The 113,292-nt window shown below is 70.2% G+C and carries 99 protein-coding genes and 2 pseudogenes (1 of these 101 running past the window's edge); 43 read left to right on the top strand and 58 right to left on the bottom strand.

Translation table 11 applies throughout. From position 1 onward, the window contains the following. Positions 1-279 precede the first annotated feature (279 nt). Positions 280-1,155 carry an LLM class F420-dependent oxidoreductase gene (locus tag AB0L71_RS10035; RefSeq protein ID WP_365240315.1) on the top strand — a complete coding sequence of 292 codons (876 nt, stop codon included), beginning with the start codon at positions 280-282 and terminating at the stop codon, positions 1,153-1,155. After that, positions 1,152-1,649: a nuclear transport factor 2 family protein gene (locus AB0L71_RS10030; RefSeq protein ID WP_365240313.1), complete on the top strand. Its 498-nt coding sequence runs from the start codon at positions 1,152-1,154 to the stop codon at positions 1,647-1,649. The genes AB0L71_RS10035 and AB0L71_RS10030 overlap by 4 nt, the downstream gene beginning before the upstream one ends. Before the next feature lie 64 nt (positions 1,650-1,713). Here AB0L71_RS10030 and AB0L71_RS10025 read toward each other — a convergent pair whose 3' ends face one another. Then, positions 1,714-2,634 (bottom strand): SDR family oxidoreductase, encoded by a 921-nt coding sequence (locus AB0L71_RS10025; RefSeq protein WP_365240311.1) that lies wholly within the window; start codon positions 2,632-2,634, stop codon positions 1,714-1,716. Positions 2,635-2,768: 134 nt separating this feature from the next. On the opposite strand from AB0L71_RS10025, the gene AB0L71_RS10020 reads away from it, so the two are divergent. The 4 genes from AB0L71_RS10020 to AB0L71_RS10005 are packed head-to-tail and all read left to right on the top strand — an operon-like array spanning position 2,769 to position 6,224. Next, positions 2,769-3,524 (top strand): enoyl-CoA hydratase family protein, encoded by a 756-nt coding sequence (locus AB0L71_RS10020; RefSeq protein WP_365240309.1) that lies wholly within the window; start codon positions 2,769-2,771, stop codon positions 3,522-3,524. A 14-nt stretch (positions 3,525-3,538) separates the two neighbouring features. Further along, entirely contained in the window at positions 3,539-4,387 is an 849-nt protein-coding gene (locus tag AB0L71_RS10015) for a CoA-transferase (protein ID WP_365240375.1), read from the top strand. After that, positions 4,384-5,160, top strand: a complete 777-nt coding sequence (locus AB0L71_RS10010; RefSeq protein WP_365240307.1) for a CoA-transferase — start codon at positions 4,384-4,386, stop codon at positions 5,158-5,160. The genes AB0L71_RS10015 and AB0L71_RS10010 overlap by 4 nt, the downstream gene beginning before the upstream one ends. Next, positions 5,157-6,224 carry a nitronate monooxygenase gene (locus tag AB0L71_RS10005; protein ID WP_365240305.1) on the top strand — a complete coding sequence of 356 codons (1,068 nt, stop codon included), beginning with the start codon at positions 5,157-5,159 and terminating at the stop codon, positions 6,222-6,224. Before AB0L71_RS10010 ends, AB0L71_RS10005 begins: the two co-directional genes overlap by 4 nt. Before the next feature lie 109 nt (positions 6,225-6,333). Here the strand turns inward: AB0L71_RS10005 and AB0L71_RS10000 are convergent, their stop codons facing one another. Beyond that, on the bottom strand, positions 6,334-6,987 hold the full coding sequence (locus AB0L71_RS10000) for a helix-turn-helix domain-containing protein (protein WP_365240303.1): 654 nt from the start codon (positions 6,985-6,987) through the stop codon (positions 6,334-6,336). 278 nt (positions 6,988-7,265) lie between these two features. Here AB0L71_RS10000 and AB0L71_RS09995 point away from each other — a divergent pair, with 278 nt between their 5' ends. Together AB0L71_RS09995 and AB0L71_RS09990 are read left to right on the top strand one after the other, a co-directional pair. Then, positions 7,266-9,530: a glycoside hydrolase family 3 C-terminal domain-containing protein gene (locus AB0L71_RS09995; RefSeq protein WP_365240301.1), complete on the top strand. Its 2,265-nt coding sequence runs from the start codon at positions 7,266-7,268 to the stop codon at positions 9,528-9,530. Positions 9,531-9,732: 202 nt separating this feature from the next. Next, positions 9,733-11,013, top strand: coding sequence for an MFS transporter (locus AB0L71_RS09990; RefSeq protein ID WP_365240299.1), 1,281 nt, complete (start codon positions 9,733-9,735; stop codon positions 11,011-11,013). 144 nt (positions 11,014-11,157) lie between these two features. On the opposite strand, the gene AB0L71_RS09985 is transcribed toward AB0L71_RS09990, so the two are convergent. From AB0L71_RS09985 to AB0L71_RS09970, 4 genes are read right to left on the bottom strand one after another with little or no spacing between them, the layout of a single operon-like run. Next, positions 11,158-12,315 carry an acetyl-CoA C-acetyltransferase gene (locus tag AB0L71_RS09985; protein WP_365240297.1) on the bottom strand — a complete coding sequence of 386 codons (1,158 nt, stop codon included), beginning with the start codon at positions 12,313-12,315 and terminating at the stop codon, positions 11,158-11,160. Beyond that, positions 12,297-12,938, bottom strand: a complete 642-nt coding sequence (locus tag AB0L71_RS09980) for a TetR/AcrR family transcriptional regulator (protein WP_365240295.1) — start codon at positions 12,936-12,938, stop codon at positions 12,297-12,299. Before AB0L71_RS09980 ends, AB0L71_RS09985 begins: the two co-directional genes overlap by 19 nt. A 60-nt stretch (positions 12,939-12,998) precedes the next feature. Continuing rightward, entirely contained in the window at positions 12,999-13,784 is a 786-nt protein-coding gene (locus tag AB0L71_RS09975) for an SDR family oxidoreductase (RefSeq protein ID WP_365240293.1), read from the bottom strand. Continuing rightward, positions 13,781-14,947, bottom strand: a complete 1,167-nt coding sequence (locus AB0L71_RS09970; RefSeq protein WP_365240291.1) for an acyl-CoA dehydrogenase family protein — start codon at positions 14,945-14,947, stop codon at positions 13,781-13,783. The genes AB0L71_RS09975 and AB0L71_RS09970 overlap by 4 nt, the downstream gene beginning before the upstream one ends. A 46-nt stretch (positions 14,948-14,993) precedes the next feature. On the opposite strand from AB0L71_RS09970, the gene AB0L71_RS09965 reads away from it, so the two are divergent. From AB0L71_RS09965 to AB0L71_RS09945, 5 genes are read left to right on the top strand one after another with little or no spacing between them, the layout of a single operon-like run. After that, on the top strand, positions 14,994-15,842 hold the full coding sequence (locus tag AB0L71_RS09965; protein ID WP_365240289.1) for an enoyl-CoA hydratase: 849 nt from the start codon (positions 14,994-14,996) through the stop codon (positions 15,840-15,842). Continuing rightward, a complete protein-coding gene (locus AB0L71_RS09960; protein WP_365240287.1) occupies positions 15,842-17,017 on the top strand; it encodes an acyl-CoA dehydrogenase family protein in 1,176 nt (391 codons plus the stop codon). The genes AB0L71_RS09965 and AB0L71_RS09960 overlap by 1 nt, the downstream gene beginning before the upstream one ends. Further along, a complete protein-coding gene (locus AB0L71_RS09955; RefSeq protein WP_365240284.1) occupies positions 17,017-18,003 on the top strand; it encodes an acyl-CoA dehydrogenase family protein in 987 nt (328 codons plus the stop codon). The genes AB0L71_RS09960 and AB0L71_RS09955 overlap by 1 nt, the downstream gene beginning before the upstream one ends. A 40-nt stretch (positions 18,004-18,043) precedes the next feature. After that, positions 18,044-19,117, top strand: coding sequence for an acyl-CoA dehydrogenase family protein (locus tag AB0L71_RS09950; RefSeq protein ID WP_365240282.1), 1,074 nt, complete (start codon positions 18,044-18,046; stop codon positions 19,115-19,117). Between the two features lie 38 nt (positions 19,118-19,155). Then, positions 19,156-19,944 (top strand): SDR family oxidoreductase, encoded by a 789-nt coding sequence (locus AB0L71_RS09945; protein ID WP_365240279.1) that lies wholly within the window; start codon positions 19,156-19,158, stop codon positions 19,942-19,944. Between the two features lie 59 nt (positions 19,945-20,003). Here AB0L71_RS09945 and AB0L71_RS09940 read toward each other — a convergent pair whose 3' ends face one another. Then, complete coding sequence (locus AB0L71_RS09940; RefSeq protein ID WP_365240277.1) at positions 20,004-20,906, bottom strand: aldo/keto reductase; 903 nt, start codon at positions 20,904-20,906, stop codon at positions 20,004-20,006. 193 nt (positions 20,907-21,099) lie between these two features. Here AB0L71_RS09940 and AB0L71_RS09935 point away from each other — a divergent pair, with 193 nt between their 5' ends. From AB0L71_RS09935 to AB0L71_RS09925, 3 genes and pseudogenes are all read left to right on the top strand, one after another. Then, positions 21,100-22,551: an amidase gene (locus tag AB0L71_RS09935; RefSeq protein WP_365240275.1), complete on the top strand. Its 1,452-nt coding sequence runs from the start codon at positions 21,100-21,102 to the stop codon at positions 22,549-22,551. Positions 22,552-22,882: 331 nt separating this feature from the next. After that, complete coding sequence (locus AB0L71_RS09930; RefSeq protein ID WP_365240273.1) at positions 22,883-23,602, top strand: leucine-rich repeat domain-containing protein; 720 nt, start codon at positions 22,883-22,885, stop codon at positions 23,600-23,602. 30 nt (positions 23,603-23,632) lie between these two features. Further along, positions 23,633-23,819: pseudogene (locus tag AB0L71_RS09925) on the top strand (IS256 family transposase); the annotation flags it as partial. 82 nt (positions 23,820-23,901) lie between these two features. Here the strand turns inward: AB0L71_RS09925 and AB0L71_RS09920 are convergent. Beyond that, entirely contained in the window at positions 23,902-24,528 is a 627-nt protein-coding gene (locus AB0L71_RS09920; RefSeq protein ID WP_365240271.1) for a DUF4440 domain-containing protein, read from the bottom strand. Positions 24,529-24,933: 405 nt separating this feature from the next. Here AB0L71_RS09920 and AB0L71_RS09915 point away from each other — a divergent pair, with 405 nt between their 5' ends. The 4 genes from AB0L71_RS09915 (at position 24,934) to AB0L71_RS09900 (ending at position 28,440) form a co-directional block, all read left to right on the top strand. Continuing rightward, entirely contained in the window at positions 24,934-26,283 is a 1,350-nt protein-coding gene (locus tag AB0L71_RS09915) for a M64 family metallopeptidase (protein ID WP_365240268.1), read from the top strand. 228 nt (positions 26,284-26,511) lie between these two features. Continuing rightward, positions 26,512-27,147, top strand: a complete 636-nt coding sequence (locus AB0L71_RS09910) for an HAD family hydrolase (protein WP_365240266.1) — start codon at positions 26,512-26,514, stop codon at positions 27,145-27,147. A gap of 226 nt (positions 27,148-27,373) precedes the next feature. Then, positions 27,374-27,631, top strand: a complete 258-nt coding sequence (locus tag AB0L71_RS09905) for a hypothetical protein (RefSeq protein ID WP_365240264.1) — start codon at positions 27,374-27,376, stop codon at positions 27,629-27,631. Positions 27,632-27,816: 185 nt separating this feature from the next. Beyond that, positions 27,817-28,440, top strand: coding sequence for a hypothetical protein (locus AB0L71_RS09900; RefSeq protein ID WP_365240261.1), 624 nt, complete (start codon positions 27,817-27,819; stop codon positions 28,438-28,440). Between the two features lie 379 nt (positions 28,441-28,819). Here AB0L71_RS09900 and hsaA read toward each other — a convergent pair whose 3' ends face one another. The 4 genes from hsaA to AB0L71_RS09880 form a co-directional block, all read right to left on the bottom strand. After that, positions 28,820-29,986 (bottom strand): 3-hydroxy-9,10-secoandrosta-1,3,5(10)-triene-9,17-dione monooxygenase oxygenase subunit, encoded by a 1,167-nt coding sequence (gene hsaA, locus AB0L71_RS09895; protein WP_365240259.1) that lies wholly within the window; start codon positions 29,984-29,986, stop codon positions 28,820-28,822. A gap of 61 nt (positions 29,987-30,047) precedes the next feature. After that, complete coding sequence (locus AB0L71_RS09890) at positions 30,048-31,643, bottom strand: FadD3 family acyl-CoA ligase (RefSeq protein ID WP_365240257.1); 1,596 nt, start codon at positions 31,641-31,643, stop codon at positions 30,048-30,050. A gap of 336 nt (positions 31,644-31,979) precedes the next feature. Beyond that, on the bottom strand, positions 31,980-32,774 hold the full coding sequence (locus AB0L71_RS09885; protein WP_365240255.1) for an SDR family NAD(P)-dependent oxidoreductase: 795 nt from the start codon (positions 32,772-32,774) through the stop codon (positions 31,980-31,982). A 185-nt stretch (positions 32,775-32,959) separates the two neighbouring features. Then, positions 32,960-34,540, bottom strand: coding sequence for an FAD-dependent oxidoreductase (locus AB0L71_RS09880; protein WP_365240253.1), 1,581 nt, complete (start codon positions 34,538-34,540; stop codon positions 32,960-32,962). Between the two features lie 177 nt (positions 34,541-34,717). Here AB0L71_RS09880 and AB0L71_RS09875 point away from each other — a divergent pair, with 177 nt between their 5' ends. Further along, positions 34,718-35,329, top strand: coding sequence for a TetR family transcriptional regulator (locus AB0L71_RS09875; RefSeq protein WP_365240251.1), 612 nt, complete (start codon positions 34,718-34,720; stop codon positions 35,327-35,329). Positions 35,330-35,380: 51 nt separating this feature from the next. Here the strand turns inward: AB0L71_RS09875 and AB0L71_RS09870 are convergent, their stop codons facing one another. The 15 genes from AB0L71_RS09870 to AB0L71_RS09800 all read right to left on the bottom strand — a co-directional run bounded on the left by AB0L71_RS09870 (position 35,381) and on the right by AB0L71_RS09800 (position 51,708). After that, positions 35,381-36,310: a 3-oxoacyl-ACP reductase gene (locus AB0L71_RS09870; protein ID WP_365240248.1), complete on the bottom strand. Its 930-nt coding sequence runs from the start codon at positions 36,308-36,310 to the stop codon at positions 35,381-35,383. 83 nt (positions 36,311-36,393) lie between these two features. Further along, positions 36,394-37,209 (bottom strand): 2-keto-4-pentenoate hydratase, encoded by an 816-nt coding sequence (locus AB0L71_RS09865; RefSeq protein WP_365240246.1) that lies wholly within the window; start codon positions 37,207-37,209, stop codon positions 36,394-36,396. Beyond that, positions 37,202-38,074, bottom strand: a complete 873-nt coding sequence (locus tag AB0L71_RS09860; protein WP_365240244.1) for a MaoC/PaaZ C-terminal domain-containing protein — start codon at positions 38,072-38,074, stop codon at positions 37,202-37,204. Before AB0L71_RS09860 ends, AB0L71_RS09865 begins: the two co-directional genes overlap by 8 nt. Next, a complete protein-coding gene (locus AB0L71_RS09855) occupies positions 38,071-39,255 on the bottom strand; it encodes a lipid-transfer protein (RefSeq protein ID WP_365240243.1) in 1,185 nt (394 codons plus the stop codon). The genes AB0L71_RS09860 and AB0L71_RS09855 overlap by 4 nt, the downstream gene beginning before the upstream one ends. Next, entirely contained in the window at positions 39,252-39,719 is a 468-nt protein-coding gene (locus AB0L71_RS09850; RefSeq protein WP_365240241.1) for a MaoC family dehydratase, read from the bottom strand. The genes AB0L71_RS09855 and AB0L71_RS09850 overlap by 4 nt, the downstream gene beginning before the upstream one ends. Then, complete coding sequence (locus AB0L71_RS09845; protein ID WP_365240239.1) at positions 39,716-40,834, bottom strand: acyl-CoA dehydrogenase; 1,119 nt, start codon at positions 40,832-40,834, stop codon at positions 39,716-39,718. The genes AB0L71_RS09850 and AB0L71_RS09845 overlap by 4 nt, the downstream gene beginning before the upstream one ends. Beyond that, on the bottom strand, positions 40,834-41,868 hold the full coding sequence (locus AB0L71_RS09840; protein WP_365240236.1) for a MaoC family dehydratase N-terminal domain-containing protein: 1,035 nt from the start codon (positions 41,866-41,868) through the stop codon (positions 40,834-40,836). The genes AB0L71_RS09845 and AB0L71_RS09840 overlap by 1 nt, the downstream gene beginning before the upstream one ends. Beyond that, positions 41,865-43,031: an acyl-CoA dehydrogenase family protein gene (locus AB0L71_RS09835; protein ID WP_365240234.1), complete on the bottom strand. Its 1,167-nt coding sequence runs from the start codon at positions 43,029-43,031 to the stop codon at positions 41,865-41,867. Before AB0L71_RS09835 ends, AB0L71_RS09840 begins: the two co-directional genes overlap by 4 nt. A gap of 43 nt (positions 43,032-43,074) precedes the next feature. Next, positions 43,075-44,730 (bottom strand): AMP-binding protein, encoded by a 1,656-nt coding sequence (locus tag AB0L71_RS09830; protein WP_365240232.1) that lies wholly within the window; start codon positions 44,728-44,730, stop codon positions 43,075-43,077. A gap of 335 nt (positions 44,731-45,065) precedes the next feature. Further along, on the bottom strand, positions 45,066-45,824 hold the full coding sequence (locus AB0L71_RS09825; protein ID WP_365240230.1) for an SDR family oxidoreductase: 759 nt from the start codon (positions 45,822-45,824) through the stop codon (positions 45,066-45,068). Positions 45,825-45,913: 89 nt separating this feature from the next. Continuing rightward, entirely contained in the window at positions 45,914-46,561 is a 648-nt protein-coding gene (locus AB0L71_RS09820; protein ID WP_365240228.1) for a PaaI family thioesterase, read from the bottom strand. After that, the gene (locus AB0L71_RS09815) at positions 46,558-47,448 is read right to left on the bottom strand and encodes a MaoC/PaaZ C-terminal domain-containing protein (protein ID WP_365240226.1); all 891 of its coding nucleotides are present in this window, start codon (positions 47,446-47,448) and stop codon (positions 46,558-46,560) included. Before AB0L71_RS09815 ends, AB0L71_RS09820 begins: the two co-directional genes overlap by 4 nt. Positions 47,449-47,450: 2 nt before the next feature. Next, a complete protein-coding gene (locus AB0L71_RS09810) occupies positions 47,451-49,643 on the bottom strand; it encodes an acyl-CoA dehydrogenase (RefSeq protein WP_365240224.1) in 2,193 nt (730 codons plus the stop codon). 8 nt (positions 49,644-49,651) lie between these two features. Further along, positions 49,652-50,812 (bottom strand): steroid 3-ketoacyl-CoA thiolase, encoded by a 1,161-nt coding sequence (locus AB0L71_RS09805; RefSeq protein ID WP_365240222.1) that lies wholly within the window; start codon positions 50,810-50,812, stop codon positions 49,652-49,654. A 149-nt stretch (positions 50,813-50,961) separates the two neighbouring features. Next, positions 50,962-51,708 (bottom strand): SDR family oxidoreductase, encoded by a 747-nt coding sequence (locus AB0L71_RS09800; protein ID WP_365240220.1) that lies wholly within the window; start codon positions 51,706-51,708, stop codon positions 50,962-50,964. Between the two features lie 236 nt (positions 51,709-51,944). On the opposite strand from AB0L71_RS09800, the gene AB0L71_RS09795 reads away from it, so the two are divergent. Both AB0L71_RS09795 and AB0L71_RS09790 read left to right on the top strand, forming a co-directional pair. Continuing rightward, positions 51,945-53,105: a Rieske 2Fe-2S domain-containing protein gene (locus AB0L71_RS09795; RefSeq protein WP_365240218.1), complete on the top strand. Its 1,161-nt coding sequence runs from the start codon at positions 51,945-51,947 to the stop codon at positions 53,103-53,105. Continuing rightward, a complete protein-coding gene (locus AB0L71_RS09790) occupies positions 53,105-53,392 on the top strand; it encodes a ferredoxin (RefSeq protein ID WP_365240216.1) in 288 nt (95 codons plus the stop codon). Before AB0L71_RS09795 ends, AB0L71_RS09790 begins: the two co-directional genes overlap by 1 nt. A 118-nt stretch (positions 53,393-53,510) precedes the next feature. Here the strand turns inward: AB0L71_RS09790 and AB0L71_RS09785 are convergent, their stop codons facing one another. The 8 genes from AB0L71_RS09785 to AB0L71_RS09750 form a co-directional block, all read right to left on the bottom strand. Beyond that, a complete protein-coding gene (locus AB0L71_RS09785; protein WP_365240214.1) occupies positions 53,511-54,992 on the bottom strand; it encodes an FAD-dependent oxidoreductase in 1,482 nt (493 codons plus the stop codon). Then, complete coding sequence (locus tag AB0L71_RS09780) at positions 54,989-55,918, bottom strand: VOC family protein (protein ID WP_365240212.1); 930 nt, start codon at positions 55,916-55,918, stop codon at positions 54,989-54,991. The genes AB0L71_RS09785 and AB0L71_RS09780 overlap by 4 nt, the downstream gene beginning before the upstream one ends. Positions 55,919-56,110: 192 nt before the next feature. Next, complete coding sequence (locus AB0L71_RS09775) at positions 56,111-57,295, bottom strand: acyl-CoA dehydrogenase family protein (protein WP_365240210.1); 1,185 nt, start codon at positions 57,293-57,295, stop codon at positions 56,111-56,113. A gap of 8 nt (positions 57,296-57,303) precedes the next feature. After that, entirely contained in the window at positions 57,304-58,359 is a 1,056-nt protein-coding gene (gene dmpG / locus AB0L71_RS09770; protein ID WP_365240208.1) for a 4-hydroxy-2-oxovalerate aldolase, read from the bottom strand. A gap of 20 nt (positions 58,360-58,379) precedes the next feature. Next, a complete protein-coding gene (locus tag AB0L71_RS09765) occupies positions 58,380-59,288 on the bottom strand; it encodes an acetaldehyde dehydrogenase (acetylating) (protein WP_365240206.1) in 909 nt (302 codons plus the stop codon). 48 nt (positions 59,289-59,336) lie between these two features. Next, positions 59,337-60,377, bottom strand: coding sequence for a ferredoxin--NADP reductase (locus AB0L71_RS09760; protein ID WP_365240204.1), 1,041 nt, complete (start codon positions 60,375-60,377; stop codon positions 59,337-59,339). Next, positions 60,374-62,068, bottom strand: coding sequence for an FAD-binding protein (locus tag AB0L71_RS09755; RefSeq protein ID WP_365240202.1), 1,695 nt, complete (start codon positions 62,066-62,068; stop codon positions 60,374-60,376). The genes AB0L71_RS09760 and AB0L71_RS09755 overlap by 4 nt, the downstream gene beginning before the upstream one ends. Further along, positions 62,065-62,931, bottom strand: a complete 867-nt coding sequence (locus AB0L71_RS09750; RefSeq protein WP_365240200.1) for an alpha/beta fold hydrolase — start codon at positions 62,929-62,931, stop codon at positions 62,065-62,067. Before AB0L71_RS09750 ends, AB0L71_RS09755 begins: the two co-directional genes overlap by 4 nt. Positions 62,932-63,249: 318 nt before the next feature. Between AB0L71_RS09750 and AB0L71_RS09745 the strand changes: the two genes are divergently transcribed. Continuing rightward, positions 63,250-63,822: a flavin reductase family protein gene (locus AB0L71_RS09745; RefSeq protein ID WP_365240198.1), complete on the top strand. Its 573-nt coding sequence runs from the start codon at positions 63,250-63,252 to the stop codon at positions 63,820-63,822. A gap of 80 nt (positions 63,823-63,902) precedes the next feature. Here the strand turns inward: AB0L71_RS09745 and AB0L71_RS09740 are convergent, their stop codons facing one another. Further along, on the bottom strand, positions 63,903-64,796 hold the full coding sequence (locus AB0L71_RS09740; protein ID WP_365240196.1) for an IclR family transcriptional regulator: 894 nt from the start codon (positions 64,794-64,796) through the stop codon (positions 63,903-63,905). Between the two features lie 389 nt (positions 64,797-65,185). After that, on the bottom strand, positions 65,186-66,277 hold the full coding sequence (locus AB0L71_RS09735) for a LacI family DNA-binding transcriptional regulator (RefSeq protein WP_365240194.1): 1,092 nt from the start codon (positions 66,275-66,277) through the stop codon (positions 65,186-65,188). 230 nt (positions 66,278-66,507) lie between these two features. On the opposite strand from AB0L71_RS09735, the gene AB0L71_RS09730 reads away from it, so the two are divergent. From AB0L71_RS09730 to AB0L71_RS09715, 4 genes are all read left to right on the top strand, one after another. Further along, positions 66,508-67,977, top strand: coding sequence for a cytosine permease (locus tag AB0L71_RS09730; protein WP_365240192.1), 1,470 nt, complete (start codon positions 66,508-66,510; stop codon positions 67,975-67,977). Positions 67,978-68,031: 54 nt separating this feature from the next. Next, positions 68,032-69,801: an adenine deaminase C-terminal domain-containing protein gene (locus AB0L71_RS09725; RefSeq protein ID WP_365240190.1), complete on the top strand. Its 1,770-nt coding sequence runs from the start codon at positions 68,032-68,034 to the stop codon at positions 69,799-69,801. A 24-nt stretch (positions 69,802-69,825) separates the two neighbouring features. Beyond that, on the top strand, positions 69,826-70,857 hold the full coding sequence (gene add / locus AB0L71_RS09720) for an adenosine deaminase (RefSeq protein ID WP_365240187.1): 1,032 nt from the start codon (positions 69,826-69,828) through the stop codon (positions 70,855-70,857). A gap of 431 nt (positions 70,858-71,288) precedes the next feature. Next, positions 71,289-71,825, top strand: coding sequence for a hypothetical protein (locus tag AB0L71_RS09715; protein ID WP_365240185.1), 537 nt, complete (start codon positions 71,289-71,291; stop codon positions 71,823-71,825). A 130-nt stretch (positions 71,826-71,955) separates the two neighbouring features. Here AB0L71_RS09715 and adhP read toward each other — a convergent pair whose 3' ends face one another. After that, on the bottom strand, positions 71,956-72,969 hold the full coding sequence (gene adhP / locus AB0L71_RS09710; protein WP_365240183.1) for an alcohol dehydrogenase AdhP: 1,014 nt from the start codon (positions 72,967-72,969) through the stop codon (positions 71,956-71,958). 274 nt (positions 72,970-73,243) lie between these two features. Beyond that, entirely contained in the window at positions 73,244-73,738 is a 495-nt protein-coding gene (locus AB0L71_RS09705) for a hypothetical protein (RefSeq protein ID WP_365240181.1), read from the bottom strand. Positions 73,739-74,716: 978 nt separating this feature from the next. On the opposite strand from AB0L71_RS09705, the gene AB0L71_RS09700 reads away from it, so the two are divergent. The 5 genes from AB0L71_RS09700 to sbnA all read left to right on the top strand — a co-directional run bounded on the left by AB0L71_RS09700 (position 74,717) and on the right by sbnA (position 83,885). Next, on the top strand, positions 74,717-77,263 hold the full coding sequence (locus AB0L71_RS09700) for a Pls/PosA family non-ribosomal peptide synthetase (RefSeq protein ID WP_365240179.1): 2,547 nt from the start codon (positions 74,717-74,719) through the stop codon (positions 77,261-77,263). Between the two features lie 39 nt (positions 77,264-77,302). Next, positions 77,303-80,557: an amino acid adenylation domain-containing protein gene (locus AB0L71_RS09695; protein WP_365240177.1), complete on the top strand. Its 3,255-nt coding sequence runs from the start codon at positions 77,303-77,305 to the stop codon at positions 80,555-80,557. Positions 80,558-80,580: 23 nt separating this feature from the next. Beyond that, positions 80,581-81,585 carry a TauD/TfdA family dioxygenase gene (locus AB0L71_RS09690; protein WP_365240175.1) on the top strand — a complete coding sequence of 335 codons (1,005 nt, stop codon included), beginning with the start codon at positions 80,581-80,583 and terminating at the stop codon, positions 81,583-81,585. Next, positions 81,582-82,664 carry a 2,3-diaminopropionate biosynthesis protein SbnB gene (gene sbnB, locus AB0L71_RS09685; protein ID WP_365240173.1) on the top strand — a complete coding sequence of 361 codons (1,083 nt, stop codon included), beginning with the start codon at positions 81,582-81,584 and terminating at the stop codon, positions 82,662-82,664. The genes AB0L71_RS09690 and sbnB overlap by 4 nt, the downstream gene beginning before the upstream one ends. Positions 82,665-82,877: 213 nt before the next feature. Beyond that, entirely contained in the window at positions 82,878-83,885 is a 1,008-nt protein-coding gene (gene sbnA / locus AB0L71_RS09680; protein WP_365240171.1) for a 2,3-diaminopropionate biosynthesis protein SbnA, read from the top strand. Between the two features lie 77 nt (positions 83,886-83,962). Here the strand turns inward: sbnA and AB0L71_RS09675 are convergent. The 3 genes and pseudogenes from AB0L71_RS09675 to AB0L71_RS09665 form a co-directional block, all read right to left on the bottom strand. Beyond that, positions 83,963-84,130: pseudogene (locus AB0L71_RS09675) on the bottom strand (ISAzo13 family transposase); the annotation flags it as partial. A 54-nt stretch (positions 84,131-84,184) separates the two neighbouring features. Beyond that, on the bottom strand, positions 84,185-84,736 hold the full coding sequence (locus tag AB0L71_RS09670; RefSeq protein ID WP_365240169.1) for a GH25 family lysozyme: 552 nt from the start codon (positions 84,734-84,736) through the stop codon (positions 84,185-84,187). Positions 84,737-84,921: 185 nt separating this feature from the next. Continuing rightward, positions 84,922-86,286 (bottom strand): radical SAM protein, encoded by a 1,365-nt coding sequence (locus AB0L71_RS09665; RefSeq protein ID WP_365240167.1) that lies wholly within the window; start codon positions 86,284-86,286, stop codon positions 84,922-84,924. A gap of 274 nt (positions 86,287-86,560) precedes the next feature. Between AB0L71_RS09665 and AB0L71_RS09660 the strand changes: the two genes are divergently transcribed. Continuing rightward, complete coding sequence (locus AB0L71_RS09660; RefSeq protein WP_365240164.1) at positions 86,561-87,055, top strand: hypothetical protein; 495 nt, start codon at positions 86,561-86,563, stop codon at positions 87,053-87,055. Positions 87,056-87,147: 92 nt separating this feature from the next. Then, complete coding sequence (locus tag AB0L71_RS09655) at positions 87,148-87,375, top strand: hypothetical protein (protein WP_365240162.1); 228 nt, start codon at positions 87,148-87,150, stop codon at positions 87,373-87,375. A gap of 39 nt (positions 87,376-87,414) precedes the next feature. On the opposite strand, the gene AB0L71_RS09650 is transcribed toward AB0L71_RS09655, so the two are convergent. Then, positions 87,415-88,509 (bottom strand): enoyl-CoA hydratase/isomerase family protein, encoded by a 1,095-nt coding sequence (locus AB0L71_RS09650; RefSeq protein WP_365240160.1) that lies wholly within the window; start codon positions 88,507-88,509, stop codon positions 87,415-87,417. A gap of 277 nt (positions 88,510-88,786) precedes the next feature. Here AB0L71_RS09650 and AB0L71_RS09645 point away from each other — a divergent pair, with 277 nt between their 5' ends. Further along, positions 88,787-90,922, top strand: a complete 2,136-nt coding sequence (locus AB0L71_RS09645; RefSeq protein ID WP_365240157.1) for a SpoIIE family protein phosphatase — start codon at positions 88,787-88,789, stop codon at positions 90,920-90,922. Positions 90,923-91,004: 82 nt separating this feature from the next. On the opposite strand, the gene AB0L71_RS09640 is transcribed toward AB0L71_RS09645, so the two are convergent. From AB0L71_RS09640 to AB0L71_RS09630, 3 genes are all read right to left on the bottom strand, one after another. Then, positions 91,005-91,493 (bottom strand): GNAT family N-acetyltransferase, encoded by a 489-nt coding sequence (locus AB0L71_RS09640; RefSeq protein WP_365240155.1) that lies wholly within the window; start codon positions 91,491-91,493, stop codon positions 91,005-91,007. A gap of 131 nt (positions 91,494-91,624) precedes the next feature. After that, a complete protein-coding gene (locus AB0L71_RS09635; RefSeq protein ID WP_365240153.1) occupies positions 91,625-92,029 on the bottom strand; it encodes a roadblock/LC7 domain-containing protein in 405 nt (134 codons plus the stop codon). A gap of 141 nt (positions 92,030-92,170) precedes the next feature. After that, on the bottom strand, positions 92,171-92,797 hold the full coding sequence (locus tag AB0L71_RS09630; protein WP_365240151.1) for an ATP/GTP-binding protein: 627 nt from the start codon (positions 92,795-92,797) through the stop codon (positions 92,171-92,173). A 347-nt stretch (positions 92,798-93,144) separates the two neighbouring features. On the opposite strand from AB0L71_RS09630, the gene AB0L71_RS09625 reads away from it, so the two are divergent. Beyond that, the gene (locus AB0L71_RS09625) at positions 93,145-93,510 is read left to right on the top strand and encodes a metalloregulator ArsR/SmtB family transcription factor (RefSeq protein ID WP_365240149.1); all 366 of its coding nucleotides are present in this window, start codon (positions 93,145-93,147) and stop codon (positions 93,508-93,510) included. A 157-nt stretch (positions 93,511-93,667) separates the two neighbouring features. On the opposite strand, the gene AB0L71_RS09620 is transcribed toward AB0L71_RS09625, so the two are convergent. The 5 genes from AB0L71_RS09620 to AB0L71_RS09600 form a co-directional block, all read right to left on the bottom strand. Continuing rightward, positions 93,668-95,101: an LCP family protein gene (locus tag AB0L71_RS09620; protein ID WP_365240147.1), complete on the bottom strand. Its 1,434-nt coding sequence runs from the start codon at positions 95,099-95,101 to the stop codon at positions 93,668-93,670. A gap of 384 nt (positions 95,102-95,485) precedes the next feature. Continuing rightward, a complete protein-coding gene (locus tag AB0L71_RS09615) occupies positions 95,486-95,920 on the bottom strand; it encodes a DUF742 domain-containing protein (RefSeq protein ID WP_365240145.1) in 435 nt (144 codons plus the stop codon). Positions 95,921-95,939: 19 nt separating this feature from the next. Beyond that, the gene (locus AB0L71_RS09610; protein ID WP_365240143.1) at positions 95,940-96,377 is read right to left on the bottom strand and encodes a roadblock/LC7 domain-containing protein; all 438 of its coding nucleotides are present in this window, start codon (positions 96,375-96,377) and stop codon (positions 95,940-95,942) included. After that, positions 96,374-98,974, bottom strand: coding sequence for a nitrate- and nitrite sensing domain-containing protein (locus tag AB0L71_RS09605; RefSeq protein ID WP_365240141.1), 2,601 nt, complete (start codon positions 98,972-98,974; stop codon positions 96,374-96,376). Before AB0L71_RS09605 ends, AB0L71_RS09610 begins: the two co-directional genes overlap by 4 nt. 95 nt (positions 98,975-99,069) lie before the next feature. Then, complete coding sequence (locus AB0L71_RS09600) at positions 99,070-99,948, bottom strand: MHYT domain-containing protein (protein ID WP_365240139.1); 879 nt, start codon at positions 99,946-99,948, stop codon at positions 99,070-99,072. A gap of 171 nt (positions 99,949-100,119) precedes the next feature. Between AB0L71_RS09600 and AB0L71_RS09595 the strand changes: the two genes are divergently transcribed. Next, on the top strand, positions 100,120-100,719 hold the full coding sequence (locus AB0L71_RS09595; protein WP_365240137.1) for a class I SAM-dependent methyltransferase: 600 nt from the start codon (positions 100,120-100,122) through the stop codon (positions 100,717-100,719). A 27-nt stretch (positions 100,720-100,746) separates the two neighbouring features. Here AB0L71_RS09595 and AB0L71_RS09590 read toward each other — a convergent pair whose 3' ends face one another. Then, positions 100,747-101,649 carry an oxygenase MpaB family protein gene (locus tag AB0L71_RS09590; RefSeq protein WP_365240135.1) on the bottom strand — a complete coding sequence of 301 codons (903 nt, stop codon included), beginning with the start codon at positions 101,647-101,649 and terminating at the stop codon, positions 100,747-100,749. 255 nt (positions 101,650-101,904) lie between these two features. Between AB0L71_RS09590 and AB0L71_RS09585 the strand changes: the two genes are divergently transcribed. After that, entirely contained in the window at positions 101,905-102,927 is a 1,023-nt protein-coding gene (locus AB0L71_RS09585) for a hypothetical protein (RefSeq protein ID WP_365240132.1), read from the top strand. A 78-nt stretch (positions 102,928-103,005) separates the two neighbouring features. Here AB0L71_RS09585 and AB0L71_RS09580 read toward each other — a convergent pair whose 3' ends face one another. The 3 genes from AB0L71_RS09580 to AB0L71_RS09570 all read right to left on the bottom strand — a co-directional run bounded on the left by AB0L71_RS09580 (position 103,006) and on the right by AB0L71_RS09570 (position 104,945). Continuing rightward, positions 103,006-103,539 carry an MOSC domain-containing protein gene (locus AB0L71_RS09580; protein WP_365240373.1) on the bottom strand — a complete coding sequence of 178 codons (534 nt, stop codon included), beginning with the start codon at positions 103,537-103,539 and terminating at the stop codon, positions 103,006-103,008. A gap of 39 nt (positions 103,540-103,578) precedes the next feature. After that, positions 103,579-103,761, bottom strand: a complete 183-nt coding sequence (locus AB0L71_RS09575) for a hypothetical protein (protein ID WP_365240130.1) — start codon at positions 103,759-103,761, stop codon at positions 103,579-103,581. Positions 103,762-103,865: 104 nt separating this feature from the next. Then, positions 103,866-104,945 carry an acyl-CoA desaturase gene (locus AB0L71_RS09570; RefSeq protein ID WP_365240128.1) on the bottom strand — a complete coding sequence of 360 codons (1,080 nt, stop codon included), beginning with the start codon at positions 104,943-104,945 and terminating at the stop codon, positions 103,866-103,868. A gap of 648 nt (positions 104,946-105,593) precedes the next feature. Between AB0L71_RS09570 and AB0L71_RS09565 the strand changes: the two genes are divergently transcribed. From AB0L71_RS09565 to AB0L71_RS09555, 3 genes are all read left to right on the top strand, one after another. Further along, the gene (locus tag AB0L71_RS09565) at positions 105,594-106,178 is read left to right on the top strand and encodes a peptidoglycan recognition family protein (protein ID WP_365240126.1); all 585 of its coding nucleotides are present in this window, start codon (positions 105,594-105,596) and stop codon (positions 106,176-106,178) included. A 106-nt stretch (positions 106,179-106,284) separates the two neighbouring features. Further along, positions 106,285-107,535, top strand: a complete 1,251-nt coding sequence (locus tag AB0L71_RS09560; protein WP_365240124.1) for a GAF domain-containing protein — start codon at positions 106,285-106,287, stop codon at positions 107,533-107,535. A gap of 107 nt (positions 107,536-107,642) precedes the next feature. Continuing rightward, the gene (locus AB0L71_RS09555; protein ID WP_365240122.1) at positions 107,643-109,166 is read left to right on the top strand and encodes an aldehyde dehydrogenase family protein; all 1,524 of its coding nucleotides are present in this window, start codon (positions 107,643-107,645) and stop codon (positions 109,164-109,166) included. 262 nt (positions 109,167-109,428) lie between these two features. Here the strand turns inward: AB0L71_RS09555 and AB0L71_RS09550 are convergent, their stop codons facing one another. Beyond that, a complete protein-coding gene (locus AB0L71_RS09550; protein WP_365240120.1) occupies positions 109,429-109,980 on the bottom strand; it encodes a hypothetical protein in 552 nt (183 codons plus the stop codon). A gap of 260 nt (positions 109,981-110,240) precedes the next feature. Here AB0L71_RS09550 and AB0L71_RS09545 point away from each other — a divergent pair, with 260 nt between their 5' ends. Next, the gene (locus tag AB0L71_RS09545) at positions 110,241-111,161 is read left to right on the top strand and encodes an NADP-dependent oxidoreductase (RefSeq protein ID WP_365240117.1); all 921 of its coding nucleotides are present in this window, start codon (positions 110,241-110,243) and stop codon (positions 111,159-111,161) included. Between the two features lie 713 nt (positions 111,162-111,874). Here AB0L71_RS09545 and AB0L71_RS09540 read toward each other — a convergent pair. Continuing rightward, on the bottom strand, positions 111,875-112,741 hold the full coding sequence (locus AB0L71_RS09540; RefSeq protein ID WP_365240115.1) for a TauD/TfdA family dioxygenase: 867 nt from the start codon (positions 112,739-112,741) through the stop codon (positions 111,875-111,877). A gap of 131 nt (positions 112,742-112,872) precedes the next feature. Continuing rightward, positions 112,873-113,292, bottom strand: partial view of a helix-turn-helix domain-containing protein gene (locus AB0L71_RS09535; RefSeq protein ID WP_365240113.1) — the 3' portion only. Its footprint extends 270 nt past the window's final position; 420 of the gene's 690 nt are visible here — the last part of the coding sequence; the start codon falls outside the window, past its right edge; the stop codon is at positions 112,873-112,875.

Raw genomic sequence — 113,292 nt, 5'->3', positions numbered from 1 at the left:
GGAAAGGACCCCGTCCGGCGGGCCGGCAGGCACCACGCGGGTGGGGCTGCTGCTCCGGCGGACGGGTTCCGTACCGCACCGTAGGCACTGCGGCCCCGGCCGGGCGTGCGCACTCCCGGTGACCGGGCGGTCCGCCCTGGCCCGGGCACCAGGCGACCTGCCCCGCCCGGTGTCGGCCCAGGAGCGCGGCCTCCCGCCTACCGGGACGGAGCCTGCGGGCGCGGGGGGCAAGGACTTGGATGGTCTTTTCTGCCACGTTCCGTCCGAGAAAGGTGCCCCATGCGGATCGGCATCAACAGTCCCATCGTCACGGCCGTTCCCGGCGTGCATTCCCCGTGGGAGCGCGCCGCCGGCATCGAGGAGCTGGGGGCGGTCGCCGAGGCCGCCGACCGGCTCGGCTTCGACCATCTGACCTGCTCCGAACATGTCGCGGTGCCCGCGGAGATCGCAGAGGAGCGCGGCGGGACGTACTGGGACCCGCTCGCCACCTTCGGATATCTCGCCGCCCGGACCCGCAGGATCCGGTTCGCCACCCAGGTGCTGGTGCTCGGCTATCACCATCCGCTGGCCATCGCGAAGCGTTACGGCACGCTGGACCGTGTCTCGGGCGGGCGGCTGGTGCTGGGGCTCGGCGTGGGCAGTCTGGAGGAGGAGTTCCGGCTGCTCGGTGCGGCCTTCGCCGGACGGGGCGCGGTCGCCGACGACGCGATCGCGGCGCTGCGCGGCTCCCTGTCGCGCCGTGAACCCGCATACCACGGTGAGCACTTCGACTACGAGGGGTTCGTGGTGGAGCCGCACGCCGTGCAGGACCGGGTGCCGCTGTGGATCGGTGGCCGTACCCCGCGTTCGCTGCGCCGGGCCGTGACCCACGGCGACGGCTGGGTGCCGTTCGGGCTCCCGCTCGACCGGTTGCGCGAGATGGTCGACGCGGCCTCGCTCCCGGAGGGCTTCGAGGTGATTCTGAGCGCGGGCCGCCCGCTCGATCCGTCCGGAGACCCGGACGGCACGTCCAAGGCGCTGCGGAAGGTGTCGGAGGCCGGTGCCACCCTGGTCAGTGTGTCGTTGGCCGCCGAGTCGTCGGGCCACTACGTCGAACAGCTGGAGGCGCTCGCCGGGCTCGCGGGCACCGTGGCGGTCGAGGAGGGGCGGGCATGAACGAGGACCGGCTGGCCGCCGTCGAGGCGCGCCTGAGGCAGCTCGAGGACGAACGTGAGATCGCCCGGATCATGGCCTCCTACGGGCCGCTGGTCGACGGTGGCGAAGCGGACGCTGTCGCCGCGCTCTGGGCCCCGGACGGTGTCTACGACATCGACGAGATCTTCCTGGCCGGCCGGGAGCAGATCCGCGAGATGGTGCGGTCCCCCGCCCACCAGGGCTGGATACGTCAGGGCTGCGCGCATGTCGTGGGGCCGCCCCACATCACGGTCGACGGCGACGAGGCGGTCGCGGTGTGCCACTCGCTGATGGTGGTGCACGAGGAAGGCCGGTACGTGGTGCGCCGGGCCACCGCCAACCACTGGCGGATGCGGCGTACGGATTCCGGCTCCGGATGGCAGGTGGTCACTCGGACGAACCGGATTCTGGACGGGCGGCCGGAGTCCCCCGCCCTGCTGGTCGACGGGGTGCGTGGGGTACCGGCCCGCGGCTGAGGAACCGATAAAGCGGCGAGGCGGTGGTGGTCACCGCCTCGCCGCATCGCGTTCCCGTGCCGGGTCAGCGCGCGCCGTACACCGGCTGCGGCGTCCGGGACGCGGCGAGCAGCTCGACCGCCGTCGCACCGGCCTCGGCCGGAGTCCAGCGGGCGCCCTTGTCGGCGGTGGGGCCCGGCTGCCAGCCCTCCATCACGGTGATCCGGCCGGCCTCGGCCTCGAAGACCCGGCCGGTCACACCGGCGGACGCGGCGGAGCCCAGCCACACGACGAGCGGTGAGACGTTCTCCGGCGCCATGGCGTCGAACTCTCCCTCCCCGGGCGCCGTCATGGTCTCGGCGAAGGTCTCCTCGGTCATCCGGGTGCGGGCGGCCGGGGCGATGGCGTTGACCTGGACCCCGTAGCGGCCCATCTCGGCTGCGGACACCAGGGTCAGGCCGAGGATTCCCGCCTTGGCCGCGGCGTAGTTGCCCTGGCCGACGCTGCCCAGAAGACCCGCCCCGGAGCTGGTGTTGATGACCCGGGCCTCGGGCGTCCGGCCCGCCTTCGCCTCGGCGCGCCAGTGCGCCGCCGCGTGCTTGAGCGGGAGGAAGTGTCCCTTGAGGTGGACGCGCATCACCGCGTCCCAGTCGTCCTCGTCCAGGTTCACGAGCATCCGGTCGCGGAGGAATCCGGCGTTGTTGACGAGTGTGTCGAGCCGGCCGAAGGTGTCGAGCGCGGTGGCGACGAGGGAGGCCGCGCCCTCGGTGGTGGCGATGTCGCCCCCGTGCGCGACGGCCTCGCCGCCGGATGCCCGGATCTCATCGACGACCTGCTGCGCGGGGCCGGAACCGGCTCCGGAGCCGTCGAGGCCCACGCCGAGGTCGTTGACCACGACCCGGGCCCCCTCGGCCGCGAAGGCCAGGGCGTGTGCGCGGCCGAGTCCGCGGCCGGCGCCGGTGACGACGACGACGCGTCCGGAGCACAGGGCGGTGGGTGAGGTCATGGCAAATGTCCTTCCGGTTGGGGCGAAAGCGCGGGGCGGTCGTACCGCTCAGTGGCATGACGCCCTCCCGCGGCGTCCACATCACTGCTACCTTCACCTAACAAACGTTTGATGGAAAGGTAGCTGATCTGCTCATGGGTGTCTCCACCTCCGTCCCGGAAGAGGGCGTCGCGCTCGTCACCGTGGACTTCCCCCCGGTCAACGCCCTGCCGGTGCAGGGCTGGTACGACCTGGCCGCCGCGGTGCGCGCCGCCGGAGCCGACCCGAAGGTCCGCTGCGTGGTGCTCGCCGCCGAGGGCCGCGGCTTCAACGCAGGCGTGGACATCAAGGAGATGCAGCGCGCCGAGGGGCACGAGCCGCTGATCGGCGCCAACCGGGGCTGCTACGAGGCGTTCGCCGCGGTCTACGACTGCGAGGTTCCCGTGGTCGCCGCCGTGCAGGGCTTCTGCCTGGGCGGCGGCATCGGCCTGGTGGGCAACGCGGACGCCATCGTGGCCGCCGATGACGCGGTCTTCGGCCTCCCGGAGCTGGACCGCGGTGCGCTCGGCGCGGCCACGCATCTCGCCCGGCTCGTCCCTCAGCACCTGATGCGGACGCTGTACTACACCTCGCGCACCGTGACGGCCGAGGAACTGCACCGGCACGGCTCGGTGTGGCAGGTGGTCCCGCGCGAGGGGCTGACGGCTGCCGCCCTCGAACTGGCGCGGGAGATCGCCGCCAAGGACGGCTACCTGATCCGGCTGGCCAAGGCCGCCATCAACGGAATCGATCCGGTCGACGTACGCCGCAGCTACCGGTTCGAGCAGGGCTTCACCTTCGAGGCCAATCTCAGCGGCGTCGCCGATCGCGTGCGCGACACCTTCGGCACGGACAAGGAGAAGCATTCGTGACACAGGACAAGACGATGACGGCCGACGATGTCGTCGACCGTCTGGAGAGCGGCATGACGATCGGCATCGGCGGCTGGGGCTCGCGCCGCAAGCCGATGGCCCTGGTACGAGCGATGCTGCGCTCGGACCTCACCGACCTGACCGTGGTCTCGTACGGCGGCCCGGACGTCGGTCTGCTCGCGGCCGCGGGGAAGATCCGCAAGCTGGTCACGGCGTTCGGAACGCTCGACTCCATACCGCTCGAACCGCACTTCACCGCCGCCCGGCAGCGCGGCGCGTTCGAGATGGTCGAGCTCGACGAGGCCATGCTCATGTGGGGTCTGACCGCCGGGGTGCACCGGCTGCCCTTCATGCCGGTACGGGCCGGACTCGGTTCGGACGTGATGAGGGTCAACCCGTCGCTGCGCACCATCACCTCGCCGTACGACGACGGCGAGGAACTGGTCGCGGCACCGGCGCTGCGTCTGGACGCCGCCCTGGTCCACCTGAACCGTGCCGACGCGCAGGGCAACGGCCAGTACCTGGGCCCCGACCCGTACTTCGACGACCTGTTCTGCGAGGCCGCCGACCACGCGTACGTCTCCTGCGAGCGGGTCGTCGACACCGCCGACCTGCTCAAGGACCAGGGGCCGCAGACCCTTCTGGTCAAGCGCCTGTTCGTGGACGGGGTCGTCGAGACGCCGAACGGCGCGCACTTCACGTCCTGCGAGCCCGATCACCCCCGCGACGAGGCCTTCCAGCGCGCCTACGTCCGGGCCGCCCGCGACCCCGAGGAGTGGCGGGCCTTCCACGAACGGTTCCTGTCCGGGGACGAAGCCGCCTACCAGGCCGCCGTCACGGCGTTCCACCAGGAGGAAGCATGAGCGCCACCGAAACCGGGACCCCTACGGCGACCCGTGCCGACTACTGCGTGGTGGCCTGCGCCGAGGCGTGGCGGAACGCCGGCGAGGTTCTCGCCAGCCCGATGGGCACCGTCCCGACGATCGGGGCGCGTCTGGCGAAACTCACCTTCTCGCCCGATCTGCTGCTGACCGACGGCGAGGCCATGCTCATGGGCGAGGTGCCGGCGGTGGGCGTGAAGCCGGGGATCGTCGAGGGCTGGCTGCCGTTCCGCCAGCATCTCTCGCTCACCGCCACCGGCCGTCGGCACGTGATGATGGGCGCCAGCCAGATCGACCGGCACGGCAACCAGAACATCTCCTGCATCGGCGACTGGGCCAGGCCCGCACGGCAACTGCTCGGGGTACGCGGCGCTCCCGTCAACACCCTGAACAACCCGACCAGTTACTGGGTTCCCAAGCATTCGTCCCGGGTGTTCGTCGAACACGTCGACATGGTCAGCGGCGTCGGATACGACCGGGCCGCGGCGGCCGGTCCGTCCGCGACCCGCTACCACCGGATCCCCGAAGTCATCACCAATCTGGGCGTCTTCGACTTCGAGACCCCCGACCGCTCGATGCGGCTGCGTTCCCTGCACCCGGGAGTCACCGTCGAACAGGTCGTCGAGGCCACCGGTTTCGCCCTCACGGTCCCCGACGAGGTGCCCTTCACCCGCGAGCCCTCCGAGGCGGAACTTCGGCTGATCCGCGAGGTCATCGACCCGAAGGGGCTGCGCGAGCGCGAGGTTCCGGCATGACCGGCGCCACGGCCTTGCCGACCGCACTCACCGAACTGACCGGGGTGCGGTATCCGATCGTGCAGACCGGAATGGGCTGGGTGGCCGGCCCTCGCCTCGTGTCCGCCTCGGCGAACGCGGGGGCGCTCGGGATCCTCGCGTCCGCGACGATGAGCGTCGAGCAGTTGCGCGCAGCGGTCCGCGAGGTCAGATCCCGTACGGACGCGCCCTTCGGCGTCAATCTGCGGGCGGACGCGACGGACGCCGGTGACCGGGTGCAGATCATCATCGACGAGGGGGTGCGGGTGGCGTCCTTCGCGCTCGCGCCGTCGAAGGACCTGATCACCCGGCTCAAGGACGCGGGCGTCGTCGTCATCCCGTCCGTCGGGGCCCAGCGGCACGCGGAGAAGGTCGCCGCGTGGGGCGCCGACGCGGTGATGGTGCAGGGCGGCGAGGGCGGCGGCCATACCGGGAACGTGGCCACCACCGTGCTGCTCCCCCAGGTCGTGGACGCCGTCGACATCCCGGTGATCGCGGCCGGCGGCTTCCACGACGGCCGCGGTCTGGTCGCCGCACTCGCCTACGGGGCGGCCGGCATCGGCATGGGCACCCGCTTCCTGCTCACCTCCGACAGCACCGTCCCCGATGCGGTGAAGGCGAAGTACCTGGCCGCCACCGTCAAGGACGTCACCGTCACCACCCAGGTGGACGGGCTGCCGCACCGCATGCTGCGTACCGCCATGGTCGACTCGCTGGAGCGTTCCGGCCGTGCCGCCTCGCTGCTGCGGGCGCTGCGGCACGCCTCGGCCTTCCGGAAGGAGTCCGGTGCAAGCTGGTCCCAACTCGTCCGTGACGGACTGGCAATGAAGCACGGCAAGGAGCTGAGCTGGAGTCAGGTCCTGCTGGCCGCCAACACGCCGATGCTGCTGAAGGCGTCCATGGTCGAGGGGCGCACCGACATCGGGGTGATGGCCTCGGGCCAGGTGGCCGGGCTGATCGAGGACCTGCCGTCCTGTTCGGAACTGGTCGAGCGAATCATGGCCGAGGCGCAGGAGGTGCTGAAGCGGCTCCCGGCCGCCGGCTGAGTGCCTGTCGGTCACCGACAGGCACTGCGGGGAAGGTGTACCTGCCCGAGGGGGCGGCCCGGACGGGCCGCCCCCTCGGCGTTTCGGTCCGTCAGGCATGCGCCGCCGGTCAGGACGGAGTCGCCTGCGTGGCGGACTCGTCCTTCGGGGCGATCTGCGCCTCTGCCGCCCGGCCTTCCAACAGCTTCCAGAAGTAGGCGAGATGGTCCGCCATGTCGATCTCGGAGTCGTACATCCACTGCGTCTGCAAGCCGTCGAGCAGGGCGAAAACAATGACCGCCAGCTTGTCGGTGTCCAGCTCGGCGGTCAGGGTGCCGGCGGTCTGCAGCTTCCGCATCGCCTCGGAGCCCGCGGTACGGGCAGCGAGGTAGCGGTCACGGAAGTACGCGTGGGCGGGATGATCGGGTTCGGCGGCTTCCGAGGAGAACCGCGAGTAGAGCTGTACGAGTCCCGGAACCTGCGCGTTGTGGCGCAGCAGCGCTGCGATTGCCGCTGCCAGGTCGGGCGGGGTGTCGCCGGTCTCTCCGGTGACGTCGTCGATCACGCGGCGGTCCAGTTCGTCACGGCGGCGCAGGATCTCGATGAAGAGCTGCTCCTTGGTGCCGAAGTAGTGCAGCAGTCCGGCCTGGCTCAGACCGACCGCTCGCGCCAGCTCGCGCACGGTCGCGCCGCCGTATCCGACGTGCGCCACGATGTCGAGCGCCGTGTTGAGGATCTCCTCACGCTTGGCAATGCCTTTCGCGTACGAACCACGTCGAGCCATGGGTACGACTCTACGTCACGTCGAATCACGTGCCGGACCCCTTGCCAGGCGAAAACCGAGCGTCGTACAGTTTTCGTTGTCGACGGGTGGGTCGGCCGCATACCCCTCGGTATGTCCTGCCTTTTCCCTGCCTGACCAGGGGCTCGCCGACGCCGAGGGTGGCCATGGGGTGCGCGTCGGGGGCGTGCGAGCCCCGCCGCGCCTCCGGCACGCCCGTGGCATGTGCCGCAGCCCTCTGTCGCCGCACCGCAAGGCCCGCTCTACCCGAGGAGACCCCCGTGACCACTCTTGACCCCGCTTCCCTGTCGCGCGCGGAGCAGGCCGCCCTGGGCAGCGGCGCGGACTTCTGGAGCACGAAGCACGTCGGCACGGTTCCGTCCCTGACCCTGACCGACGGGCCCCACGGGGTGCGACGTCAGTCCGGCGCCGGCGACCACCTGGGCATCGAGGGAAGCGAGCCCGCGACCTGCTTCCCGCCCGCGGTCGGCCTCGGCCAGAGCTGGGACGCGGACCTCGTGCGCAGGGTGGGCCGGGCCCTGGGGGTGGAGAGCCGCGCCCTCGATGTCGACGTGCTGCTCGGCCCCGGCGTCAACATCAAGCGCGACCCGCGCTGCGGCCGGAACTTCGAGTACTACTCCGAGGACCCGTACCTGACCGGCACGCTCGCCGCCTCCTGGGTGGAGGGCCTGCAGAGCACCGGTGTCGGCGCCTCCCTCAAGCACTTCGCCGCCAACAACACCGAGCACGACCGCATGCGGTCCAGCTCCGACGTGGCACCGCGCCCGCTGCGCGAGATCTACCTGCGCGCCTTTCAGCACGTGGTGCAGAAGGCGCAGCCGTGGACGGTGATGTGCTCCTACAACCGCATCAACGGCACGTACGCCTCCGAGAACCACTGGCTGCTCACCCAGGTGCTGCGCGACGAATGGGGCTTCGACGGGGTCGTCGTCAGTGACTGGGGCGCCGTCCAGGACCGCGTCAAGGCGGTCGCCGCCGGTCTCGACCTCGAGATGCCCGGCACCGGCGGGATCACCGATGCCCAGGTCGTCGACGCGGTCGAGGCGGGCACCCTGGACGAGGCCGCCCTCGAAGGCGCCGCCGGCCGCATGGTCGCGCTCGCCGCGAAGGCCGAGGCCGGACGAGCCGTGTATGCCGCCCCGTTCGGCCCTGCGGTCCACCACGCACTCGCTCGCGAGGTCGCGGCCCGCTGCGTCGTCCTGCTCAAGAACGACCCGGTCGACGCGGAGCCGGTGCTCCCGCTGACCGCGGGCCGTTCCCTCTCGGTGATCGGCGAGTTCGCGCAGACCCCGCGCTACCAGGGCGGCGGCAGCTCACACGTGAACCCCACCCGCGTCGACATCCCGCTGGACGAGATCCGGGCCCTGGCCGGTTCCGCCGACGTCACCTTCGCCCCCGGCTTCACCACCGACGGCACCGGCGACGAGGCGGCCCTGCGCGACGAGGCGGTCCGGGCCGCGGCCGCGGCCGACACGGCCGTGCTCTTCCTCGGCCTCGCCGCGCACCAGGAGTCCGAGGGCTTCGACCGCGACCACATCGAACTTCCCGCCGACCAGCTGAAGCTGCTCGACGCGGTGGTCCGCGCCCAGCCGCGTACCGTGGTCGTCCTCTCCCACGGCGGCGTGCTGCGCCTGGCCCCCGTGGCGGCCCACGCGCCCGCCGTCCTGGACGGAGCACTGCTCGGCCAGGCCGGCGGCGGGGCGCTGGCCGATGTGCTGTTCGGCCGGGTCAACCCGTCGGCACGCCTCACCGAGACCGTCCCGGTCCGCATCCAGGACACCCCCGCCTACCTGGACTTCCCCGGCGAGCACAGCCACGTCGCCTACGGCGAGGGCCTGTTCGTCGGCTACCGCTGGTACGACGCCCGCGACATGTGGGTCACGTTCCCCTTCGGGCACGGCCTGTCGTACACCTCGTTCACCTACTCCGACCTGCACGTACGAGCCGACGCCGACGGCATCACCGCGAGCGTCGCGGTCACCAACACCGGCGACCGCGCGGGCCAGGAGGTCGTGCAGTTCTACGTGGCGAAGCCGGACTCGTCCGTCGCCCGCCCGCCGCAGGAGCTCAAGGGCCACGCGAACGTCACCCTCGCCCCGGGCGAAACCGAGCGCGTGACCGTTCTCCTGGACCGCCAGGACCTGGCGTACTGGGACATCCGCGCCGAGCGCTGGATCGTCGAGGACGGCACCTACGAGGTGCGGGCCGCCGCCTCCAGCCGGGACATCCGCGCGACGGCGATCGTCGAGGTGGCGGGTGACGCACTCGTGCTGCCTCTCACCCTGGACTCGACCCTGGGCGAGGCGATGGCCGCCCCGGGTGCCGCCCAGATCCTGGGCTCCCTGTTGCCGATCCCCCAGCCCGCCGCGGACAGCGACACCCTGGGCGTCGACCTGGCCCGGATGATGGCCTCCATCCCCGTCCGCCGCCTGGTCAACTTCGCGCGCGGCGCGGTGACCCTGGACGACCTGGACAGGCTCCTCGCCCACCTCAACGAGGCGCGGGACAACGCCGACCAGGCCTGACCTTCCCGTGGGGCGGAGCGCCGCCCCGCCCCACGGGCGCCGGGGCCACGCCAAGGGGTGCGCGCCGGCAACCAGCCACACCACCGCCGCCTCACCGGTGACGGCATGACCCGTACGGCACCCGTACACCGCTCCACCGAAACCCGCTGTTCAGCGTTCCGCTCAGTGCACCTCATCCTCCCCGCACGACAACGAGGTCGTCATGACTACTGCACCCGCCGAACCCGGCTCCTCGCCGTCCGTCTCCCCGGACGGTCTCCCCGACGGCACCCGCCCTCCGGGGGAACGGCGACTGCTGGCCGGCCTGATGGCCAACAGCGTCGCCCTGTACGCCGTGTACGGCGCGGTCCCCGCGGTCCTCCTGGCCAACCTGGTGGCGGACGTGGCCCCCGGCTCGAAGTCCACCTCCCTGGGCATCATCAGCGCCATCGGCGCGTTCGGCGCCATGCTGGCCAACCCGATCGCCGGTGCGCTCTCCGACCGCACCCACGGACGCTTCGGCCGCCGCGCCCCCTGGATGGCGGGCGGGGCGCTGCTCGGCGGGCTCTCACTGATCGCGGTCGGTGTCGGGAACAACCTGCTGTGGATCGGCGTCGCCTGGACCCTGACGCAGATCTTCCTCAACGGTCTGCAGGCCCCCCTGACCGCGGTCATTCCCGACCGCGCACCCGAGAACCGGCGTGGCCTGTTCTCCTCCGCCGCCGGCCTGGCCCAGATGGTCGGCGCCGTCGCCGGTACCGCCGTCGCTGCCGCGTTCGCGGACGCCCTCGGAGTCGGATTCGCGGTCTTCGGCGTCCTGGTCATCCTCGGCACCGCGGTCTTCCTCCTGCTCAACCGCGAGCCGGCCGCCGCCGCTCCGCAGGGTGAACCGTTCCGCTGGAAGGCCTTCTTCGCCGGATTCTGGGTCAGCCCCCGCCGCCATCCCGACTTCGGCTGGGCCTTCCTCGGCCGCTTCCTGATGGTCCTCGGGTACTACTGCGTCTTCTCGTACCAGCTGTACGTGCTCGACGACTTCCTGGGACTGACGCGCGACCGGGCCAACGACCTGGTGCCGCTGCTGAGCCTGACGATGATGCCGGGGCTGATCGTGATGATCGTGGTGTCCGGGCCGTGGTCCGACCGCGTCGGACGGCGCAAGCCTTTCGTGATCGCGGCCAGCCTGGGCATGGCCGTGTCGCTCGTGCTGCCCCTGGTGATGCGCAGTGAAGCGTCGATGTTCGCGTACGCGGTGCTGTCGGGGCTCGCGTTCGGGGTGTACATGGCGGTCGACACGGCGCTGATGACGCAGGTCCTGCCGCGCGCCGACGCCGCCGCGAAGGACATGGGCGTCCTCAATGTCGCGAACGCCCTGCCGCAGGCACTGGCTCCGGCTGTCGCCGCGGGCGTCATCGGCATCGGCGGCTACCGGTCGCTGTTCGCCGCCGCCATCGTCCTGGTGGTTCTCGGCGCGTTGAGCATCGTGCCGATCCGGTCCGTGCGCTGACCGACCGGGACGTCGTCCCGCTCCGGGCCGGAAGGCCGCGGGTGGGCGCGCCCCGGTCACGGGCAGCGGACCGATCGGACCCGGCGCCGCGGGGAGCAGCTTCCTGGCTGTTCCCCGCGGCGTACTCGTTTCGTCGCCCGGATCTCAGAGGCGTTCGATGATGGTGACGTTGGCCTGGCCGCCGCCCTCGCACATGGTCTGGAGGCCGTAGCGTCCCCCGGTGCGCTCCAGTTCGTGCAGCAGGGTCGTCATCAGCTTGGTGCCGGTGGCGCCGAGCGGGTGGCCGAGCGCGATGGCTCCGCCGTTGACATTGACCTTCTCCGGGTCGGCGCCGGTCTCCTTCAGCCAGGCCAGGACGACCGGTGCGAAGGCCTCGTTGATCTCGACGAGGTCCATGTCGTCGATGGACATGCCGGCCTTCTTGAGCGCGTACGCCGTCGCCGGGATCGGCGCCGACAGCATCCGGATCGGGTCCTCGCCGCGCACCGACAGGTGGTGGATGCGAGCGCGCGGGGTCAGGCCGTGTTCGGCGACGGCCCGTTCGGAGGCGATGAGCAGCGCGGAGGCGCCGTCGGAGACCTGCGAGGACACTCCGGCGGTCAGCCTGCCGCCCTCGACGACCGGCTTGAGGCCCGCCATCTTCTCCAGCGACGTGTCGCGGCGCGGTCCCTCGTCGGTGGTCACGTCGCCGTAGGCGACGGTCTCGCGCGCGAAACGGCCCTCGTCGATGGCGCGAATGGCCCGCTGGTGCGAGCGCAGCGCGAACTCCTCCATGGCCTCGCGGGTGATCCCCCACTTCTCGGCGATGAGTTCGGCGCCGTGGAACTGGTTGACGGGCGCGTCGCCGTAACGGGCACGCCAGCCCACGGATCCCGCGTACGGGCCGTCGGTGAGCCCGAGGGGTTCGGCGGCCTGGCGGCTGGCGAAGGCGATCGGGATCATCGACATGTTCTGGGTGCCGCCCGCGACGACCAGGTCCTGGGTGCCGGAGAGCACGCCCTGGGCGGCGAAGTGGACGGCCTGCTGGGACGAGCCGCACTGACGGTCGACCGTGGTGCCGGGCACCTCCTCGGGCAGACCGGCGGCGAGCCAGGCGGTGCGGGCGATGTCCCCGGCCTGCGGGCCGACGGTGTCGAGGCAGCCGAAGACGACGTCGTCGACGGCGGCCGGATCGGCTCCGGTGCGCTCGAACAGCGCCTTGATGACATGGGCGCCGAGGTCGGCGGGGTGGACTGCGGACAGTCCGCCCTTGCGCCGGCCGACGGGGGTGCGGACTGCTTCGACTATGTAGGCCTCGGCCATGACTGCTCCTTCGTGAGAGGGCGGTGCGGTGCGGTTCGGTTCGGTGTGGTGACGCCTTCCAGGACCATGGACAGGTACTGGCGGGCGATCTCCTCCGGGCTGTGGGCGCCCCCCGGTCGGTACCAGGAGGCGGCCACCCAGACGGTGTCGCGGACGAATCGGTAGACGAGGCGGACGTCCAGGTCCTTACGGAAGACCTGTTCGGCGACGCCTCGTTCGAGCGTGCGCAGCCAGGCGTTCTCGAATTTCGCCTGGGAGTCGGAGAGGTAGGTGAAACGCGGCTGGACGGAGAGGTGCTTGGACTCCCTCTGATAGATGGCGACGGCGGGGCCGTGGCGGTCTATCTGCCGGAAGGACTCGGTGACGAGCGCCCCGATGGTCTCCCGCGGTCCGAGCCCGGCGGCGAGGACGGTGTCGTACCCCGCCCAGAGTTCGGACAGGAAGGCCGAGAGGATCTCGTCCAGCATCGACTCCTTGGAGTCGAAGTGGTAGTAGAGGCTGCCCGCGAGCAGCCCGGCGGCATCCGCGATGCGGCGGACGGTGGTGGCGTTGTAGCCCTGGGCGGCGAACACCCCGGCCGCGATGGCCAGCAGTTCACCGCGGCGCTCGGTGGAGGAACTCACCGGGTGGCGTCCCGGACCGTGCCGTCACCGGCCCTGCCGTTCCCGGGTCCGGTCATCGGCTCAGGCCCTCTGGCTGCTGACGGAGACGGTCTCCCCGGTCATGTACGAGGAGTAGCCGCTGGCCAGGAAGACGATGACATTGGCGATCTCCCACGGCTCGGCGTACCGGCCGAACGCCTCGCGTTCGGTGAGTTCGGCGAGGAGTTCGGGGGTGGTCACCTTCACCAGGTGCGGGTGCATGGCGAGGCTGGGGGCGACGGCGTTGACGCGTACGCCGAAGTCCGCGGCCTCCAGGGCGGCGCACCGGGTCAGCGCCATGACGCCGGCCTTCGCGGCGGCGTAGTGGGCCTGACCGCGCTGGGCCCGCCAGCCGATGACCGAGGCGTTGTTGACGACGATGCCGCCGCTGTTCTGTGCCTTCAGGCGGCGCAGGGCCGCGCGGGTGCAGCGGAAGGTGCCGCCGAGGGTGACATCGAGGACCTTGGACCACTGGTCGTCGCTCATGTCCACGAGGTCGGCGGTACCGCCGAGACCGGCGTTGTTGACGACGATGTCGAGTCCGCCGTGGCGCTCGGCCGCGAGTGCGAAGAGGGCCTCGACCTGTTGTTCGTCGGTGACGTCGCAGGGCAGACCGGCGACGTTGTCCGCGCCGAACTCCTCGGCGAGGGCGGCCGCGCTCTCCTTGAGGCGGCGCTCGTGGGCGTCACCGATGACGACCCGGGCGCCTTCTTCGAGGAATTTGCGCGCGGTCGCTCCGCCGATCCCGGCACCCGCGGCGGCGGTGATCACCGCACTGCGTCCGTCCAGGAGGGAGTGCCCCGGTACATAGGGCGGCTGGGTGGTCACGGGCGGATCTCCTTGGGGAGGCCGAGGACGCGCTCGGCGATGATGTTGCGCTGGATCTCGTTGGATCCGGCGTAGATGGTGTCGGAACGGGAGAAGAGGAACAGCCTCTGCCAGTCATCGAGTTCGTACGGCTCCCCTTCGGCGAGCATGCCACCGGCGCCCAGCACGCTCATGGCGAGTTCGCCCAGTTCGCGGTGCCAGGTGGCCCAGAAGATCTTGCCGATGGACGCTTCGGGTCCGGGTGCGCCCGCCGCCACGCCGTCGAGCATGCGCAGGGCGTTGCAGCGGATGGTCTCCAGCCCCGTCCAGGCGCGGGCGAGCCGGTCACGGATCAGCGGATCGTCGACGGCGCCGTTGCGTCGGGCCAGGTCGATCAGTGTTTCCAGCTCGCGCCGGAAACCGACCTGCTGGCCGAGGGTGGAGACGCCACGTTCGAAGCCGAGCGTGGCCATGGCCACGCGCCAGCCGTCGCCCGGGGCGCCGACGATGTTCTCGGCAGGGGTGCGGGCCCCGTCGAAGAAGACCTCGTTGAACTCGGAGGTGCCGGTCAGCTGAGTGATCGGGCGGACCTCGACGCCGGGCCCGTCGAGCGGGACCAGAAGGTAGGACAGGCCCTGGTGCCGTGACGAGCCGGGCTCGGTGCGGGCCACCACGAAGCACCACTGCGACTCGTGGGCGAGTGACGTCCAGATCTTCTGCCCGTTGATCACCCAGGAGTCACCGTCGCGCTCGGCCCTGGTGCGGACGTTCGCCAGGTCGGATCCTGCGTCGGGCTCGCTGTAGCCCTGGCACCACAGTTCCTCGACCGCGACGATCGGCGGCAGGAAGCGGGCCCGCTGCTCGGGTGTGCCGAAGGCCACCAGGGTCGGACCCAGCAGTTGTTCGCCGATGTGGTTGACCCGGGCGGGCGCGTCGGCGAGGGCGTACTCCTCATGGAAGGCGACCTGTTGCTCGATGGTGGCGCCCCGGCCGCCGTACTCCACGGGCCAGCCGACACAGGTCCATCCGGCGGCTGCCATGTGCCTTTCCCAGGCAAGCCGTTCGGCGAAGGCCTCATGCTCACGTCCCGGTCCGCCGCGGCCCCGTAGGTCCGCGAAGGCACCGGTGAGATTGGCGGCCAGCCAGCCGCGGATCTCGGTGCGGAACTCCTCGACGCTGCTCATGGGAGTACGTTAATCTACCAAACACTTGTTAGGGAAGGAGGGGCCGATGCCAGCTGCCCACGACGAACCGGTGCACTACGAGAAGCAGGGCCCGGTCGCGACCGTCACCATGAACCGGCCCGACTACCGCAACGCGCAGAACTCCGCGATGACGTACGCCCTGGACCGGGCGTTCTACCGCGCGGCCGACGACAGCGAGGTGAAGACGGTCGTCCTGGCCGGTGCGGGGAAGCACTTCTCCGCGGGCCACGACATCGGCACCCCGGAGCGGGACGCCCACCTGCCGTTCGAACGCAAGGCGGGACTGTGGTGGGACCACTCGGACAAGGAGGGCGCGGAGAGCCGTTTCGCCCGCGAGTCCGAGGTCTATCTGGGCATGTGCCGCCGCTGGCGGGAACTGCCCAAGCCGGTCATCGCGTCGGTGCAGGGCGCGTGTGTGGCGGGCGGTCTGATGCTCGCCTGGGTGTGCGATCTGATCGTGGCCTCGGACGACGCGTTCTTCGCCGATCCGGTGGTCCGGATGGGTATCCCCGGGGTCGAGTACTTCGCACATCCATGGGTCATGCCGCCGCGCATCGCCAAGGAGTTCCTCTACACCGGCGACCGGATGAGCGCCCAGCGCGCGTACGAGATCGGCATGGTCAACCGGGTCGTGCCCCGGGAGGAACTGGCCGACAGCACCCGGGAACTGGCGCTGCGGATCGCCGAGATGCCGCGCCTGGGCCTCGCCCTCACCAAGCGCGCCGTCAACCAGGCCGAGGACCTGCAGGGCCTGCACGCCGGCATGGACTCGGTGTTCGGCCTGCACCACCTCGCCCACGCGCACAACGCCGAGACCGCGTCCGACTCGCTCGGCGGCATGGACATCCGCTCGATGAAGAAGGCAGGCTCTTGATGGACCTCGACTTCAGCGAGGCCGACCTGGCGTTCCGCGCCGAGGTCCGCGACTGGCTGGCCGGCCATGTCCCGGCCACTCCCCTGCCCTCCCTGGAGACCGCCGAGGGTTTCGCCGCCCACCGGGAGTGGGAGGCCGAACTGGCCGCCGACCGCTGGTCGGTGGTGTCCTGGCCCGAGGAGTACGGCGGCCGCGGCAGCTCGATCCTGTACTGGCTGATCTTCGAGGAGGAGTACTTCGCCGCCGGGGCCCCCGGTCGCGTCAGCCAGAACGGCATCAACCTGCTCGCCCCCACTCTCTTCGAGCACGGCACCGCCGAGCAGCGGGCCCGCGTCCTGCCCTCGATGGCGCGCGGCGAGGTCATCTGGGCGCAGGCCTGGTCCGAGCCGGAGTCCGGGTCCGACCTGGCCTCGCTGAGGTCGACGGCCGTGCGTACCGAGGGCGGCTGGCTGCTGAGCGGGCAGAAGACCTGGTCGTCCCGGGCCGCCTTCGCCGACCGGGCCTTCGGTCTGTTCCGCAGCGACCCCGGGGCGGCCAAGCCGCACCAGGGGCTGACCTATCTGATGTTCCCGCTGGACGCCGAGGGCGTCACCGTGCGCCCCATCGGCCGCCTGGACGGCAAGCCCGCCTTCGCGGAACTCTTCCTGGACCAGGTGTTCGTGCCGGACCAAGACGTCATCGGCGAGCCCGGTCAGGGCTGGCGGGTCGCGATGAGCACCACCGGCAACGAGCGCGGGCTCACTCTGCGCAGTCCGGGGCGCTTCACGGCCGCCGCGGACCGGCTGACCGCTCTCTGGCGCGAGCAGGACGATCCCACCGACACGGCACTGCGCGACCGCGTCGCCGACGCGGTGATCGGTGCCCGCGCCTACCGTCTGTTCTCCTTCGCGGGCGCCTCCCGCATCCTGCACGACGAGGACGGGGCGGCCCCGGCCGCCTCCAGCCTCAACAAGATCTACTGGTCCGAGCTCGACATCGCCCTGCACGAGACGGCCCTCGACCTGCTCGGCCCGTACGGCGAACTCGCCGACCACGCCGCCGAGTCGCCCGCCCACGGCGCCTGGGCCGAGGGTCACACCTTCTCCCTCGCCGGGCCCATCTACGCGGGCACCAACGAGATCCAGCGCGACATCATCGCCGAGCGGCTGCTCGGCCTGCCGAAGGGACGCCGCTGATGCGCTTCCTCCTCGATGCCGAGCAGCGGGAGTTCGCCCGCACGCTCGACGCCCTGCTCACCGCCGGCGACATCCCGGCCGCGGTACGGTCCTGGTCGGCCGGCGACCACGGCCCGGGGCGGGCCGTCTGGGCCCGGCTCGCCGAGGCCGGGGTGTTCGCGCTCGCGGTGCCCGAGCAGCACGGCGGCTTCGGTGTCATGCCGCTCGAACTGACCGTCGCGTTCACCGAGTTGGGGCGGCACGCGGTGCCCGGCCCGCTGGTCGAGACGGTCGCCGCGGCGGCCCTCCTGGACCGGCTCGGCGACGACCACCAGGCCGCCGCCCGGCTTCCCGGCATCGCCTCCGGCAAGACCGTCGCCTCGCTCTGTCTGACCGCGCTGGGGCCGTACGCCCTGGACGCGGACGCGGCGGACGCGGTGTTCGTCGTGGACGGCGACACCCTGCGCGCCGCCGGGGAGCCCGGTCCCGTGCAGCCCTCGGCCGACCCGGGACGGCGCCTGTCGCGGCCGTCCGCCGGGACGGTCCTGGCCCAGGGCCCGTCCGTGGCCGCCGCCGCCGCGTACGCCGCCGACGTGGCGGCGCTCGCCACCGCGGCCCAGGCCCTCGGGGTCGGCCGCGCGCTGCTCGCCCGTACCGTCGAGTACGTCAAGCAGCGCACCCAGTTCGGCGTGGCCATCGGCTCCTTCCAGGCCGTCAAGCACCGGCTCGCCGACACTCTCGTCGCCCTGGAGTTCGCCGAGCCGCTGGTGCACGGCGCCGCGCTCGCGCTCGCCGCCGACGACGAGGACGCGGGCCGGGACATCGCCGCGGCCAAGGTCACGGCGGGCGAGGCCGCCCACCTCGCCGCGCGCACGGCCCTGCAACTGCACGGGGCCATCGGCTACACCGACGAACTCGACCTGTCCCTGTGGATCCGCAAGGCACGCCCGCTGCGCGACGCATGGGGCACCCCGGCCGCCTGCCGGGCACGGGTCCTGGCCGCCTGACGCGCACGATGCTGAGCGCCACACCGAGGGGAGCAGTCCGATGCGGCTGACTGAGGAACAGGAAGAGCTGCGGTCGGCCGTACGGTCGCTGCTGACCCGGCACGAAGGAGCCGCGGCCTGGGGGCCGTTGGCGGAACAGATCGGAGTTGCCGGGCTGGCCGTGCCCGAGGAGTACGGCGGCGCGGGCGGCGGTGCGCGGGACGTGCACGTGCTGATGGAGGAACTCGGCCGGAGCCTGAGTCCGCTGCCGTTCCTCGGCTCCGCGGTACTCACGGCCGGGGCGCTGCTCGCCTCCGGCGACAAGGAGGCCTGCGGGCGCCTGCTGCCGGGCCTCGCCGAAGGCAGCTCGGTGGGCACCCTGGCCTGGGCCGAAGAGGGGTCATGGGACCCGGAATCGGTACATGCCGAGGCCGTGCCCGGCCCCGGCGGGACCTGGCTCGTCACCGGGACCAAGGAGCATGTGCTGGACTGGCCCCAGATCGACGTGCTGCTCGTCGCGGCCCGCACGGCGGCCGGGATCTCGCTCTTCGAGGTGGCGCCGGACGCCGCCGGAGCGCACCGCGAGCCCGTCGTCACCATGGACAGCACCCGGAGCCAGGCGCGCTGGATACTCAACGGCGCCGAGGGGCGTCTGATCGGCGTGGACGGCGACGGCGCGCGGGTCCTGGCACACGTACGGGACCTGGCCTGCGCGGCACTCGCGGCGGAGCAGGTGGGTGCGGCCGGACGCTGCCTCGATCTCACCGTCGCCTACGCCATGGACCGCGTCCAGTTCGGCCGCCCCATCGGCTCGTTCCAGGCGGTCAAGCACCGGCTCGCGGACGCCTATGTGCTGGTGGAGTCCGCACGCTCGGCAGCGCTCGGCGCGGCGTTCGCCGCCGACGAGGACCCGGCCGCGCTGCCGCGGGCCGCCGCGGTCGCGAAGTCGGTCTGCTCCGAGGCGTTCTCGGCGGTGGCCGGCGACATGATCCAACTGCACGGCGGCATCGGCATCACCTGGGAGCACGACGCGCACCGCTACTTCAAGCGGGCGCACGGAGCCGGCGAACTGTTCGGTTCGGCCGCTCTGCACCGGGCGCGGCTCGCCGCCGAACTCGGCCTGATCGCACACTGACCACCGGCTGGGCCCACCCAGCAGAGAGGCCGGAAACCATGGACATCGGCAACGCGTTGGACTTCGGCGGACGCGTGGTGCTCGTCACCGGCGGCACCAAGGGCATCGGTGCCGCGATCGCCGAGGCGTTCCTCGATGCCGGGGCCGACGTCGTCGTCTGCGGCCGCAACGCGCCGGACACCACACCGGCGGCGCGCGGTCGCGAAGCGGTCTTCGTCCCCGCCGACGTACGCGATCCCGCGGCGGCGGCCGGGCTCGTCGACGCGACGGTGGAACGCTTCGGCCGCCTCGACGTGCTCGTCAACAACGCGGGCGGCTCCCCGGACGCGGACGCGGCCACCGTCTCGCCGCGTTTCGTGGAGAAGATCGTGGCGCTCAACCTGCTGGCGCCGTTCTACGTGGCGCAGGCAGCCCATCGCGTCATGCGGACCCAGCAGGGCGGCGGCTCGATCATCAACATCGGCAGCGTCTCCGCCCACGACCCGCAACCCGGTACCGCCGCCTACACCGCCGCCAAGGCCGGGCTGCTGGCCCTCACCAAGGCGCTCGCTCTGGAGTGGGCACCCGAGGTGCGGGTCAACCACATCACCACCGGGCTGATCCGCACCGAGAGCGCGGCAGCCGTCTACGGCACGGACGGCGGCGAGTCGGTGGCCCGCGTCATCCCGATGGAACGGATGGCCGTCCCCGCGGACGTCGCGCGCGGCTGCCTGTTCCTCGCGAGCGGTCTGGCCGGATACGTCAACGGAGCGGACCTCGCCGTGCACGGCGGCGGGGAGTTCCCGGCCCGCTACCTCGCATCGAAGTCGGCCGCCGGACCGGCGTAGATCACCACGCGAACCGGCCCGGCCCCCTCGGGGGTCGGGCCGGTTCGCGTGGTGCTCCCTCAGACGTCGGCCTCGCCCGGCCCGTCGAGCAGGGCCAGTTCTTGCTCGGTCAGACGAAGGGTGCCGGCGGCGATGTTCTCGGCGAGGTGGGCCGGGTTGGCGGTGCCGGGGATGGCCAGCACGTGGGGTCCCTGGTGCAGGGTCCAGGCCAGGCGAATCTGGGCGGGCGTCGCGTCGTGGGCGAGGGCGACCGTGTGGACGCGCGCGTCCTGCTCCTGGGCGGCGGCCGCCTCGCGCCGCAGGCTCGCGATGGCGAAGAACGGGACGAAGGCGATGCCCTCCTCCCGGCACAGGTCCACCAGCCCGGTCTCGTCGGCGTGGCGCCAGTCCAGGCCATAGGAGTTCTGCACGCAGACGACGGGCGCGATCGCCCGGGCCTCGGCGACGTGCTGCGGCCCGACGTTGGAGAGCCCGAGGTGCCGGATCAGACCTGCCGCGCGCAGCTCGGCGAGGGCGCCGAAGTGCTCGGCGACCGATTCCATGCCGTCGCTCCGCAGGTTCACCACGTCCAGGTGGTCCCGGCCGAGCTGACGCAGGTTCTCCTCGACCTGGCCGCGCAGTTGGTCGGGGCGGGCCATGGTGAGCCACTCCCCGGAGGGGTCACGCCCCGGTCCGACCTTGGTCGCCACGACCACGTCGTCGCGCCAGGACGCGAGGGCCCGGTTGATGAGCTCATTCGCGGAGCGCCGGGGTGAGAAGTAGAAGGCCGCCGTGTCGATGTGGTTGACGCCCTGCTCCAACGCGCTGTGCAGCAGTCCGACGGCGACAACGCGGTCGATGGGCGTACCGTCGGAATTCCCCATCATGCCGTTGCCGGTCAGCCGCATCGCGCCGTAGCCGACGCGGTTCACCTCCAGGTCACCCAGCTTCCAGGTCCCTGCTGCCGCTGCTGCGCTCACCATGCTCCTTCACCTGTCGGTTCGCCAGGTTCGGAAGTATGAGGCGATGGCGGGGTGCCGCACCAGGTCAACAGGCTGGGTGAAACATCACATCAGAGTCTCCATCCGGCAAGGGGCGGTCCCGTACGGAAGCAACCGACCCGTTGCGCGAATCGGCATTTCATGACCTGTTCGAGAGACCGGTACGGTCGGATCCATGGAGTGGAAATTGGCCACGGCCGGAGAACTCTCGGCTGCCTTACGTGCTGGTGAAGTGACCTCGGCGGAACTGACCGACGAGGCGATCGCCCGTATTGAGCGGGACGACGATGCGATCAACGCGATCTGCGTGCCGGACTTCGACCGTGCACGGGCCGCCGCGCGCACTGCCGACCAGGCGCGCGCCCGCGGTGAGGACCGGCCGCTGCTCGGCATTCCGGTGACGGTCAAAGAGTCCTACGACATAGCCGGGTTGCCCACGACCTGGGGCCTGCCGCTGCACCGGACCTACATGCCTACCGAGGACGCGGTGCAGGTGTCGCGGCTCAAGGCCGCGGGCGCGGTGGTGCTCGGCAAGACCAACGTGCCCGTGGGGCTGCAGGACATTCAGACCTTCAACGAGATCTACGGCACCACCAACAACCCATGGAACCACCGTCGTACGTCGGGCGGATCCTCCGGCGGCTCGGCGGCGGCCCTGGCGTCCGGATTCGGCGCGCTGTCCATCGGCTCCGACCTCGCCGGTTCGTTGCGCACCCCCGCGCATTTCTGCGGCATCTACGCGCACAAGCCGACACTCGGGCTGGTGGCGAGCCGAGGCATGGTCCCGCCGCCCGGACCGGCCCTGCCGGTCGAGTACGACCTCGCCGTCGTCGGTCCGATGGCCCGGACCGCTCGCGACCTCATGCTCCTGCTCGACGTCATGGCCGGACCGGACCCGCTGACGCTCGGTGTGGCGCACGACGTGGCGCCGCCGCCCGCGCGTCATGAGCGGCTGTGCGACTTCCGGGTCCTGGCCCTCGACGAGCATCCGCTCCTTCCGACCGGGTCCGCTGTGCGGGCGGGCGTGGGCCGGGTGGCCGACGCGCTTGTCGACGCCGGTGCTCGCGTCGAGCGGGACAGTCCGCTGCTGCCCGATCTGGCCGAAGCCGCGGTGCTCTACACGAAGCTCCTGTTCTCGGGCTCCGTGGCACGTTTCCCCGTCGAAGCGTACGAGCAGCTGCAGGCCCGCGCCGCCGGACTGAGCGCAGACGACCGGGGTCTCGATGCGGCGCGGCTGCGCGGCATGGTGCTCAGCCACCGCGACTGGATCGAGGCGAACGGCTTGCGCGAACTCCACCGCCATGGCTGGCGGCAGTTCTTCGCCGAGTTCGACGCCGTGGTGTGTCCCATCACGCCCACTCCCGCGTTCCCGCACGACCACAGCCCCGACCTGATGAAACGTCGGATCGACATCGACGGCGTCGAGTATCCGTACTTCGACCAGCTGATCTGGGCCGGTCTGGCCACCATGCCCGGCCTGCCCGCCACCGCCATACCAGCGGGCCGGTCGCCCGACGGCCTGCCGGTGGGGGTGCAGCTCATCGGACCGACGTTCGAGGACCGCACCCCGCTACGGCTGGCCGAACTACTCGAGCAGAAGATGGGCGGCTTCCAGCCACCTCAGTAGGGCCTACGGCGAACTACTGCTGGTTCACCGACGACGTCCCGAGCACTCTGCCCATGCCGGCCGGCACTCGCCAGCAGGCAGACCGCGCACTGGTCGGGATGTGTGACTCGGCCCGCTGCCAGAAGGTCACCCCTCGCAGTGCCACACGCCCGGTCCGGGCCGAGCACGCCGACGCTCCCAGATCTTCCTCGGCCGGCTCGGCCCCACAGGACTGAACACACCGGCTCCAGGCCGACCACGACCTGGGGCAACGCGGGGTCGTCGAGATCGGCGTCGTAGGACAGGTCCACCCGGAACAAGCAACATCGAAAACGAAGTTGGTGCCAATAACATGGTAGAGGCATTGAATCTATGGCGGCACGGTCTCGGAGACGTGCCGGAACCGGTCTGGCTGCGGACCGACCTGGAGATTCTGATCCTGGCGGAAAACGGGCTGACGACGATCTCCCCCAGGGTCGGATCTCTGCACCAGCTGCACACACTGGACCTGGGACACAACACACTCACTACCGTGCCCGACGAAGTGGGTGAGTTGCCGGCACTCACCGACTTCCTCTATCTGCACGACAACCAGCTGACAGAACTCCCCGAGTCGCTGGGACGACTGCATCGGTTGCGCTACCTCAACGTCAGCGAGAACAACCTCACCGAACTCCCGCAGACCATCGGCGACATGCACAGCCTCATCGAACTACGAGCCCAGCACAACCACTTGACCCGGCTCCCCGACACTCTCGGACACCTGTCCCTGTTGCGAGAGCTGTGGCTCCGCGGAAACGCCCTTGGGCATCTACCGGACTCCGCCGCCGAGCTGACACAACTGCGCCACCTGGACCTCCGAGAGAACGCGCTCACCGAGATCCCCGAGTCCCTGGTCGAGCTCCCCCGTCTTCGGCACCTCGATCTACGGTCCAACCACCTCACGAAGCTGCCCGGATGGCTTGTCCGTATGCCCTCACTCGAGAAGCTGGACCTGCGCTGGAACGACCTCGCCCCCGCCCCACAGGTCCTCGCCGACCTCGGCCAACGTGGGTGTGTCGTCCTGAAGTGACCACGGGATCCTCCTCGTCGCCACCCTCGTCGGACGAAGGTCACCAAGGGCGCCGGCCACCGCGCCGCCGCCCTGGCGAGGGTCTTCCAAGCTGGTCGAGTCCGCCCAGGACCGTTGGCGGCCCGTGGATGCACCCCACCTCGTCGCCCTCGTCCGCGCCGGAGCCCTCTTCGAACGCGGGCACCTCGTCGAACGCGCCGAGAGCCTCGCAGCATGAGTGGCCTCATCCCATCCCAACGCGCCGACCTGGCGTGTGGCGCAGGTGGCGGTGAGACGGTCCAGCCCGTGCTCGACAAGGTTCAGGGCTGGTCGTACCAGGAGAATGCGGCGATCCGCCAGCCGTCTGACGTGTGGACGAACTGGATGGCCTTGGCCCCGCCACCCTCGAACGGCTCACCGTCCAAGATCCCGGACTTGCGGTACTCGCAGAACCGCGACGCGATCTCGCCCGCGATCTCGGTCCGTTCGGAGACCTCCCACTCGGAGAACTCGACCAGCCGACCGTCGGTCAGCAGCCGCTGACGAGGCTCGATGAACTCGTCCACGGTGTAGACCGTGAAATCCGGACGGGTCTTGACGATCACACCGCTCGGAAGAACCAGCCGGCAGATCCGGGCCACATCGGCAGCCTTGCCGCCTCGGTTGTCGAAAGCGTCGAAGAGCTCAGCGGTCAATGCGTCGATCTCGGTCTTGGACATGGTGCGACAGTAACACCGGACGCGGTCCGAGTAGTTGGCCCTCTCCTCGCCCAGCACCCTGAGGATCGCGCCCATGTCCCGGACGATGGTCAGGGTGCCGGCGCGGTCGATGACCGGACCGCTGTGCCGACGGAAGGCATGGCATACGTCCTGCTTGTACGTGGCGAGTTGACCGAACGACTCCTGGTTGCACGGGTAGCCCAACGGCCCTTTGCCCTGCAACTCCACTGAGCCCTTGATCGATTGACTCCCTCCGGCACCCATGGGTCGAACCCGACGATGTCGAGCCCCGGCAGGTTCGCCGGCGACCCGTCGCCGATAGCGGCCAAGTCGGGCCGTTACCTGGCGACATCTGCGCCAGATGGACCAGCACAGCGACCTGGCCACAGTCACGGCCGGTGGGTTGAAGACGAGGTCGAGACGGCCGGCCCATGGCGAGGCCCGAGGGCCCGGGGGCCCGGTGGCGCCTGCGGCAGCCGTCGCGAAACTCGCCGGGCCGCGCCCCACCCACCCCTGGACCTGTGCAACTTTCGCCAATATGGTTTCGCCCAGCCCATGTTGGGCGACAGATTAAGTGCACTTACGTTTCCGCTTTACTTCACCTTCGTGCTGGAAACCAGAGTGAGGATTGACATGCGCACACCCAGAACCGCCGCCATATCCGTGAGCCTCGCACTCACGGCCCTGCTGGGGGCGGCCCTCGCCGCTCCCGCGGTCGCCGCGAACCCGGAGCCCACCCAGGAGCAGCGCGTCTCCGTCGAGTACTTCCCGGAGCCCGGCGGCGAGGGCCGGCGGACCGAGGTTCCGGCCAGCACCGAGACGGTGACCGGAAGTTCCGCTGCCCGGAGCGTGGCAACCGCCGCGGCGTCCACGGACGGCCAGGTCGGACAGTTGGCCGTCACCGGCTCTACCGCCGACCGGCTCGACGTGGTGATCGTCGGCGACGGCTACACCGCCGACCAGCAGGACGCCTTCCACACCGCGGCCGCCGCGAAGTGGGCCGACATCACCAAGATCGAGCCCTACGCGAGCTACAAGGGCCTGATGAACGTGTGGACCGTCGACGCCGTGTCCACCGACTCCGGCATCAGCGGCGACCCCACCGCCAGCGTCACCAAGAACACCGCGCTCGGCACCTACTTCTGGTGCTCGTCCACCGAGCGTCTGGTCTGCGCCGACATCAAGAAGGTCGCCTCCTACGCCGCCAAGGCCCCCGCGGCCGACCTGGTCGTCGTCATCGCCAACTCCACCAAGTACGGCGGCGCCGGCTACTCGGGCCTGGAGGCGCAGGGGTACTCGTTCGACGGTGTCTCGACCCTCTCCTCGGACAACGCACAGTCGAGCATGATCGCCAGCCACGAGATCGCCCACTCTGTGGGCCTGCTGGCGGACGAGTACACCTACGACAGCTACGGCACCTATCGGGGCAGCGAGCCCACGCAAGCCAACTCCACCATCTACACCGCGGCTCAGCTGACCAGCAAGAAGACCAAGTGGTACCGCTGGCTCGGCGAGACCGACCCCACGGGCGGCACCGTCGGCACATACCAGGGCAGCAGCTACTACCCCTCCGGGATCTACCGCCCCTCCTCCAACTCCATCATGCGGGCCCTGAACATCACCGAGTTCAACCTGCCCGGCCGTGAGGCCATGATCGCCGGCTTCTACCGCGAGGCCAACGCGCTGAGCAGCGGCGTCAGCACGAGCACCTCAGTCCCCAGGACCAGCACCATCACGGTCTCCCAGGCCCAGCTCACCGGGCTGGCCGCGCCGGAGCTGCACTGGTACCTCGACGGCGTCGAGGTGTCCGCGGCACTGAACCTCACCAGCGTCACCCCCGCCTCGCTGGGCGCCACGGCTGACGGCAAGACCCACACCGTCACGGCCAAGTCGGTGGACGGCACCGCCTCGATCCGCGACCCGAAGATCCTCGCCACGGCCACCGAGAGTCTGACCTGGACGGTCCAGGCGTCCACGGTCTAGCACTCCGGTCCGACTTCGCCATCGTGTGGCGGTCCCGGCCGGAAACGGGTACGGCCACCGCGTGATCCCGGGGGTATGCGAACTCCTGAGGATCGCGCGGTGGCCGCAGGCCATGCGTGGATCCTGCGCGTCGGCGGGCTGGCCCAGCTGACCAGAATGAACGGGGCTTGAGTGTTCGGTACACACAGGAGCCTTGATCAGCGTCTCGGGCTGATCGAGGATCTGGGCATGACTGTCGAAGAACTCATCTGGGACATGGACGGCACATTGCTCGACACCACGACCGTCGTGCCTGCTGCGTTTGTTCGTTCGGTGCGTACGCTGGGTGGCCCCGTCATCGACGCGAACGACGTCGTCGGCGCGTACTGGCGCGGCACGCCGGAAGTCATCTTGGAGCACTTGGTCGGTCGGCCTCTGGAAGGGTCGGAGACCGAGGTGTACTACCTGGAGCTCGCGGGCGTCGAAGTGGCCCCGTATCCCGGGGTGGCTGACGTGTTCGCCGCCCTGCGAGCCAGGGGTCGGGCTGTTGCAGTGTTCACCGGGAACAGTTCCCGAGCGGCCGAGGCGCTGCTGAGGTCTGCGGGCTTGCATGCCGACGTGCTCATCGGCGGCGACCATGTGTCACGTCCCAAGCCGGCGCCGGACGGAATCCTCCTGACCGCGGCGGAACTTGGCACCGATCCCGTACACGTGGCCTACATCGGGGACTCGCCGCTCGATCTACGGGCCGCAGCAGCAGCTGGCAGCCGCGGTGCCGCTGCGGCCTGGGGGCACCTGTGCGACCAGGCGGAGCACGCAGATGTCGTGCTGTCAGGGCCTTTGCAGGCGCTTGATCTCTTGTCCACCGAGAGCATCGTGGTGTGACGTATCACTTGCGGCGCGGCTGTAGAGCCGCCGGTCCCCGTCGGCAGATGAGTGCGCGTCCATCGACGGTGACTCATGAACCAGAGCCTGATCCCTCGGCGCCTCTCTCTGACCCACGGTGCAGAGTAGCCATCGACGCTCTGCCCGCCCCGTTGCCTTCCGCCCGGCCCGTTCGTGAGGCCGAACGATTCGGCAGCGGAGGGGTGGGAGCGTTCATGCGCCGGGAGTGGTCCTCCAAAAATCGGGTAAGCCGGGTGTCGACCGGCGGGCAGAAGCTCGAACAGCAGTCCGTGAACTCATCGTCATCGGCACCAACGAGGGCCTGGCCGCCGCCCGCAGCCGGGTCGCCGGACGCCCCACCGTCGTCACCGAGGAGGTCGTCAAGGCCGCGCGCAACCTCCTGCCCGACCCGGCCCGCTCCATCACCTCGATCGCCAGGCTGTTGGGCGTCTCCCCCAAGCACTCTCCACAACCGCATCCCTGACCTTCGCGAACTACGTGCCGGAGCCGTCCCCAGCAATTCGAAGTCGGGGAGCTGTGACCACGTGCTGATCCGACCCGAGGACCGCGGCCGCTACCTCAACAACAACTCAAGTTCAGTTTGCTGAGCCCGCTATCGGACGAAAGCTGTGGTGACGGACTCCATGTAGCGAGCAGACAGGGGGAGGCATGGCCGACGACGTGGCACGGGTGATCGCCGCCGCGAGCGCACTGGGGACTGCGTGCAACATGGCAGTGAGCTACGCCAATTATCGAAGGAAGAGGCCAAAAGCGAAGCTGAGGGCATCGTGCACCATGCTCGGTGAATACCGCGGGGAGCATGAGTTGGCGCGGCCACAGTTCGAACTGAGACTGCGCAACTTGAGTGAGTCCCCCACCAAGATCGTGGCCATCGAAGTCCAGGCGTCCCATTCGTACTTCAGCCGCACGGCTCTCTGGCAACTGACAAACCACCGACGAGTATGGAGGGGAGGGCGCACACACGAGCTGGTCATGGAGGACGGCCAAAACGTCTCGGCATACGGGTACGACAAGGTAGGCGAACTCCCGTGGACGCTTGAGCCCTTTCAATCGCTGAAGTGGTGCGGTGTTACGGACGGCCACTTCTGGTGCCGGTATAGCGGGCTGAGCGGCCGTTCCGTCGTGAGAACACGCGTGTGCTTCCCGGGAGGCCATTCGGTCGAGAGCCGGTGGATGCCCATCACTCCGGAAATGCGGGCCTCTACGTGCCTCACGTGTGTCGAGAAGACTGGCTGGGACAGCCCGGACCAGTTGTCGTTCGACGACATCTGAGCCATGCAGCCCGCTGTCCTACGCGGCAGACGGCTGCCAGCCGTCTTTCAGTCGGCCACCTCACCGCAGAGCTCGGCCAGCAATCACCGCGGAGAACCGTGCGACATACGTCGCCCACGTTCGTAGGCCCGGCCTCCACGCCGGGCCCGACCTCACGCTCCCAGCACCCACGGCACCACCATCACGGTCACTTTGCACTGTGGGTCAGGGCTAGGACATCGGGGCCATCAGCTGCCGCCGGAACGACCTCGAACAGACAGTGCGGCAAGGCTTCCGGGCGCAGCTGACCGGCCTGGACCCGGTTCCGTCACCGGGCTTCGGCCTCCGGGGGCGCGACGGCTCGCGCCCCCGGCATGCCCGCCCCACGGGGCGGCGCGGCTCAGACCAGGTTGTCCTCGACGGCCAGGCCGAAGGCCCCGCGGCCGTACATGGCGAGGGCCCGTTCCACGTCGTTGGCCACGTGGACGCTGCCGGCGTGGGCGTCCCGCCAGGCGCGCTCGATGGGGTTGCCGCGCCGCAGCGCGTTGCCGCCGGCGGTCTTGAAGAGCAGGTCGATCGCCGCGACGGCCCGTTCGGTGCCCCGGACCTGGTCCCGCCGGGTGCGCAGTCTCAGTTCCATGGGGATCTCCTCCCCTGCTGCGGCGAGTCGGGAGAGCTCGTTCAGGTTCCGGTCCATCTGCAGGATCGTCGCGTCGATGTCGGAGGCCGCGCGCCCGATGGCGACCTGGGCGAACGGGTCCTCGGTGAACCTGCCGCCGCCCAGGCTGAGCCGCACCCGCTCCTTCATCAGCGAGAGGTACGAGTCGTAGCCGCCCGACACCGCGCCGATCACGGGGGCCGTGATGGCACTCGTGAGGATCGCGCCGAACGGCAGCCGGTACAGCGGCCCCTGGTTGATCTCCTGGCCCGGTCCCTTGAGCTGGGCCTGCTCGTAGTTGCGCAGCACCCGGTGGCTCGGCACGAACGCCGATTCCACGATGATGTCGTTGCTGGCGGTGCCGCGCAGGCCCACCACGTCCCACATGTCCTCGATCGTGTAGTCGGACCGGGGCACCAGAACGGTGAGGAAGTCCACCGGCCGGCCCTGCGCGCCGACGACGAGAGCGCCGAGCAGTGCCCAGGTGGCGTGCTCGCAGCCCGAGGAGAAGCTCCACCGGCCGGTGAGCCGGTAGCCGCCGTCGACGGGGGTGAGGCGGCCCACCGGCGCGTACGACGAGGAGATGCGTGCGTCCGGCGTGTCGCCCCAGACGTCGTCCTGCGCCTGTTGCGGGAAGAGGCCCAACTGCCAGGGATGCACGCCCAGGACGGATGCCACCCAGCCCGTGGAGCAGCAGACCGCGGAGATCTCGCGCACCACCTGGTAGAAGTCGACCGGGTCGGCCTCCGCACCGCCGTAACGGGTCGGCTGGAGCATCCGGAACACTCCGGCCTCGGCCAGTTCCCGGACCGTGGACTCCGGTATGCGCCGTGCCTCGTCCACGGCGACGGCCCGCTTCTCGATGACCGGCAGCAGTGCGCGTACCGACTCCAGAACCTGATTGCCCATCGTCCGTCCTCCAGGCCCTTGCGAGCCGTTGTTCGTGCGGCGCCCGAGGCGCCGCGGTTCGTCAGATGTTCTGCAGCGCGGCCTTGTCGACCTTGCCGGCCGCGTTGCGCGGGAGTGCCCCCAGGACGACGACCTCGCGGGGGACCTTGAAGTTGGCGAGCCGGTCGCGGCAGTAGCCGATCAGGCCGGCCGGGTCGGGTCCGGCTCCCGGGCGGGCCGTCACGTAGGCGCGCGCGACCTCTCCGAGCCGTTCGTCGGGGAACCCGACCACGGCGGCCTCGGCAACGTCGTCGTGTCCGGCGAGCACCTGTTCGACCTCCGCCGGATAGACGTTGAATCCACCGACCACGAACATGTCCTTGGAACGGCCGGTGATGACCAGATTGCCGCGCGGGTCGAGGTGGCCCACGTCGCCGGTGGCGAACCAGCCGTCCGCGTCGATGGCCGCCTGGCTCGCGGCCGGGTCGTCCAGGTAGCCGAGCATCACGTTGTAGCCACGGACCAGGATCTCGCCGTCCTGCCCGGCGGGCAGCGGACGCCGGTCGGCGTCGGCCACCAGCAGCTCGGTGCCGTCGATGGGGCGGCCCGCGGTCAGGGCCACGGTCTCGGCGTCGTCGTCCGCGGAGCAGGCGGTGACGGTGCCGCAGCACTCGGTCAGGCCGTATGCGGTGAGCACCTCGGGGAACAGTTCGGCCCGCATCCGCCGGACGAGAGCGACCGGCACCACGGCGGCACCGGTCACCGCCAGTCGCAGCGACGACAGGTCGAAACCGTCCCTGCCGGGCGCGTCCAGCAACTCGGTGTAGATGGTGGGCGGTCCGGGCAGGACGGTGATCCGTTCGGCCTCGATGTCCCGCAGGGCCCGGTCCACGTCGAACACCGGTTGCAGCACGGCCGTGGCGCCCCGCAGCAGGCACACCAGTACACCGGCCTTGTAGCCGAAGCAGTGGAACAGCGGGTTGATGATCAGGTAGCGGTCGTCGCCGGTGACTCCGGTCCGGTCGGACCAGGCCCGGTACGTGGCGAGGTTCTGCTGGTGCGTGGTCAGGGCGCCCTTGGGCCGGCCGGTCGTGCCCGAGGTGAAGAGCAGGTCGGAGGGGTCGTCGGGGCGCACGGCGGCACCACGGGCGATGGCCTGCGCGTCCGGCAGGTGCGCGCCGAGCCGGAGGAAGTCGTCCCAGGCGAGGGCGGAGCGGTGTTCGGCGCCGTCCAGCGTCACCACCCCGGTCAGGCCGTTCAGTCCCGGCACCGGCGTCCCGTCGGTCCCGGGACCCTCACCCGCGCCCAGCATGGCCAGGTAGTCCTTGCCCAGGAAGCCGTTCTCGACGAACAGCAGCCTCGCCGCGCTGCGTTCCAGGAGCCAGCGCGCCTCGTCACCCTTGTAGCGCGTGTTGACGGGTACCAGTACCGCCCCGGCCGACGCAGTGGCGAGCGCGGCCACCAACCAGCGGTGGCTGTTGGGTGCCCAGACGGCGATCCGGTCGCCCTGTTGCACGCCGAGCTCGATCAACGACTTCACGGCCGCTCGCACCTCGTCGCGCAACTGCGCCCAGGTGAGCCGCACATCGCCGTCCACGACCGCCTCACGGTCGGGGCGGCCGCCCGCGACGAGGTCGAGGGCGGCGGGAATCGTCAGTGGGTGCTCGGTCTCGCTCATCTGCTCTCCGGGAGGGGACTGCCTGCGCGGGGGTTCTGGTGGTGGTCGGGCACGAGGGCCTTTCGTTTGGATCAGGCTGGATCAGGGAGCGGGGTCCGGTGCCGTGCATCGCAAAGCGGAGGAGGGAGCCAGATGGGGTCTCCCCTGCTCGAGCGGAGCCGAGAGCTTGGGGAAGGAGCCATGGCGACCGACGACAACGCGGCGAGGTGCGGTGCCGGGGCACGCGAGCCCGGCCTGATCCAAACGAAAGGCCCTAGGCCGCCGCTTCGAACCGCCGTCGTCCGGCGTCGCACGGCAGACGGCGGTCCGAAGACACGGCCTGGGCCCGTTGCCTCGTCAGGAGGGCTTGGGCAGCAGCCGCTTGGACGCCTCGTGCGCACCCAGGACCAGTTCGGCGCGGGGGAAGCCGCTGCGCTTCTCGGCGGTCCTGGCGTTCCCTCCGGCGATCCACACGGGCCCGTCGGCGAGATGTTCCAGCCCCTCCCGGGCGACGTCGTCCGGCTCGGCGACCCGCAGGCCGGGGATGTCCATGCGCAGTCCGGCACGCTCCATCGCCGGGGTGCGGGTCACTCCGAGGACGAGTTCGAGGACATGTACGTCGTACTCCCGCAGCTCCAGCCACAGGCCTTCGGCGAAGACCCGGCCGAAGGCCTTGGCCGCCGAGTAGACGCTGATCTGTGCCTGCCCCATGTACCCGGAGAGCGAGCCGACCAACAGGATGCCGCCGCGTCGCCGTTCCTTCATCAGCGCCCCGAAATGGTGCGTGAGGGCCAGCTGTGCGGTGATGTTCAGGTCCAGTACACCCTGGACGCGGTCGAGGTCGCCGGTCACGAACTCGTGGCCGTAGCTGTTGGCTCCCGCGTTGAAGATCAGCAGGCCGACTTCGAGACCGTCGGTGACCGCGCGGACCGACGACAGTGCCGCCGGGTCGAGCAGATCGAGTTCAAGGGTACGGACCTCGACGCCCTTGGCGCGCAGTTCCTCGGCGGTCTCGTTCAGCGGACCGGGCTTGCGGGCGATCAGGACCAGGTTGATCCCGGCGTCCGCGAGCTGGTGGGCGAACGAGGAGCCGACGCCCTCGGATCCGCCGGCGATGACCGCCCAGGGCCCGTACACACTCTTGTCGATCATCAAGCACCTCTCTGTCCGTGCTGGTCGGGGCTCGGTGGCACCCGTACCGTGCGGCGGTCCCGTGACCGTAGATCGCCAGGTGAGGGCCGCGCCCGTACGGATCCCACTGGTCGGGACGGTGCCCGGCCGGTGCCGCGGCAGGCAACGTCTGCCGACGGGGCAGACGTTGCCTGGTGCGGTACGGGTCAGGCGGTGGGCTGACGGACGAGCCCGTCGTCGGCGGACACCTCTGTCATGTGGCCCACGGCCAGGGAGGCGGCCACCATGGCGGTGCCGAGAGGGACGCCGGGGCCCGGGTAGACGCGGCTCGTGAAGGACGCGCTGGTGTTGCCCGCGGCGTACAGCCCGGGGACGGGACGGCCCTCGGTGTCCAGGACACGCGCGTGGACGTCCGTGCGCAGGCCCCCCTTGGTCCCGAGGTCGGACAGGACCAGGCGCGCCGCGTAGTAGGGCGGCTGGTCGACGGGGACCAGGCAGGGGTTCGGGCCCGCGTTCCTCCTGTTGGCGAAGAACCGGTCGTAGGGGTCCTCGCCGCGGTGGTGGTCCTCGTCGGTGCCGGTGGCGGCAAAGCCGTTGAAACGGGCGACGGTGTCCGACAGGGCATCGGCCGGGACCCCGATCAGGGCGGCGAGCTCGTCCAGCGAGTCGGCCCGTACCCAGGTGCCGGCCGCCAGGTTCTCCCCCGGGTCGGCGGGAGGCACCGTGATGGCGGGCAGTGCGCCGCCCTCGCGGGAGTCGAAGATCAGGTACGTGGGCGACTGCGCTCCCCCGGCCGCGGCGATGGCACGGCCCATGCGGTCGTACGGCAGCGACTCGTTGGCGAAGCGTCGCCCGGAGCCGTCCACGACGAGTCCGCCGCGCAGGCCGAGGGTGAACGCGGCCGTACCGTCGGGGCGTTCGGTCCCCGGGCACCACCAGGCCTCGTCCAGGAGAGCGGTGGCGGCGCCGATCTCGACGGCGGCGCGCAGCAGGTCGCCGGTGTTGGTTCCGCGCGGAGCCATGGTCCACGCCGCACCGCCCGGCACCCCGTGCTCGGCGCGCAGGGTGTCGTCGCCCTCGAATCCGCCCGCGGCCAGCAGCACGCCGCGCCGGGCTCGTACCCTGACCGTGCCGTGCGGCGTCTGCGCCTCGACCCCGGTCACGCGGCCGTCCTCGGTGATCAGACCGGTGACACGGTGCTCGGTGCGGACCGTCGCGTTGCCGGTGCGTACGGCGGCCAGCAGGAGGCGGCCGATCAGGGCGCGGCCCTGGGCGAGCGGGGCGTCCGGATGGCCCTGGCCCGCACGGTCCCGGTCGACGGCCGGGCGTACCAGGGGCAGCAGGTCCCCCAGCTCGTCCTGCGGCAGGTCGAGCGGTATGAAGGAGCGCCCGGCGTCCATCCGGCCGGGTGCGGCGACGTAGTCCGGGAAAGCCTGCCACTGGAACTGGACGGCCGGGTCGCGTTCGAGGCGGGCGACCAGCTCGGGCGCGTGCCGCAGGAAGGCCTCCCGGCGTTCCTCCTCGGCGTCGCCGAGGAGGGCCCGCAGATAGTTCCTGGCCGCTTCGGTGGAGTCGTCGAGGTCTGCTCGTTCCTGCACCTGGGTGCCGGGCAGCCAGCAGGCGGCTCCGGAGTACGCGGAGGTGCCGCCTACCAGCTCCGTTCGCTCCAGTACGACGGTGTCCAGGCCGTCCGCCGCGGCCATCAGGGCTCCGGTCAGTGCTCCCGCGCCGGAACCCACGACGATCACCTCGTGTGTGGCGTCCCATTCCTGTCGGTCGTCCTGCATCGCTGCCTGCCCCTCCTGAGTCGCTCGGTGGTGTGCGGCTCAGCAGACCCTGGGGGCGGCGGCGGGGACGGGAACAGTCCCACTGACCGGTACGTCTCGGGCATCCCACCTGACGCGGCGCCGGGCTCCGCGTATTGTCGGAGGCTGTTGACGGAACCGAGTGCCTTGAGGGAGAACGTGCCCAGAATCTCCGAGGCCAGGGCGGGGGCCGAGCCCAGTTCGCCCCGGCAGTACGCACGCCGTCAGAGCATCCTGAGGGCGGCGGCGGACATCGCCGCCGAGACCGGGCTGGAACGGGTGCAGATGCATGAGGTGGCCAAGTCCGCGGGCGTGGCAATCGGCACCCTGTACCGGTACTTCCCGTCGAAGACGCATTTGTTCACGGCGGTGATGGCCGACCAGATCGAGGGGTTCGGGGCGCGACTGCCCGACCGCGCGGCGCATTCCTCGTCCGAGGACGCCGTCTTCGCGACGCTGGTCAGCGCGACCCGCAATCTGTTGCGCCGGCCCGCGCTCGCCACCGCGATGATCCAGTCGGCGAACGCCGCCCGCTCCACGACCGTCCCCGACGTGGAACGCGTCGACACCGGGTTCCTCGATCTGCTGCTGGACGCCTGGGGGGTCAAGGAGCCCACGGAGGGCCAGATCGCCCGTCTGAGGCTGCTGATGCTGCTCTGGTACGGCGTACTGCAGACCCAGCTCAACGAGCGGATCACCCCGAAGGAGGCCGACGCCGACCTGCGGCTCGCCTGCCACCTGCTGCTCGCGCCCGAGACCGACGCGGGCTGAACGCACGGAGGCCGGGCGCCGGCTTCCGCCGACGCCCGGCCTCCGATTCCGTCAGTGCGCGGACTTCTGCGTGCCGGTCGTGTCGAGTCCGGCGACGCTGTAGGCGGCGTAGGTCCGGTACGGGTCACGGCCCTTGAAGTACGGCGACAGCTGGGCGTCGAGTTCCGCCGGGGTGAACGTGCCGTCCGCGGCGGTGAACTTCTTCTCCACCGTGGGCGGGGCGAGCAGGGCGACCATGTCGCCGTAGACGACGAAGACCTGCCCGTTGATCTCGTCCGCGGCCGGCGAGGCCAGATGGGCCACCAGGGTGCCGACCCGCTCGGGAGCCATGATGTCGAGGCCACCCGGTGCGCCGACGCCCTCGCCGAAGGCTTCGGCCGTCATCGCGGTGCGGGCCCGCGGGCAGATCGCGTTGGCCCGCACACCGTAGCGGCCCAGGCCCTGCGCGGTGGCCAGGGTGAGCGCGGTGATGCCCGCCTTGGCGGCGGAGTAGTTCGGCTGCCCCGGGGCGCCGAACAGAAAGGCCTCGGACGAGGTGTTGATCACGCGACCGTAGACGGGGCCGCCGGACGCCTTGCTGGCCGCACGCCAGTGCACGGCCGCGGCACGGGAGACACCGGCGTGCCCCTTGAGGTGGACCCGGATGACGTCGTCCCAGTCGGACTCGGTCAGGTTGAACAGCATCTTGTCGCGCAGCACGCCCGCGTTGTTGACCACGACATCGAGGCTTCCGAAGTTCTCCACCGCGGCCTGCACCAGGCGGTCGCCCAGGGACCAGTCCCCGACGTCACCGGTGACCGCCACCGCCCCCAGGCCGAGGGCCCTGATCTCGCCGGCCACGTCCTCGGCCGCCGGGCCGACGTCGTTGACCACGACGTTGGCACCGAGGCCGGCCAGTGCGAGCGCCTCGGCACGGCCGAGACCTGCTCCTGCACCGGTGACGACGGCGGTACGCCCCTCCAGTGTGTTCGTCGAGCTCATGTGTCTCTTCCCCTGTTCCGTCGGGCCGTTGGTTGCGCCGGTGTACTTCTGGCGTACACCTCCCGCCGAAACTAGTATCAATTCTATTCTTCGCTCGGGGGCTGTCCCGTTGAGTGGACGAAGCCGACCGAGACGGAACCCAGTCCCTCGAATTCCGCACGGAACTCGTCCCCCGGCCGCGCGTCCACCGCGCGGGTGCACGAACCCGGCAGGACGACATGCCCGGCCTCGAGACGCACCCCGTACGACGCCACCTTGCGGGCCAGCCAGGCGACGGCCTCGGCCGGGTCCCCCAGCACCGCGCTGGTGTTGCCGCGGGCGATCTCCTCGCCGCCCCGGTACAGCACGGCGGCGATGTCGGCCGGGTCCAGGTCCGCCGGCCGCACCCGGGCCGAGCCGAGGATCACCCCGGCCGACGAGGCGTTGTCGGCGATGGTGTCGGCGAGACCGATCCGCCAGTCCACGATCCGGCTGTCGATGAGTTCGATGCTGGGAACGATGTACTCGGTGGCGGCGAGGACGTCCGCCGCCGTGCAGCCCTCGCCGGGCAGGCTCCGGCCCAGGACGTAGCCGATCTCGACCTCGATCCGGGGGCTGCAGTAGCGGTCCGTCGAGACGGGGGTCCCCTCGGGCAGCACCATGTCCGAGAGCAGATGGCCGTAGTCGGGCTCGTCCACCCCCATCATCTGCTGCATGACCTTCGAGGACAGCCCCACCTTGTGGCCGCTGACCGTGCGCCCTTCCTCCAACTGCCTTCGGATGTTGATCAGTTGGATCTCGTAGGCGTCGGTCGCGTCGATCCCCGGAAAGGTGGCGGTCAGCGGTTCGACCGGGGCCCGGTCGCACTGTGCGGCCCACAGCACGTCGGCGGCCTCGGCTCGCCGGGCGGGTTCAAGCATCGTTGTTCTCCTTGCGGGTCGGTGCGGTGGCGGCGAATCGCGCCCGGCCGCCTGCGAGCACCGTACGGTCGGCGTCCGCGGACGTCTCGAAGCGCACCTCGACGCCCCGGCCACCAAAGTGGGCTTCGGTTTCGGTGTCGTCAGCGCCGCTCCAGCCGAGCACGGCGAGCCGGTCACCGGGGAACACCGGAGCGGCGAACCGGGCCTCCAGCTCCACCAGATCGGCCGGGTGCGCGCCGAGACCGTCGGCCAGCGGCAGCAGGACCGCGGCGAGTGTGCACAGTCCGTGCAGGAACGGCCGGGGCATCCCTGCCGCCTTCGCCGCCTCGGGATCGATGTGCATGGCGTGCCGGTCGCCGAGCAGCCGGTACAGGGCCGCCTGCCGGGAGTGCGTGTGCACCGTCACCTCGTGCCCGGCCGGCCTGTCCGGGCGGCGCGGGGCGGACGGGCCGCGGTCACCGCCGAAGCCGCCGCACCCCGGCGCGAAGATCGACCAGGTCGCCGTGAAGTGGTCGCAGTCCACCTCCACGTCGAAGACGGCGGCGGAGCCCTTGTCCCACACCGCGGCGACCCGCGCCGAAGTCGTCAGCTCGCCGGAGGCTTCCAACGGCCTCTTCATCACCAGGAGTTGACTGCCGTGCACGGCAGTGGTGACGTCGAAGGCACCGAGTGCGCCGAGCGCGTCGGGTGCCCACTGAGCCAGGGTCAGCGCAAAGGTGGGCAGCACCCGCAGGCGCTCCTCGTACACCAGGTCCAGCCGGTCGGCCGGGGCGCCGACCGCGAGCGCGTAGAGGATCGCGTCGCGCTCGGTCCAGGAGACGGTACGGGTGCCGAGATCCCGGCCGTGCCACGGGGAAGCGGTCATCGGTCGACTCCCAGGATCAGGCCGCTGGTGGGCACTCCGGTGCCGGCGGTGACCAGCACGTGGTCGGCGCGGTCGGGCTGGTTCACGGAGGTGCCGCGGATCAGCCGGACGCCCTCCGCGATGCCGTTCATGCCGTGCAGATACGCCTCGCCGAGCTGTCCGCCGTGGGTGTTGGTCGGCAGTCTGCCGCCGACCTCCAGGTGGCCTTCGGCGATGAAGTCCTTCGCCTCGCCGGGCTTGCAGAAGCCCAGTTCCTCCAGCTGGGGAAGGACCAGCGGGGTGAAGTGGTCGTAGAGGACCGCCGCGTCGACGTCGTCGGGCCCCAGGCCGCTCTGCCGGTACAACTGCCGTGCGACCAGGCCCATTTCCGGGATCCCGGTGATCGTCGGCCGGTAGTAGCTGGTCATCATGTGCTGGTCGTCGCCGAGCCCCTGGGCGGCCGACCGGATCACCGCGGGCGGGTGCGGCAGGTCGCGGGCGCGTTCGGCGGAGACGATCACCAACGCCTGGCCGCCGTCGGTCTCCTGGCAGCAGTCGAGCAGCCGCAGCGGCTCGGCGATCCAACGGGACTCACGGTGGTCCTGCAGGGTGATGGGGCGGCCGTGGAACCAGGCGGCCGGGTTGTTCGCGGCGTGCTTGCGGTCGACCACGGCGACCCGGCCGAAGTCGTCCGTGGTGGCGCCGTATTCGTGCATGTACCGACGGGCGAACATGGCCACCCACTGGGCCGGGGTGCTCAGTCCGAACGGGGTCATCCAGGCGTAGGCGGCCCGGTCCGCGGTGGTGTCCATGGGACGGGCGGCCTGCCCCAGTCCGTAGCGCTCACCGGAGCGTTCGTTGAACGCCCGGTAGCAGACGACCACGTCGGCCACTCCGGTCGCGACGGCCATGGCCGCCTGCTGAACCGTGCCGCATCCCGCCCCGCCGCCGTAGCCGATGCGGGAGAAGAACGTCAGGTCGCCCATGCCGGTGTTGCGGGCCACATGGATCTCGGAGTTGGTCTCCGCGGTGAAGGTGACCAGCCCGTCGACGTCGGCGGGCTTCAGTCCCGCGTCGGCGAGGGCCGCGAGCACGGCCTCACAGGCGAGTTGGAGTTCGCTGCGCCCGGAGTTCTTGGAGAACTCGGTGGCGCCGATGCCGACCACGGCTGCGGTCCCGGACAGCGGGCCGACGGTACTCATCGTGCCTCCTCGGGCAACCGCACCGACACGGTTCCGGCGACATGGGCGCCCAGGCTGTTGGTGCCCCGGACCGCGATCTCGACGCAGCGGTCCGCGTCGGACTTCGCCGTCACCGTGCCGGTGAGCACCATCGTGTCGCCGGGGTGGTTGGGGGCACCCAGACGGATCCGGATGGCCTTGACGACGGCGGCCGGACCGGCCCAGCCGGTGACGTACCGGTCGACCAGGCCGTTGCTGGTCAGAATGTTCATGAAGATGTCCTTCGAACCCCGCTCCCTGGCGAGATCGGGGTCGTGGTGCACGTCCTGGTAGTCGCGGCTGGCGAGCGCCGTGGCGACGATCAGGGTGCGTGTCACGGGGATGGACAGGTCGGGGAGTACCTCCCCGACGGCCACCTCGTCGTACGCCCGGGTGGCCGGGAGGGCGGCGGCGCCGGACGGCCCCCGCGTGCTCGGCTTCGTCATGAGGCCACCACGCCGTCCACGACCGCCGCGCCGAGGCGCGCGAGGTCGTCGCCCGCGCCGCCCAGGGTGGTGGAGATCTGCTTGCCCCACAGGAAGTGGCGGTGCACCGGGTAGTCGGTGTCGACACCGATGCCGCCGTGGAGGTGCTGGACCCGGTGGACGGTGTTCAGACCGCCTTCGGTGGCCCACCACTTGGCCACCAGCGCGGCACGGTCGGCGGCCTCCGCGTCGAACGGTTCCGCCAGCGCGTCCACCGCCTGCCACAGCGTGACCCGCATCGCGTCGATGTCGATGTAGCAGTCGGCGAGCTGGTGCTGCACGGCCTGGAAGGTGGCGAGCGGGCGGCCGAACTGGAGGCGCTCGCTCAGGTGGTCGGCCGCGTACCGCAGCGCGCCGTCGGCCACCCCGACCTGGACCGCGGCCAGCGCGACGAAGGCGTTCCGCACGAGCTCCTCGACGGCCCCCTCGCCCGGTGCGCCGACGGCCTCGCCCGGTGCCCCATCGAGCGTGAGATGGGCGCTCAGGTCGTGGCTGGTGGTCTCCGCCTGCTCCCAGGTCACCCCGGCGGCGTCAGAGGCGACCAGGAACAGACCGGGTCCCGTCGTCGTGGTGGCCGTCACCAGGACGTGCCGGGCACCGGCCGGTGCGGGCACGACCGCCTTGGTGCCGGTCAGCAGCCATCGTGACCCGTCCGCCACCGCGGTCGTCCGCGGCGTGAGCGGATCGACGGGGCCGAACTCCTCCAGGGCGACGGTCGCCCGGCCGGTGCCGGAGGCGAGATCCGCCAGCAGCTCCGTCCTTTGCCGGTCGGTGCCGTGCGCGGCGACGGTGAGGGCGCCGACCAGGGCCGGCCACAGCGGCACCGGCGCCACGCGGCGGCCCTGCTCCTCCAGGAGGACGCAGAGCCCGGCCATGCCGAGTCCGGCGCCGCCGTCCTGCTCCGGCAGCATGGCCGCGAGCAGTCCGGCCGCCGCCAGATCGGCCCACAGGCGTTCGTCGACACGGGTCGGGGAGGTCTCCACCTCGCGCAGCCGCTCGGGCGTGGCACGGTCGGTGAGAATCTCCCGGGCCAGGTCACGGACCGCTTCGAGCTCTTCTCCCAGGGAGAAATCCATCAGGGCGCCTCCGTCGGGGCGGGCCGGAACACCGGCAGGGTCAGATCGGGGTCGGCGTCGAGCCAGTCGAGGACCACGGGCATGTCGATCGCGACGTCCTCGGGTGCGACACCGGTCAGGTTGGTGATGAGGCGGGTTCCCTCGTCGAGTTCGACCACCGCGACGACCATCGGGAAATCGAAGGCGGGATGCCGCGGGTGGTGGTTCACGACGAAGCTGTACACACGACCGCGGCCCGATGCCTCGACGGTGTCCCAGTCCAGTGAGTTGCACGCGGGGCAGCAGGGCCCCGGGGGGTGACGCAGGGCCGAGCACGCGGTGCAGCGCTGGATGAGGAGCCGGTGCTCCTTCGCGCCCTCGAAGAAGAAGGCGTTGTCACGGTTGACGGCCGGGCGCGGGCGCAGAGCCGGGGCCGCGGGAGCAGCCTGGGCCGATGCCGGCGCCGCGGGTGCGGCCTCGGCGGTCGCGGGGGCCGCGTCCGCCTCAGGTCGCTTCTCCGCGGGGCGGAACCTCAGCGTGCGCCAGCGCTGGGTGGCGACGGTCTCGCCGTGCTGGTCGCTGTACGTCTTCAGGGTGGTGACGAACCGTCCGGTGCCGAGGCCGGTCCGCTTCTCCGCCGAGATGGACTCGACGACCTCGCGGACGGCGATGTGGTCCCCCGGCTCCAGCTCGCGGACGAAGGAGAACTCCGAATCGGTCGCCACCACGGAGGTGTAGCCGCCCTCGTCGAGAAGGCCGACCAGTTCGTCGAAGCCGCTTCCGCCCGGGGGCGGGGAGACGGTCGCCGCGTAGCCGCGCATCGTCCACGCCTGGACCATCGACGCGGGTGCGACCACCCCGTCGCGTCCGGTGGCACGGGCCGCTTCGGCGTCGGTGTACACCGGGTTGGTGTCGCCCATCGCCTCCGCCCAGTGCCGGATCATCGGCTGGTTGACCGGGTCCTGGGCCGGTGTGAGGGCGCGCAGTTCGCGCCCTTCGAAGGCCGCGAGCCGCTCCTCGTACCGCGGCCCCGGACGGCCGCCGTTCCCCGTCATGCGCCACGCCCCTGACGCGGCAGGCCGAGCCCCTGGGTGGCGACCATGTCGCGCAGGATCTCGTTGACGCCGCCGCCGAAGGTGTTCACGATGCCCTGCCGGGAGAGCTGTTCGATCTGCCCGCCGAGCACCGCGCCCGGTGACTCGGGCCGGATGCGCCCGGCGGCGCCGAGGATCTGGGTCAGTCCGCGCTGGACGTCGATGTGGGTCTCGGTGCCGTACGCCTTGGCCGCTCCGGCGTCGGCGCCGGTCAGGGTGTTCCGGGCGACGGCGGCGGTCATCTTCCAGTTCATCAGCCGCATCGCCTCGAGCCGTGCGTAGGTACGGGCGAACTCCTGCCGCACCCAGGGGATGTCGGCCGTTCCGTTCTCCTTGGCCCAGGCGAGGACCTGTTCCCACAGCTGGAACATGCGGCCGCCGAACGCGGCGAGTCCGATGCGTTCATGGTTCAGCTGCGCGGTGATCAGCCGCCAGCCGCCGTCCACCTCGCCCACGACATCGGTGACCGGGACCCGTACCCCGCTGTAGTAGGTCGCGGTCACGACCATGCCACCGACCGTCCGGATCGGGCTCCAGGAGAAACCGTCGTCGGTGGTCGGCACGATGAGGATGGAGATGCCCTTGTGCTTGGGCACGTCCGGGTCGGTGCGGGCGGCGAGCCACACGTAGTCGGCCGTGTTGGCGCCGCTGGTGAAGATCTTGCTGCCGTCGACGACGAACTCGTCGCCGTCCCGGACCGCCCGGGTGGTCAGCGAAGCGAGGTCGGTGCCGGCCTCGGGCTCGGTGTAGCCGATCGCGAACACGATGTCACCGGAGAGGATGCCGGGCAGGAAGCGCTTCCTGTGCTCCTCGGAGCCGTAGGCCATGAGAGTCGGGCCGACGGTGTTGACGGTGACGAACGGGAAGGGCAGGCCCGCCCGCTGGACCTCGTCGAAGAACACGTACTGGTCCTCGACCGGCCGGCCCTGGCCGCCGTACTCGGTGGGCCACCCGATGCCCAGCCAGCCGTCCGAGCCGAGCCGTTTGACGACCTCGCGGAAGCGGTCTCCGCCCACGCCCTCCTCGCCGACACGACGGCGTTCCTCCTCGGGCATCAGGCCCGAGAAATAGGCCCGCAGTTCCCGTCGCAGCTCACGGTGCGCGGCACTCTCGCGCAGTTGCATGTGGTTCTCCTTGATTGTCGCGGCCGGGTGGGCCGGGCCCCGGTCAGGGCAGGAAGCGCCCTCGTCCGTTGGCCACGAACTCGCCGCGCAGCGCGGCCTTGTCCTCGTCGGTCATCCGCTCGTACGCCGGCCGGCCCCGGCCCGCCCAGCGGTACACCACGTCGTCCGTGCGCCAGCCGTCCAGCTGCATCTCCTTCTTGCGCAGCTTGTTGGAGCCGGTCGTGGGCAGCGCGTGCGAGACACGGACGTAGCGGGGTGCGCCCTTGGTGCCCAGGTCCTCCTGGAGGTCCAGGAAGCCGGGCAGGTCCAGATCCTCGAAGCGGGTGCCCTCCGCGATCTCCAGAGCGGCCATGACCTGGTCGCCGGAGCGCGGGTCGGGAACGCCGAACACACCGGCGGCGACGATGCCCGGGTGTCTGCGCAGGATGCGTTCGGTGAGCAGGGCGGAGATGTTCTCGCCGTCGACGCGGATCCAGTCGCCGGAGCGGCCCGCGAAGTAGAAGTAGCCGTCCTGGTCGACGTAGCCGAGGTCGCCGGTCCAGTACCAGCCGTGGCGGACGCGTTCCGCGTTGGCGGCCTCGTTGTTGTAGTAGCCCTCGAAGCGGGCGGCGCCCTCGGTGTCGACGATCTCGCCGATGGCCTCCTCCGGGTTGCCCACCCGGCCGTAGGAGTCGAGCACGGCGGGCGGGCAGGTCTCCCGGGTCGTGGCGTTGACGATCCGGACGCCGTCCCGGGCGGGCACACCGAGGGCGGCCGCCGGCCCTTCGGGCGTCCGCTTGAGCATGCCGGCGCCCTCGCTGGAGCCGTACCCCTCGACGAGGCGGCAGCCGAAGCGGCTCAGGAAGCGCGCCGCGTCCTCGGGCGATGCCTCGGTCCCGAAGGCGTGGGTGAGCTGGTTGTCGGCGTCGTCGGCGGTCTCGGGCCGGGCCAGGATGTAGCCGATCGCCTTGCCGACGTAGGTGAAGAAGGTGGCTCCGAAGTGGCGGACGTCCGGGAGGAACCCGGAGGCGGAGAACGAGCGGGGCAGGGCGATGGTGGCGCCCACGGTGAGGGCCGGTGCCCACAGCGCCATCAGCGCGTTGCCGTGGAACAGCGGCATCGGGCAGTAGCAGGTGTCCTCGCGGGTGATGTCGTACTTGGCGCTGTTGGCGGCACCGAGCGCGGCGAGCCTGCCCTGCGAGCAGATCGCCGCCTTCGACGTGCCGGTCGTGCCCGACGTCAGGAGCAGCAGCATGCGGGTGGCGGCGGTGACATCCGGGGCGGGCACGGGCAGGCGGGACTGGGCGGCGAGACGGCTCGGGTAGTCCGGCTCGTCGACGACGAGGAACCGGTCCCGGTCCACGCCGATGTCCAGGCCGTCCAGGAGGTCGAGACCCGCCCGGTCGGTGATGATCAGCTGGCAGTCGGTGTGGCGTACTTCCCGTTCGAGTTCGACGCCGCGCCGGGTGGGGTTGATGCCGACGACGGCCGCGCCCGACAGGGCGGCGGCGCCCAGCCAGAAGATGAACTCCGGCACGTTGTCCAGAAGTACGCCGATGTGGAACGGCCCCTCGGTACGAAGCTCCGTGGCCCAGGATGCGCGGGCCGCGCTCTCCGCGACCACCTCGTCCCAGGTCCAGGACCGTTCGCGGGTCAGCAGGCCCGGGTGGTCGTCCCCGGCTCGGGCGAGCAGCAGGTCGGCAATCGTCTGGTGTGGCAACGTCGGTCCCTCTCACCCGGTGGACGGGTTTCCCGATGTGGGTACGAAGACGGGTCGCGCGGATGCGCGGAGTGTCCTGTGTGGTCGTGGCGCCCGGCGGGGGCACGTGGGTGTGGGCGGGGGCTGGCCGTGTCGCCGGTCGCCCGTGCCCGGACTCCGCTCCGTCCGCGCCGGTGGTGACGCTAATCGCGGGCGGTGGGTCCCGGACCGGCTGATCCCGCTGACTGGGAGGGCCTGCGGGATCACTGTGCGGGGCCGGACAAAAGGGCCGGCCGGAGGGGCCGCGGCGCGGCGTCGTGGCGGCGGTCCGGCAGCTGGGCCGCCTCCGCCCGTCGTCAGCCGAAGTTGGCCTGGCCGCCGTCGAGGGGCACCGTGGCGCCGGTCAGATAGCGGGCGTCCGGGCCGCACAGCATCACCACGGCCCGCCCGATGTCCTGCTCGCAGTCGCCGACGTAGCCCAGCGGGATGGAGGCGCAGAACTCGGCAGCCTCCTCGGGGTGAGCGGCCTGCCATCCCGCATAGGCGGGTGACGCGGCGTGCGGGGCGATCGCGTTGACCCGGATCCCGTCACGGCCCCACTCGTTGGCGGCTGCCCGGGTCAGGGAGCGCAGGGCGGACTTGGCGGCCGCATAGGCGCCGTAGGTGCTCAGGTCCCAGCGCACCATGGCCGAGGTGACCAGATTGATGATCACCCCGCCGTTCCGCTTCAGATACGGATGGGCGGCCTTCATGAAGGCGAAGGCCGCGAACGGGCCACTGGTGAAGCCCTTCTGGAACTGCTTGTCGCTCAGGGTGAGGAGCGGTCCGTAGCATCCGGTGTAGGCGTTGTTCACCAGGATGTCGATGCCGCCGAAGCGCTCGGCGACCTGGTTCACGCAGGCGGGGATCCGTTCCGTGTCGAGCACGTCGAGGACGAACGGCTCGGCCCGCGCTCCCCTGGCGCGCAGCATCTCGCAGGTCGCCTCCAGCTTGGTCGCCGTCCTCCCCAGGACGGCGACCGAGGCACCCTCGGCGGCGAGGGCGAGGGCGATGCCCTGTCCGACCCCCTGTCCGGCTCCGGTGATGACCGCGACCTTTCCGTCGAGGTGTCCCATGGATGTCCCTTCCGGTCGTACGCGGCTGTGGGTGTTCCGGGGGCTGCCGCCCCGCGGTCGGCGGCTGTGCGGGGCCGCCGACCGGTACGTCAGCTGGGTCTGGGCAGCTGCTTGTCGATGAACAGGCCCTCCGCGGTGACGCAGGTGCGGCCGCCGGCCGAGATCGCGCCTTCGGTGCGGATCCGTGCACCGTCCACCGAGACCTGCCGTGCGGTGACCGTCAGGGGTTCGAACAACGGGGTGGGCCGCAGATAGCGCAGGGTCAGTTCCGCGGTCATCCCGGAGGGGCCGCTCCAGTGGTTGGCCATGCCCAGGGTGTGGTCGAGGAGCAGTGCGGAGATGCCGCCGTGCACATGTCCGGGCGGCCCCTGGTAGGGCAGGTCGAGTGTGACGACGCCCTCGACCGAGCCGTCGTCCTTGCCGTGCAGCCGCAACGGCGGTGCGAGGGCGTTCTCCGGGCCGGTGACGGGGTCGTGCCGGGTCACGCCCTCGCCCCGCCACATCACGGCGAGGCGTTCGCGGACCGTGGGGGCCCGTTCGGTGAGCCGGTCGGTGACGGCGTCCAGCTGGGCGGCGATCTCGGCCATGTCGGCGCCGGACTGGTCACCGGCCCGCAGCAGTGCGCCGATCAGCCGGCGGGCGGCGGCGACCGCCACATCGACGCCGTCCTCGTGCGGTTCGGCGCCCAGGCGCGGTCCGGCGGCCTTCTCGTCGGCCCGGCAGGCCGAGACGCTCATGACCTCACCGTCGCCGTGGCGTGGGTGAGCACGGGCGCGCCGTCGCGCTCGGGGCAGGCCGCGTGCAGCACGTACCGCTCGGTGCCGTCTTCCGCCGTTCCGTCGTGCCATACGGACGTGACGATCGACTCCCCGGGAACGAGGGGTCCGGCGAAGCGGACGGCGAGCCCGGTGAGGCGGGTGACGTCGCCGTCGAGGACGCCGTCGACGAGGGCCTTGCCGACCAGCCCGTAGGAGGCCAGCCCGTGCAGGATCGGCCGGTCGAAGCCGGCCGACCGGGCGAAGGCCGGGTCCGCGTGCAGCGGGTTGAGGTCGCCGTTGAGCCGGTACCACAGGGCCTGCTGGGGTGTGGTCGTGGTGGTGAGCACGGTGTCGGCGGGGCGGTCCGGGGCCGTCCAGTTCTCCTCGGGACCGGGGTCGTTGCTGAAGCCGCCCTCGCCGCGGACCCAGATGCGGGTGGTCATGGTCCACAGCGGTTCGTCGCCGGGGCCGGTGGCCGCGGCCTCCAGGACGATGAGCGCGGCCTTGCCCTTGTCCCACACCTCGGCGACGCGCGAGCGGAGTGTCGCGGTGCCCGACGCCGGGAGGGGGCGGTGGATCCGCAGGCCCTGACCCGCGTGCAGCACGGCCCGCAGATCGATGTCGATGCCGGGCATGTCGAAGCCCGGCACGATGCCCTCTCCCGCGGAGATCCCGGAGCCGGCCACGACGGCGAAGGTCGGGAGCACGGCGAGGTTGCGTTCATAGGTGAGGTGCAGTTCGGGGTCGGTGGCCGCATCGGCACCGGCGCCCAGGCTCAGGTGGTACAGCAGTACGTCACGGGTGGTCCAGCGGATCTCGCGGACGGACGGGTCCGCGTTCAGCGCCTTGTCGCGGTCGATGGGCATGGTCAGCCTTTCTCGGTGGGCTCGGGATCGCGGGGCAGCCCGAGGAGGCGCTCTCCGATGATGTTCAGCTGGACCTCCGTCGTCCCGCCCGCGATGGACAGGCAGCGGCAGTTGAGGAACATCCAGGTCGCGTCGTGGCGTTCGCCCTCGCCGGTCAGCGCGGCGGTGCCCTGCCATTCCATACAGGTCTCCCAGACCTGCTGCTGGTGTTCCACGCTGAGCAGTTTGGCGATGGACGCCTCGGCTCCGGGCTGCTGTCCGGAGACGGTGCGCAGCGTGGTGCGCAGGGAGAGGAGGGCGCCGGCCTGCGCGTCGCACAGGTGGCCGCCGAGCGTGGTGAGCTGTTCGTCGTCGAGTCCGTCGGACGCGGCGGCGATCTTCAGCAGGGCCCCCGCGCCGGAGCCGACCGAGTCGTGGGAGAGGGCGACGCGTTCGTTGGCGAGGGTGGTGCGCGCGAGTTTCCAGCCGTCGCCGGGTGCGCCGACGAGCCCTTCGTCGGGCACGAACACCTCGTCGAGGAAGACCTCGTTGAACTCGGCCTCCCCGGTGATCTGCCGCAGCGGCCGGATGTCGAGGCCCGGGCTCTTCATGTCGAGGAGGAAGTAGGAGATGCCCTTGTGCTTGGGCACGTCGAGATCGGTGCGGGCGAGCAGGACGCCCCAGTGGGCGTCGCGGGCCATGGAGGTCCACACCTTCTGTCCGGTGATCCGCCAGCCACCGTCCACCTTCTCGGCGCGGGTGGTGAGGGCGGCCAGGTCGGATCCCGCCCCGGGTTCGCTGAACAGCTGACACCAGACGATGTCGCCCCGCAGGCTCGGTGCGAGGAACTGCTTCTGCTGGTCCGGGTCGCCGTGGGCGATGAGTGTGGGCACCACCCAACCGCCGATGATCATGTCGACGGGGGTGAGTTCGCCGGCTGCCAGTTCCTCGGCGATGACCAGCTGGGTCACGGGGTCGGCGCCCTTGCCCCAGGGGGCCGGCAGATGCGGGGCGGTGTAGCCGTGGTCGGCCAGGTGGGTCAGGCGTTCCTTGCCGTCCAGGGCCGCGGCGGCCCGCAGTTCGGCCCGGATGCCCTCCCGTACGGCCTCGGCCTCCGGCGGCAGTTCGACGCCCAGGGTCCGGCGGGTGCCGTCCAGGCTGAGGCGGGCGACGCGGCGGCGCCAGGCGGCCGCGGGGCCCAGTGCGATACGGAGCGTGTGGGCGCGGCGCAGGGCGAGATGCGCTTCGTGCTCCCAGGTGAAGCCGATGCCGCCGAGTACCTGGATGCAGTCCTTCGCGGCGGTCAACGCGGCATCGACGCCGACGGCCCCGGCGACGGCGGCGGCCAGCGAGGCCTCACGGGGGTCGGTGCCCTCGGTGCTGCTCGCGCGGGCGGCGTCCCAGGCGCAGGCGCGGGCCTGTTCGGCCTGTGCGAGCATGCGGGCGCAGCGGTGCTTGACGCCCTGGAACTGGCCGATGCGCCGGCCGAACTGCTCCCGTACCCGCGCGTATTCGGCCGCGGTGTTCACGCAGCGGTCGGCGATGCCGGAGGCCTCGGCGGCGAACAGGGTCGCGGCGAGGTCCCTGGGCGTCTGCGGGTCGAGGTCCAGGAGGTCGCCGGCCGGCACCGTGACCGCGTCGGCGGTCACCCGGGACGAGCGGCGGGTGAGGTCGTGGCTGCGGACGTCGGTGGTGTCGACGGCCGCGCGGGGCAGCACGAGCCAGGTGGTGCGGTCGCCGTCGGTGGCGGGGAGTACGAACACGTCGGCGAGGTGTCCGCCGATGACGAGTTCGGAGGTGCCGGTGACGTTGACGGTGCCGTCGTCGGCACGGGTCAGGGCGAGGGTGCCGGGGGCGAGTCCAACCGCGCCGACGGTGGTACCGGCGGCGAGCGGGGCGAGGTACGTCCGGTGTCCGGCGGCGTGCAGGACGGCCGAGGCGAGCGTCGTCGGCACGAAGGGTCCGGGGGCGACCGCGCGGCCGAGTTCCTCGGTGACCACGGCGAGTTCGACGAGTCCGTAACCCGCGCCGCCCGCCTCCTCCGGCAGGTGCAGTCCGAGCAGTCCCTGTGCGGCGAGGCCGCTCCAGTGACCGGGCAGGGTCTCCTTGTCGGCGTCGGCCGCCGACCGGAGGGTGTCCTCGGTGATGTGACGGTTCGCGAAGGCGCGCACGGCGTCGCGCAGGTCGCGGTGCTCCTGGGTGAGCCCGATGGTCATGACGCCCCTCAGATGCGTTCGATGATGGTGGCGGTCGCGTGCGCCCCGCCGGCGCACATGGTGATCAACGCGGTGGACTTGCCCGTGCGCTCCAGTTCGTGCAGGGCCTGGGTGATGAGCCGGGCCCCGGTGGAACCGACGGCGTGTCCGAGCGCGATGGCTCCGCCGTTGACGTTGACCTTGTCCAGGTCCGCCTTGTGGACCTGGGCCCAGGACAGCACGACGGAGGCGAAGGCCTCGTTGATCTCGACGATGTCGATGTCGTCGAGGGTCATGCCGGCGGTGCGCAGCACCTTCTCGGTCGCCGCGACGGGTCCGTCGAGGTGGTAGTAGGGGTCGGAGCCGACCATGGCGGAGGCCACGATCCGGGCGCGCGGACGCAGGCCTTCGCGGGCGGCGCGCTCCCTGCTCATCATGAGGACGGCGGCGGCGCCGTCACTGATCTGGGAGGAGTTCCCGGCGGTGTGGATACCGTCGGGCATGACCGGTCGCAGGCCGGCCAGCGCCTCGGCCGTGGTGTCGCGCAGCCCCTGGTCTCGGCCGACGTGCTGGGTCTCGCCGGTGGGCCCGTCGGGGCCGATGACGGGAGCCTCGATCTCGATGATCTGCCCCTCGAAGCGGCCTTCGGCCCAGGCCCGTGCGGCCTTCTGCTGGGAGGCGAGGCCGAGGGCGTCCGCGTCGGCCCGGGTGATGCCGCGGTTGCGGGCGATGCGTTCGGCCGCCGTGAACTGGTCGGGCATGTCCAGGGACCAGCTCTCCGGCACCGGGCGACCGTTGTCGGGGGTGAGGGCCGCGCCGAGGAAGACCCGGCTCATCGACTCGACGCCGCAGCCGATGCCGGTCTCGATCGCACCCGCGCCGATCAGTGCGGCGACCAGGTGCACGGCCTGCTGGGACGATCCGCAGGCGCAGTCGATGGTGGTGCACGCGGTGGTGTGCGGCAGTCCGGTGTGCAGCCAGGCGTTGCGGGTGACGTTGTTGGACTGTTCACCGGCCTGGGTGACGCAGCCTCCGATGACCTGCTCCACGGTGTCGGGGGCGATGCCGGCCCGCTCGATCAGGCCCTTCTGGGCCAGCCCGAGGAGTTCTGCCGGGTGGAGCCCGGACAGGACGCCGCGGCGCCGCCCGACCGGCGTCCGAGCGGCTTCGACGATGACTGCCTCGGTCATGACGCTCCAAAGGGTGTGAGGGCCCGCATCCTCGGGGCCGGGAGACTGACGAAGAGAAAACTAGAATTCGTTCTCGAAATAGGCAAGGCCCAGTCCCGCTGAGTGGCCGCGCGCACCGGGCCGGGGTCCCGCGCGGCCTTCATGCCCCGTCAGATGTGCGATCCGCCGTCGGCCCGGAGTTCCGCCCCGGTGAGGTAGCCCGCGTCCCGCGACGCCGCGAAGGCGATCACCCCGGCGATCTGCTCCGGCTCGGCAACGCCGAACGGGGCCCGGATGCGCCGGTAGTAGGAAGTGTCGAGATCCGGCGGCAGTACGTGCGGCCCGGCCAGCGGGGTGGCGACCGAGCCGGGCGAGACGGGCACCACCCGGATGCCGCGGTGCGCGACCTCGGCGGCCAGCGACAGCGAGAACCCGAGGAGCGCGCCCTTGGAGGCGGCGTACGCGGTCATGTACGGGTTCCCGTGCGCAGCCGCCGAGGACACCACGTTGACGATGACGCCGGATCCGTCCGGCAGCAGGGGCAGCGCCTCCCGGCAGAACAGGGCCGCGCCCACCGTGTTGACCAGGAACAGCCGCTGCATGTCGGCCACGGTCAGCCGGTCGATCGGCGTGGTCCGGTGGATGCCCGCCACGTTCACCAGCACGTCGATCCCATCGAGCCCCTCGGCTGCTGCGCGTACGGTCTCGACCACCGCGTCCTCGTCGGTGACATCGGCGACCCGGGTCACGATCCGTCCCGGCCCGGACGCCGTGGCGGCGGTCTCCGCCAGGCCCTCGGACGACAGGTCGACGGCGAACACGGCCGCCCCCTCGGACACCAGCCGCAGCGCGGTGGCTCGGCCGATCCCCGACCCCGCCCCGGTCAGCAGGACTTTCACACCGTCGAATCGGTTCATCACGGACCCCTTCACTGTTGCCTGCGGACAAGGCGGCGGACTGTACCCCCGGCCGGTACCGCCAAGCGGGCCCGGTCCCACCGACCGGGACCGGCCACCGAGGCCCCCGGAAACACCGGTTCCGGTCAGTGGGACTCCCCGCCCGGACACCGGTGTCCCCGCCTACCGTCCGAATACCGGTCCAGGCCTGTCGCCCGGATCGCGGATACCACGCGTCCTGAGGGGATGAGAACCACGTGAGCGCAGTCGAGTCAGCACACGACGACGTCAGGGCCATCGAGGCCACTGCGGCACCCACCCGTTTCGCGCGCGGCTGGCACTGCCTGGGCCTCGCGGAGAATTTCAAGGACGGCAAGCCGCACGCGGTCCAGGCGTTCGGCCAGAAGCTCGTGGTGTTCCAGGCGGGCGACGGCACGCTCAGCGTCCTGGACGCGTACTGCCGCCACATGGGTGGCGACCTCTCGCAGGGCACGATCAAGGGCGACCATGTCGCCTGTCCCTTCCACGACTGGCGCTGGGGCGGCGACGGCCGCTGCAAGCAGATCCCGTACTCCAAGCGCGTTCCGCTGCGGGCCCGCACAGCGGCCTGGCAGACCCTGGACCAGGACGGCATGCTCTTCGTCTGGAACGACCCGGAGGGCAACCCCCCGCCCGCCGACGTGACCATCCCCCGCATCCCGGGGGCGACGAGCGACGAGTGGACCGACTGGGTCTGGTACGAGACCGTCGTCGACGCCAACTGCCGTGAAGTCGTGGACAACGTCGTGGACATGGCCCACTTCTTCTACGTCCACTACTCCTTCCCGACGTATTTCAAGAACGTCTTCGAGGGCCACACCGCCAGCCAGCACATGCGCGCCACCGGCAGGCCCGACGCCCGCCCGCAGGAGCGCGACGGCAAGTCGAAGACCATCGGCAGCACCTCGGACGCCTCGTACCACGGCCCGTCGTTCATGATCGACGACCTCACGTACCACTACGACACCGGTGACGTGCAGTCCGTCCTGATCAACTGTCACTACCCGGTCGACGCCAACCGGTTCATCCTCCAGTACGGCATCATCGTCAAGCGCTCGACCTCCATGCCGGGTGGCGCTGCCGATGAACTCGCCAAGGGAATGGCGCAGTTCATCAAGCTCGGCTTCGAGCAGGACATCGAGATCTGGAAGAACAAGGCCCGCATCGACAACCCCCTCCTGTGCGAGGAGGACGGACCGGTCTACCAACTCCGTCGCTGGTACGAGCAGTTCTATGTGGACGTCGCCGACGTGAAGCCGGAGATGACCGATCGCTTCGAGTTCGAGCTGGACACCACCCGGCCCGTCGAGGCATGGCAGAAGGAGGTCGAGGCGAACCTCGCCCGCAAGGCCGCCGCTGCCGAGAGCCGGCCGGCCTGATGCGGGTCGACAACCGGCTCACCGACGGCGCGCCGATGGAACCCCTGGAGTGCGCACGATGCGCCGCGCAGGTCCTGGTGCGCAAGAGCAGCTGGCAGCAGACGAGCGTGCAGTGGAACGCCCGGGCCGTGGAGACGTGCGCGGAACGGGATCCCGGAGCCCGGTACTTCCGGGGCTGCGGGTCTCTGCGCGACACGATCCGTGAGGCCGCGCTGCTCGGCACGATCGGGGTCGTGGACCGCGACGAGGACGAGCCGCACCCCGGTTCCCCGGGCCACGAGGGCTGACGTCCATCACAGCATCCCCTGGGCGTTGCGTCCGCCGGTTCCACTCCCCCGGGTCCGGCGGACGCGACGAAGAGGCCGGGTACGCGCCGATCGCGCGTACCCGGCCTCTTTGCTCTGCTCAGGCGTTGCCCGCCGCAGCGACCCCCGCCCGCCGGCCGAAGAACGTCCCGTCGCCCAGCGACGTGCCGCTGATGTAGCCCTCGCCGTGGATGCCGGACGTCGCACGGCCCGCCGCGAACAGACCGGGCACGGCCGCTCCGGACACGTCGAGCACCGCACCGTCCACGGTGGTGTGCAGCCCGCCGAGGGTGAACCCGGCGACCCCGGTCCCGGCCCCGGCGCTCTGCCGGCCGCCCTGGTGGAAGCCGATCCTCGGGTCGACCGCCGCGAACGGACCCTTCAGGGGCCTGAGCCAGCGTGCGTCCTTGTGGAAGTACGGGTCCTGCCCCTGTGCCGCGTACGTGTTGTACGTGCCGACCGTGGATTCCAGGGCGCCTTGCGGCATGCCGAGTTCGGCCTCCAGCTCCGCCAGGGTCTCGCAGACGAACTGCGGGAGCACGCCCCAGCGTTCCCGCTCGGGGATCGACTCGTACCCCTCCTCGTCGATGACGACCCAGTAGGGGGCGGGCTGGGTCAGCACCGCGGCCACGCTGAAGAGGCCGGGGTAGACATCCTCGTTGATGAAGCGCTGCCCGTGGGCGTTCACCAGCATGCCCCGGGTCACCATGGCGGGCAGTGCGGTGAGCGCCAGCTCGACCACACCCATCCGCCGGGTGGCGGCACCCATCGCGGAGGCCATCCGGATGCCGCTGCCGTCGTCGAGTCCGTCGCTGACCTTGCCGTGCCCGATGAGCTGCGGCGCGTGGTCGGCGAGCATCTCCTCGTTGTCGACGAACCCACCGGTGGTCAGCACCACCGCCCTGCGGGCCCGGTACGTCCGGTCCTCGCCGTGGTGACGGGCGGTGACGCCGACGACCCGCCCGGCCGCGTCCACGATCAGCGCGGTCGCCAGGGTGTCGGCGTGCACGGCGGCCCCCGCCCCCTGGGCGGCTGCCACCAGCTTCTCCATCACCAGCCAGCCGCCGTACGCCTCGGTGGCGCAGCGGTGGCCGCGCGGTGCGGGCCGGGCGATCTCGTGGTAGGGCCAGGCGTTCTCGCCCAGCCACATCAGTCCGTCCCGGGTGGTCGGCATCCAGGTCGGCGCATCCCACAGGGTCGGCTCGAAGGTGAGTCCGCGCTCCACGAACCACTCGTAGTGCGCGAGGCTCCCGTCGCAGTACAGGCGCAGCTTCTCCTCGTCGGCGTGCGGCCCGAGTGCGGCCCGGAGGTACGCGAACATGTCGTCCGCGCTGTCCTCGAAGCCGCACGCCTTCTGCACCGGGGTGCCGCCGCCCAGATACAGCTCACCGCCGGACAGGGCCGACGACCCGCCGGGGCCGCCCGCCCGCTCCAGGACCAGGACGTCGGCGCCTGCCGAGGCCGCCTCGAACGCGGCGGCCGCTCCCGCACAGCCGAAGCCGACGACCAGGACGTCGGTCTCCGCGTCGTAGTGGGTGACCGTCTCCGCGCGGACGGGAGCCACCCGCTGCGCAGTGGTCACGTGGCCGCCCCGGGCGGGGTGAAGGCCGCCAACGGCTCGGACCCGGACCAGTCGTGGCCCCAGTAGCTGTCGGCAGTGATCTCCTCGGCGGTGTAGTACCGCTCGTCGACGCGCATCCCCTCGCAGCCGTACTCGATGTCCCAGCCGCCGGGTGCGCGCACGTAGAACGACACCATCTTGTCGTTGGTGTGCCGGCCCAGGGTGGAGGAGAGCGAGAAGCCCTGCCTGCCCACGTTGTCGAGGGCGCGGCCGACCGCGTCCAGGGTGTCCACCTCCACCATCAGGTGCACCATGCCGGGGTCCCCGGCGTGCGGGGCGGGGCACACGGCGAGGCTGTGGTGGCGCTCGTTGACGCCCATGAAACGCACTCGGCGGGGCGAGGCGTCGGGCGACTGGCCGCCGACCCTGATCGCGCCGCGCGGCAGGAAGCCGAGCACCTCGGTGTAGAAGGAGATCGTCTCTTCCATGCGGGTGGTGGGCAGCACCACGTGCCCCATCCCCTGGCCGCCGGTGACGAACCGCTGGCCCAGGCTGGTCAGTACGGGGCTGTGGTCGAGGATCGGGCCGAAGAACACCTCGACGGGCATCCCGGCAGGGTCCTCGAAGGTGATGCCCTGCTCGACACCGCGGTCGTCTGCCTCCTGCTGGCTGAGCAGCTTCACCGCCGTACCCGACGCCTCGACGGCGCGGCCGACCGCGGCGAGCGCGAACTGGTCGCGCACCTCCCAGCCGATCGACAGGACGCGGTCGCTGTCGCCGGGCAGGACGACGAGCCGGGCGCGGCGTTCGTCCATGCGCAGGTAGAGGCCGTCGGGGTCCGGCCCCGAACCCTCGGCGAAGCCCAGGGCGTCCACCGTGAGTTCGCGCCATCGGTCGATGTCACGGGTCTGGACCCGGAGATATCCGAGTCCACGGATCTGCGTCATATGTATTCCTCCCTCATCTGGGGGCCGCCGGCCGGAAGGTGGCCGGACGGCGGCCGGGTCGCCGAAGTCCGGCGCTGCCGTGACCGGCGTACGTGCCGCGGCAGGCAACGTTTGCCGGTCATGGAGCGGTGTCCGGTGCGTGTTCTCGGCGTGCCGGGCGTCGCGACGGGGCGAACGTTGTCTGTTGCGGCGCTAGATCATCGAGCGCATCGGGCCCTGCGGCGGCTCGATGCCGATGTCGGTCAGGGCCGAGGCGTGGAAGACCGAGCCCGGCACGTGGATGGCATGGACCAGACCGGTGTGCACATCACGCCAGAAGCGCTGGATCGGGTTGTCCATGCGCAGCGCGTTGCCGCCGGAACGGGCGACGACCTCGTCGACCGCGCGGACCGCCCGCCAGGCGGCGGCGACCTGGTTGCGCCGGCCGACGGCACGCCGCGCGAAGCTGACCTCCTGGCCGGCCGCCACCATGTCGTACACCTGACAGATGTTGTCGAGGAGCGCCGCGCGGGAGGCGGCGATCTCGGCTGCCGCATCGCCGACGGCGTAGAGGACGTACGGGTCGTCCTTCGCGGCCTGGCCGGTGATCTGCACCCGGTTGCGCTGGTAGTCGAGGTGGTGGGCGAGGGTGCCCTCGCACATACCGATCACGGCCGCGGTGATGCCGAGCGGGAAGGCGGCGGAGAACGGCATGTGGTAGGCGGGGTTGGTCAGCCCGGACTCGGCGGCGAGCGAGCCGTCGACGACCTTGGCGTAGTCGATGACCCGGTGGGCGGGCACGAAGGCGTCCTTGACGATGATGTCCTTGCTGCCGGTGCCACGCAGCCCGACGACGTCCCAGGAGTCCTCGACGATCTCGTAGTCGGCGCGCGGCAGGATGACGTGCACGGACTGCGGAGGGTTGAGCCGGTTGCCGTCGCCGTCGGCGAGGAAACCACCGAGGAAGATCCACCGGCAGTGGTCGGTGCCGGAGGAGAACTGCCAGCGGCCGTTGAAGATGTAGCCGCCGTCGACCGGCTTCAGCAGGCCCATCGGCGCGTACGGAGAGGCGATCCAGGTGTCGGGGTCCTCGCCCCAGATCTCTTCCTGGACCCGCGGGTCGGCCATCGCCATCTCCCACGGGTGGATACCGACGACGCCGGCGACCCAGCCCGTGGCCCCGTCCAGGGAGGCGATCTTCATGATGGTCTCGGCGAACTCGCGCGGGTGCAGTTCGAGGCCGCCGTAGGCCTTGGGCTGGAGCATGCGGATGGCACCGACGTCCCGCAGGATCTTCGCGGTCTGGTCGTCGAGCCTGCCGAGCGCCTCGTTGGAGGGGCCGAGTGCGCGGATCTCGTCGGCCCGTGCTTCAACGGCTTCGAGTACCGGATTGGACATGGCTGTTCTCACTTCCCCGGGGTGTTCTGCGCGGTGGGCGTGCCGTTCTTCGCCGCGAGGCCGACCGCGATCTCGATGAGCTGGTCCTCCTGGCCGCCGACGAGCTTGCGGCGGCCCGCCTCCATGAGGATCTCGGCGCCGGACACCTGGTAGGTGGCGGCCTGCCGGGCGGCGTGCTTCAGGAAGCTGGAGTAGACACCGGCGTAACCCATCGTCAGTGACATGCGGTCGAGCAGGCACTCGCCGTCCATGACGGGACGTACCACGTCCTCGGCCGCGTCGATGATCTTCAGGACGTCGATGCCGGTACGGATGCCGAGCTTCTCGGCGACGGCGGCGAATGCCTCGACGGGTGTGTTGCCCGCGCCGGCGCCGAACCGGCGCGTCGATCCGTCGATCTGCGTGGCCCCGGCGCGCACCGCGAGCACCGAGTTGGCCACACCGAGGCCGAGGTTCTCGTGGCCGTGGAAGCCGACCTGTGCGTCGTCGCCGAGTTCGGCGACCAGCGCCGCGATGCGGTCGCTGGTCTGCTCCAGGACGAGCGCGCCCGCGGAGTCGACCACGTACACGCACTGGCAGCCGGCGTCGGCCATGATGCGCGCCTGCCGGGCCAGTTCCTCCGGCGGACTGCTGTGCGACATCATCAGGAACCCGACGGTCTCCAGGCCCAGTTCGCGGGCGAGGCCGAAGTGCTGGACGGAGATGTCCGCCTCGGTGCAGTGGGTGGCGATCCGGCAGATCGCGGCGCCGTTGTCGGCGGCCTCGCGGATGTCGTCCTGGAGCCCCAGGCCGGGCAGCATCAGGAAGGCGATCTTCGCCCTCCGCGCGGTCTTGACCGCGGCCTTGATGAGTTCCTGCTCGGGCGTGTGGCTGAAGCCGTAGTTGAAGGACGAACCGCCGAGGCCGTCGCCGTGCGTGACCTCGATGACGGGGACGCCCGCGTCGTCGAGGGCCGCCACGATGGAGGTGACGTGATCGACCGTGAACTGGTGCTGCTTGGCGTGCGAGCCGTCCCGCAGGGACGAGTCGGTGACGCGGATGTCCAGGTCGGAGCTGAAGGGCATGACTCGTGTACTCCTCGGTTTCAGGCGCCGGCGCGACGGGAGACGATCCGCTGGGCGAAGCCCTCGCCGACCTCGGTGGCGGCGGCGGTCATGATGTCGAGGTTCCCGGAGTACGGCGGCAGGAAGTCGCCCGCGCCCTCCACCTCCAGGAACACCGCCACGCGGGCGAATCCGCCGCTGACCGCGGTCGGTTCGTCGAACTGCGGCTCGGTGCGCAGCCGGTAGCCGGGTACGTACGAGGCGACTCGCGCGACGGTCTCGTGGATCGACGCCGTGACGGCGTCCCGGTCGACGTCGGCGGGGACGGCGCAGAAGACGGTGTCCTGCATCAGCATCGGGGGTTCGGCCGGATTGAGGATGATGATGGCCTTGCCCTTGGCCGCGCCGCCGATCTTCTCGATACCCCGGCTCGTGGTGAGCGTGAACTCGTCGATGTTGGCCCGGGTTCCGGGCCCGGCGGACGGCGATGCGACGCTCGCGACGATCTCCGCGTAGGGCACCTCGGTGACCCGGGAGACGGCGTGCACGATCGGGATGGTGGCCTGTCCCCCGCAGGTGATGAGGGAGACGTTCGGCGCGTCGAGGTGCTCACCGAGGTTGACGGCGGGCACCACCGCGGGGCCGATGGCCGCGGGGGTCAGGTCGATGGCCTGGATGCCGAGTTCGGCGTACTTGGGGGCGTTGGCCCGGTGGACGTACGCGGACGTCGCCTCGAAGACCAGGTCGGGTCGCTCGTCGCCGGCCAGCAGCGGGTCGACACCGTCGGCGCTGGTGTGCAGGCCGTGGTCGGCGGCCCGCTTGAGGCCGGGGCTCTGCTCGTCGATGCCGATCATCCAGCGCGGCTCGATGAACTCGGAGCGCAGGAGCTTGTACATCAGGTCGGTGCCGATGTTGCCGGATCCGACGATCGCGGCGGTGGCCTTGGTCACTGTGGAAACCTCATCCGATTCGGGTAGGTGCGGAGCGGGGAGGACGGGTCAGCCGTCATAGGTGACCTTCAGCCGGTCGCTGACCGGGCGCGCCTGGCAGGCGAGGATGAGTCCGTCGGCGAGGTCCTGCGCGTCGAGCACCTCGTTGTGGTCCATGGCCACCTCGCCCTCGACGAGCACACAGGCGCAGGCACTGCAACTGCCCTCCCGGCAGGAGTACGGCGCGTCCAGGCCCGCCTTGAGGAGTGCGTCCAGCAGGTACTTGCCCCGCGGCCACTCGACGGTGCGGCTTTCGCCGTCCAGCTCCACCTCGGCCGTGACCGGCGGCCCGGCACTGTCCGGTTCCTGCTCCGACTCCGAATCCGGCTCGGCGAAGGGGTCGCCGGCCAGCGAGTTGAACCGCTCCACCGTGATCAGGTTCGGTGGCACGCCCAGGTCCGCGAGCGCTCCGGTGGCCAGGTCCATGAACGGGCCCGGCCCGCAGATGAAGGCGGGTCGCCCGGCGTACGGTCCGACGAGGGCCCGCAGACCGGCTGCCGTGGGCCGGCCCTGCACGGACTCCAGCCAGTGCAGAACGGTGAGCCGCTCCCCGTACTCCCTGGCCAGGGCGGCCAGTTCGTCACGGAAGATCACGGACTGCTCATCGCGGTTGGCGTAGAGGAGGGTGACCGTGCCGGTCCCGGCGTGCAGGGCGGACGTGAGGATCGACATCACCGGGGTGACGCCGCTGCCCGCGGCGAGCAGCAGGAAGTCCCCGTCGAGCGAGTCGGGGGTGAAGGTGCCCGCGGGCCGCAGCACCTCCAGGGTGTCGCCCTTGGTGACGTTGTCGCAGATCCAGTGGGAGGCGTAGCCGCCCGGGGTGCGCTTGACGGTGACCTTCAGGTGCTCGTCGCGTACCGGGGAACTGCACAGGGAGTAGCAGCGGGCGGCTCCGCCGGGGCGCTCGGACGGCACCCGGACGGTCAGGAACTGGCCCGGCCGGTACGTGAACCGGGCCCGGTCCGACTCGGCCGGTTCCAGGACCAGCGAGTGCGCGTCGGCCGTCTCCCGGATCACTTCGACGACCCGTACGGTCAGTGCGGGACTCATGCGGTGCCTCCGGTGGCGCCTGTCCGCGTGCGGTCCTCGGCGGCGTGCCGGGCCGCGATGTAGCCGAACACGATGGACGGGCCGATGGTGGCGCCCGGTCCCGCGTACTCGTTGGCCATCACCGATGCGGAGGTGTTGCCCGTGGCGTAGAGCCCGGCGATGGCCGATCCGTCCTCGCGCAGCACCCGGCTGTGCTCGTCGCAGACGAGGCCGCCCTTGGTGCCGAGGTCACCGACCTCGATGCGGATGGCGTAGTAGGGGGCCTTGTCGATCTCGTCGAGGTTGGGGTTCTTCAGGGTCGGGTCGCCGTAGTAGCGGTCGTAGGCGCTGTCCCCGCGGCCGAAGTCGGTGTCCGTGCCGCTCCGGGCGAAGCCGTTGAACCTTTCGACGGTCTCGGTGAGCGTGCCCTCGGGGACGCCGATCTTCCGCGCGAGCTCGGCGATGCTGTCCGCCCGGTGCACGGTGCCGTTCTCGTAGAACGCCTTGGGGAACGGCAGGCCGGGCAGGATCTGGGCGAAGGGGTAGCGGGCCCGCGCCTTGGCGTCCATCACGAACCAGGCGGGAACATGCTGGCCTGCGAGCTGGTCATGCACGAAGTTCACGTACGGGGAGGACTCGTTGGTGAAACGCTTTCCGTCCCCGGAGACGATCACCGACGGCGGGATGCACCGCTCGGAGACCAGCGGGATCGTGACACCGGCAGGATGGTGCACGGACGGCATCCACCAGGCGTCGTCCATGAAGTCGAGGGCGGCGCCGAGGGCCTGGCCGGCGATGATGCCGTCGCCGACGTTCTCGCGGGCCCCGGCACTGTGGTTGTCCCTACCGCCCTCGGGGAGGTACTTCTCGCGCATCTCCTGGTTGTGGTCGAACCCGCCGGTGGCCAGGAGCACCCCGTGCCGGGCGCGGACCCGTACGGTCCTGCCGTCGCGCTCCACGGCCACACCGGTGACGGTGCCCTGCCCGTCGGTGACGAGCTCGGTCATCGGGCTGCGCAGCCATACCGGGACGCCGGCGTCCTGGAGCGCCATGCGCATGCGTGCCACCAGGGCCCGGCCGCCGGTCGCCATGTGGCGGCGGCGCACCATGTTCGACGAGACCCGCCAGGCGGCGATCACGGAGGCCCAGCGTCCGCGCCAGGTCCGCTTGACCATGGCGAGGCTCCGGTAGTCCTTCGCGGTGATCCACAGTCCGAGCGGACCCTTCATGCTGTTGGGCCGCTGGTACTTCTCGTCCTCGCCGAGCTTGCGGGTGTCGAAGGGCAGTGCCTCGATGGACCGGCCGAGCGGACGTCCGCCGTCGTACTCGGGGTGGTAGTCGGCGTAGCCCTTGACCCAGAAGAACCGCAGCCAGCGGCTCTTGCCGAGCAGTGCCATGGCGTCCGGTCCCTGGTCGACGTACGCGTCGAGGCGGGCGCCCGGCACCCGGTCCTCGGTGAGCACGTCGAGGTAGCGACGCACCGACTCACGGCTGTCGTCGTGTCCCTTGGCCCGCAGGGTGGGGTTGTTGGGGATCCAGATGCCGCCGCCGGAGATTGCGGTCGAGCCGCCGTACTTGGACCCCTTCTCGACCACCACGGTGGAGAGGCCGCTGTCGGCCGCGGTCAGGGCGGCCGCCATGCCGCCTCCGCCGCTGCCGACCACGACGAAGTCGAACTCCTCGTCCCAGGCTTCCTGGGCGCGGGCGCTCATGCCGCGTCCTTGCGGGTGAGGAAGGCGAGGACAGTGCTCTCCCAGGCCGCTTTCTGTTCGATCATCACCCAGTGCCCGCAATCAGGGAAGACGTGCAGTTCGGCGTCCGGGATGGTGCGCATGGGAAGGATCGCCATGTCGACGGGGCTGACCCGGTCGTCGCGCCCCCAGGTGAGCAGGGTCTTGGCGCGGAGCCGGTGCAGCATGGCCCAGTACGGGGGTGCGTCGGACGCGGCAGCGGCGGCGGCGGTCGCCGCGAACGCCGCACTGCCGTACATCCGGCGGGCGGAGGCCAGTGTGTCGGGGTCGGTGGCCTGCGTCCACCGTTCCTCGATGAGCTCCTCGGTCACCAGCGAGGGGTCGTAGACCATGGAGTTCAGCCAGCGCACCAGGCCCTCCCGGGACGGCGCGTCGGTGAACTCCGTGAGCAGCTTGATGCCTTCGCCGGGGCCCGGGCTGAACACGTTCCGGCCGATCCCGCCGATCGTCACGAGGCGGCGCACCCGGTCGGGGTGGGCGAGCGCGAACTGGGCGCCGATGATGCCGCCCATCGAGTTGCCGATGATGTCGACCTGCTCCAGCCCGAGCCCGTCCAGGAACCGGGTCACGGACGAGGCCGCCGTCGCCATGGGGTGGCCGTCGGTCGGGTCGCTGACCCCGAACCCGGGAAACTCCAGGATCAGGCAGCGGAAGTGCTCCGCGAACGTGCTCAGGTTGTGCCGGAAGTTGCGCCAGCCCGTGACCCCGGGGCCGGATCCGTGCAACAGCAGCAGGGGCGGGCCGTTGCCGGCCTCGTGGTAGCGCAACACGCCCTGATCGGTCGCGAGTTCGCGCAATGTGGAGTCGTGACTCAGCTCCGTCATTTTCCCTGCCTCATTGACCTCGTTGATCGGATGCACCTGGTGACCGGGGGTTTGGAGTGGTCATCGGCTCCGGGCCGCCACTGGTCCCGTGTGATCGGTTCCTGGACAGTAGCCACGGCCACCGGGGCGGCGCGGCGGGCGTCTCGGTCAGCGGGATACCCCCGGTCACAAGGGTGCGGGGGCGGCCCCAGCGGCGCCGTCCGGACACCGTTCCACTCATCGGGAACGGGCGGCCGACGCGAGCGGCCGGTGTCCTACCTTCGGCACCCTGCCCGCACTCGGGCACACCACCGCGCCGTCCCCCTCGAGGTGAAACCGATGACCGCAGAGCCCCTGTCCGCACCCGAGGCGGCCCCTGAGCACGTCGATCCGACGCCCCTGCAGATGCGGCGCACCATGGGGACGTTCGCGTCCGGGGTCACCGTGGTGACCGGGATCGGTCCGGACGGCGATCCTGTCGGGTTCGCCTGCCAGTCGTTCGCGTCCGTCTCGCTCGAACCGGCTCTCGTGCTGTTCTGCGCCGATCACCGGGGGCGGGCGTGGCCGAGGATCAGGGAGTCGGGCCGGTTCACCGTGAACATCCTGGCGGCCGAGCAGACCGACCTCTGCAGCAGGTTCGGCTCCAGCAAGGGCCTCAAGTACGAGGGACTGGAGTGGGAACTCTCCCGCTGGGGGACGCCGTCGCTGCCCGGGGTCCTGACCCGGGTGCACGCGGATGTATACGACGTGCACACCGCGGGCGACCACGACGTGGTAGTGGGCCGGGTCCTCGGCCTGGAGGACGTGACCGACCGGGAGCCGATGCTCTTCTTCCGCGGCGGCTTCGGTGTGGAGAGCCCGACGGACATCGTGGTCCCCGACCTGTGGGGCTGGGGCGACCACTGGGGGTGAGCGGGGCCCCCAGGGGCGACCGGCCGCGCGCCGGGGTCCGGGCGGTTCCTGGGCCGGGGCCCGCAGGCCCCGCGTGCGGCCTACAGCCAGTCGCCGTACTCACTCGCGGCGAGCAGGCGGTCCAGGGTCTGCGGGGACCATGTCTCCTCCGGGATGTCCGCCACCCGGCGCGCCCCCCTGACCGGCGTCTCCCGCTCGGGGAACAGCTCGAGGGACACCTGCCGGGCCGCGTCCACCACCAGCGGGGCGACCTTCTCCAGCGGGGAGCAGGTGTCCCCCACCAGGGAGATGGCGGCGACGGGCCCCTCGGGACCGCGAACCGCGGTGGCGACGCACGCGATGTCGGGGAAACACTCACCGCGCTCGAACGCGAGACCGTGACGACGCCGGATGCGGTTGAGCTCCTGATGCAGGGTGCTCATGTCGGAGATCGTGCGCTGGGTCTGGCGACGGATCGAGTGACCCGCCCTGACCTCGACATCCTCCGGTTCCAGCCAGGCCAGCATGGCCTTGCCGAGCGCTGTCGAGTGGGCCGGTGCCCGGCCACCGACACGCGACGGGACAGCAGCTGCGAAGCGGCCGCCGACCTTGTCGAGGTAGTAGACGTCCGGTCCGTCCAGCACGGCCAGATGAACGACCATGCCGGTCTTGATCTGCAGCTGGTGCAGCCGGGCCGCGGCGGACTCGCGGATCCTGCCGTGCGCGCCGTCGCCCCCGCCGAACCGGAGGGCGCGGCGCCCCAGCCCGTAGCCGAGCCCGGTGTGCTCGAGCCAGCACAGCCGCACCAGCTGATCGAGAATCCGGTGCGCCGTCGACCTGGGCAGTTGCGTGTACCGGGCCACTTCTTCGAGGGACAGCCGGACCGTCTGCCCCTCGAACACGTCCATGATGAGCGTCACGCGCTCGACCATCGACGGTGGCAACGCTCGATCAACCGGCATCTGCACGGTGGGCACAGCATCGACGACCGTCATGGGAGCCTCCAGTCACAGACTGAAATGAATTCCTGTTTTCCGGAATGTAACAGCGCTCCCCGAGTCCAGAGAAGACATCCGCACCAGCTCTTTTCGGGTGGCCGCCGCGCCGCGCACCTGGGAGGCTCCGCGTCACACGGGACACGCACACGTCCGAACGGGTGACGGCAGCCATGGCGGCGCCACGGCTCGCCCCCTCGGCGCGACCGGCCGGGCCGCCACTCCGGGGGTTCCGTTTCCACGTTTTCAGCTGCCTCAGGCGCATCCCACGCCCGCCCGACAGCGGGTGCCGCACCGGAGGCCGGGCTCGATGCACACCGCACCGACCACGGGCGCACGGGGCGGCCGGGACCGGCCGCAAGGCGTAGCCGTTCTGCGTAGGGGCGTCCTCAACGCTCCGTGGGCACCGGCAGGGTGGAGGCGCGGGGCAACAGCTTGGCCGGGACGAGCCGGTGCTCAGGGCCGGCTCCGGCCTCCCGCGGCCGCCGGATGACGTCGATCAGCAGCTCGGCGGCCTGCTTGCCGATCTCCTCGGGGGCCAGGTCCAGCGCGGTGAGCGCGGGGCGCGCGCTGCGCGCGAACTCCCCGTCGGCGCCCACCACGATCTGCACGTCGTCGGGCACCCGGAGCCCGAGCTCGCGGCAGACGGCGAGGGTGGCGAAGCCGAACTTCTCCATCACGACGTACAGGGCGTCGGGGCGGTCGGGGCGAGTGAGCAGGCGCAGCGCAGCGGCGGTGGAGTCGGTGCCGGGCTCGGCCCGGTCCATGAGCACGGGACGGCCGGTGCGGTCGCACCAGTCGCGGTAGGCGCTTGTCGCGTCCTCGTCGTACGACTGGCCGGTCGAGCCGGTCAGCAGCCCGATCCGGCGGGCCCCCGTGGCGGCGAGGTGCTCGAAGGCGGCGACGGCGCAGGTGGACAGCTCGTTGTCGACCCAGGGGAAGGCGTCCATGCGGGACAGGTCACGGCCGGTGGTGACGACAGGGACACCCATCCCGAGCAGGCGGCTCAGCAGCGGGTCGCCGGTGAGCGGGTCGATGACGATGGTGCCGTCCAGCGGCAGCGAGTCGAAGGGGCGGCCGTCCAGCGACGGCGGAACGAGTACGAGGGAGTAGTCGTACGCCATGGCCGTCCAGGTCGCGGCGTTCACGATCTTGACGAAGTACTCGATGTCGGTGATGCCGCCCTCGACGGCGGTGCGGTGGGTCAGGCCGAGCAGTCCGGTGCGGGATCCACGCAGGCCGCGCGCGTTGGGGTTGGCGCGGTAGCCGATCTCGGCGGCGACGGCGAGGACACGCTCGCGGGTCCCGGCGCCGACCCGGCCGACCCCGTTGAGCGCATGCGAGGCGGTGGTGACGGAGACACCGGCCCGGCGGGCGACCTCACGCAGCCCGCCCCCCTTGGCCGCGCCGGCGGGCGTACGGGAGCCGGAGCGCGCTTGGCGCGGCGTGATGGGGCCCGTCGGCTCTGTGACGTCTGACATGGCAGCGAGCTTACCGGTTGACTGCCAAAACGTTTAGGCATTACCGTCCAGCACGTTGCCAAAACGTTTGGGCACTGTCTTCACGGACACCCCCGGGACCTCTGTCCCGCGGGCCGCCCACTCCCCGCACACCGTCGTGCACCATTTCCGGCCCCGCCGGACCGCCCTGTACACCGCTCGCCCCGTCCCCCCAGGCCGGGGCGCGAGCCCGCAAAGGACGCCTGCCGACCATGGCCGAGGCCACCAGAACCGCCCCGCCGGGATCCCCCGCGCCCACCCACTCCACCGCGCCCACCGCGTCCACCGCGTCCGCCTTCACGGTCGAGCAGCGTGGCATCGACGCCGTGCCCGCCGAGGAGCGCCAGGGCGGGCCCAGTCGCCTGCTCGGGCTCTGGGCCGGGACCAACACCACCGTCTTCACCGTCGTGTACGGAGCGCTCGTCGTCTCCTTCGGCCTGTCCTTCTGGTACGCGGTCGCGCTGATCGTCGTCGGCAATGTGCTGGGTTTCGCCGTCACCGGCCTGACCAGCCTCCAGGGCCCGCGCACCGGCACCTCCACGCACTCCGTCTCACGGGCCGCGTTCGGTCCGCGCGGGGGCCGGCTCCCGGCGCTGCTGAGCTGGGTGATGCTCGTCGGCTTCGAGGCGGGCGGCATGGTGCTGATCGTGCTGGCGGGTCTGGCGCTGCTCGACCAGGCCGGCATCGACCCCGGCACACCCGTGAAGCTGCTGGTCATCGCCGTCGCGGCGGGGCTTCAGATGCTGCTGCCGGTGGCCGGCTACCACCTGATCATGAAGATCCAGAAGTACTTTGCCTGGATCTTCGCCGCGATGTTCACGGTCATGGCCTTCCTCGTCGTACCGAAGGCCGACTTCGGTACCCACGGCGAGGCCCCGTCCCTCGTGACCATCTCCCTGGTCCTTGCCATGGTCACCGCGTCCGGCGGCCTGTCCTGGGCAGACATGGGCAGTGACTACTCGCGGTATCTGCCGGCCGACTCCGCGCCGCGCAAGGTCTTCGCGTGTGCCGCACTCGGCGGCATGGTGCCCAACATCCTGCTCCAGGTCCTCGGCGCCGCCGTCGCCACCGCGACCACCAACGCCACCGACCCCATCTCCGGCCTGCCGGAGATCCTGCCCGGCTGGTTCATCACCCCGTACCTGCTGCTCGCGATCGTCTCGCTGCTCGCCGTGAACACCACGGACATGTACTCCTCGGGCCTGAACCTGCTGGCTGTCGGCCTGCCCATCAAGCGGTGGATGGTCGTCTTCATCGACCTGTCGCTGTGCACCGGCATCACCCTGTGGGCGGTCTTCTCCGCCGACTTCTACACCCTCCTGTCCAACTTCCTCAGTCTGATCGTGCTGTGGCTCGGCCCGTGGGCCGCCGTGTACCTCACCGACTGGGCACTGCGCCGGGGCCGGTACGACGTGGCCTCACTGTTCCCCGAGGAGACCGGCCACAAGGGCACCTACTGGCACCGGGGCGGCTTCCGCCCGGCCGGCCTGGTCGCCGTGCTGCTCGGCTTCGCCGCCGCCGTGCTCTGGGTCGACTCCACCGTGTTCGTCGGCCCGCTGTCCAAGGCCGCCGACGGGCTGGACCTCTCCGTGTTCGCGGGCGCCCTGGTCGCCGGCGTCGTGTACTGGCTGCTCGCCCGCCGCACCGTCCGGGCCGAGGCCGCACTGCCCTCCGCCGCCTGAACCGTCCGCGCGGCTTTCCTCCCACCCCCCGTACCGCCCTCTGGAGCCACTCCCATGAACCACCCCAGCCTCCGCAGCCTCATCGATGCCTCCGAGGGCGTCGTCAAGGCCGACCGCATCATCAGGGGCGGGCAGCTCGTCAACGTCTGCACCGGCGAGATCTACCCGGCCGACGTCGCCATCACGGGCGAGCGGATCGCCGCGACCGGTGATGTCTCGGTGTACGAGGGCCCGGACACCGAGATCGTCGACGCGACCGGCAAGTACCTCACCCCGGGCCTCATCGACGGTCATCTGCACCTGGAGTGCTCCAAGCTGTCGGTGACGATGTTCGCCGACGCCGTCGCCCGGTACGGCACCACCTCGGTCGTCTCCGGACTCGACCAGTTCCTCGTCGTCGCCGGTCTGGACGGGGTCCGCGAGGCGCTCCGGGAAGCGGACGCGAGCCCCATGAAGATCTTCTGGGGTGCACCGTTCAAGACGCCGTACACACTGCCCGAGACGACCGTGGGCTTCTCCTTCGGGCCCGAGGAGCACGCCGAGACGCAGGAGTGGGCGGACTGCTTCGGCGTGTGGGAGACCGTCGCCGAGTTCGTTCTCAACCGCGACGAGAAGGTGCTGCGCGCCCTCGAACTCGCTCACCGCAACCGGCTGCCGATCTTCGGCTGCGCCCCGATGGCCGGGGCGACCACCATCAACGCGCTCTCTGCCGCGGGCGTCCGCCTCGACCATGAGAGCTACACCGCCGAGGAGGCACTGGAGAAGCTGCGCGCGGGCATGTCGCTGCTCATCCGTGAGTCGTCGGTGGCGCACTTCATGAACGAGAACGTGCGCACCGTCACCGAGTTCGGCGCCCAGTCGCGGCGGGTCGGCTTCTGCACGGACGACATGCATGTCGCCGACATCCTGCGCGAGGGCCACCTCGACAAGCTGGTCCGCATGGCGATCGCGGCGGGTGTGCGACCGGTCGAGGCGATCCAGATGGCCACGCTCAACTGCGCCGAGATGTACCGGATCGACCATCTCGTCGGTTCCCTCACGCCGGGCCGGTACGCGGATGTGCTGATCATCGACTCCCCCGAGTCGTTCCAGGTGGAGCGGGTGTTCGCGCGCGGGAAGCTGGTCGCGCGGGACGGCCGGACCGTCGAGGTGCCGCAGGCCCCCGAGCGCTCCGCCGCCTTCTCCCCCGCCTTCCAGGTCGCCCCGCTCACCGAGGACTCGATCGGTGTCGCGGCCGAGGGCGACGAGGTCCGCGTGCTGGTCGTCGAGATGGACCGCACCGTGCCGTTCGTGCGCGAGGGAGTCGAGATGACGCTGCCGGTGCGGGACGGCACGGTCCGCGCCGACCTCGACCAGGACGCGCTGTACGTCACGGTCTCCGAGCGCTACGGGAAGACCGGCGGCTCCACGGTCACCGCGATGATCAACGGGTTCGGCCTGCGCTCCGGTGCGATCGCCTCGTCCGCGGCACCCGACGACAACAACATCATCTGCGTCGGCGCCGACCGGGCCGACATGGCCCTCGCCGTGAATCACCTGGCCCGGCAGGGTGGCGGTCAGGTCGTCGTGGACGGCGGCGAGATCCAGGAGTTCCTGCCGCTTCCGGTGGCCGGCATCGTCGCCGACCTCCCTCCGGAGGAGATGGCCGAAGCGGAGGACCGCCTGGAGGCCGCCGCCCGCGCACTCGGCTGCGAACTCCCGTCCGCCTTCGGCTACTTGATCTTCCTGGAGATCACCGCCATCCCCGAGTACGCCGTCACCGACCTGGGCGTCGTCAACTACCGCACCCAGGACGTCGTCGACATCGTGCGCCCCTCCAACTGACGTAGAGAGCCGAGGCCTTCACTCATGACCACCGCACCCGTCCCCGTGGACGCGTTCATCGCCGGTCTGCCCAAGTGCGAGCTGCACCTGCACATCGAGGGCACCCTGGAACCCGGCCTGAAGTTCGCTCTGGCACAGCGCAACGGCATCGAGCTGCCCTACGCCGACGAGGCCGCACTGCGCGCCGCGTACGACTTCCACGATCTGCCCGGCTTCCTCTCCGTCTACTACGAGGGAATGTCCGTGCTCCGCACCGAGCAGGACTTCTACGACCTCGCGGCGGCCTACGCGGCCAAGGCGCACGCACAGAACGTGCGCTATGCGGAGATCTTCTTCGACCCGCAGGCGCACACGGCGCGCGGCGTCGCCTTCGACACCGTCATCCGTGGCCTGACCCGCGCCCTCGACGACGCGGAGCGCGCCACCGGGTTCAGGGGCCGTCTCGTGATGTGCTTCCTCCGCGACTTCCAGGCCGAGTTCGCGATGACCACACTGGTGCAGTCGCTCCCCTACAAGGAGTGGATCATCGGTGTCGGCCTGGACTCGGACGAGGCGGGCAATCCGCCGGTGAAGTTCCGCGCGGTGTTCGCGCGGGCGCGCGCCGAGGGCTTCCGGCTGACGATGCACTGCGATGTCGACCAGCAGAACTCGACGGAGCACATCCGTCAGGTGATCGAGGAGATCGGTGTCGACCGCATCGACCACGGCGTGAACGCCCTCGAGGACCCGTCGCTGATCGAGCGGATCCGGGAGCGCGGCCTCGGCCTGACGGTGTGCCCCATCTCCAACGCGCATGTCACCGACGGCATGAAGGCGGCCGAGATCCGCGCCCTGCTCGACCAGGACGTGAAGGTCACGGTCAACTCCGACGACCCGGCCTACTTCCCGGGTTACGTCGCGGAGAACCTGGCCGCCCTGCGCGGACCCGCGGCCCTCTCGGACACCGATCTGGTGCGCCTCCAGCGCAACGCCATCGAGATCTCGTGGGCTGCCCCCGCCGTGCGTGAGGAGTTCCTCGCGGAGCTGGCCGCCTACGCGGAGCGCGGAACCGCCTGACGCACCCGAGCCACTTCCACCGCTGCGGACACGACGTCCGCGAATCGAGCCCCGGCGCAGTTCTGCGCCGGGGCTCCTCGCGCTCCCAGCGCAGCATCACCACGAGGACCCCCGAACGCCTTCGGCGAGGCCGCCACGGATGCACCCCACACCACTCCCCATGTCAACACGGACACGCTGGCACCAGAGGGTGACTGAGTATCAGAACGTCGCCCGGAAGGACGAATGGCCCATCAAATCTTCTCCATACAAGGGCACTTCCCCCTTTTACCTGACTATCCGATGACCAGTCATCAGCATCCCCTGTACCTCGAACGGCCCTCCGTCACCCACCGCCCGAACGCGTCCGATATGACAGCTATGAGGGCCCTCAGTACTTTGCGATCACGGGTCGGCTATTCAGCCAACCTCTCTGAGACAGGAGACGTGACATGGTTACCCGTTCCACTGTCGTCACTGCGGCCATCACAGCCGCCTCGGCCCTGACCACCACGGGCATCACCTACGCCTCGGCCGCCGCTCTGGAGCCGATCCGTACAGCCCCTGTCCTTCAGCAGGCCACCCCTCTCTCCGCTCCTGGCGGCAGCGACACCGGCAAGGGGGACGAGGACAGGGGCAACGACGACCGGGGCTACGGCGACCAGGGCTACGACCACGACTACGGGGACCGGGACCGCTACGAGGGCCTCATCCACATCAACGAGCGCACCTACAGCGACTTCCCCGGTGGCTGCATCACCGTGGTCAGTGGCCTGGGCGCCAAGAGCCTCAACATCAGCAACGACAGCCGCAGGACCGTCGAGGTCTTCCGCGGCGCCACCTGCGACAACGGCGCCCCCATCGCCACCGTCGGCCCCCACAGCTCCAGCAACGGCGTGGTCCCCGGCCGCGTCAAGGACGGCGTCTGGGTCCGCAACGGCGTCGTGGGCAGCTTCCGGGTCATCGAGCGCCACTACGAGGAATGGTGACGGACCCACACGGAACGGAACCTCGGCCCGCCGGAATCGGGCCGAGGTTCCCCTGCACATCTTCGCCCCTCCTCCACGGCAGGGTTCCCGGCCAGCCGGCCACGAGGGAACCCCGCCGCACGCGCCCGGATCAGCGCATGTCGAAGACGAGACGCCCTGGCACCTCGCCCTTCAGTACCGACTCGATCGACGCGTTGATGTCCTCGAGCTTCCGGCTCTCGCGGACCACGCGCGTCCGGCCGAGCTGGTGCAACCGGAACACCTCGGCGAGATCCTCACGGGTCCCGACGATGGAACCGACGATCTTCGTACCGTTCAGCACCGTGTCGAAGACGGGCAGTTCCAGCTTTCCCTCGGCAGGCAGCGCCACCAGGACGAGTGTCCCGCCCCGGCGCAGCGCACCGTAGGCGGCGCTGAACGACTCGCTGCTCACGGCGAGAGAGATGGCCGCGTCCGCACCCCCGAGCCGCTGGGTCTCCTCGGCCACGTCCTGGACCCGGGCGTCGATGACGTGATCGGCCCCGAGTTCGCGGGCGAGGGCCAGCTTCTCGTCGGTGACGTCGACGGCAATGGTCTCGGCACCGAAGATCCGTGCGTACTGCAGGGCGAGGTGCCCCAGGCCGCCGATGCCGGAGACGAGGGCGCGCGTGCCCGGACGTGCGCCGGACATCTTGACGGCCTTGTACGTGGTGACGCCCGCACAGGTGAGCGGTGCCGCGTCCAGCGGGTCGATGCCGTCGGGCACCGGCACCACGTACGTTCCGTGAGCCAGTGCGTACTCGGTGTGGCTGCCGTCCACGGAGTAGCCGCTGTTCTGCTGCTCCAGGCAGAGCGTCTCCCAGCCGGACACACAGTGGTCGCAGTGCCCGCAGGCCTCTCCGAGCCAGGGGATGGCCACCCGGTCCCCCACCGCGAGATGGGTCACCTGTTCCCCCGCCGCTTCGACGATGCCGATGCCTTCGTGCCCCGGCACGAACGGCGGGCTGGGCTTGACCGGCCAGTCACCCTGCGCCGCATGGATGTCGGTGTGGCACAGCCCGGAGGCCTCCATACGCACCAGGACCTGGTGTCCGGCCGGTTTCGGCACGGGCCGCTCCTCGACCACCAGCGGCTCGGTGAAACTGCGGACAACGGCGGCTTTCATGGATGACTCCTCCGCTTCGATCAGGCGCGTGGCGGCTGTTCCGTCACCCCTTCACATCACAAGAGGTGACATAAGCCTCGAAACAGAGTATTTCGGAAAGCCATTTTTCGCTTCTTCATGCGAATCGCTCAGCCCGCGACTCGCGCCCTGCTGCAGATCAGGAAACTGCTCGACACACACGGCATCAGCATCCCGCCAGCGACCGCCCCACCGACCGCCCTCGCACCCCTCCGAGCCCAGGTCATCTCCCTGAGCAACGAGCCAAAGAGCACGATCAAAACCCCATGTTGATGACCTGCAAGCCCTTGGTTCTGCAAGAGGATCTGCCGCAGGGCCTCAGCCTGCGGTCCGGTCCCACCCCCGGTCCGCGCTGGTGGATGTCTTCAAGGAGCCGGAAGGCATCGTCACCAGTGGCAAGGATCCTGGTCCTGGGCCGGGTGGGGTTTCCGCCAAGGCGGACCGGCCGGCCGTAGCGGAGCCCCCAGTCCTCGTCGGCCAGGACGGTCATCAGGTGCGGAGCGGTGCGGGCCACTTCTTCCAGCACGTCACGGACGGCTTCGGTGACCAGCTCCGGGCGGCCCAGGTCGCGCACCGCGGCCAGGACATGGGTGGAGTTGGTGCGCTGCGTGGTGCGCTCGCGCACGAGTCCGGCCTCCTTCAGGCGTGCGAGCGCCAGATCGCACAGGCGGTCGGCGCGGTCGTCCAGGGCGAGGCGCTCACGGAAGTCGGCCGGCACCCTGTGGCGGCCGCCGGGATCGTCCAGCTCCATGGCCAGGGCGTACGACGCGGCAGCTGGCAGCTGGCAGCTGGCACCTCGACAACTGCGGAGGACTTCGGATCAGCCACGAGCATGCCCGCTGATCAGGCTGGCGCATCGGGAACCCCGAGATCCCCGACAGAGTCAAGTCACCGCCGAGTCTCAGCCCTTGCGACCGGGGGTGAACGGCATGGGGAAGAGGTGGTTCATATCGAGCATGGTGCAGGCCCGTGGCCGTCCGGCGGTACCAAACCGCCCGAGCGTGAAATTCGCTCACACAAGACGGGCCGCTACTACCTTCGGGTGATCCGCGGTTACGAGCCTTGCTCCTCAAATCTCCCTGTGGGTCACTGAAATGGTGCACGGGCAGGGTGCATATCCCTAGCCGAGGAAGTTGAAAACAGACAACACTTGCCGGTTCTTTTCCGTGCTCGAGAAGAAGTTCCGGCAGCCTGGACCCGGAGCCGGGTCCCAGCCTCATGTGCCCGCTCTCCGCCCCCGGACGATCGGCAACGCCAACCACTGCGTGCTGCCACACGTGGTATCACTTGACTTCGTCGACAACCGACCTTTTGGGCGGAAGCCGAACACTTGGGCCGGATGCGCTCTGCCGGTCCCCTTACGTTCCATCGGAGAACAAGGAGCGTTGTACATGACTCTCTCCCGCACCATATCCCGGCGCAACTCCTCCCGGATCAGGAACGGACCACTCGAATACTGCACGGCGAGACCCACACGCAACTCATCGCCGTCCCGCCGGGCAAGGTCCTGGGCGACGAGGGAACCGGGAGGGCCACTGCCGGGCCATGCGACAGAGTTCGAGTGGCAGCCCGACGATGGACACCCAGGACCGAGGCAGCGGTTCGGGATCCGGACAGCAGAACTCGACCTCGTGATTCCCGGACCACTCGCTCCAGCCATCGAATATCGCGAGTACGGAGCGCTCACCGTAATGGCGACAGCACTCGAAAGTTCTTCAAGGAGCTCTGCATGGAGGAGAAATCCCACGACGTCCTGACGCCCGGGCCTGATGAATCCGCAATCGATACAAGCAGGTTCACCAGTCCGGAGACCGGCATCGAGAAAAACCTCGCCGAGGTGCTGGCCGACGTCATGCGCCTCGAACGAGTTTCGATCGACAGCCATTTCTTCGACGACCTCGGCGCCAACTCATTGGTGATGGCGCATTTCTGCGCACGAGTCAGAAAGCGAGCGGACCTCCCCTCGGCGTCGATGAAGGACATCTACCGGCACCCGACGATCCGCAGTCTGGCGACGGGGCTCACGAACACCGCCCCCGCCGAGCCGTCGGTCCCGGCACCGTCCGACGTGGTGACCCCAGTCGGCACGGTGTGGTACGCCCTCTGCGGAACCCTGCAGTTCCTGCTTTTCCTGGGATACTTATTCTTCGCCGGACTCGTTGTCGATCGAGGCTACGCATGGGTCTCCGCCGGGTCGGGTGTGATCGATATCTACCTGCGATCGTTCGTCTTCGGAGGCCTCGGCTTCGTCGGTCTGTGCGCCTTCCCCATCGCAGCCAAATGGCTCCTCATCGGCCGGTGGACATCACGAAGTTTCCCGGTCTGGAGTCTGACCTATCTGCGCTTCTGGACCGTCAAAGTGCTGATCCACGCCAACCCGATGGTCTTCTTCGTCGGCAATCCCTTGTACGTGCTCTACCTGCGAGCGCTGGGCGCACGGATCGGCAAAGGGGTCACGATCCTCTCCCGAAACGTTCCGATTTGCACCGACCTCCTCACGGTCGGCGCCGGCACCGTGATCCGCAAAGACTCGTTCTTCCTCTGCTACCGGGCACACGCCGGGCGTATCCAGACTGGCCGGGTCACCCTCGGCCGGGACGTGTTCATCGGCGAGAAGACCGTGCTCGACATCGACACGTCGATGGGCGACGGGGCCCAACTCGGTCACACGTCCACGCTGTACAGCGGTCAGGCGGTCCCGGGCGGTCAGAGCTGGCACGGATCCCCGGCACAGCTCACGCAGCATGACTACCTGAGGATCGGGCCGGCCGCATGCGGCACGCTGCGCCGGGCCGGCTTCGGCCTGATCACCGTGCTTCAGCTGTTCTTCCTCTACGTGCCACTGTCTGTCGGGGGTGCGTACATGCTGGTGCCCCTCGTCCCGGCGCTGCACAACGGGCTGGGCACGTTGGAGCTCACGTCACTGGATCTCTACATCGAGGCGCTGATCCTTTCCCTGCTGCTGTTCTTCGGCTTCGTCGTCGTGGGCCTGGCGGTGATTTCCACCGTTCCGCGCCTGCTGAACCTGGTCGTCAAGCCGGACAGGATCTATCCGCTGTACGGGTTTCATTACTCGGTACACCGGGCGATCGGGCGCATGACCAACATCAAGTTCTTCACATGGCTGTTGGGTGACAGCTCCTACATCGTCCACTACTTGCGCGGCATCGGATACGACTTGTCCCGGGTCGAGCAGACGGGGTCGAACTTCGGCACGGAAGTGCAACACGAAACCCCGTTTCTGTGCACGGTCGGGAACGGAACGATGGTCGCCGACGGGCTCTCCATCATGAACGCCGACTATTCGAGCACGTCCTTCCGGGTGTCCCGGGCCTCGATCGGGGCACATAACTTCCTCGGGAACAACATCGCCTATCCCTCGGGGGCCAGGACAGGTGAGAACTGTCTCCTCGCGACGAAGGTGATGGTTCCACTCGAAGGCGAGGTGCGCGAGGGGGTGGGCCTGCTCGGCTCGCCGTGCTTCGAGATTCCCCGGTCGGTCGAACGCGATTCCCGGTTCGATCATCTCCGCGGCGGCGACGAGCTGCGCCGGAACCTCGCCGCGAAGAACCACTACAACATCCGCTCGATGGTCTTCTTCCTGCTCGTGCGGTGGCTGCACTTCTTCGTGCTCACGATGCTCGGCCTGGTGAACGCCGCGCTGTACCGCTCCTACGGGCATCTGCTGATCGCCGAGTTCCTGGTGCTCAGCCTCGGGTTCACTGCCCTCTACTTCGTACTGGTGGAGCGCGGCATCGCGGCATTCCGCACGCTGCAACCGCAGGTTTGCTCCATCTACGACCCATACTTCTGGTGGCACGAGCGCCTCTGGAAGGTGCCCGACACCTACCTCGAAATCTTCAACGGCACCCCCTTCAAGAATGTGATCTGGCGGATGCTGGGGGTTCGGATCGGCAGCAGGGTCTTCGATGACGGCTGCTATGTGACGGAGCGGACGCTCACCACCATCGGGAACGACTGCACGCTCAATGCGGGAAGCAAGATCCAGTGCCATTCACAGGAGGACGGCACCTTCAAGTCCGATCGCAGCATCCTCGGCGCCGGTTGCACCCTCGGCGTGGGAGCCCACGTCCATTACGGCGTGACGATGGGCACGGGCGCGGTGCTCGCACCCGACTCCTTTCTCATGAAGGGCGAGGAGGTCCCGCAGCACGGACGCTGGGGAGGAAACCCCGCCACGGAGATGCGAGACGCCCCTGGTCAGCCCGAGGCGCTGACGCGGACGGGACAGCAGCGCCGCCCTGGTCGGCGCTGAACAGCACGATGGCGAAGGCGAATGGAGAGGGACGACCAGATGGGAATGCATGCGCAGGCCGACCGGGAGTTCTGGCGCGCTGTGCTCGTCGCCGGTGGATTCACCGAAATCCCGCGGTGGACGCTCAATCCGGAGAAGGGCATCGGCGAACATGAGGCGCCGATCCCGGACGACGTCCTCGCGGCGTTGGTCCGACTGGCCGAGGACCTGGCGGTACCACTCGACTCGGTGCTGCTGGCAGCACACTCCAAGGTGCTCGCGGCGCTGTCCGGCGAGCACGAGGTCGCAACCGGATACGTCACCGCTGAGGGCGGCCGACCGCTGCTCTGCCGGCTGACGACCGAGCCCGACTCGTGGCGGGCGCTGCTGCTGGACACTGATCGAGTCAGGTCGGAGCTGCTGGGGCACAAGGACTACCCGGTCGATGAGCTCAGGTGCGAACTGGGTCTGGCAGAGCCGTCGATCGAATCGGTGTTCGATCCGCACGGCGTGGGTGGCGAAGTCGCCGGAAGCACCCTGCTGTGGGTGGGATTTTCGCGACGCGGCCGCCACCTTGTGCTGCGGCTGCGCTATCGGAACGACGCGCTCGACAAAGACTGCGCCGTCAGGATCGCCGGCTATCACCTCACCGCACTCGCGCTGATCGCCGCCGATCCGGACGCCGAGCACGGGCGGCAGAACCTGCTCTCCGCCGAAGAACTCCATTTCCAGCTCGAATCACTCGCCGGCCCACGCCGGGAACTGCCGGACCACCGGTTCCACGAACTGTTCGAGCAGCGGGTGGCGGCACACCCGGACGCCGTTGCCGCGGTACACGGGGAACAGCAACTGACGTATCGGGAACTCAACGCACACGCCAACCGGGTGGGACGAGCGCTGCTCGCGCGGGGGCTGCGCCCCGAAGGTGTCGTCGCAGTGGTGACCGAGCGCAACCTGGACTGGATGGCCGCCGTCCTCGCGGTCTTCAAAGCCGGCGGCGTGTATCTGCCCATCGAGCCGCATTTCCCGGCCGACCGTATCGCGACCATGCTCTCCCGTGCCGCATGCGGGCTCGTGCTGACCGAACCCGGCAGCACCACCACGCTCGACCAGGCCCTCGATTCGCTGTCCGGGGTCCAAAAGCTCTCCGTCTGCGCAGCCTACGAGGAAGACCACGCCGACGATGATCTGGGCCTCCGTATCGCACCGGACCAGCTCGCCTACATCTACTTCACCTCCGGTTCCACAGGTGAGCCCAAGGGTGCGATGTGCGAGCACGCGGGCATGCTGAACCACCTCTACGCCAAGATCGACGACCTGGAGATCGGCGAGGGACAGGTGATCGCCCAGACCGCACCCCAATGCTTCGACATCTCGCTGTGGCAGTTGGTGTCCGGGCTCCTGGTCGGGGGGCGGACCCTACTGGTGGAACAGGAGGTGATCCTGAACATCCAGCGGTTCGTCGACAAGATCGTCGACGGCCGGGTCGCCGTCCTCCAGGTCGTACCCTCCTACCTGGACGTGGTCGTGTCCTGCCTGAAGCAGCACCCCCGCGAGCTGCCGGACCTGCGGTGCGTGTCGGTCACGGGCGAGGCGCTGAAGAAGGAGCTCGTGGAGCGCTGGTTCGCCGCCCAGCCCGGGATCAAGCTGGTCAACGCCTACGGGCTGACCGAGACCTCGGACGACACCAACCACGAGGTCATGGAATGCGTGCCCGACGGAGACCGGATCCTGCTGGGTCCCGCGGTCAACAACGTGCGCGTCTATGTCGTCGACGAGCACCTGGTCCCGGTGCCGCTCGGTGCCCCCGGCCTGATCGTCTTCTCCGGCGTCTGCGTCGGCCGCGGATACGTCAACGACCCCGAGCGCACCGGGCAGGCCTACCTGGCCGATCCGCACCGGGCGGGCGCCCGCCTCTACCGGGGCGGCGACTACGGCCGCTGGACGCCCGAGGGAAAGCTGGAGTTCCTCGGCCGTCGCGACACCCAGGTGAAGATCCGTGGCTTCCGGATCGAGATCGGCGAGATCGAGAACACCCTGTTGCAGGTGCCCGGTGTTCGCGACGGTGCGGTCGTGGTCACCGAGCGGGCCGACCGGAGCAAGCACCTGGTGGCGTTCTACTCCGGTCGGCGGCCGCTCGAGTTCGGCGTCCTGCCGGACCGGCTCGGTGAGTCGCTGCCCGCGTACATGGTCCCGTCGGCCTTTCACTGGCGGGAGGCTCTGCCGCTGACGGCCAACAGCAAGATCGACAGAAGGACCCTGCAGGCACTCGCCGGAGAACTCGAGGTCGTCCGGGACGACTACCGCGCGCCGGATACGCCGACCGAACAGCAGTTGGCGGCCGCCTGGGCGAAGGTCCTCGGCATCCCCCAGGACCAGGTCGGACGGAGGGACCACTTCTTCGACCGGGGCGGCACGTCGCTGTCGGCAGTAAAGCTGGCCATCGTCCTGGACCGTGCGGTGTCCCTCAAGGATGTCACCGGTCACCCGGTCCTCGCCGATCTGGCCGGGCTGATCGACGGCAGGTCCGTGCGGCGTGCCGGGCTGCTTCAGCCGCTGTCGGAACCGGACGGTGCGCAGACCGCAGCCCTGGTTTGCTTCCCCTACGCCGGCGGCAACGCGGTGAACTTCCAGCCGATGGCCGGAGTGCTGCCGGACGGTGGACCGGCGGTCTACGCCGTCGAGCTGCCCGGTCACGACGTGACCGCCGACAGCGAGTCGCTCGTGCCGATGACGCAGGTGGTCGAGCAGGTCGTCGACGAGATCACCGGGCGTGGCCTGACCGGGATCCTGCTATGGGGCCACTCCTCGGGAACCGCGCTGGCCGTGGAGACTGCCAGAAAGCTGCGAGAGCGCGGAGTGGACGTCCAACGGGTGTTCCTCGGCGCGCAACTGCTCGGGGACGCCGACGACCGGCGGGCCACCATCGCCGAGCTGACCGGACGGAGCAACGCCGAGATCGCCGCAAGCCTGAGCGCGCACGGCGGCCACACCTCGCTCGGTGAGCTGAGTGCGCAGCACGCCGAGCACGTCGGCGCCGCGTACCGGCACGACTGCGTGTCCGCACACCACTACTTCGCCGGCGTCCTGGAGCACCCGCCGGCGCAGAAGCTCTCCGCTCCGGTCACCGTGGTCGTTGCCGCGGACGACCCGAGCACGGCGGAGTACCCGCGCCGGTACCTCGACTGGCAGCTCCTGGCCGAGCAGGTCGACCTGCACGAGCTCTCCGACGGCGGCCACTACTTCCTGAGCACCCGTCCGGCCGAGGCAGCAAAGGCCGTGCTGAACGCCGCCGGATGGTCCGCTTCTTCCTGAGTATCGACTGAAAGGAAAACAAGATGTCGTTCAAATCCACGGCGTTGCTGGTCGATGTGGAACTGAATTCCGGCGCACCCCCGCGGGTGCGGGCCCAGGCCGCTGGCGACGCGCCGGCCTGGGCGGCCGAGCACCGGGACGCGCTGCGCGCAGTCGTCGCCGAGCACGGTTCGGTTCTGGTCCGTGGCCTCGGGCTGCGCGACGCAGTCGAGACCGGGGCCGTCTTCTCGAAGCTGGCCTCCGGTCTGATGACCGAGCGGGAAGCCTTCGCACCTCGGCAGGCCTACTCCGACGGGGTGTACTCCTCATCGAAGTGGCCGCCGAACCAGCCCATGTGCATGCACCACGAACTGAGCTACACGCTTGAGTTCCCCGGCCTGATGATGTTTGCCTGTCTCAGCGCGCCCACCGACGGCGGGGCGACCGCGGTGGCCGACTCACCGACCGTGCTGGACGCGCTACCCACCGAGTTGACCAAGCGGTTCGAGCGCGAGGGCTGGCTGCTCACCCGCAGCTACAACGACGAGATCGGCGCGTCCATCGCCGAGGCCTTCGGCACTGACGACCGGGGCGCCGTCGAGCGCTACTGCCACACCAACGCAATCGCGTTCGAGTGGCAGCCCAACGGTGGACTGCGCACCAGACAGCGCCGTAGCGCCGTGGTGCGCCACCCGGTCACCGGCCGACGCTGCTGGTTCAACCAAATCGCGTTCCTCAACGAGTGGACGCTGGCTCCCGAGGTGCACGAGTACTTGGTGGACGTCTACGGCGCCGACGGGTTGCCGTTCAACACCCGGTTCGGCAACGGCGACCCGATCGGCGAGGACGTCGTCCAGCTGCTCAACAGCGTCTACGAGGCGAACACCGCACGCGAACCGTGGCAGACCGGCGACCTGATGCTCGTCGACAACGTCCGCACCGCGCACAGCAGGGAGCCCTTCGACGGACCGCGCGAGGTGCTCGTCGCCATGGCCGAACCGGTGCGTCTGGCCGACTGCTCACCGACCGTGGAGGTGACCACGCGATGACCACTGTCGATTCCACCGCAAGAGAGTTCGCAAGAGAGTCCGCAAGCGTCGCACCGATCACCGTGCCACCCTTCGCGGTGATCTCCGGTGCCCAGGTCCGGCGCACGCTGCACGGACGCGAGAAGCCGATCACGGAGTTGATCGAGACCACCTACCGGGTACACGGCGCCGGTGATTCGGTGAACCCGCCGTCGTACTTCCTGCGATTCCCCGACCGCCCGTCCTCCCGGATCATCGCGCTGCCCGCCTCGATCGGTGGGGACACACGGGTTGACGGCCTGAAGTGGATCTCCAGCTTCCCGAACAACGTGACGGCCGGCATCCCAAGGGCATCGGCCGTGCTGATCCTCAACGACCACGACACCGGCTACCCGTTCGCCTGCCTGGAGAGTTCGATCATCAGCGCCACCCGGACAGCCGCGTCGGCGGCGTCGGCGGCCGACTGGCTCAGCCGCGACCGATCGCGACCGACACGCATCGGATTCTTCGGGGTGGGCCTGATCGCCCGCTACATCCACACCTTCCTGGTCGGTACTGGCTGGTCGTTCGACGAGATCGGCGTACACGACCTGTCCGCCGACAGCGCGGCAGGCTTCCGCTGCTACCTGGAGCAGTCGGGCGCCAGCGGCCGCATCATCGTGCACGACAGTGCCGAGCAGTTGATCTGCAACAGTGACCTGGTGGTCTTCGCCACGGTCGCCGGTCAGCCGCACGTCAGTGACCTGTCATGGTTCGCACACAACCCGCTGGTGCTGCATGTGTCGCTGCGCGACCTCGCACCGGAGATCCTGCTTGCCTCGACCAACATCGTCGATGACGTCGAGCACTGCCTCAAGGCCGACACGTCGCCGCATCTGGCCGAGCAACTCACAGGCAGTCGGAACTTCCTGAACGGCACGTTGGACGACGTGATGGCCGGGCGGGTGACAGTGCCGACGGACCGGCCGGTGGTGTTCTCGCCCTTCGGCCTCGGGGTGCTCGACCTCGCGCTGGGCAAGTACGTGTACACCGAAGTGGCTCACCGCGGCGAGTTGCACGTCGTCGACAACTTCTTCCACGAACTGAGCCGTTACGGATGAGCAGGCCGAGAGTCCAGGAGGCTCCTTCAAGGCTGCTCGAAGGAGAGACCACCGGTCACGTCGCAGCAGGTCCTGACCCATGAGATAGCGGCCGCGGACGCAGGGCCCTTTCCCGCCCGGTTGGGCACGGGGTCTCGCCCGCACAAGCGAGGAACGCGCCCACGGCCGAGTGGAAGTTCCGATAGTGCTCTGCTCCAGACAGAGGAGACCATCGTGCCCGTCATTTCCGCGCCCTACGCCTTCAACGAAGAGAATCTCTATGTCGACCTCCGGTCGATCTTCGGGCACTCGCTCTTCCTGAAGTGCGAGGGCTTCAACTTCGCCGGCTCGATCAAGTTGAAGGCCGCGACCGAGATGGTGGAGGACGCTGAGCGGGAGGGAAAGCTGACGCCGAAATCGATCCTGGTCGAGTCCTCCTCCGGAAACCTCGGCGTGGCGCTGAGCGTGATCGCGGCAAGCAAGGGCTACCGGTTCCTGTGTGTGACGGACGCCCGCGTCAATCTGTCCAACAAAATGATGATGGAGGCGTTGGGCAGCCAGGTGCACGTGATCGCCGAACAGCAGGCCCACGGCGGTTTTCTCGGCGCACGGCTGGAGTACGTCCGCGCGCTGTGCGCCTCCGACGACCGGTATGTGTGGCTCAGCCAGTACACCAATCCGAGCAACTGGAACGCGCACTACCGTACGACCGCGCCGGAGATCGCCCGTAAGTTCCCACAGCTGGACGTGCTGTTCGTCGGAGCCGGCACCACAGGGACCCTGATGGGCTGCGCGCGCTACTTCCGGAGATGGCACCGGCGCGTGCGGATCATCGCGGTGGACAGCGTCGGCTCGGCATCCTTCGGCGGTACGCCGGGCCGACGGATGATTCCCGGTCTGGGCACGAGCATGCGCCCGCCGCTGCTCGACGAGTCCTATGTCGACGAGGTGATTCGTGTCGAGGAGGCGGACACCGTACGCGCCTGCCATCGTCTGGCCAGGCGCGGATTCCTGTTCGGCGGCTCCACTGGCACGGTGATCAGCGCCGCAACGGACTGGATGGCCCGGCGCGACGCGCCCGAACTCACCGCAGTGGCCATCAGCCCGGACCTCGGCGAGCGCTACCTCGACACCATCTACCAGACCAACTGGCTGCAGGGTTTCTACGGCGAGGACGTGCTCGACTCCGCCAAGGAGGCCGCCGATTCCTGCGCAGCCGCCCCCTCGCCGGTGACACCGTAGGGCCGTCGGCCGGACCCTGCTCAAGCTTGTCCCGCAAATGATCTCTGATCGGGCCCGGACGTGGTCGGCGTCGCCCCCGTCGTCCCACTCACCTCGGCTGCCCGCGCGACGGCCCGGATGCCGCCATGCCCCAGCAGCCGGGCCTCGGCTCCCCTCAGGAGCCGCCGCTGCCGTTCGTCGAGGTGGAGGAACAACGCCGCACATTTCACAGCAAGTTGGGCACGAGCCTCGTCCGGGATGCGCATTCCACACCAACGAGCGCCAGAACGGGAAGCAACACCTTGATGATCTCCAAGCGCTTAGCCGCGGGCCCAGTCGCGCAGGGCGCTCCGCGAGGAGAACGCGGCGACGTCCTTGTCGAGCGGCCGGTCGGTGTACTGGTGGATGCGCCACGGCGCCTTGATCCTGGGCTTGCCCGCCGTCACGTAGTCGGCGATCCACAGTCCGTCCCCGGCGTAGGACGTGATGTCGTGGTGCAGCCAGAAGTGACGATTGCAGTACAGCAGAACCCTGTGATGGGGCCTCAGCCGTTTGACCTCACGGATGAACCAGTCCTTCTCGGAGTTGTTCGCCCACGTGCCGTCCCCGTTCTCCTCCCAGTCCACAGCGAGCAGATCCCCCGTCTTCTCCGGGACCTTCCCGACGAAGTACTCCGCCTGCTCCGAGATGTGTCCGGGCCAGAGGAAGTGGTAGAAACCGACCACGCATTCCGCGTCCCTGGCCCGTTTGACCTGCGAGGTCAGCTGCGGATTGAGGTAGGAACGGCCTTCGGTGGCTTTGATGAGGACGAAGTCCAGTCCCTCCGTGTCGAAGGACGACTGATGCGAACTGACGTCTACCCCATGCAGCATGGGCACCGCCTCCACATGGGTCCGGGGATTCCTCTGCTCTTCTCTGCACGTGCCCGGAGTCGCCCGCCCCCATCCTCCCAGTGAAGGGGCGAACAGGTTTTCCTTTGTCCCGATACCCACCCGTCACGGTCCGGAGATGAACCGGCTGCCACCGCCCTGGTGGCGGCCGGTCCCCGGGGCTCGGTTCACAGAGCGTCCTCCGGCTGTGCCGGAAGGCTGTCCATGAACGAGCTGACGGAGAAGACCGCCCGACCGGCACCGGGCGGGCCGTAGCCGGGGGGCGAGCTGAGCCCGTACTCCTCCATGGTCGCGCGATAGGCGTCCAGCAGGCGGATGTGGTACTCCAGCGGCGCCCCGTCCGGGTTGGTCTTGCCCAGCGGCGTGGTGGGCTCGGGGCACCAGGTGGTGAACCGCGGAGTGATGCCGTGCGACATGAAGTAGCGCAGGCCCTCGGTGGTCGATGCGATGGCCTCGTCCACCGTGGTGAAGCCGAAGGGCTCGGCCATCTCCACACCTGCGACGAAATTGGGAATGACGTTGCGCGGGCCGAAGACCTCGGCCGAGTCCAGAATGCGGCGGTGCCACTCGTCGCGGCCGACGTAGCGCTCCTTGCCGGGGCAGTAGAGCTCGAAGAGCCGACGGTCCCAGACCTCGTAGTTCGGGTGGTAGATCTGGATGCCGTAGTCACGGAAACGCTGTACATCGGCCTTGGGAAGGGCCTGGGCCACCACCTTGCCGATCCAGCGACCGGGGAAGCGTTCCTCGATCGCCTTGGCGTACTGCCCGTAGAAGTCCGCCTCGTCACGGCCGCCGAGGTGCGAGGTGATGGCGCCGCCGGTGAGTGTGTAGGCGGTGGAGGTCTTCTGGGTGTCGTACTTGTCGATGATGGCCAGTGCTTCCAGGACCTCCTCGACCGGCTTCACACCGGTGTACGGGCGTCCCGCCGCCTTGTGCTGACGCCAGTTGTGGTTGATGTCGCAGTACTGGCACTCCTCCTTCGCCCCGAAGTACTGGCAGACCCGGAAGACCGTGAGATAGACGAGATAGCCCCACTGGATGGTCGGCGCGACCTCCATGACGGACTTTCCGTTCTCCAGGGTGTGCCGGTAGTAGTCGGGCATCGGCGGCAGGCCGACATCGGAGATCCTCCTGCCGTCGAGGTACAGCCCGAGCACTCCGTCGGCGTCGGCCGCCACCCGGTACGGCGACGCCGGATTGACCCGGACCGACACCACGGTCCTGCGCAGTTCGTAGGGCCCCCCGGTGAGCACGATCTCCTCCGGCGGCCGGCGCAGTGCGGCCGCGCCGAGCTCGGGGAGGGTTCCGTGGTCGAACGAGAAAATGAAGTACGACTTCGGCTTGACCTCACCGCCCTCGTTGTCACTGAGCGCGGACTCGTCGAACGCCACGCCGCCGCGCAGCAGATCCTCCTTGATGACGGCTTCCCGGGGCACGTGCGGGAACTGCTCCATGAGCCGCTCGACCAGGCGGGTGCGGCTCCCGTCGGTTCGCTCGGGCTCGGTGCGGCTGCGGTCGGTACTGCTGGGCATGTGCGGGACTCCTTGGTCCGGTCGAGTCGAAGGCGCTCCGGGTACGCCCCTTTGTGCAACGAATTCACGGCTGTCGGCGTGCCCGACCTCGCCGAACGGTTCTTCTGCGCGCCTGGGAAGCGTATCCGGGCCGCCGCATCGTGATCCGGTCCGTGCGGCGTGAGCACGTCCTGCGGGGTTCGCCCCGTGTGAGGACGGGGCGGACCGCACGCACACCGGATGTCAGACGCCGACGCACACTGGCAGTAGGACGGCACGCGCGAAGGGGACGCTGATGGGCACCGCACACGAGACCGGTTTCGAACCGGCCACCGGGGACGGCCCGGCAGAGTCGGCATCGGATGAGAAGCGTGGGGTCTCGGTTCGCGCGGCGTTCCAGGGGATGCTGCACATCCGGCGGCTGACGAACACCGGTCACGCGGACCCGGAACGCGTGCCCGCGCAGTGGGAGCGACTCCGTCCGGTACGGGCGGTCGCTCTCGCCCTGGAGGCATCCGGTCTGGCCTCCTCGGCAGTTGACGCATCCGGCCTGCGCACGGCGACCGGGTACCGCGTGGAGGAGGGCGAGACCCCGGGCAGCGTGAGGGTCGAGTGGCTCGGCCCGCCAGGGAGCGGGGCCGTCCATGAGGAGGAGGCCGAGCTGGCCCGTTGCGCGGCCGCGCTACGGGAGTTGGGCTGGACGGTTCTGCTGTACCGCGGGCCGCGGCGCAGGAGATTCCTGGAGGTCGAGCCACCGGCCGCTTCCCGACGGCCGAGCGGAGACCAGTAGTTCCCCGCGCCCCGCAGTGCCGGGCGTTGTCGGACCCATGAGGGATGCTGGTGGGTCCGAGGGTCCGACACCTCCGACCGGGAGATGCTGAGATGAGCAATGACGAACTCACCGCGGCCAAGGCCTACGTCCGGCTGCTGAAGGCAACCCGCGCCGCGCTCGAGGAACCTGACGAAGGCCCTGCGCACCTGTCGCTGCTCGCTTCACCGATGGCGGAGGCCGATGGCGCGCTGGAGCGGGCGGGCCTCTGCGGCAACGAGTCCCGCTTCTTCGAACTCGTGCGCTCGCTTCAGCCGACCGTGTCCGGCAACGGTTGGTGAACGCACCTGCCGAGCGGCTCCGCGGCCGCCCCGTCCCTCTCAGTCCGTTGTTCGGGAGCCTCGTCCCGTGGTCCGGGAACCGGGATCGAGGCCGAGTTCGCGGGCGCCCAGCGGGGCGAAGAAGAGCGCCACCTCGTCCTCGGACACCTCGGCGAGTTCCGCCGGCGTCCACCGCGGGCTGCGGTCCTTGTCGATGATCTGGGCCCGTACCCCTTCCACCAGGTCGGGCCTGGCGTAGGCCACGCACGAGGTCCGGAACTCCTGGTCGAGGGCCGCCTCCAGGCCGGGAAGCCTCCGGGCCCTGCGCAGGGCGGCGAGGGTCACCTTGAGTGCGGTGGGCGACTTGGCCGCGATCGTTGCGGCGGCCTGCTTGGCGGCGGGCACACCGCTGTTGTCGAGCCGGTCGAGGATCTCCTCGACGGTATCGGCCCGGTAGCAGGAATCGATCCACTCGCGGTGCGCCGCGAGTTCACCGCTCGGCGCGGGCGAGGCGTGCCGCCGCACCGTCCGCTCGATCTCGGCAGCCGTACCGCAGCCGGCCAGCGCGGTGGTGAGCCCGGGGAGGCGCTGCGCGCGTACGAAGTGGTCGGCGAGCCCGCAGAGCAGCGCATCGGCCGCGCCGACCGCGTCCGCGGTGAGCGCGAGATGGGTGCCGAGCTCACCGGGTGCCGAGCCGAGCAGGTACGTACCGCCCACATCGGGGACGAAGCCGATAGCGGTCTCGGGCATGGCGACACGTGACCGTTCGGTCACCACCCGGACGCTGCCGTGGGCCGAGACTCCGACGCCACCGCCCATCGTGATGCCGTCCATGATCGCGACGTACGGCTTGGGGAACCGGGCGATGCGCGCGTTGAGCCGGTACTCGTCGCGCCAGAAGTCCATCGCGGCGCCGACGCCGGCGCGGGCGTCGTCGTGTATCCAGCGGATGTCCCCGCCTGCGCAGAGGCCGCGCTCCCCGGCACCCGTGATCAGGACCGCGGTGACGCTGTCGTCCGCCTCGGCCTCGGCCAGGGCGGCATCGATGCGCCGCACCATGGCGTGGGTCAGTGCATTGAGAGCGTGCGGACGGTTGAGGGTGATGTGACGGACGCGGCCCTCGGTGTGCAGCAGGACGGAATCGTCGTGGTTCATGGATGCGCTCCGGTCAGCCCCTGTGCCGTACCGTCCGCGGTCGCGGACGATCTTCCGCTGCCATTCTGCGGGGCACACCCCGGGCTCGGGACGGGAGGGTGCCGGGAACGGCGGCACCGGCGCTCGACAGCCGACGGTGCCGTGGCCATCTCTGGCAGCGTTCCCCAAGCGGTTCGACAATGGAGACATCGATGCCGGGCCGCGGCGCGGTCCCGGCATCCTGGCGGGTCCGCAGCCCGCAGTTTCAGTTTCCCGTCGGCCGATTTCCGGAGCAGGCATGGCCGATCAGGACCGGGAGCGACGTGTCCCCGCACTGCCCCGACCGCCGGTCGACAAGACGCACGAGGGCGAGACAGCGACGGCGCAGCGCCTTGCCATGAATCGGACGGGGAGTTTCGAGTGGGATCTGGACGCCCACACCCTGGACATCGACGCCGCGGGCCTGCTGGTCCTCGGCCTGGATCCCTCGACGTTCGACTCACGGCCCGAGGCTCTGGTGGGACGGCTGGCGCCGGTGGAGCGGGCCCGGCTGCGGATGGCGGTCGAGGAGGCGATCAAAGGCGGCCACACCTCGTACAGCGTGCACCTCAGGGTGCCGGTCGACGAGCAGCCGGACCAGTGGACCCATATGCAGGCGCGGATCCTGCGCAGCGACGACGGCCGGGCGCACCGGGTGGTCGGCGTGGTCCGGGACGCGACGGCGGAGGTGACCCATTCGGCCTTCGTACGGGAACTGGAAGAACGTCGCCGGCGCCAGGCCGGCGTCATCGAACGAACAACGAGCGCCTTGTCGCGTGCGGTGACCGTGGATGATGTGACCGCCGTGCTCACCGGCCCCGGTGGACTGGAACGGCTCGGAGCGGAAGGCCTGGCACTCGGTCTGGTCGAGAACACCTCGCTGAACGTCATCGCCCTGAGCGGCGAGCCACTGGAGGCCCTCGACGAGCTCGGATCCACGGGGCTGGACCGCACGTACCCCCTGGCCGACACGGTTCTCAGCGGCCGCCCCCGGTTCCTGAACTCGGTCCCCCGGCTCATCGACCGCTATCCCGCGCTGGCCCCGTACGCGGAGCGGCTGGGTTTCCGCGCGGCCGCCTATCTGCCGCTCGTCGCCCAGGCACGCTCTCTCGGCACCCTGGCGCTCTACTACCGCGAGAACACGGCCTTCACCGCCGATGAGCGCATTCTGTGCCTGGGGCTGGCCGCCATCGTCGCCCAGTCCCTGCAGCGGGCGAAGCTCTTCGACGAGGAGCGCGAATTCGCCACCGGGCTCCAGGCGACGATGCTGCCACGACGGATCCAGGAGATCGAGGGCGGTGAGCTGGCCGTGCGGTACCACGCGGCCTGGAGCGGACACCAGGTCGGAGGTGACTGGTACGACGTGATCCAGCTGCCGATGGACCGCTTCGGCATCGTCGTAGGCGATGTACAAGGGCATGACACGCATGCCGCCGCCATCATGGGCCAGTTGCGCATCGCCCTGCGCGCCTACGCGGGCGAGGGACACCCTCCGCCGACCGTACTGGCACGGGCCTCCCGCTTCCTCGCCGAACTGGACACGGACCGCTTCGCGACGTGTACCTACGCCCAGGTCGATCTCGGCTCCGGGATCGTGCGCGTGGTGCGTGCCGGACACTTCGGACCACTGATCCGGCACGTGGACGGGCGGGTCGGCAATCCCCAGGTGCGGGGTGGTCTGCCGCTGGGCATCTCGACCGACTTCGAGAGCGAGGAGTTCCCTGAGACCCGTCTGGACCTGCTGCCCGGCGAGACCCTTGTCCTCTACACCGATGGACTGGTGGAGGAGCCCGGAGCGGATGTGGACGCGGGCGTGCAGACTCTGGTCGACGAGCTCGGGGCGGGGCCGGCGGACGCTCAGGCCCTGGCCGATCATCTGTCGGACCGGCTGTGGGAGCGTTGGGGGTCGGGGGACGACGTCGCGCTCCTGGTGCTACGGCGTAGCCCCGACCCCGGATCGCCCCAGGCGCCGCGCCTGCATCAGTACATCCACCAGGCCGACCCCGAGGGGTTGTCCGACGCTCGCACGATCGTGCGCCAGGCGCTGACCGACTGGGACCTGGCCGATCTCGCCGACGATGCCGAACTGGCGACCGGCGAGCTGCTGGGGAACGTGCTGCTGCACACCGAAGGTGGAGCGGTCCTCACTCTGGAGGTGCTGCCGGAGCCCGCCCGCCGCATCCGGCTGTCGGTGCAGGACCGATCGAGCGCCCGGCCGAGACGCCGCAGTCCGGGTGAGACGGCCACGTCGGGGCGGGGTCTGCTGCTTCTCGACGCCGTTGCCACCCGTTGGGGCACCGAGCCCCGCGGCGAGGGGAAGGCCGTCTGGTGCGAGATCGGGCCGCCTGCACCACCCGCCGCCACTCCCCCGCGGCCGCCCCAGGAGCAACGGTGACAGGAGACGTCGTGGGGGCGTGTCGTCCGGGGCGGGGCAGCCGCCGATCGCACAAGGTGGGACATGGCGGACTGGCAGGCCGTCACAGCGGGCGGTACATGATGTGCAGTCCGACGAATCCGTGCTGCGGGTGCTCGAATCCTTCGGGCAGGGTTCCCAGGATTTCGAAGCCGAGTGACTGGTAGAGCCGGACAGCGGGAGTGTTCGTCTCCACCACGGCATTGAACTGCATCGCCCGGAATCCCGATGCGCGGGCCCACTCCAGCGTGTACTGGCACAGCGCCCTGCCCACACCCTGCCCGGCGTGACGGGGGTCGACCATGTAACTGGCGCTGGCGATGTGTGCCCCATGGCCCATGTGGTTGTTGTTCATCTTCGCCGTGCCGAGGACAGTTCCGTCCTCGGCGACCGCGACCACCGTACGGTTCGGTGGTTCGAGGAGCCACCAGGTGCGGGCCTCGTCCTCACCGAGGTCGAGCGGGTAGGTGAAGGTCTCACCAGCGGCAACGATGTCGTGGAAGAACGGCCAGATGGCGGGCCAGTCCTCGGCGTGGGCTTCCCTGATCAGCACAGGGGCCAGCATGCCGGTGCCGCCGTCCCCGCGCGAGCGGTTTTCGGCGAGGCCACCGGTCTGGGCCCCGCCACGGACCGCTCCGTGTCCGGTACGCGGCCAAGGACCGGGTGCGGTCCCTGGCACCTCGGTCAGTCCTCTTCGCTCCTCGCCTGTCGCTCGGCGACACCGAGATGCTCCCCCACTCGGTTGACGAGCAGCGTCATCTCATACGCGACCAGGCCGACATCGGCCTCGGCCGCGCTCAGTACGCACAGGCAACTGCCGTCCCCCGCTGCTGTCACGAAGAGGAGTGCCTCGTCGAACTCGACCATGGTCTGCCGGGCCCTGCCCGCCCGGAAATGACGTCCCGATCCACGGGCAAGGCTGTGCAGTCCGGACGAGACGGCGGCAAGATGCTCCGCGTCCTCACGCGCCAGGCTCGTGCTCGCTCCGGTCACCAGTCCGTCGTTCGACAGCACCAATGCGTGGTGTATGTGCTCGACCCTGCTCGTGAGGTCGTCCAGGAGCCAGTCGAGTTCCCTGTCCAGCGCCATGTCCCCGCTCCTCCCCGCTCATGCGTTCCCCGTACCCCACGTTTCGCGTAAGCCTCGCGCACCGGTCACGTACGGGCAAGCACTCCTCGGTCATGTGGCCGGGTCCGTGCCCTCGGTGTACGGCGGATCTGCCCCGGCCGGTCAACTCACCGAGTCGAGGAGCCGGGCGGTGTGCATCCGGCCGGCATGTTCGACCGTGCGGATCAGGACCTCCTTGCCGGAGTCCCGGTCACGCGCGTCGCACAGGACGACGGGAGTGCCGAGGTCGAGATCGAGGGCACGGGACACTTCGCTCTCGCCGTAGGCGCGGGCGCCCGCGAAGCAGTTGACCGCCACGACGAAGGGGATGCCCCGGTGCTCGAAGTAGTCGACGGCCGGGAAGCATGCCTCCAGGCGCCGGGTGTCGGCGAGGACGACGGCCCCGAGCGCGCCCTGGGAGAGTTCGTCCCACAGGAACCAGAAACGGTCCTGCCCGGGCGTGCCGAACAGGTAGAGCGAGAGACCGGACCGGATGGTGATGCGTCCGAAGTCCATGGCGACGGTCGTCGTGGTCTTCTGAGCGACACCGTCGGTGTCGTCCACGGACTGTCCGGCCTCGCTGAGGAGTTCCTCCGTGCGCAGCGGCCGGATTTCGCTGACCGAACCGACCAGTGTCGTCTTCCCGACCCCGAAGCCTCCCGCGACCAATATCTTCAACGCGAGGGCATCGGTCTGCGCGGTCTCTCCGGCCGGCTCCGCGTGGGCGTTGTCAGCGTGCTCGGAAGGCATTGATCACTTCTCTCACCAGTGCGTCCCAAGACACCGACTGCACAGGTCGAGGCTGTCCTGAAGGGATCGGAGTCCGTGGACCGTCAGCTTGGGTACGGCGACAGCATGGCAAATCGGAACCTGCCCCGGGGGACCAGATCGCTTTTTTCGCGATGAGATCGCTTCCGGTCACACCCCTTCCGGAACGGTCCAAATTCTGCTGTTTCTCGCGGTGTACTCCTCATGCGCCCGGCCCTGCACACACACGCTGCCCGCGCCGTCGCCGGCCCGCCGGGACCACGCTGCACGCCCCCTACACTGAGCGCCTCGGGTGCGGGAACCGGCCCATGCGGACAGGGAGAGCGAGAGTGTCCACACCAGCCGACGGTGGTTTCGAGGATCCGCCCGCGGACGTTCTGGCGGAGGCGGCCGCAGCCTTCGGTCTGCTGGCAACGCCTGCGCGGCTGCACATCATGTGGGCGCTTTCCCAGGGCGAAAGCGATGTGACCGGCCTCGCGGACCGGGTGGGCGGCACCCTTCCTTCGATGAGCCAGCATCTGACGAAGCTGAAACTGGCCGGTCTCGTGCGGTCACGGCGTGAAGGCCGCCGGCAGGTGTATCTCGTCGACGATCCCGGCATGGTGACCGTCGTGCGGCTGATGGTCGGCCAGCTCGCCGAGCGTGCCGGCCACGCGCCCGCACGCCGCGCGGACCATCGTGAACTCCGGGTCTGAGAGCAGTACCGGCACGGCTACGCCCATGCCCGTCACGATGCCCTGACGACCTGGAACTGCGCGGACGTCCAGGTCACGGTGGTCGGCCTGCACACCACCGAGGACGGGGCCGCCCTGTACGAGCCCTACGGCTCGCCACTGCCCCGCCCCCCGGCAGTCAGCCGTACGAGAGGTCCGCGCAGGGGTCGTCGTCGGCCGACCGCGCCCCTTCGGCGACGGTGGCCGGCACGGCCGAAGGGGACGGAGTGGGTGATGCGGTCGACGGGTTCTGCGCGTAGTCACTGCCGAGAATCACCCTGACTCCGGCTGTGTCGGAAGCGGTGGTCCGGGCCCCGGCGAACAGCTGGGCGGTGGTCTCCGCCTTGTCCCGCAGGCCCGGTCCGTACTCGATGACGGTCGAGGTGTGGTCCTGGCTGCTCGCCGTGGCCGTGGCGGTGACGGTGAAGCCCTGGGCGCGCAGGGCGTCGGTGGCCCGGGCAGCGAGTCCCGTGACCGTGGTGCCGTTGTAGACCGCGACGCTGATCCCCGTGCCTGAGACGGAGGCGGAGGCCGAGGGCGAGGGCGATGCCGGGCTGGGGTCCGCCCCACTGTCCTTGGCCGGCCTCTGACCGCTGGCGTCCTTGCCGTCGACCGTGCGGTCCGCCTTCAGCGCGGCCCAGAGCGCGTCGGCGTCCGGTTCGACGATCGCGACGCGTGAACCCTCGTAACGCCAGGGAACGGTGACGAACTTGGTGTTGTGCAGGTCGATGTTCTTCATCGACATGGCGAACGACAGCAGCCGGTCCGCCGACCCGAGCCCGGGATCGACGGTCATTGCTTCCGTGGCCGCGTCGGCCAGGGGCAGCAGCGTGGTGGGGTTCAGCCCGCGGGACTTCACCTTCTTGATGAGCGAGGCCACAAAGGCCTGTTGGCGTTTGATCCGCCCTATGTCCGAGCCGTCGCCGATGCCGTGCCGGAGCCGGACGTAGTCGAGTGCCCGCTGCCCGGACACGGTCTGCTCGCCCTTCGTGAAGATCCGGGTGCCTTGGGTGGAACGCTTCGGGTCGAGGTCGCGTTCGTGGATGTCCTGGGGCAGGCAGACGGTCACGCCCCCGACGGCCGAGGTCAGTGCGGAGAAACCGGCGAAGTCGATGACGACGGTGTGATCGACGCGCAGGCCGGTGAGCTTCTCGACGGTGTTCTGGGTACAGGCCGGGTTGCCCTCGGCCGTCTCCCCCACCGAGAAAGCGGCGTTGAACATCACGTCGTACTGCGGAGTGGTCCACTGGCCGTCCGGCATCTTGCAGGCCGGGATGTCCACCAGCGAGTCACGCGGAATGGAGACCGCGACCGCGTGCCGGTGGTCGGTGTACACATGAAGCAGGAACGCGGTGTCGGAGCGCCCCACCGTTCCGGTGCCGCCGCCCAGTTCGCTGTTGTCACCGGCACGCGAGTCCGATCCGATGACCAGGACGTTCTGACCCTTCGACGAACCGGCGGGCCGGTCGCCGGAGATCCCGTCCGCGCTGAAGGTGTCGATGCTGCCGTTCAGTTCGAGGTAGACCCACCCGACACCCGAGACAAGGAGAACGAGGAACGAAAGCCCGAACATGGCTGTCCGCCGCAGTCGACCGGCCCTTCGCCCGCCCCCGGTTGTCGTGCGAGTTCCTGTCATCGGCCACCCCGTCCGTCCGTCTTCCCAGGTGGAAGACGTGCTCCGCCGCTCCACGGTTGTCCAGTTGCGCAATATAACAAGTATGGATGTCCGAGTTGATCACTCGACGCGCCCATAGCCAGCCTGAGGCACTGTCTGCGCGCACCGCGGACAAACGGCGTTCAAGACACCGAAACGAAGGGCGGGAGCCACCGGATGTACAGGGGTTTCCCCACCTGACAGCGGTGTGACGAACGGTGCGGGCCCTCCCCCCGCTGCCCCGTCGGGGGCGAGGAGAGGGCCCGCGTGTTGCGCGTTCGGCCCGGCCGTCATGGAAGTGCCCTACAGAGCCCGCAGTCCGTTGATCACCTCGCGGAGAATGCGCTCGTCCGGCAGCAGCGCGGGCGGTACGGGCCGGCTGACGCGTACGCAGCCGGCCTCGAGCAGGTCGCCGAGAAGGACGCGCACCACTCCGACCGGGAGGTCGGAATCGGCGGAGAGCTCGGCGACGGACTGGGTCTCCGACCGGCAGAGCATGAGCAGGGCCCGGTGTTCGGGACCGAGCAGCGGGTCCCTGGAGACGTCCGGTGCGCTGTCGTCGAAGGTGATGAGTGCGATCAGATCGAACTGCACGCCGTTGGGGCCCGGTTCGGTCCGGCCGCCCGTCACGGCATAGGGGCGGACCAGTGGACCGGCTTCGGCGTCGTACCACTGGCTGCCGGGAAGGATGGGCAGAGCCAGGTCGCCCGGGATGCCTCCCCGGTCCTCTTCGTTCATGGCCACGGCCGTCCGCCCGTCAGCCGATGCTCGACGGAGGTGCGGTGAACCTCGGCGGGGTACGCAGGTGCTCACCGACACGTCTGACGAGCCGGGCCATCTCGTAGGCGACGAGCCCGATGTCGGCGAAAGCCGTGCTGAGCACGGCGAGACACGATCCGTCGCCCGCCGCCGCGACGAACAGGAAGCCCTCGTCCATCTCCACCATGGTCTGACGTACGTTCCCGGCCCGGAAGTGGCGCCCTGCCCCTTTGGCCAGACTGTGGAATCCGGAGGCCACCGCGGCCAGATGTTCGGCGTCCTCACGGCTGAGGGCCGTGGAGGCGCCGACCGCGAGGCCGTCGCCGGAGAGCACGACGACGTGCCGCACCTCACCGACGCGTGCCACCAGATCGTCCAGCAGCCAGTCGAGTTCGCCCGAGGTGTGGTGGGCCCCGGTCCTCTCGTGCGCGATCATGCAGGGTCTCCTTCGCTGCTTCGGCGTCGGTCGGTGGTGCCGAAGCGGGGTTCGGTGGCTCCGGGGCGGGCCCCGGAGCGGCCGGGGGCCGTGCCGCCGCCGCGCACCCAGCCGTTCCGATAGGCGGTCATGCGGTCCCGGGCCTGTTCGGGGGTGCGCTCCGCAGGGCGGTCCGGGGCCTCGGGGCTGCGCTGCGGTGGTTGGTCGGGGCGGGGCTCCTCGCGCAGTTGAGGAGCGAGGCTGGCCTGCCGCACCCGTTGCGGCAGAGTCCCGTCGCCGGGCCGCTCCCGCGGGAGGGCCGCGGCTCCGTGTTTCTCTGTCCGGCCGGGGCGTTCGCGCAGCAGGGTGACGGCGGCAACGGGCTCCGTACGGGACTCCAGTGCCTGGTGCGGCACCAGCGCGGGCACGGCCACCGGCGCCGGGAAGGCGGTGGTCCGCTCACCCGGGGCGTACGGGCCGTGCCCGGTCCCCGGTCCCGCAGGCGGACCGTCGCGGTCTTGCCCGCGCCCGGCCGGGGCGTGCCCCGGGGCCTGCGGCTCGTCGGCCGGCGGAAGCGAGCTCTGCAGCAGCGCCGTGGGCAGCAGGATCACCGCGGTCGTCCCGCCGTACGCGGAGATACGCAGCTGGACCCTGATGCGGTGACGCGCGGAGAGTCTGCTGACGACGAAGAGGCCGAGCCGGTCGCTGTCGAAGAGAGCGAGGTCCTCGGCCTGTTCGATACGCCGGTTCGCCTCGTCGAGGATTTCCTTTCCCATGCCCAGGCCCCGGTCCTCGACCTCCAGGGCGTAGCCGTTCCCCACGGGTTCGCCGCTGACGCGCACCTTGGTGTGGGGCGGTGAGAACTGTGCGGCGTTCTCGATCAGTTCGGCCAGCAGATGGGTGACGTCGGCGACGGCCGTGCCCTTCACCGCGGCGTCGGGCAGGTGCCGTACCTCCACCCGGGCATAGTCCTCGATCTCGGAGACGGCTGCGCGCACCACGTCGGTCAGCTGGACCGGTATCCGCCACGCCCGGCCCGGCGCGGCGCCGGACAGGATGATCAGGCTCTCGGCATGCCGCCGCATCCGGGTGGTGAGGTGGTCGAGGCGGAAGAGGTCGCCGAGTTCCTCCGGGTCGTCGACACGGCGTTCCATGCGGTCGAGCAGGCTGAGCTGACGATGGACCAGCACCTGGCTGCGGCGGGCGAGGTTGACGAAGACTCCGGAGATGCCGTCGGCGAGTTCGGCCCGTTCGACGGCGGCGTCGAGAGCCGCCCGGTGCACAGTGCCGAGGGCCTCGCCGACCTGGCTGATCTCGTCATGGGCGGCCGGGCCCCGAGGGGCTTCGGCCGCGACGTCGAGTGCTTCGCCCGACCGCAGCCGTTGCATGGCGCGGGGCAGTTTGCGATGTGCGATCTCCAGAGCGCTGTTGCGCAGTCCGACGAGTTCGACGACGAGCCCGCGGCCGATGCGTACGGAGATCACCAGAGAGGCGGTCACAGCGACGCAGCCGAAGAGGACGGCGGCCCCCGACGGACTGGACAGTCCTCGGGCGAGCGGGTCCGCGCGGTCCGCGGCTCGTTGCCCGGCGGCGGTGTCGAAGGTGCGCAGTTCGCTCCTCACGCGGGACGCCGCCTGTTCCCATGCCTCGGCGGGAACCGTCTGGGCGGCCTGGTGTCCGGCGGGTGCGGCGAGCACCTTGTCCTCTTCGGCCAGGAGCTGCCGGTAGGCGTCCCGAGTGGTACCCCCCTGTCGGTCGGCCCCTTCGGTCGGTGACAGATCCGCGGCTCCGGTGAGGGTCCTTCGGGTCTCCACCGCTGCGACGAACCGACGCAGCCGGCCGCCCTCGAGCGTCCCGGTGCGTGCGGCCGCGGCCAGCAGGGCGTCCTCGCGGGCCAGCATCTCGTCGGCGCGGTCGAGTTCGTGCAGCACCCGGGCGTCGGAGCCGAGTGCGTCGTCCTGCACGCCGGTGAGGGCGCCGGATACGTCGAATGCCGCGGACAGGGCCTCGGTGTACTGGTCGTACACGGCGTCCTCGTCGTTCCCGCCGCTCTGCGCGGTCCGCAGCCGGTGGGTGAGAACGAGGAACCGGTTGAGCCGGTCGGCGACCGTGGCGGGGAGGGTGCCGGTGTCGGCGATGGTATGGCCGTCGCCGAGGCGGAGGGCGGCGAGCGCGGTGTCGGTGCGCCTGGTCCGTCGTTCCAGCTCGGCGGCCTGGGCGGTGCTGGGGGCCACGTACTGGAGCACAGCCGCCCGGCGCTCGCTCTGAAGGGCGGCGACGGCGGTGGCCATCGGACGCCGGACCTCGTCGTCGACCCGCTGCGACTGCCGCAGCCGGGCCACTTCCTGGGCGGTGGTGACCGTGGCGAAACCCCACAGGACGAGCAGCGAGACGACCGGCACCATCAACAGGGAGATGATCTTTGCGCGCACGGTCCTGGGACGCAGCGTCCGCCGTCCGCGTGGCGCGGACTTCTCCCGTGCCGGCAGTGGTATCCCGTGCTCGGCGCTCTCGTCGGCCGGGGGTCCCGCGTGCGCGCGGCGTCCTCGCGGCGGCGGGGCTGCGTGCCGGGCGGCGGCCGTCGCGCCGGTGTCCGGGGTCGTGCGGGGTGGGCGCATGGCCTCCTCGTTCCGGGTGTGGAGCTGGGGTGTGTCGCACAGGTGCGAGGCGTCAGGAACCGGCGGTTCAGTGCCGGGTGGCGGGAACCGACGGCTCAGTGCGGGGTGGCGCGCGCTGCGTCGTGGTCGCCCGCGCCGCCACGTGGTGCCCGCGGGAAGGACCTGTGCTCGGCGACTCCTTGTGGTGCGGCTGCGGACGCGTCCGCTTCGGCGGGAGCCGCGGTGCGTTCGGCGAGGGCCTGGGCGGCGCGTTCCCCGGCCGTCGGGGAGAGCGCAACGAACGCCGAGGTCAAGAAGAGGTAGGAGCCGAGGCCGACGGCCAGAGGAAAGATGAACTGCATGGCCGTGGCCCCGGGGAGTTCCTGTGCGGACGGTTCGACCTGCACCGAGACGGCGAACATTCCGGTGTAGTGCATGCTGCTGACCGCCGCTCCCATGACGGCAGAGGCCAGTGCGACGGCGCGGGTCGACCTGATGTTGAGCGCCGCCCACAACGCCGCCGTGGCAGCCGCGACGGCGATGACGATGGAGAGCACCACCCGCAGCGGGTCGTAGTGGATCGTGCCGTGCAGGCGGAGGGCCGCCATCCCGAGGTAGTGCATGCTGGCGACGCCGAGTCCGGTGGCGATCCCGCCGATCAGCAGCGCCCTGTCCCGGTCGCGGCTGTAACCGACGGCGAAGACTCCGCCGCCGACCACCACCATGGCGCCGAGCAGGCTGAGCAGGGTCAGCGGCACGTGATAGCGGATGTCGGTGCCGGTCACCCCGAAGCCGAGCATCGCGATGAAGTGCATCGTCCAGATGCCCGAGCCGATCGCGGACGCGGCTGTGATCAGCCAGTTGCGGCGCGAACGGCCGGTCGCGTCGAGTGCCCTCATCGTGCAGCTCAGTCCGAGAGCCGCGCCGATGCATGCCATCAGATACGACAGCGCGGGTGTCAGCCAGCCGAAGGTGGAGTGGTCCAGGTGTCCCATGGATCGGGGACGCTAGTCGCGATCAGGGCGCATACCCGGGGCGCATTTCGAAAGCTGTTGAAATATGACAGAGAGATGTTCCTGCACGATCACACGCTGCTCGAACATGCACCCCGGTTCTCGGCGTTCCCCTCCGTTTCGTTCCGCCGGCGCATACGTGATCATGCCTGTATGACCGAAGACCACAGACGCGTACAGGACTTCTTCACGGCCCGCGCCGCGGACTGGGACAGCCGGTTCCCCGACGACGGACCGGCCTTCGCCGCCGCCGTCGGCTCCCTCGCGCTGGGCCCGGGTGACGTGGTGCTCGACGCCGGGTGCGGCACGGGCCGGGCGCTGCCCGCCCTGCGCGCGGCCGTGGGGCCAGGGGGCACCGTTGTAGGCATGGACCTGACGGCAGCGATGCTGGAGTCCGCGGTGCGGGCCGGACGCGACCGGAGCGGGACGCTGCTCCTCGCCGATGCCGCCCGCCTGCCCCTGCGTACGGAGTCGCTCGACGCGGTGTTCGCGGCCGGGCTCATCTCCCATCTGTCGCGTCCCGGACCGGACCTGTCGGAATGGGCCCGAGTGGTGCGGACCGGCGGGCAGTTGGCCCTCTTCCACCCGATCGGACGGGCCGCGCTGGCCGCCCGCCACGGCCGCCGGCTCACGGACGACGACCTGCGCGCCGAGCACAACCTCCGTCCGCTGCTGGCGCGTTCGGGCTGGCGGCTCGACGCGTACACGGACGAGGACGACCGTTTCCTCGCCCTGGCCGTACGGACATCCTGACCGTCCGCACCCCGCTGCGCCCCCGGCTCAGTCGGCCGGTCTGCCGGAGTGCCGATCGTGCGGAACGGGACAGCCGCGGATGCCGGGGGTGGGGAACGTTCCGAGCGCGGAGACGTCGTAACCGTCCGGGTACCCCTTGATCTCCGGGTTCTGCCGGGCGTAGTGCGGCGTGGTGCGCGGCGGCAGCAGTCGCACCGCTCGCGCCCTCAGGCGCAGGGCGCCGCGGACGAGCTGCCGGGTTGCCGAGCCGGGGCGCTCGTACCGGAACGCCCGCAGCAGCGAGTCGTCGAGGAGCGCGAGGGCGGCCTTCCGTGCGACGGGCGCGAGCGGGCGCGGATACCAGGACCCCATCAGGTCGAGGGTCGCGTCGGAGACACGGCGCCCGCCCTCGTCCCATCCGAAGTGCTCGGCCTCGTAGGTATCGAGGAAGTGCTCGAAGTCCTCGTACGTCTGCGGCAGTTCCTTGATACCCATATGGGCGCCCAGGGTGCAGTAATAGGCGGCGCACGCCCGCAGTTCGTGCTCGGACAGTCTGCGCCAGCCGTAACGGTCGATCCACCGCTTCGGGGTGACGACGAAGGTGCACAGCACATAGCGGAGGTCGTCGTTGCTGATGTCGTAGGAACGGTGCATCTGGTTGATCCGGCGGATGGCCGTGCGCCCCGGGTCGCTCTCGAAGCCGTGCTCCACGACCGCGTCGAGCAGCAGTGCGGTGTCGTCGTAACGCTTCTGGGAACGCTCTGTCAGTTCGGCGGTCTCCGCCAGCAGCCGGCCGATGCTGGGGACCGCGTAGGTGCGGTACAGCGCCAGTTCGAGAGCGCGGGCGATGTCCCAGGGAAACTCGTAGGTTGCCGTGATCCGGTAGATCCGCAGGAAGTCCCGTTCCGGATCGAGACGCCGGATCTCCTTCAGTCTGTCGTACCGCTTCACCGCGTTGCCCCCCTTGCCTCGCCGATGGTCCAACCTTACGGGGACAGGGAAGGGGACGGGGAGGACGGACGAGGAAGACCGCCCCCGTGTGCACGTGCGTCCGCCTCGGCACGGGTACCCCACATCGCCCGCGTCCCGCGGTCCGTGCCGTCGCTCGTCCGGGCCTGCCGCCCCGCCTGCCCGGGGCCGGGCGCCCGCTTGTCAGGACCTCGACGAGTGGGTTACCGACTGGTTAAGGTGCGCCGACGGAGAACCATGACGGACGAGGAGGGTGCCGTGGCCGGGCCGAGCGAGGCGATCACCGCCGACGACGACGCGCTGTATGTGCTGACTGCGGCGCTGATGACGCCGGCGCAGTTCCCGAGCGTGCTCGGTGACGATTACCCCGCCGCGTGCGCGGCGCTCTCCCTCGAACCGTACGCCGAGGGATACGGGCTGATCCTGGGCCAGGACGGCCAGGGCGCACGCTGGACCGTCGTCGTCGATGACGTCTCGCTGGTCGCGGTGGCGATCGCGGCCTGGGACTGCGGAATGGAGTACGACCTCTCCCCCGACGACCGTTCGGTGGTCTGCGCTCTCCCCGGCTGGCCCCTCGCGGTGGGTGTCGCCGCTCCGGGAGTGGCCGCCCCGCACGACCCGCTGCCGGACCCGGAGGCCGAGGGGACCGATCCGGTGCCGCTGGCCCCGCCCGACACACAGGCGTGGGGGCCCGCCCAGAGACGCATGGGTGCGGACGACATCGCACACCAGTGGGCGGAGTGGCGCGAGCAGATCGACGACGAGACGGCCTTCGCCGACCCGGGAAGCGTGGACAGTGCCGGGGACGAGACCGACGACGCTGTCGTCGCGGACGGGAACGGTGCGGCCGGCTCCGGGACGAGGCCCCCGGTCGGGGACGGGGTCGGCCCCGAGCCCCAAGCAGGGGCAGGCGGGGCGCGCAGCGACGGCGGAGCCGGGAGCAACGGGCCCACGGCCTTCGAGAGCCCTGCGAAGGGCGCGCCTGCCGGAGCGCACCCGGGCGTGCGGCGAGTGCTGGAGGAGGCCCGCGCCTATGTGGACACCCCGCCCCCGCCCGGCCGGGTCCGCTCGTCGTTCGCCACTGGCGACGCCCGGATGCTGCGCGCCGACGGCCCCGGCTGGTCGCTGGTCGCCAGGACCGACGACATCGCCTTCATCCTGCTGGACGAGGAACCGGGCGAGGTGCTGGCGGTCGGGCGCGGCAAGGAACTGCCCGGGCTGCTGAAGGCCCTGGACGCGCTGGCAGTACGGCCGACCTGAGCCGGCTCCCACGGGGCTGACCCCGCAGTCGGCCCCCGGCCACGACCCCTCGCTCCGCCCCCGTCCAGCACCACCCCACTACACACGTTCCAGCCTCCGGTGCGGCCCGGCGGGAAGCTCCACCTCGATCGGGTCGCCCGGCCGGACCTCTCCGCCGACCGCGACGACGCCCATGATCCCGGCCTTGCGCACGATGCGGCCCGTCTCGTCCCGGCCGACGACGTGTTTGAGGAGCCCCTCCTGGAAGTGGTCGATCTGCAGGCAGGGGTTGCGCAGTCCGGTCACCTCGACGACCGCCTCCCTGCCGAGGTGCAGCAGCGTCCCGACGGGCAGGCCCAGGAGGTCGACACCGCTGGTGGTGACGTTCTCCCCGAGGTCGCCCGGAGCGACCTCGAAACCTGCTTCCCGCAGTTCACCGAAGAGTTCCTCGTGGATGAGGTGGACCTGTCGGAGATTCGGCCTGGTGGGATCCTGCGCGACGCGGGACCGGTGCTTGACCGTGACCCCCGCGTGCACATCACCCTCCACACCGATCCCGGCGAGCAGGGTGATGCTCTCCCGGTTCGGCTTGGTGAACGCATACGTGCCGTTGCTGGACACCACCGACACCATCCCGCTCACCGGTTCCTCCTCCCTGCTGTCCCCCTGGGATCAGCGGCCTATTTCCTTGCGGGCGATCCTACGGAGCCGGCGTCGCTGACCGGGGTCCAGCAGCAGATACCCCAGCACCGGGACCCCGATCAGGACCAGCAGCGACGGCCAGAATCCGATCAAGGGCATCAGGACGACTGCCGCGACCACTCCCCCGATGGCGATCTTCGCGCTGTTCGACATCGTTCACGCCTCCTTCGCGGCCCGAGGCCGCTCCTTCTCCGACAACGCCTGCGGCGCCCCATCGGTTCCAGCCTGCCGGCCCCCTCGCCGGTCGGCAGAAGTGGTCACCTCAGCGGGTCGCCGACCTCGTGCAGGTACCGCAGCGCCTGCCGGTAGGACTCGATCGGTCCGGCTTCCGTGTACGGCAGGCCGAGCGCCTCGCAGTGGGCGCGCACCATGGGCTGCGCCAGGCGCAGATGGGGGCGGGGCATGGCGGGGAAGAGATGGTGCTCGATCTGGTAGTTGAGCCCGCCGAGGAACCAGTCGGTGAGGGCGCCGCCGCGTACGTTGCGCGAGGTGAGGACCTGGCGCCGGAGGTGGTCCCAGCGCTCTCCGTCGGGATCGGGCATCTCCATGCCCTTGTGGTTCGGTGCAAAGGCCATGCCCAGGTGGAGACCGAACAGCGCATGGTGCACCAGCGCGAAGACGACGGCCTTCCCCGGGGACATGGCGATGAGCAGCAGGGTCGCGTACAGGCCGAGATGAGCGAGGAGGAGCAGCGCCGACAGGGCGCGTTCCCGGGCGGGCTGCCGCCGCAGGTACTGGAAGCCGGACACCTTGAGCGCGATGCCTTCGAGGAGCAGCATCGGAAAGAACAGTGCGGCCTGGTTGCGGGTGACCCATCGGACGAGCCCCTCGCGCTGGGCCGCCTGTTTCTGGGTCCAGACGAGGGCGCCGACACCGACGTCCGGGTCCTTGTCGATGTGGTTGGGGTGAGCGTGGTGGCGTACGTGCTTGTCGTTCCACCACGCCTCGTTCATGCCGAGCAGCAGGTTGCCGTGAACGAGGCCGATGATCCGGCCGGCTCTGCGGTCACCGGTTATCTGGGCGTGTCCGGCGTCGTGCCCGATGAACGCGGTACGGGACCAGAAGACTGCCAGCGGCACTGCGAGCAGCAGGGCCCACCAGGTGTTGCCGAGGAGGAACACTCCCGCGAACACGGCAGCCAGCGCGATCAGATTGGCGGCGATGCCTGTCGCGTACCAGCCGGTGCGCCGTTCCAGGAGCCCCTGTCCCCTGACCGCGCGCAGGAGCGGCGCGAAGTCGCTTCCCCGGCTCGGAGCGGCCCCTGAGCCTCCGGCACCTTCCGTACTCTGCGCACCGTCACGGGTGCCTTCCACGACGGTGTCCACGGCCTGGGTCATGAGGTCTCCTGTTTCGGGAAAGGTGCGCTGACCTTTGGAAACGTAGGGCGACCAAGGGGGCGTCAACCATGAGGTCACCACCCGGGTATCCAGGGGGTCAGCCCCCTCCTCCGAATGGGGGGCTGGCTGCACCCCTCTGTTGACCGGTCCGATGCCGCGGCAGGATGTCGCACGAAAGACCACGGACGTCCGGCCCGAGCCCCGGACCGCTGCGCGGCCGGCTCTGCACCGGGCTGATGGCGATGGCAGGACGTCGCCGCTCCGTCCACATTCAGAACTCCTGCCATCTTCCGCCACTCGTTCAACGCCCGTACGGTAGGGCCCGCGAGACACGGGGCCGTACATCGGAGAACACCTTCCGGTCAACAAACAAAGGAGAACGAGGGTGTCGGGGGAAGCGAGCAGCGGGCTGCCGTGCGATGTCTTCGGGGCGGGTGCAGTCCCCTCCGGGCACACCTCGGCCATGACACCCGGTACCTCCTGCGGCGCCGCATCGCGTTCGACCCCGCATTCCCGCTCCTGTGTGGACGGAACTCGCAAGGAATTCCGGGCCCGTGGGCAGGTCTCGCCCTGAGCTCCACCGCCCTACGCGGGGACCGCGCCACTGCTGTCCTCCCACCCCCCACTGCTCCCCCCACAGGAGAACTCATGCACCGCAGAAGGATTCTTCAGGGCGCCGCCGCAACGGCCGCCGCCGCACTGATCCCCACCTCCACCCATGCCGCCGCGGCAAGCACGACGGACTACTCCCTCGCCACCTGGACACCCGCGTCCACGTCCAACTACACGACGTCGACGCGGCCTTCGGCCTATCCGGTCGACTATGTGATCATTCATGTCACGCAGGAGACGTTCGCCGACACGATCGGCATCTTCCAGAATTCCGCGAAGCAGGTCTCCGCCCACTATGTGGTCCGTTCGGCGGACGGGTACATCGCCCAGTGCGTCCGGGAGAAGAACATCGCCTGGCATGCGGGCAACTGGGACTACAACACCCGCAGCATCGGTATCGAGCACGAGGGCTGGGTGGACCAGCCGGAGTACTTCACCAACGCCATGTACGAGCAGTCGGCGCTGCTGACCGCCTCGATCTGCGACCGGTACGGCATCCCCAAGGACCGTGCGCACATCCTCGGCCATGCCCAGGTACCCGGCAGCACCCACACCGATCCGGGCTCCGAATGGGACTGGGTGCGTTACATCCGTCTGGTCAACCTCTACTCGGCCGGCTGACACACCTCTCACCACCCCGTCCGGCCGCTCTCCGCACCACGGTTGTCGCAGACGTCGACTGCGGCCACGATGGAAGGTGCGCGAAGCCCCTGGACGGGAGGGTGAGTTGGCAGATCCCTGGACGGCCCTGCCGGCCGATACGGACCTCGGTGAACGACTCGGCCAACTCCGGTACGCCCACGAGGTGTTCACCACGGCCGGACGACTGGAGCAGCCGGTCCGCCCAGTGGTCGGCGAGTCGTGGCGACGCTCGGTCCGGGCTCGGGTGAGCCCGGACGGTGCGCCCCTGGTCGAGCTGGGCTCGGACGAACTGGGGCCGTACCGTGCCGGGCATCCGCTGGCACCGGCCATGCCGGTGATCCGGGAGCTGATGGGCGCGTACGCGGCGGACGGCGAACATCTTCTGGCGGTGTGCGACGCGCAGGGCAGACTGCTCTGGGTCGAAGGCCACCCGGCGCCCCTGCGAGCCGCGGGCCGGATGAACTTCGTGGAGGGCGCCCGCTGGTCGGAGTCCGCGGCAGGAACGAACGCGCCGGGCACCGCCATCGCAGTGGACCGTCCGGTGCAGGTCTTCGCCGCGGAGCACTTCCTGCGGACCGTCCAGCGGTGGACCTGCGCGGCGGCACCGCTGCACGACCCGCGCACCGGACGGGTGCTGGGCGCTGTGGACATCACCGGTGGTGACCGTCTCGCCCACCCGCACAGCCTGGCCTTCGTACAGGCGGTGGCACGCGCGGCCGAGTCACAGCTCGCGCTGCTCGCTCCCCCGCCTGCCGAGGAGAGGGTGCAGCTCGATGCGCTCGGCCGGGACGAGGCCCTGCTCGTCGCAGCCGGCCGCAGGATCCGGCTGAGCAGAAGGCACAGCGAGATCCTGGTGACGCTCGCCCGTCACCCCGAGGGTCTCGGTGGCGACGAACTCCTCGTCGAACTGTACGAGAACGAATCGGTGAACCCCGTGACGCTGCGGGCCGAACTCTCGCGGCTGCGGCGGCTGCTCGGCCCCGAACTCCTCCTCTCCCGGCCCTACCGCCTGTCCGGGCGGGTCGAAGCCGACTTCGACACGGTGGCCCGCAGGGTGGCGTCCGGTGCGGTGGCCGCGGCGCTCGGCGCCTACACCGGTCCGCTGCTGCCCGGCTCCCGGGCCCCCTCCGTCGTCCGGTTGCGCAACCGCATCGCCGACCAGTTGAGGGCGGCCCTGATCGCGCGCGCCGACCCGGGGCTGCTGGCCGACTGGGCCCACAGCCCCTGGGGCGAGGACGATCTGCCGGTCTGGCAGGCGCTCGCTGCCGCGGTACCCGCCGGACAGCGTCCCGCACTGCTCGCCAGGGCCCGGACGCTCGACGCCGAACAGCGGTAACCACTCCTCCCCCGCGCGCACGCAACGGAGTTGCAACGTCGTTCCGCCTACGCTCCCTCCCAGGGCCGTCCAACGGCGGGCGGCACCGGATCCGAGAGGCCACAGAGATGACCCGTTACGCCGCACCGGGCACCGAGGCTGCCATCGTCACGTACGAGTCCCGCTACGACCACTGGATCGGCGGCGCGTACGTCCCGCCCGCCCGTGGCCAGTACTTCGAGAACCCCAGCCCCGTCAACGGCCGCCCCTTCACCGAGATCGCCCGTGGCACCGCCGAGGACGTCGAGCGGGCCCTTGACGCGGCACACGCCGCGGCCCCCGCCTGGGGAGCGACCGCGGCAGGCGACCGCGCCTCGGTCCTCAACAGGATCGCCGACCGGATGGAGGCGCACCTGGAGGAGCTGGCGGTCGCCGAGAGCTGGGAGAACGGCAAACCGGTACGCGAGACCCTGGCCGCCGACATCCCCCTGGCCATCGACCACTTCCGCTACTTCGCCGGCGTTCTGCGCGCCCAGGAAGGTTCGCTCAGCCAGCTCGACGACGACACGGTCGCGTACCACTTCCACGAGCCGCTGGGGGTCGTCGCGCAGATCATCCCGTGGAACTTCCCCATCCTGATGGCGGCCTGGAAGCTGGCCCCCGCCCTCGCGGCCGGCAACGCGGTGGTCCTCAAACCGGCCGAACAGACCCCGGCGTCGATCCACGTATGGCTGAAGCTGGTGGCCGACCTCCTTCCACCCGGCGTCGTCAACATCGTCAACGGCTTCGGCGCGGAGGCCGGCAAACCCCTCGCCTCCAGCCCGCGCGTCGCAAAGGTCGCTTTCACCGGTGAGACCACCACGGGGCGGCTGATCATGCAGTACGCCTCGGAGAACATCAAGCCGGTGACGCTCGAACTGGGCGGCAAGTCGCCGAACATCTTCTTCGACGACGTGTGGAACGCGGACGACGACTTCCGCGACAAGGCCCTCGAAGGCTTCACCATGTTCGCCCTCAACCAGGGCGAGGTCTGCACCTGTCCGTCGCGCGCCCTGATCCAGCGCGGTCTCTACGGCGAATTCCTTGAGGCGGGCATCACCCGCACCGAGAAGATCGCCACAGGGCACCCCCTGGACACGGACACGATGATCGGCGCCCAGGCCTCCAACGACCAACTGCAGAAGATCCTCTCCTACCTGGACATCGGCCGGCAGGAGGGCGCGAAGATCCTCACGGGCGGTGAGCGCATCGAGTACGACGGCGAACTGGCGGGCGGCTACTACGTCCAGCCGACCATCTTCGAGGGCAACAACCGGATGCGGATCTTCCAGGAGGAGATCTTCGGCCCGGTCGTGGCGGTCACGTCCTTCTCGGACTTCGACGACGCGATCCGCACCGCGAACGACACCCTGTACGGCCTCGGCGCGGGCGTATGGACCCGCGACATCAACACCGCCTACCGGGCGGGCCGCGCCATCCAGGCAGGCAGGGTCTGGACCAACTGCTATCACGCGTACCCCGCCCACGCCGCCTTCGGCGGATACAAGCAGTCAGGGATCGGCCGCGAGAACCACAGGATGATGCTGGAGCACTACCAGCAGACGAAGAATCTGCTGGTGTCGTACTCGGCGAAGAAGCTGGGCTTCTTCTAGACGCAGGAAAAGGGCGCCTGACCAGGGCAGATGCCCGGCAGGCGCCCTTCTCGACGCACGTCTGAGCAGCGAGTCGAAACACGACCCTTCTCCCGAGACCTCCCACCCGTATCCCAGCTCCGACCAGCAGTTCCGGGGCATTTCCGGGCCATAGCTGCGGCTCACCGACCGGGCACCGATCCGTCGCAGGTGTGATCCGCCCCTTCATGCCGAGCTGCCGGGCGGACACTCCACAACCTCGAACGGCACCGCGGACGGGTGGTCACACCACCCCGGAGCACGCGCCGAACACGCGGCGGGCCCGCGCCGTCGACCTGAAGGCGTGACTGGTCTTCCTGCTTCTTCCGACCCTGATCCGCCGGCCGCGCCTCCTGGGCAGGTGGACCAGTTCGCCGGCTGACAGCGCCGCCCGGTCCAGTCCGGCCGCCTGTGTCCGCCGGACACGGAGCGGCCCGGCCCGGGTCGACGATGAACAGCGGCGCATGTTCTCTACGAGTTCCCTGCCCGCCACGCTATGAGCAGGGGTGCCCAGCTGACCCAGCACGGACAGGCCACGCTCGGTGCCTGCGGAGTCTTCCTCGCGGGAATCGCCGAGCGGCATGTCACCGGCCGGCCGACGCGACTGAACCAACGCCAACCGCCGGCGCTGCCCGACGTCGAGGCCCAGCAGATCCTTGCGCCTGCAACCGGTGGCAACACCGGCACCGCGCCCCGCGCCCCGTGCCCGAGTCAGCAGGCCCCCGAACACCTCGGCGAGGCCGGCGACGTCCAGCAATTTCCCCCCGTCCTGGACGAGGATCGTGCCTCGATGCATGTCGTGATCTCCAGGCCCCTCCTGGGGGGACTGGATGCGAGTGGCTCACGGCCGGACCGAGGCGGCGCTGCGGGCCGCTCGGTCGGCACCGTGGAGAACGGGCGCACGGTCCACTCGCGGCACTGCGCATCGGAAAGCAGGGACATCACCCGCGCCTTCCTCCTGCTCCTCTCGGAACGGTGCACGACAGCTTCCCCCGAAGCTCCACTGGCATGTCTACGTCCTACGTCTCTCAACTACACACCAAGAAAGAAACACCTGTGCGAGCAATCACCGTCCGAGATCCCGAAGCCGGAATCACCGGGATGACCCTGGAGGACCTTCCCCATCCGCACGCCACCGAGAACGACGTCATCGTGCGGGTGCACGCCGCAGGCTTCACCCGAGGAGAGCTCTCCTGGCCCGCAACCTGGTCCGACCGTGCCGGCCGCGACCGCACTCCGAGCGTGCCCGGCCACGAGGTCTCAGGAGTGGTGACGGAACTCGGCTACGGAACGACCGGTCTCACCATCGGCCAGCGGGTCTTCGGGCTGACCGACTGGACCCGCAACGGCTCACTCGCCGAGTACGTCGCCGTGGAAGCCCGCAACCTGGCGCCGCTCCCCGCAGACGTCGACCACACCGTCGCAGCCGCACTGCCGATCTCCGGACTTACCGCCTGGCAGGGTCTGTTCGATCACGCCCACCTCGCCTCCGGCCAGGCCGTCCTGATCCACGGCGCCGCCGGCGGTGTCGGCTCGATCGCCGTCCAACTCGCACACGAAGCCGGAGCCCACGTGACCGGCACCGGCCGCTCCGCCGACCGGGACGCGGTCCTGGCCCTGGGCGCGCAGGCGTTCCTCGACCTGGAGGCTGACCGGTGGGAGGAAGCCGGTCCGGTAGACGTCGTATTCGACGTGATCGGCGGCAACGTCCTCGACCGCTCAGCCGCGCTCGTGCGCCCTGGCGGCACACTCGTCACCATCGCCCAGCCGCCCAGCGTTCGCCCCGGCGACGGGCGGGCCCTCTTCTTCGTCGTGGAACCCGACCGCGCACGCCTCACCGACCTCGTTCGGCGACTGCAGGACGGCCGGCTCCGGGTGCGGGTCGGCGCGCTCCGGCCGCTGGCCGAAGCCTCCGCCGCCTTCGCCTCGCACCAGCGCATCCCCGGCCGCACGATCATCCGCGTAGCCGAGGACTGAAGATGGAACAGCGGGCCGGGCGGACAGGATGGACACTCGACGCTCATATCACAGCGCGTCCCTGCTCACCGGCATGTTCAGGACCAGGTCGTGCTCCCCGTGCAGGATGTGCCGGCGCCGGTACTGGTCCCGGTGATGTCGTCCGGATTGACCTGGAACGGCCACAGCCCCTTCGGGTAGGAACTCGGCCGCCCGCCCCTGGGGAGCCCCGCGCCGTCGTAGCGGCACCCCCGATCTCCACCCCGCAGGGCTGGATCGTCCGTCAGGAGGTCTCCAGGAACTCCAGGCCCAGATGCGGATCCCGCGGCACCTCGACAGTGGGTGGCGCCGGCCCCGCAGGCGGCGCGGGTCGGGCGGGCGGCGCAGCCGGCTCAGCAGGTGGGGCAGTTCATCGGGGCGGGCCGGCTCGGAACCGGCGAGTTGGCCCAGCCCGGTGGGGATGGGCGATGTTGGCGCAGCAGGCACGGTCTTCCCTTGTGGTGATCAGCGAACTCGACACTCCATGATCACCGGGAGCCGTGCCTGCGCGTCTGCCTGCCGAACGGATCACCGTCACGGCCGAGTTGGAACAACAGGCCCACACCGGCCCCGTCGGGCCGACCGCGAGAACGACGGAGCCCTGAGCCGAGGCCCCCATGCCGGAGATAGCGGAATTCCTGGCGATGCTCGCATTTCCGCGATCTACCTGGCACGGGGACACGTGCGTCCTGTGATCACGCGGGACGGTCACCGATAATGGTCACGCGTTCCATGAGGCGGGTATGGGGGTAGTAGTCGCCGCTGGCGTAGTGCTGGGTGGCGCGGTTGTCCCAGAAGGCTACGGTGCCGGGGCGCCAGCGCAGGCGGCACTGGTACTCCGGGTGACGGGCCTGATCGAAGAGGAAATCAAGGAGTTCTCGGCTCTCCTCCGGCTCCAGGTCCTCAATATGGCTGGTGAATATCCGGTTGACGTAGATGAGCTTGCGGCCGGACTCGGGAAGCGTACGGACCACGGGGTGCACCGCCGGGGGGTACTTCTCCTGCGCGCGTGTGAGATCCTCGCCGCTGAGCCGCTTGCCGAAGGACTGGGTGAAGTCGTGAACGGCGCGCAGGCCCTGCAGCCGCGACTTCATCGCGCCGGGCAGGCCGTCGTAGGCGGCTGCCATGTCCGCCCACAAGGTGTCACCTCCCACATCGGGAACGTGTACAGCGCGCAGGATGGACCCCATGGGCGGCGTCACGTCGAAGGAGACGTCGGAGTGCCACACGTTCTCCACGGCCGGGGAGTCGGCACCGCGGGAGAGCCGGACCACCTCGGGCAGGTCTGCCTTGGGCAGGAAGGGGTGGATTTCCGGGACGCCCCACCAGCGCGCGAAGTCACGGTGCTGGTGCGCCGTCAGGTGCTGGTCGCGGAAGAAGAGCACCTTCCACTCCAGCAGTGCACGGTTCAGCTCCTGGAACAGCTCCGGCGTGAGGGGCCGGGCCAGGTCGACGCCGGCGATCTCGGCGCCGATGGTCGGACTGCACGGCGCGAGTTCGATCAACTCGTACGGTGCACGGGGGCTGAAGTCTCCGGTGGGGGTCAGTTCGCGGACAGGCACGGCCGATACGCCATTGTCAAAAACCGGGCGATCAGTTTCAGACATGGTGGTGGTCATGGTGATCCTCCCTGGGATGGAGTGGGGCACAAGGTGTGAGGCTCCGGGTTCGCGGCATACGGACCGCGCCGGGTTCAGCTACTACGGACTGCCGCACCGGCCTCGGCCCGCGCCTGTCGCAGGGTCGATGGACGGCACGGTGCCGTAAGGACAGCCGCCGCCGAATCGAGCAGGCCGGCGACGAACAGCTCGGCGGAGCCCAGTTCGTGCAGCCCGCCCGCATGCCGGCGGGCTTCGAGGTCGGCGAGCGCGTGGGCAAGGAAGCCCGTGAAGTGCCACCAGCGCTGTGCGACCAGCGGCTCGGGCAGGGTGTCGCGCAGCATCCCGTAGGCACGCTCACGCAGCACCGCCAGGCCGCGCCCCCCGGGACGCGCTTCCAGCTTGGTCAGCGTCAGCGTGGGCACATCGCGGTGCACGCTGTATGCAGCCTGCACGCAGAACCGCAGGTACCAACTGCCCGACGGCGCGCCGTCCAGCAGTTCGGCCAGGGGCCG

Origin of the sequence: Streptomyces sp. NPDC052052 (assembly GCF_040680455.1) — a bacterium.
In the GTDB taxonomy this organism is placed as follows: Bacteria; Actinomycetota; Actinomycetes; order Streptomycetales; family Streptomycetaceae; genus Streptomyces.
Note: the sequence above shows the minus strand (reverse complement) of the source record. Positions and strands in the feature narration are given on the sequence as shown.

Excerpts from the sequence above, each read along its gene's own strand:
- AB0L71_RS09840 (WP_365240236.1), bottom strand. The coding sequence starts at position 41,868 with ATGACGGGGAACGGCGGCCGTCCGGGGCCGCGGTACGAGGAGCGGCTC.
- AB0L71_RS09660 (WP_365240164.1), top strand. The coding sequence starts at position 86,561 with ATGGGCACCGCACACGAGACCGGTTTCGAACCGGCCACCGGGGACGGC.
- AB0L71_RS09615 (WP_365240145.1), bottom strand. The coding sequence starts at position 95,920 with ATGAACGAAGAGGACCGGGGAGGCATCCCGGGCGACCTGGCTCTGCCC.
- AB0L71_RS09690 (WP_365240175.1), top strand. The coding sequence starts at position 80,581 with ATGTCGTTCAAATCCACGGCGTTGCTGGTCGATGTGGAACTGAATTCC.
- AB0L71_RS09580 (WP_365240373.1), bottom strand. The coding sequence starts at position 103,539 with ATGGTGTCGGTGGTGTCCAGCAACGGCACGTATGCGTTCACCAAGCCG.
- AB0L71_RS09950 (WP_365240282.1), top strand. The coding sequence starts at position 18,044 with ATGCGGCTGACTGAGGAACAGGAAGAGCTGCGGTCGGCCGTACGGTCG.
- AB0L71_RS09930 (WP_365240273.1), top strand. The coding sequence starts at position 22,883 with ATGGTAGAGGCATTGAATCTATGGCGGCACGGTCTCGGAGACGTGCCG.
- AB0L71_RS09870 (WP_365240248.1), bottom strand. The coding sequence starts at position 36,310 with ATGAGCTCGACGAACACACTGGAGGGGCGTACCGCCGTCGTCACCGGT.
- AB0L71_RS09850 (WP_365240241.1), bottom strand. The coding sequence starts at position 39,719 with ATGACGAAGCCGAGCACGCGGGGGCCGTCCGGCGCCGCCGCCCTCCCG.
- AB0L71_RS09650 (WP_365240160.1), bottom strand. The coding sequence starts at position 88,509 with ATGAACCACGACGATTCCGTCCTGCTGCACACCGAGGGCCGCGTCCGT.
- AB0L71_RS09735 (WP_365240194.1), bottom strand. The coding sequence starts at position 66,277 with ATGTCAGACGTCACAGAGCCGACGGGCCCCATCACGCCGCGCCAAGCG.
- AB0L71_RS09605 (WP_365240141.1), bottom strand. The coding sequence starts at position 98,974 with ATGCGCCCACCCCGCACGACCCCGGACACCGGCGCGACGGCCGCCGCC.
- AB0L71_RS10005 (WP_365240305.1), top strand. The coding sequence starts at position 5,157 with ATGACCGGCGCCACGGCCTTGCCGACCGCACTCACCGAACTGACCGGG.
- AB0L71_RS09960 (WP_365240287.1), top strand. The coding sequence starts at position 15,842 with ATGGACCTCGACTTCAGCGAGGCCGACCTGGCGTTCCGCGCCGAGGTC.
- AB0L71_RS09635 (WP_365240153.1), bottom strand. The coding sequence starts at position 92,029 with ATGGCGCTGGACAGGGAACTCGACTGGCTCCTGGACGACCTCACGAGC.
- AB0L71_RS09970 (WP_365240291.1), bottom strand. The coding sequence starts at position 14,947 with ATGAGCAGCGTCGAGGAGTTCCGCACCGAGATCCGCGGCTGGCTGGCC.
- sbnB (WP_365240173.1), top strand. The coding sequence starts at position 81,582 with ATGACCACTGTCGATTCCACCGCAAGAGAGTTCGCAAGAGAGTCCGCA.
- AB0L71_RS09600 (WP_365240139.1), bottom strand. The coding sequence starts at position 99,948 with ATGGGACACCTGGACCACTCCACCTTCGGCTGGCTGACACCCGCGCTG.
- AB0L71_RS09775 (WP_365240210.1), bottom strand. The coding sequence starts at position 57,295 with ATGTCCAATCCGGTACTCGAAGCCGTTGAAGCACGGGCCGACGAGATC.
- AB0L71_RS09820 (WP_365240228.1), bottom strand. The coding sequence starts at position 46,561 with ATGAGCGTCTCGGCCTGCCGGGCCGACGAGAAGGCCGCCGGACCGCGC.
- AB0L71_RS09860 (WP_365240244.1), bottom strand. The coding sequence starts at position 38,074 with ATGACCGCTTCCCCGTGGCACGGCCGGGATCTCGGCACCCGTACCGTC.
- AB0L71_RS09945 (WP_365240279.1), top strand. The coding sequence starts at position 19,156 with ATGGACATCGGCAACGCGTTGGACTTCGGCGGACGCGTGGTGCTCGTC.
- AB0L71_RS09740 (WP_365240196.1), bottom strand. The coding sequence starts at position 64,796 with ATGACGGTCGTCGATGCTGTGCCCACCGTGCAGATGCCGGTTGATCGA.
- AB0L71_RS09815 (WP_365240226.1), bottom strand. The coding sequence starts at position 47,448 with ATGCCCATCGACCGCGACAAGGCGCTGAACGCGGACCCGTCCGTCCGC.
- adhP (WP_365240183.1), bottom strand. The coding sequence starts at position 72,969 with ATGAAAGCCGCCGTTGTCCGCAGTTTCACCGAGCCGCTGGTGGTCGAG.
- AB0L71_RS09955 (WP_365240284.1), top strand. The coding sequence starts at position 17,017 with ATGCGCTTCCTCCTCGATGCCGAGCAGCGGGAGTTCGCCCGCACGCTC.
- AB0L71_RS10020 (WP_365240309.1), top strand. The coding sequence starts at position 2,769 with ATGGGTGTCTCCACCTCCGTCCCGGAAGAGGGCGTCGCGCTCGTCACC.
- AB0L71_RS09575 (WP_365240130.1), bottom strand. The coding sequence starts at position 103,761 with ATGTCGAACAGCGCGAAGATCGCCATCGGGGGAGTGGTCGCGGCAGTC.
- AB0L71_RS09990 (WP_365240299.1), top strand. The coding sequence starts at position 9,733 with ATGACTACTGCACCCGCCGAACCCGGCTCCTCGCCGTCCGTCTCCCCG.
- AB0L71_RS09570 (WP_365240128.1), bottom strand. The coding sequence starts at position 104,945 with ATGACCCAGGCCGTGGACACCGTCGTGGAAGGCACCCGTGACGGTGCG.
- AB0L71_RS09665 (WP_365240167.1), bottom strand. The coding sequence starts at position 86,286 with ATGCCCAGCAGTACCGACCGCAGCCGCACCGAGCCCGAGCGAACCGAC.
- AB0L71_RS10030 (WP_365240313.1), top strand. The coding sequence starts at position 1,152 with ATGAACGAGGACCGGCTGGCCGCCGTCGAGGCGCGCCTGAGGCAGCTC.
- AB0L71_RS09700 (WP_365240179.1), top strand. The coding sequence starts at position 74,717 with ATGGAGGAGAAATCCCACGACGTCCTGACGCCCGGGCCTGATGAATCC.
- AB0L71_RS09715 (WP_365240185.1), top strand. The coding sequence starts at position 71,289 with ATGGTTACCCGTTCCACTGTCGTCACTGCGGCCATCACAGCCGCCTCG.
- AB0L71_RS09705 (WP_365240181.1), bottom strand. The coding sequence starts at position 73,738 with ATGGAGCTGGACGATCCCGGCGGCCGCCACAGGGTGCCGGCCGACTTC.
- AB0L71_RS09800 (WP_365240220.1), bottom strand. The coding sequence starts at position 51,708 with ATGAACCGATTCGACGGTGTGAAAGTCCTGCTGACCGGGGCGGGGTCG.
- add (WP_365240187.1), top strand. The coding sequence starts at position 69,826 with ATGACCACCGCACCCGTCCCCGTGGACGCGTTCATCGCCGGTCTGCCC.
- AB0L71_RS09855 (WP_365240243.1), bottom strand. The coding sequence starts at position 39,255 with ATGAGTACCGTCGGCCCGCTGTCCGGGACCGCAGCCGTGGTCGGCATC.
- AB0L71_RS09730 (WP_365240192.1), top strand. The coding sequence starts at position 66,508 with ATGGCCGAGGCCACCAGAACCGCCCCGCCGGGATCCCCCGCGCCCACC.
- AB0L71_RS09900 (WP_365240261.1), top strand. The coding sequence starts at position 27,817 with ATGGCCGACGACGTGGCACGGGTGATCGCCGCCGCGAGCGCACTGGGG.
- AB0L71_RS09630 (WP_365240151.1), bottom strand. The coding sequence starts at position 92,797 with ATGCCTTCCGAGCACGCTGACAACGCCCACGCGGAGCCGGCCGGAGAG.
- AB0L71_RS09915 (WP_365240268.1), top strand. The coding sequence starts at position 24,934 with ATGCGCACACCCAGAACCGCCGCCATATCCGTGAGCCTCGCACTCACG.
- AB0L71_RS09555 (WP_365240122.1), top strand. The coding sequence starts at position 107,643 with ATGACCCGTTACGCCGCACCGGGCACCGAGGCTGCCATCGTCACGTAC.
- AB0L71_RS09985 (WP_365240297.1), bottom strand. The coding sequence starts at position 12,315 with ATGGCCGAGGCCTACATAGTCGAAGCAGTCCGCACCCCCGTCGGCCGG.
- AB0L71_RS09890 (WP_365240257.1), bottom strand. The coding sequence starts at position 31,643 with ATGAGCGAGACCGAGCACCCACTGACGATTCCCGCCGCCCTCGACCTC.
- AB0L71_RS09565 (WP_365240126.1), top strand. The coding sequence starts at position 105,594 with ATGCACCGCAGAAGGATTCTTCAGGGCGCCGCCGCAACGGCCGCCGCC.
- AB0L71_RS09935 (WP_365240275.1), top strand. The coding sequence starts at position 21,100 with ATGGAGTGGAAATTGGCCACGGCCGGAGAACTCTCGGCTGCCTTACGT.
- AB0L71_RS09780 (WP_365240212.1), bottom strand. The coding sequence starts at position 55,918 with ATGACGCAGATCCGTGGACTCGGATATCTCCGGGTCCAGACCCGTGAC.
- AB0L71_RS09845 (WP_365240239.1), bottom strand. The coding sequence starts at position 40,834 with ATGGATTTCTCCCTGGGAGAAGAGCTCGAAGCGGTCCGTGACCTGGCC.
- AB0L71_RS10025 (WP_365240311.1), bottom strand. The coding sequence starts at position 2,634 with ATGACCTCACCCACCGCCCTGTGCTCCGGACGCGTCGTCGTCGTCACC.
- AB0L71_RS09645 (WP_365240157.1), top strand. The coding sequence starts at position 88,787 with ATGGCCGATCAGGACCGGGAGCGACGTGTCCCCGCACTGCCCCGACCG.
- AB0L71_RS09620 (WP_365240147.1), bottom strand. The coding sequence starts at position 95,101 with ATGTTCGGGCTTTCGTTCCTCGTTCTCCTTGTCTCGGGTGTCGGGTGG.
- AB0L71_RS09810 (WP_365240224.1), bottom strand. The coding sequence starts at position 49,643 with ATGACCATCGGGCTCACCCAGGAGCACCGCGACCTGCGCGACGCCGTG.
- AB0L71_RS09790 (WP_365240216.1), top strand. The coding sequence starts at position 53,105 with ATGCGGGTCGACAACCGGCTCACCGACGGCGCGCCGATGGAACCCCTG.
- AB0L71_RS09885 (WP_365240255.1), bottom strand. The coding sequence starts at position 32,774 with ATGATCGACAAGAGTGTGTACGGGCCCTGGGCGGTCATCGCCGGCGGA.
- AB0L71_RS09610 (WP_365240143.1), bottom strand. The coding sequence starts at position 96,377 with ATGATCGCGCACGAGAGGACCGGGGCCCACCACACCTCGGGCGAACTC.
- hsaA (WP_365240259.1), bottom strand. The coding sequence starts at position 29,986 with ATGGGCAATCAGGTTCTGGAGTCGGTACGCGCACTGCTGCCGGTCATC.
- AB0L71_RS10015 (WP_365240375.1), top strand. The coding sequence starts at position 3,539 with ATGACGGCCGACGATGTCGTCGACCGTCTGGAGAGCGGCATGACGATC.
- AB0L71_RS09585 (WP_365240132.1), top strand. The coding sequence starts at position 101,905 with ATGACGGACGAGGAGGGTGCCGTGGCCGGGCCGAGCGAGGCGATCACC.
- AB0L71_RS09725 (WP_365240190.1), top strand. The coding sequence starts at position 68,032 with ATGAACCACCCCAGCCTCCGCAGCCTCATCGATGCCTCCGAGGGCGTC.
- AB0L71_RS10035 (WP_365240315.1), top strand. The coding sequence starts at position 280 with ATGCGGATCGGCATCAACAGTCCCATCGTCACGGCCGTTCCCGGCGTG.
- AB0L71_RS09595 (WP_365240137.1), top strand. The coding sequence starts at position 100,120 with ATGACCGAAGACCACAGACGCGTACAGGACTTCTTCACGGCCCGCGCC.
- AB0L71_RS09825 (WP_365240230.1), bottom strand. The coding sequence starts at position 45,824 with ATGGGACACCTCGACGGAAAGGTCGCGGTCATCACCGGAGCCGGACAG.
- AB0L71_RS09750 (WP_365240200.1), bottom strand. The coding sequence starts at position 62,931 with ATGACGGAGCTGAGTCACGACTCCACATTGCGCGAACTCGCGACCGAT.
- AB0L71_RS10000 (WP_365240303.1), bottom strand. The coding sequence starts at position 6,987 with ATGGCTCGACGTGGTTCGTACGCGAAAGGCATTGCCAAGCGTGAGGAG.
- AB0L71_RS09940 (WP_365240277.1), bottom strand. The coding sequence starts at position 20,906 with ATGGTGAGCGCAGCAGCGGCAGCAGGGACCTGGAAGCTGGGTGACCTG.
- AB0L71_RS09655 (WP_365240162.1), top strand. The coding sequence starts at position 87,148 with ATGAGCAATGACGAACTCACCGCGGCCAAGGCCTACGTCCGGCTGCTG.
- AB0L71_RS09835 (WP_365240234.1), bottom strand. The coding sequence starts at position 43,031 with ATGCAACTGCGCGAGAGTGCCGCGCACCGTGAGCTGCGACGGGAACTG.
- AB0L71_RS09880 (WP_365240253.1), bottom strand. The coding sequence starts at position 34,540 with ATGCAGGACGACCGACAGGAATGGGACGCCACACACGAGGTGATCGTC.
- AB0L71_RS09910 (WP_365240266.1), top strand. The coding sequence starts at position 26,512 with ATGACTGTCGAAGAACTCATCTGGGACATGGACGGCACATTGCTCGAC.
- AB0L71_RS09745 (WP_365240198.1), top strand. The coding sequence starts at position 63,250 with ATGACCGCAGAGCCCCTGTCCGCACCCGAGGCGGCCCCTGAGCACGTC.
- AB0L71_RS09550 (WP_365240120.1), bottom strand. The coding sequence starts at position 109,980 with ATGCATCGAGGCACGATCCTCGTCCAGGACGGGGGGAAATTGCTGGAC.
- AB0L71_RS09755 (WP_365240202.1), bottom strand. The coding sequence starts at position 62,068 with ATGAGCGCCCGCGCCCAGGAAGCCTGGGACGAGGAGTTCGACTTCGTC.
- AB0L71_RS09965 (WP_365240289.1), top strand. The coding sequence starts at position 14,994 with ATGCCAGCTGCCCACGACGAACCGGTGCACTACGAGAAGCAGGGCCCG.
- AB0L71_RS09670 (WP_365240169.1), bottom strand. The coding sequence starts at position 84,736 with ATGCTGCATGGGGTAGACGTCAGTTCGCATCAGTCGTCCTTCGACACG.
- AB0L71_RS10010 (WP_365240307.1), top strand. The coding sequence starts at position 4,384 with ATGAGCGCCACCGAAACCGGGACCCCTACGGCGACCCGTGCCGACTAC.
- dmpG (WP_365240208.1), bottom strand. The coding sequence starts at position 58,359 with ATGCCCTTCAGCTCCGACCTGGACATCCGCGTCACCGACTCGTCCCTG.
- AB0L71_RS09760 (WP_365240204.1), bottom strand. The coding sequence starts at position 60,377 with ATGAGTCCCGCACTGACCGTACGGGTCGTCGAAGTGATCCGGGAGACG.
- AB0L71_RS09805 (WP_365240222.1), bottom strand. The coding sequence starts at position 50,812 with ATGACCGAGGCAGTCATCGTCGAAGCCGCTCGGACGCCGGTCGGGCGG.
- AB0L71_RS09865 (WP_365240246.1), bottom strand. The coding sequence starts at position 37,209 with ATGCTTGAACCCGCCCGGCGAGCCGAGGCCGCCGACGTGCTGTGGGCC.
- AB0L71_RS09695 (WP_365240177.1), top strand. The coding sequence starts at position 77,303 with ATGGGAATGCATGCGCAGGCCGACCGGGAGTTCTGGCGCGCTGTGCTC.